We start from the raw sequence: 100,995 nt of genomic DNA on the forward strand, positions 1-100,995 counted from the left end.
CACCGTGCTGATGACCCCGCTAGTATTGACCTTACGGATGCGCTGATTATTGTAATCCGCAATGTAGAGATTGCCCGAGGCATCTACGGCCACACCCTGGGGATTATATAAACTGGCCGCCGTAGCCGCGCCCCCATCCCCACTGAAACCGCTAATACCAGTACCGGCCACCGTGCTGATGACCCCGCTAGTATTGACCTTACGGATGCGCTGATTATTGTAATCCGCAATGTAGAGATTGCCCGAGGCATCATACGCCAACGCATTGGGACCGTTCAGACTGGCTGCGATGGCCAAACCACCGTCCCCACTGAAACCACTGCCACCCGTTCCAACTACTGTACTGATGATACCACTGGTATTGACCTTGCGGATACGCTGGTTACCACCGTCCGCAATGTAAAGATTGCCCGAGGCATCAAACGCCAATGCATTGGGAAATTTCAGATTGGCCATTGTAGCAGCACCCCCATCCCCACCGAAATCAGCAACACCGGTACCCGCCACCGTACTGATGATTCCGCTGGTAGACACCTTCCGGATGCGGTGGTATTCCGCATCCGCGATGTACAGATTGCCCGAGGCATCAAACGCCAATGCATTGGGAAATTTCAGATTGGCCATTGTAGCAGCACCCCCATCCCCACCGAAATCAGCAACACCGGTACCCGCCACCGTACTGATGATTCCGCTGGTAGACACCTTCCGGATGCGGTGGTATTCCGCATCCGCGATGTACAGATTGCCCGAGGCATCAAACGCTATACCCCGGGCAGTATTTAGATTGGCCGCCGTAGCGGGTCCCCCATCTCCCCTTTAATCAATACCCGCTACGGTGGTGATGGTTTGAGCGAATACAGGGATCGTCACTAAAAAAAACAGGATACAAAACCACACGCCCGCCGGGCGGCAGTTAGCAAAAAAACGGGGAATAGATTGACACATAGCGTTAAAGAGCTAAAAGGTGAAGAGATAAAATAGGGAAATGGTTGAAAGCGGATGACCCGATAGTTTTTTTCAGGCATCAATCCGGCAGGGCGCCGGAACAGCAGGCAGATCAGAAACAGGTATTGCTGACAGTTCGTGACTGATTAAAACAAAAGCAAATACATGATCCTTACTCAACCAAAGATATACTCCGATTCATTATATCCAACATTGTTTTTGTACTATTTTCAACCAATTTATTGAACGGTGATTTTCCACGCGATTTTCGACAAAAAAAAACTGATTATCAACACTATACAAAAACAGAGCGCTCGTCCATCTATGGGCTCTTACTTAGCCATACCACAAAAAAGCCGCCCCTCAATCCGGGGGCGGCTTTCGCGTTTTTCTTAACCTAAACTAAGTCCAATTTTGTGAGTGAAGTGTTTTTGTCATCCCGACGCAGGAGGGATTTCGATTGTCCCGATGCTTGAGATCCCTCCTGCGTCGGGATGACAAAAACACTTCACATGCTACACATCCTGCATTAATTCTGTCCGCCCGCCCGGCGTTGCTCAGCGGAGGTGGCTGAACTGCGCTGACGCTCCCCTTTTACGTTCTGGTTGCCGAAGCGGTAGGTAAACGTCAGCCGAATCTGGCGGCTCTCCCAGCGGGATTGTACCCGGAGGTCGATGTCCTGCACCACCGCCCGTCCGCTGAAATAATTCAGCCAGAAGGGGTCGTTCACGTTCAATTTCAGGTTGCCCTTGCCATCCAATACTTTCTGTTGCACCCCAATGCTAAACCCGCCCTGTGGCTGCGCCCGGTAGAACCCGTACTGCGAAGCGGTATTGTACCAACCCGACACTTCGCCCGACAGGGTTTTGCTAAACGTGAAATTCTGAGAGGTGTACAGGTTACCGGCTACCAGTTTCACTTCGTAGGGTGAACCCGAGTAAATGGTCTGATAGTGCTGATAGTAGGTGCTGATATTATTCTGCATACGCCACCACTTGGTTACGGTCACCGGAAAGCTCAGGTTCAGGCTTATGTTATCCTGAACGCCCAGGTTTTCGGGGGTTACGTAGGTGATGTTCTGCTCCGGAATCTGCCGGGGTGTTTCTCCGTTGATAAAATCCGTGGTGCGGCTGTAGTTCAGGGTGGTGGTGAAGGCGTTCTTGTACACGTGGGTCAACTCAACCGAATTGGTGTACTGGGGCCGCAGAAACGGGTTACCCTGCTGATAGGTGTACGGGTCCAGGTAGAACACGAAGGGATTCAGGTTCTGATAATCCGGCCGACTAATTCGGCGGCTGTACGATACGTTCAGCACATTATTGGTATCCAGTTGGCGGGACAGAAACAGCGTGGGAAACAGGTTCAGGTAGCTGCGGTCAACGGTTTGGTTGAGCGTAACGGATCTTCCAACCGAATGCGTATGCTCCGCCCGTAAACCCGCCTGCACTTTCAGTTTCCCGACTTGTCCGGCGTAGTTGAGGTAGGCCGCGTTGATGTTCTCGTTATACAGGAACTGGTTGGAGCGGCTGGCATCGGGCAGCCACTGGCGGTTTTCCTGTTGCAGCGTGTCGTAAATAGTGTTGTTATCCGCGTTCACGTAACTGCTTTTCAGACCCGCTTCCAGCTTGCTTCCTTTCTTCAGCGGTAGCACATAATCCGTTTTGAACGCCATGATATTGATGGTCGAAGGCATACTGTTCCGCACATCCTGAGCTGGGCGGCTCATCACATTTTCGGGAGTGTAATACTGGGTGCCCAGGTTGTTCGTATTCTGACCACCGTAGTGAACATAGTCCGCATCAACCGTCCACTCACGCCCTTTACCGTAGTCGAATTTGTAGTTGACATTACCCGTTATGTTCGACAAAAAGTTGCGCATCGCTGTTTGCGTGATAGCCTTGCTGGTTAGCAGACGGTTTTCGTCACTAATCAGCGTATTATTCTGACCGGCCGAACGCCAGTCGTTTGAGAAGCCGTTCACCACCACACCAATCGTATTTTTGTCGTTAATGAAGTAGTCCATACCAGCCTTGTACGAATGCCCGGCAAACTGATTCGGCCGGAAAGAACGCTGGTCGAAATAAGTGGTCTGGCCATTGTATTTAATAATCCGGTTCAGTTCATTGCTCTGGGCACTCTGCCGATTCACGTAGCTATAGTTGCCAAAGAGGTTCACCTTCCCGTCGCGGTGGTTCAGGTTCAGCGAGGTGTTAAACTTGGGCAAATCGTCGCGCACGCCATTCAGGTTGTTCGTCCAGCCGTAGCCCGTGCCGATAATGGCGGTGCCGTTGGTGCCAAAATTCTTATTTTTCTTCATCTTGATGTTGATAATCCCTGATGTACCGGCCGCGTCGTATTTGGAACCGGGATTGGTGATAATCTCAATCGTGGCGATGTTGTCGCTTGGCGTATTTTTGAGAAAGTTCGCTACTTCCTGCTGTGAGAGGTAGGTCTGCTTGCCATCGATGTACACGATAACCCCCGACTTCCCTTTCAACTGAATCTGGTCGTTCTGGCGGTCGATGGTAACGCCAGGTGCTTTTTCCAACACTTCCAGCGCGGTGTTGCCGCTGGATACAATGCTGTTCTCTACGTTCATAACGGTGCGGTCAACCTGCTGCTCGATGAATGGTTTTTTAGCAATGACGTTGACTTCGGTCAGGTTTTTGGACTCCTCACTCATCGCTATAGCGGACAATTCATGAGCCGGATTCGCTTCATCGATAACGAACGGTACACTATACGTTTTGCGGTACCCAACCTGTTGAGCGGCTACCAGGTACTTACCGGCCTCCACGTTCTCGAACGAGAATTTCCCATCCATATCACTGATAGCTCCCTTTGTCAGCGTCGAGTCCTTGGCTTTGAGCAACATCAGCGTGGTAAATTCAAGGGGTTTGCCAGTCACGCTTTTGACCTGGCCCTGCACCGTACCCCGCGTCAGAATTTGTCCGAATGTGGTTGAAAGCGTAAAAAGAATGAGAATAAAGAAGGCGGATAACGTTTTCATGCGTAGTATCTTATCAAAAAGGTTGTGTGTCTGTTGGTAACAGTACAGGGCAAAGGTAGGTAGTGTGTATCGCAAAGTACCTGTTCTTACACAAGCGGTCTGAACGGCAGGATAAGCGGATTTTAGGGGGCGATAAGCGAAATGAGACAGGAAGGACCTGCTATTTTTTCAGAAAGACGGAGCACCAGAAGAAACGTTGCATGCCGCCGCCGTCCGGGCAGAATTATTTTAGCAAAGGTTTCAGCCTTTTTATGGCGGGCAGCGGCAGGAAGCTGGGTAGCGACTTCCTGCCGTTGCCAACGTAGTTGGATTAATGTCGCATAAGCAAACGAGGGAATACATAACCGGCTATTTGCCGTTAGCCGGTTATTCGTATTCTTTACAATTTGATACCCACCGTCCATACACCGGCATCGGGCCCCTGCCCCGCCCGGAATGGGCTGCTTGGTTCGTAGCGGCCAAATAATTTGGCATGGCCCCGGTAACCCAGTTCGGCCATGTAGCCCCAGCGCACGGGATTCAGGTTGTAGGTATTGTGAGTGCGGACAGCAGCTCCACCTTCGGGTTTTACTTTGGTATAGCTGTCCAGCCGCATACCGGCGTACCCACCCATGCTCAGGCTAAAGCCCGATTTGAACGACAGGTTCAGCATAAGGGGCAGATTCAGCTGGGCCATGACCAGTTTCGATTTGCGCAGGTCGACGGTGGCAGGCTCCACCACCAGTTGCCCATTTTGCGCTATCAGGGTGTTCCGGCCTTCAAACATGAAGTTGTTCCAGGCTACTTCGGGGCCAGTCAGTAACCGGAGCTTGGTGTTTCCACGTACAGCCACTGGAATGCGGGTTTGCCAGGCGAGGGAAATAAACCGGGAGCCAACGGGACGAAAATCGTAGCCTGCGGGCAGGGTTCCCGAAAATCCGTTAAAGCCCAGGTAAATGTTAAAATCGGTGCGAACCCGCTCAGCGTGTTTTTTCCGTTCGTTCGTGGTGGCGGTCGAATCGGTGATGATGGTAATCGTTGTCGATTGAGCGAATGAGGAAATAGAAGCAGCTATCAGCGCAGTGGTCAGGATGTGTTTGAACGTTTTCATGGCAGTCCGCCGGAGCGGTGGTTTGAACAATGTTGATACTGATTTCAGTGTTCAAGCGGTTAGGAGCACAGACCTGCAGGATTTGCTTTTTCCGTTTGTTGACAGGAAGATGTACAAGCCCGGGGTGCCGGTTGCACGAGGCTGAAAAAAAAATCAACTTATTTTTTTGACACCACCGTCTGGAGAAGAAAACAGGCCCACTGGCCTGATAAGTCTGACTGAATCAGGGTATTACATAACGGGTAGGTAGATAGCAAATGTGGCACCCTGACCCAACTTACTAATGGCGGTAATAGTGCCACCATGATTAGCCGCCACTTTTTCACAAATGGCCAGGCCAATGCCCGTACCTGCGTACTCACTCCGGTTGTGCAGCCGCTGGAATACCTGAAAAATGCGATCCAGGTATTTTTCATCAAACCCGATGCCATTGTCTGCCACACTGATACAATGGTAGAGGGTAGCCTTCCGGGCGGGTTTTACATCAGCGGGTAGCTCAGCCGCTGTGACCTGAGTGGCGTTTACCTGAATAACGGGAACCGTATCCGGTTTTTGGAACTTCAGCGCGTTGCTTAGCAGATTCAAAAACAACTGGCCCAGTTGCAACCTATCGCCTAATACCGTGGGGAGGACCGCTACGTTGAGTTGGGCGTTGCCCGGTTCCAGATCTTCCACTACACTGGTTAATACCTGATTAAGGTCAATGGGCAGCGTTGCTTCCTGGCGAGTGGATATACGGGAGAATACCAGTAGGTCTCTGATAAGCACCGACATTCTGCTGGCCGCACTTTGCATTCGTTCGAGGTAACTGATGCCCTCACCCAACTGTAGGCCGTACTGGTTTTTGAGTATGTCGCCAAATGACTGGATTTTCCGGAGTGGTTCCTGCAAATCATGGCTGGCGATGTAAGCGAATTTCTCCAGGTTTTCGTTCGAGCGCCGAAGATCGAGATTCGAGGCTGTCAGTTGTTCGGTTCGGGATAGTACCTGCTGTTCCAGTTCGTAGGCCACCAGTTTCTGTTCCTGAATATCGGTAGCTGTACCTACCCAGAGCGTAATGTTACCTGCTTCATCCCGCAGGGGTAGCGCCCGGTTCAGATGCCACCGGTATTGTCCGTCGGTGCCGCGCCGGTACCGGTTTTCCAGCTCGAACGGGGTGCCGTCGGCAAGGGCCTTTTTGAAGACTATCAGCGTAGTTGACAAATCATCGGGATGGATGGCATCCTGCCACCCAACAGCGTCGGTTTGACCAGGGTGTTGCCCGGTATAGTCATACCAGTGCTGATTGAAAAAGTTGACATCACCCTCCGGCGTATTGGTCCAGGTAATCTGAACAATGGTTTCCAGGAGGGTTCGAAAGCGCGACTCACTTTTTTCGATGGCCTGTCGGGACAGAACCTGCCCCGTCACATCAACGGCGATGACCGCTACCCCGTTAACCCGTTTGGCATCGTCGCGCAGGGGGGCGTAAACGAAGTTGAAGTAAGCATCCTCCAGTTGGTCGCCATGCTGTAAGCGGGTTAACATCTCGGAACCATACTGGGCAAACCCTGAATCATAGACGTTTTGCATGGCACCAATTACCCGCTGCCCGGCCAGTTCGGGCAGGGCCTGTATCAGAGGTTTACCGATAACAGACTCGCCCTTACCCCAAATATCCAGCATGGAGCTGTTGGCCGTTTCGATAACCAGCTCACGGCCATCCAGCATACCAATGGCAACCGGAGCCTGTAGAATCATGTTTCTAAACCGTTCCTCGCTAAATCGCAGCCGGTCTTCGGCTTCCCGGAGTGCGTCGTTTTTCGCTATCTGTTCGGTAATATCCAGCACGATACCCGTAATAGAGATGGGTTTGATATCCGCGTCGAATAGGTACTGCCCCAGTATTTTGACCCAGCGAATCGAACCATCCTGCCATACAAAACGGGATTCGTAGCTGATAGACCCCGTCTGCAACGCTATGGTATGCGCCTGCTCTCTAATGAGCTGATCTTCCGGATGAACGTGCTGAATGATAGTAGTATAGTCCTGATCCGGCTTTTCCACTCCCGTCAGTATCCGGGAAAAGGCGGGGGAATAGATTATCTTCCCAGTCACCAAATCTATCCAGAAAGACCCTGCTCCAGAGCTCTCGAGTGCCAGTTTGGCCTGCTGGTTGGATAGGGCCGCGCTTTCCTTTGCCAGTACCTCTTCCGTGATGTCCTGCGCGATACCCGAAAAGCGATACGCTTCACCCGAACTGGTAAAATAAGTCTGCCCAATAAACCGAACCCAGCGTACCCGGCCATCGTTGACGTCAACCGTTCGAAAACGCGCGTCATAGTGCCCACCCGACTCCGGCTTTAAGGCCCATTGAACGGCCTGGCTTACCCACTCTTTGTCATCAGGATGAATGTAATCCATCGTTTGCCCGTAGCGCTGAGAATCCTGATTGACCAGCCCGCACAACGCCTGACACCGGGCGTCCCACGCTACTACCCCCCGAATGGGGTCCAGTTCCCAGGTACCAAGCTGGGCAGAGTCGAGGGCAAACCGCAGGCGCTCCTCCCCTTCTTTGTGCGCCTGTTGCAGCGCGATTCGTTCCGAAATATCCTGCATGGAACCCACCATCCGTACGGGGTGCCCCTCCCGGTGTAGTACGTAGCCCCGGTCCAGCACGGTAGCGTAACTCCCGTCGGCCCGGCCAAAACGGTACTCATCAGACCAGTTGGTAAGGCCTTGTTCAACAGCCTGGTGAATGCTGGTCAGAACCCGCGCTTTATCGTCGGGATGCACATGCCGGGACCATGATTCCAGGCCATCTTCTATGGTTTCCTGAGCCGGATACTCAAACAAGGTGGTGTATCCTTCATTCCACCAGATTGTGTCGGCCACTATGTCCCAGTGCCAGACGGCATCGCGGGTTGCTTTCGTAAGCAGATCAAATAGGTCGTTCGTCGTTACTGAATCGGTACGCAATGGTGTAAACTACTAAATATGAAGATTGGAAACTCTAAAATAGCAACGGGCAATTAAACTCATTGGTTTGTTCCTGGCGGCTACATTTTGTATCAACCCATCAACCGCTGAGTGCGGTTCGGAAGCGTTTACAGACGATACCATCATAACCACCGGCGTCGGTTACGTCTCTATAAACTGTAGCAGTTCAATTCGGTTGGCGAAGGGATCGTGGAAGAACAGGCGCTCCCGTCCATTTATTTCGGATGCCTGTTCCAGCACCAGCCCCCTGTCCAGCAACGCCCGCCTGGCTTCGTCCAGACTGGCTACTTCAAAAGCGGGGTGTCTTTTGGAGTACGGGCCGATAGCCTCTTCGCGCAGGTGTAGCTGAATATCGGCCACGCTGAACCAGATGGCCCCATTGGGATGATTGCCCGGTATTTCATTCAGACCCAGTACGCCCCCGTAAAACGCCCGCGCCTGGGCGGTGGTGCCCTCGGGAATGCCAATCAGTATGTGGTCCAGTCGTTTGAAATGTATCATGCCGCTCAATAAAATCCAGGGGAAGAATTCAGGATGATAGTCTGTTTACGTTACTTTTTTTGCTACCGAAAGTCTAGTTACTGGTCGTATGAACGTACATACGCACAGGATACCCTTTCCGGTTTAACAACGACAGCGTGTACGGAAGTTTAATGAACGTTGATTTTGGTTTACCAAAGGTACCTTTATCATAACAGCACTACTCTCTTTTAGTACATTTCAATCATTTTTTATACCTATTATCCGTTCGATACAATTGCTGCATACCTTATACGAACTTAGATCTTATTACTTCCCCATGGAATGCTTGTATAATTTTTATTTCCGTAAAAGTAAAGTAAGCAGTTTTTGTACTATACCGTTATGCACAAATCATTCAACCGCATAATTTAGTTATTTAGCGTAGTAGCTATTCTATACTGTACTTATTTGTTAGTCATTGATACTACCTGTATTATAGAACTTATGAAATTCATTTATACACTATATAACATCAAAGAGGCAACCCAATCGACAAGTTGCACTTTTTTACGCTTACCGTACTTTTTACTCACCCAGTTTATGGGTCTGACCAGTGCCTGCCAATTCAGCGTGGCAGCGCATTCTGGTACTACCATAGGTTGAGCAGATCATTAGCGTAGCGGTTTAATTACCAGAATCGAGTCTTCCGTTTTTTTATAAAGCAGTCAGGTAAATTCACCAACGCAGGAATTCGTCACTAACGTAAAGATGGGTCGCATCCGCCAGTCAAAAATGGCCTGTTCCCATCGTTCACCAAGAAACAAAGCGCACGGCCCACCCGGCTTTTGCTGCGTTTCTGATAAGCACACTTCTCTGGCCCGAACGTATAACCGGGTTCTATCAGTCGGTTAGGAAAACACCAAACCGGCTCCACCCCCGAAACCAATCGTTTGGCGGGTGCCTTCAGACTAAAATCTCACAACACATGAATCGTTTTTCAGTCATTTATCTGCTAAAGAGGCAGTACCATCCTATTTATTGTAGCACTCACCAAGAGGCTGAGGCTACTTTGGCGAGCTTACTTACCCAGGCAGACCACAAGCCAATTGGCATCTACGATGCCAAAACGGAGCTCTTCGCTTGGGAGCCTGCCCGGCAACGCCAATACGATAAAGCCAGTATTGAGAAACAGGGCAAACTGGGCGAACAAATCAACCGGATTGTCCAGGCTCTGCATCACCAGGAGTTGGTCCGGCACAGCCCAACCAACTCGTTATTTCAGCTTCTCCAGGCGGAAGAAGCTTAGACCACATAACTCAACTGTAATACGTATATCATCATGCAAACGAACCATCACATTACCCAGGCCTTGCCCTATATGCTGGCCTACCCTGCCCTGCTGGCAGGCCACCAGACCATCAACGAAGCCATCAACGATCACCTACTCAGTAATTATCTGGAGGCTTTCATTGAGCAGGACGGGTTACCGAACGAGGCCTCAGCGACACCAGCGCCTTTAACGGACTATATAAACGCTGTTCTTGGCCAATTTTCAGGCCCCGTCCTGAGCGACCCACTAGCCCGGTTGTGCTCCGATGGCGCCCTGAAACTACCCGCTTACATTCTGCCTACCCTGCTGAATTTACTGGCCCAAAACGGGGATATTCACCGAATCACTTTTTTACTGGCTACGTATGGTCATTATCTATCGGAGCAACTTAAAGCGGGTAAGGGAGGTGAACTGGAGCCGGACGACTGGGCAAAAGTAAGCAGCGACGATGTAATGGCCCTGCTGAGCATATCGTCGATGGCAACGGCCCGGCTGCAAACCTATTCGCACTTTGTGGCCATGTACAAGTCATACCGCAACCAGATAGCTGCGCACGGAGTCGAGTCTTTACTTCGCCAAATGGCCTATAACCGGCTGGCTATGCAAACCGCTTAACCAATAAAATCGGTGCCGGGAGCCCGGCACCGATTTTTCATTACTACCAGCACTGTCATTTGTTTAACTCTCAGCACTGGCACTTATCTACGTGCATCATAGGTTAGAAGACAAGATTTTTGGCGGAGTTACGCTTGCGGGTAACCCCTGCTCTACGTGTATCACAGGTTTACAGATAAGCTCTTTTACCGGCCCTCAGGGGCGGGTTGATTTCATGGGCCAAATGGTTATTTTTTTGAATTCGGCCGTACCGCCTTCGGCAAACAGGTCGATAGCTCCAGTTGCTTTAGTCGGGAAAATATAGTCGGTAATAACGCGTTCACCGTCGTTGGCAAAGACCGTTACAACGGACCTATCCACAAAAATGCGCAGTTTAACCAGATTGTTTTGCGGCTTTAGTGGAGCTGTTTCGACGCTGGGAAACCGGTCGCTGAAGGCCACATTGCCCGACTTCCGGCGGTCCAGTTCGAGTTTGCCGTTTACGTAGCGGATAATGGTCTCTTCGTCGCCCGGTCCGTCGCTGCCATTTTTGGCTAACCGGATACCCACCGTTTTGGCAGTGCCGGGGCTGATTTCAACTTCGAGTTCGTAGACGTTATCGAGACTCTTTTCCAGGGTCTGGCTCTGACTGGTGAGTGTCAGATTTTGCTGCTCCTTTTTTGTCCCGCGCAGGCTGGCCACACCGGCAATGGGCGTTTGTACCAGCACCAGTCCGTCCGGCGTGCGCCGGAGTGCGATCTGGCGTGGCAGCGACATGGCTCCTCTGAAGGTAGCCGTCGGTATTTTGTTGGCATATTCCCAGTCGTTGAGCCAGCCAATCATGACCGGGTTTTTCTGTGTGCCGGGCAAGTCGTTGAACGGGATAGCCGCGTAGTAATCCTTCCCCCAATCGACGGGGTTACTCACGGCGGGAGCAATGGGCTTGGGATTTTCGTTATCCAGCGTGAAGGTCTTCCCATCGAAATTACCCACGAAGTACTGCATGCCGAGGTAGTTTTTTTGCGGGTGCCCCGCCGAAACGAACACAACCCACTTGCTCTTCCCTGGTTCATTTTCAATGGGCACCTGAACAATAGATGGACATTCCCAGACGCGGGTAGTGTCGCCCTGGGGCCCAAAGAGGCTTAGTAGTTTCCAGTCTTTCAGGTTTTTCGAATCGTAAAACGCCACCTGATGATCGGTGGGTTTGATTACGGCCATCAGCCACTTTTGCTGCGGCTCATACCAGAATACGTTTGGGTCCCGAAACTCTTTGGTTTGCAGGTCGAGCACCGGATTTTTGGCGTACTGCGTCCAGGTGCGGCCTTTGTCGGTGCTGTACGCCAGGTTCTGATACTGATTGGTCTGAACGTCGCTCTTGGTTACGTTGCCCGTATAAATGGACACCATACAATCGCCGGTTCCATCGGGGCACAGGCCACTTTTGTTGCCTTTGTCCACCACGGTACTACCGGAAAAAATACCCGTTTTTGATACGCTGTCGGCATTGGTGAACTCCGGGATAGCCACCGGTAAATCCTCCCAGTGCAGCAGGTCGGCACTTACGGCATGGCCCCAGCTCATGTGTCCCCACACATTACCGAACGGGTTATGCTGGTAAAATAGATGATACTGACCATTAGCATAAATCAGCCCGTTAGGGTCGTTTATCCAGCCTTTGGGTGCCGAAAAGTGGTACTGTGGGCGGTAATCTATGGAATCCCCAGACAGAGACGTCTGGGCCGACGATTCTGTTTTGGCCGACTGATTGCAGGCTGTTTGGCTGATTGATATAAAAGCCAGTAAGGCGATAACGAGGTTTTTACGCTGCATGGGCATTGTGTATTACTGACAAACGATGATTAAAAAACTCATGGTACCTAGTTGCCCATGACTGCCCATCCCCCCGAACAAATAGCCAGCCTGGTGAGTAAGGGCGAAACAGTGTCCTGCCTTCCTGTTTAAAAAAATGACTGTTCCAGTATAACTTTCTCCGTAAAACTTGGGGTGGCACCCTGTTTGGTAGCGACAAACGCCCCCGTAGCGCAGGCAAATTCGAGCGTCTTCTGCGGGGTTTCACCCTGTAGCATTTTGTAGAGAAAACCGGCCAGAAACGCATCACCACTGCCAATGGTATCCGCTACCTCGACCGGAAAACCAGCCTGTTTTGTAAAGCCTGATGCATTGAGCATGGCCGCCCCATCGGGGCCAAGTGTTACGCAGAGGGTTTCCAGCTGGTAGCGTTGCCGAAGTTGCTGCATAGCCTGTTGCAGGTCCGTTTCGTGCCCGTACCAGCCCGACAGTTCCACCAGTTCGTGCTCGTTCAGTTTAGCGATATCGGCCTTGTGCAGCAACTCTTCCACTGTTTGCTGATTGTAATGGGGAGCCCGCAGGTTTACGTCAAATACTTTGTGAGGGGCCACGTCCAGCAGTGCCAGCAGCGTTTCGTGCGTTTGCTGACTGCGGGCGGCCAGACTGCCATACACGAACACATCACTTTGCTTCACCACCTCGGTCAGACCGGGTTCTGGCATGATGTAGTCCCAGGCCACTGGTTGAAGAATCTTGTAAGTTACTTCATTGGAATCCGAAATATTGGCCTTCGCCACGCCCGTCAGGTGCGTTTGGCCCACCTGCACCAGTTGCGTCGGAATACCTTTATTGGCCAGAAAATCAATTAGCTCCCGCCCCAGGTCATCGCTGCCAACGCGGCTGATAAGTTGGGCGTTCAGGCCGAAGTTGCGCAGATCAGCGGCCACGTTCATGGGGGCTCCACCGGGTTGCTTACTGGTAGGCAACACATCCCAGAGAATTTCGCCGAAACAGGTTACGGTTGGGTTCATGTAGGTTTGAGGTTTGAGGTTTGAGGTTTGAGGTTTGAGGTTTACGGTATTTGGTTGGCTGGCGCGGGAGATTATGACGCGCCAGCCAACCAAATACCGTAAACCTTTTTCTAATGTGCAAACACGGTCCGTTCAATTTTTTCCAGGCTGGTCCCCTTCGTTTCGGGCATCAGCCGCAGCACAAACAGGAGTTGAAACACCATCATAACGGCAAAAAACAGAAAGGTATTCCCCCCGCCGAACTGTTCGGACAGGTAGGGGAAGGTGAATGTGATGATAGCCGCCATGAGCCAGTGGGTAAAACTGCCCAGCGCCTGACCACTCGCCCGTACTTCGTTCGGAAATATTTCGGAGATGAATACCCAGATAACCGCACCCTGTGAGAAGCCAAAAAAGGCGATGTAACAGAACAGCAGAATAGGGACAGTCATGCCAAAGTCCTGAACGTAAAAGGCTCTGGCAACTAAGCCCAGCGTAATGATCAACCCGACCGAGCCAATTTTCATCAGCGTCCGGCGACCATACCGGTCGATGAGGTTCATGGAAATGAGGGTAAAGATGAGATTGATCAAGCCAATCCCTGCCGACGAGAGCAGCGACGAACTTTTACCCAGCCCGGTCATTTCAAAAATGCGGGGAGCGTAATAGATAATGGCGTTGATACCGGCCACCTGGTTGAACACGGCAAACAGCACAGCCAGCATAATGGGTGTGCTGTACTGACCCGAAAACAACCGGGTTGACCCAGTTGTATTGTGGCTGCTGGCCTGAATAGCCACCAAGGTTTGTTCGGCCGTTTCGGGGTCTATCATATCCAGCACCTGACGTGCCTGGGCAACATCCCCTTTTTTGAGCAGAAGCCAGCGCGGGCTTTCAGGAATATTCAGGACGGTAATCAGGAAAATAAGCGAAGGGAGGGCCTGCACACCCAGCATCCACCGCCAAGGTTCTGCCCCCGCATCGGCCAGCAGGAAATTAGACAGATAGGCAATCAGAATACCGAATACGACATTGAACTGAAACAGGCCCACCAGTTTCCCGCGCGATTTGGCGGGTGAAATTTCGGTGATGTACATGGGGGCCGCCACCGAGGAAGCGCCCACGCCCAGGCCACCCAGAAACCGGAAGATAAGGAAGATAGGCCAGTTGGGAGCCAGTGCTGTACCGAGCGATGCGGCCAGGTATAAAACGGCAATCCAGAACAGTGTTTTTTTTCGACCCAGCGTTTCGGCGGGGATACCGCCGGTCATGGAACCGATAACCGTACCGATGAGCGCAATGGATACCGTAAGGCCGTGCTCCCAGACGCTCAACGCCCAGAGTGCCTGTAACGATTGCTCCACACCGGAGATAACGGCCGTGTCGAATCCGAAAAGAAAACCGCCCAGGGCAGCTGTAATCGACCAAAAAAAGATGCGTTGTTTCTGATTCATGTCCAACTACACGAACCGGAGTAAGGAACGGTTCGTGAATCAAAGATAGCAGTCAGATCAGATGTGGTGTTTCGAAAAACGTTCAACTTATTTCAACCTATGAGCAACTCATAAGTTGCTATATATCAGTACCATAAAGAGATAAAATAAGAAAGATTATCAATATTGTTACACTGATTTTCACATTTGATACAACCGGTTTTCAAATGCAACCACTTACTGCTCACCAGTCAGATTGGTTGCAGGTTAGGCAAACCCGGCTGAGGCCACACGCCTGTTTTATATACCTATTACCGGCATAAAGGCTACTACAGGACCATTCAATCAATTCCCTCAGTTTAGCCTATAGCACTTACGCAGCCGTAAGTATGTAAATATCAATTAACTACCTACAAAATAGGCAAATTTTCATCCACGCATAAAATTCCCCCTGCACAACATTACCCGGAAGAAGTGTGTTTTTTTCGTGAAGTCCTGCAAATAACCAAACCAACAGGCGGAGGTTTTAGCGGGCAACCAACGTTTTATCAATTCACTATAATTCACTCAATGCCATGAAAAAGTCCATCTATGCGTACATCAAACGAAGTACGCTTTTGCTACTCTTCGGAGCTACTCCGCTCTTTTTCAGCTGTACGAGTACAACTCCTGACCCCATTTCTACCACCCCTCCCACGTCAGGAACGGTAACCACGCCAGGCTCGGGTACAACAACCACACCAGGGTCGGGTACAACGACTACGCCGGGTTCGGGCACAACTACGCCGGGCTCGAATGTAACCGTCGTAGCATCGGTAGCTTATATCGCCCAGAAAGACAACCTCAAACTGCTGAGTGCAGCTATTGCCCGGGCGGGTCTCGCAACCGAATTCAACCAGTCATTGATTACTATTTTTGCCCCGTCGGACGATGCGTTCAGGGCGGGAGGATACGCTAACGAAGCGGCTGTGTCGGCCGCACCGGTAGCCGATCTGCAACGAATTTTGAGGTACCATATTGTCAAATCCCGTATTGACCAGTCGGCCATGCCAACAAGAGTAAATACCGTGTATGAGACGGCCCTGGCAGATAATCAGCTGTCCGTATACAAAAACAGTATGACTGATATCAGCGTTAATCAGGCAAAGATTATTGAGGGGGACATTCCAACAGTGGGAGCCGCTTTGCATATCATCAATGCGTTGTTGAAGCCCGCTACGGTTAATACGGTGGCTCTGGTTAAGGCCAACACAAACCTGTCACTGCTGACGGCCGCTATTGACCGGGCGGGTCCGGCTGTGAGCGACGTTCTGAACAAAAGCACTCAGAATGGGTACACGATCTTTGCACCATCCAACGATGCTTTGAAAGCGGCTGGTTATGCCGATGAAGCGGCCATTAAAGCGGCCGATCCGAAAGTATTGTCGGACATTCTGTTGTATCACATATTGAATTACCGTGCCTATGCGCAGACCTTCCAGAACGGGGCCGATGTTGCCACCGCTCAGGGTACTACGCTTCGGGTGAATGTCGCCGGTGGTAAAGTTACGCTGTTGGGTAAAGGGAACGGCGCCAACGTTGCCAACATCATCCAGGCCGATCAGGCAGCCTCGAACGGGGTCGTTCACGTTATCGACCGGGTGTTGCTCAGTAAATAAGAGTGCCGTGTAGAACCGTAAAAGTAGAAACGTGCCGGATAGAAATTCTATCCGGCACGTTTCATTTACGCCCGAATGAAAATAAATCGGGCCGGGTGTAATGGCCAATTACATCAAAATCGAGTTTACTTTTCAGGACTTCGTCAAGGGCCAGATTGGCAATGAGGATAGCCTCTTTATCCCAGAGCGGCCCGGCAATAAATTCCCCCTGTGGGGAGACGATGGCACTCCCACCCCGACTCAAAACAAGATCATCTTCGTCCAGGAAATCCTGATAAGCAGATGAGTAGTCACTCCGGCTGAAAAACTGGTTGCTGCCCAGTACGAAACAGCGGCCTTCGCAGGCGATGTGCTGGAGGGTAGCGGGCCAGGTGGGCCGGGCATCGGCGGTAGGGGCCAGATACAGTTGGGGTGCCTGCTGATATAGGCTCATGCGGGCCAGTGGCATGTAGTTTTCCCAGCAGATCAGGCCACCCATCCGGCCAATTCCCGTGTCGAATACCCGCAGCGAATCGGCGCCGGTGCCCTCCGCCCAGACTAACCGTTCCACGCCCGTCGGCTTAATCTTCTGGTGCTTGCCCAGGTAGCCTTCCGTAGGGGATACGTAAACGAGGGTACAGTACAGGCTCCCGTTCAGCGCATCGCGCTCGGTAACGCCGATGGCCAGATACACATTATTCTCACGGGCAATCTGCTCGATGCGGGCCAGTTCCGGGCTGGGTAGCTGCAAACTGTTTTGCCAGTACGTTTTGTAAAGTTCCCGCCCGGCATCGGTACGTAAACCAACGGATGCTCCGAAGGTAAACCTGCGGGGATACCCCGGAATGAACGACTCCGGGAACAGGATAAACTGACAGCCTTTACGGGCACACTCAATAACCAGTGATTCGAGTTTATCAATTGTGGCGTGGATATCGAAAAAAACGGGAGTGGCCTGAACAACGGCGACAGTGATGAGCATAGCCAAATCTACAACCTATCCGGTTACGCTGGTACGTTTTCCGCCAGCAAACGCCCGGACGAACCATCTTCCGTCAGCGGGCGATTTAAATCGCCCGCTGACGGAAGATGCGTTTCCTCAGCCTACCCGCTGGCGGAAAATGGTTCTTCTGGGCATTTGCTCTGTAATATGCCCCACAGGGCGATAGATTACCGCTATTGACGTACATTTACGCCCTTTTTCTCTCAAAATCTGACCGACCCTGCTCTGGTTACTCGTATTTCTTGACGCATCAAAGACCGGGTTCAGGGCCGATACCTAAAGACACAAGTGAGCATAACACCCCTTTCCTGCGGAATTGACTTCGGCACATCCAATTCGAGTATTGCCCTGGCCAGCAACGGGACTATAAGCCTGGTTCCGGTAGAGGAAACGCAGGTAACGATGCCAAGTGCCCTTTTTTTCCAGCGTCTCGATAACAAAGCGTTTTATGGCCGAACGGCGGTGGATATGTTCTTCAACCGGCAGCCGGGTCGGTTCATGCGGAGTTTGAAGCGGGTACTCGGCACATCCCTGATGAAACAGGGAACCCTTGTAAACGGTGCGTCGATGGGTTTTTCGACCATCATTACCGCCTTTCTGCAGCACCTTAAAACAAAGGCCGACCAGGTAGCCGGGCAGGAGATCGAATATGTTGTGATGGGGCGACCCGTCCACTTCGTCGATAATGATCCGTCGGCCGACACCCGGGCACAGGCGGAACTGCACGCCATTGCCCAGCGACTCGGATTCAAACACATCGAGTTTCAGTTTGAACCCATCGCAGCGGCCTTCGCGCACGAAGCCCGGCTGCGCGGGGAGAAGCTGGCACTGGTAGCCGATCTGGGTGGGGGTACATCCGATTTTACGGTGATTCGGCTCTCGGATAAATCGAGGCTCAAACCAGATCGTACGGCTGATATTCTGGCCAATACGGGCATTCGGGTGGGTGGTAACGATTTCGATAAGGCGCTGAGTCTGGCCACCATCCTGCCCGAACTGGGTTACCGCAGCACCTACGGCTCCAAGAACCTGGAAGTACCCCTGAAACCATACCACGATCTGGCCGAGTGGAGCAAGGTCAACTTTCTGTACACGCCCAAACTCATCATGCAGGTCCGGCAACTGCTCCACGAGTCGCACGACAAAAAGCGGTACATCCGGCTACTAAAAGTACTCGAGGACGAAACGGGGCATTCGCTGCTGGCGGTTGCCGAAAACGCTAAAATTGCCCTCTCGGCGCAGTCTATTCACCACGCCGGGTTCGACTTTATTGAACCCGATTTTTCCATCCCCATCCAGCGAACTCTCTTTGATGGGGCAATCCGGGCGGATGTCGATGCCATCGTCGCTTCGGCGAAGCAGTGCCTTCAGGATGCGGGCATTGGTCGGGAAGCCATCGAACTGGTTATTCTGACGGGTGGCTCCACGGAAGTGCAAGCCATTCAGGCCGCTTTCAGAAGCCTGTTCCCGCAAGCGGCCATCGCCGACGACAACAAACTCTCCAGCGTTGGTCTTGGTTTGGCCTACGCCAGCGACCATACCTTCGGCCATCGTCATTAGGCGGTGCATCCGGGTAAGGGCTTCCGGCTGACCTTCGCAATGCAGCCGAAATGGGGATACATTGAGTAGGTCAGCCGCCCGAATGGTTTCTTACGGAAAGAAATCGCCCCGATGCCCAAACTCACATCCCTTCGCTGCGTCCTGCTGGTTACTCTGCTCTTTTTGCCGGAATTTCTGGCCCAGGCACGTATTATCCGTATCGAAATCACCAGCCGGGAATCGCCAACTTTTGGCAGGAAATCGTTTGGGATGGTGGGCATGTACGAAAAACTGCGTGGCAAAGCCTACGGTGAACTGGACCCAACCAGTCCGCAAAATGCCCTTATCACGGATATTCAACTGGCCCCCCGCAATGCAAAGGGCATGGTGGAGTACGCGATGGACATTTACCTCCTCAAACCCATCGACCTCACAAAAGGCAATCACAAACTATTTCTGGAGGTTAACAACCGGGGTGGTAAGCTTTTCGGCGGACTGAACAAAAGCAGCGGGGGCAACGACCCGACCACGGACACCCACGCCGGGGACGGCTTTCTGATGAATCGGGGTTACACACTGGTCTGGAACGGCTGGGACCCGTCGGCCGCGCCGGTCAACAATAACCTGACTATTACTGTACCAATTATCAAACAGGCAGATGGCTCACCCCTAACCGGTCCATCCTACGAATACATCGTGTACGACAATGCCACCACGCTGACCCATCCTCTGGCCTACCCGGCCGCTACGCTGACCAAAACTACGGCGACGCTCACCGTACGCGACCACCTCTCGGATATGCCGGTGGCTGTTCCGGCGGATGGCTGGGAGTACGCCAGCGACCGGACGATTCGGCTGTTACCCGCCGGAACTCCGTTTCGGCAGAGTGCTATTTATGAGTTTAGTTATACCGCCCGCGACCCGATGGTAGCGGGCATTGGGCTGGCCGCTACCCGCGATTTTGTTTCGTTCCTGCGCTACGCCACCACCGACGACGCGGGCAACCCGAATCCATTAGCCAACGATGTTCAGTTTACGTTCTCTTTCGCCCTATCGCAACCCGCCCGGTATCTGAACGATTTCCAGACGCTGGGCTTCAATGCCGACGAAAAAGGCAGGCGCGTACTGGATGGCATTGAAAACTGGCTGGGTGGCGGCAGCGGTATTGGGCTGAACGTTCGGTTTGCCCAACCCGCCCGTACGGAACGCAACCGGCAAAATCAGCTTTACCCGGAGGCTGGTTTCCCCTTCGCCTACCCTGTCCTGACCGACCCGCTTACGGGTAAAACCGCCGGTCGGTTAGCGGCCTGTTCGGCTACCAATACCTGCCCGAAGGTGTTTGAAATTAATTCGGCCAATGAGTACTGGGTAAAAGCAGCATCGCTGCTGCATACCGATACGCAGGGAAACGACCTCCCCGACCCCGACAATGTTCGCTTCTACCTCGTTTCGGGTGCCCAGCACGGCACGGGCAATGCCACCTCGCGCGGAACCTGTCAGCAGTTTCAGAATCCGACGAATGCCGAACCGTTGCTACGGGCACTTTTCGTAGCCCTGGACGAATGGGTCACCAAGGGTACCCCGCCCCCACCCAGTGCGGTACCCCGTCGGGCGGACGGTAACGCCGTGCTGGCTGTACACCAACCCGGCTCACCCACCAGCATTGTACCCAGAGAGGCAGTGGGCTGGCCCGCCATTCCTGACGTTACCTACACCGGGCTTATCACCACGCGCTACCAGCTCGATTTTGGTCCGTCGACCAGTAAGGGATTGCTGACTGCCTTTCCGCCCACACTAACCGGGAGGCCGGTTTACGTTAATTTCGTTTCCAAGGTCGATCCTGATGGCAACGAAGTATCCGGTATCCGGTTGCCTCCGGTGGCCGTTCCGGTGGCAACGACTACCGGCTGGGCCTTACGGCGGGCTGGTTTCGGCGAGAACGACGGGTGCGAAGGGTCCGGCCAATCCATCCCGTTCAAAAACACGAAAGCCAAACGACTACAGGCAAACGATCCCCGTTTATCGCTGGAGGAGCGGTATCATACCCATGATGGCTACGTTCAGGCCCTGACGAAAGCAACGGACGAACTCCTGAAACGGCGGCTTCTCCTGCCCGACGATGCCCAACAGTATAAACGGGAGGCCGAAGCCAGTCTGGTATTAAAGTAGTTTGTAGTGTAGGTTTTAACCAGGTGGAAAACGCGGCAAAACGAAGTAGTCAGGCCGCTTCATCGTAAGTTAATGGCACTGTCTCCTGCCTTCCGCCCGATTTTCCGTAAATTGGCCCCGCGACCCCTGATCAGCCATTGACAACAGGGGCGCACTTACCTTACACAGACGTTTTAACTCACTCTTATCCTATGATGAATACCAACTCATCCGCCAACCAGTTTACCTTCGGCATGATTGGCCTGGGCACGATGGGCCGCAATCTACTGCTCAACATGGCCGACCACGGGTTTGCCGTGGCTGGTTACGATAAAGACCCCGAAAAATCGGTCCTGCTGGAAAAAGAAGGAGCCGATAATGTAGTGAAAGGCTTCACGGATATAAAATCCTTTGTCAATAGCCTGCAACACCCCCGTTCTATTATGATGCTGGTACCCGCCGGTCCCATCGTCGACAGCGTTATTGCGGAGTTGACCCCTCTGCTCGACAAAGGGGACATTGTTATTGATGGGGGCAACTCGCACTTCACCGATACAACCCGGCGCGATATAGAAATGGCCGCCAAAGGGTTTCACTTTTTCGGTATGGGTATTTCGGGGGGCGAAGAAGGGGCGCGGAGAGGCCCCAGCATGATGCCCGGTGGTGATGTGGATGCCTACCAGTTTGTTGAGCCGATTTTAACCGCCGTAGCCGCCCACGTAAATGGCGACCCCTGCGTAACGTACATTGGACCGGGTGCCGCCGGGCACTTTGTGAAGATGGTGCATAACGGAATAGAATACGCCATCATGCAGCTACTCGCCGAGACCTACGAGATTATGCGGAAGGGACTGAAGATGGATTACGAAGCGATGCATGCCGTTTTCAAAAGCTGGAATGAAGGGCGCTTACAGTCGTTTCTGCTGGAGGTGACCGCCGATATTTTTGCCTACAAAGAGCCGGGATCAAAAACCCTCTTGCTGGACGGTATCAAAGACGAAGCCAAATCCAAAGGTACCGGCAAATGGACGTCGCAGGTGGCCATGGATCTGGTTACGCCCATCCCGGCCATCGATAGTGCCGTTTCCATGCGCGACTTGTCCAAGTATAAGGCCATGCGCGTTGAAGCCGCTTCGCTGTACGGTGATGAACAGGCGGATCTGTCGGTCGACAAGGCCGCTTTTCTGGCGCAGCTGGAACAGGCCTTTTTCTTTTCCATGATTACGACGTATGCGCAGGGCATGCACCTGCTGGCATCGGCATCGACGCAGTTTGGGTATAACCTGAATTTGGCCGACATTTCCCGCATCTGGCGTGGAGGCTGTATTATCCGGTCGGCCTTCCTGGAAACGATGCTCAGTGCTTACGTGGAAAACCCCAAACTAAAGCACCTGCTGCTCGCTCCGGCTGTACAGGAAACCATTAGGAAAACCCAGCCCGGTGTTCGGGCGGTGGTAACTACGGCTATAGCGGCTGGCATTGCCGTACCGACTTACGCTACCTGCCTGAGTTATTTCGATGCGTTCCGGAGTGCCAACATGCCCTCGAACTTGATTCAGGCGCAACGGGATTACTTCGGTGCCCACACTTTCGAACGGGTTGGGCAGGAAGGCGTCTTCCATGCTAACTGGCAGGGCGAAGCATCGGTTCAGCCGTAGTCCACGCAGGATACAATTTTGAAAAGCCGGGCTCTTTCGACGAGGGCCCGGCTTTTTGCATACGCAGCCCTGCACCAACAAAATTGCCCCTCCATTCAAAACATTGGCACTCCGCCCACCGCGCTCACCAACAGACCTGCCATTCATCCAACGAGTGTTTCGTAAAGGAAAAAGCCGGGACAAAGCTGAAAAGGCTGAACTACCGATGTTACACAGTGCCATGCACGAGTATAACACGCTGCTATTCAGCCTTTATAAGACGTATTCGTTCCACTCTAACACGTATCAGTATGTACGCACGTATTATTCAGGTTCAACTTCTTCCGGGTTCAATTACCGGGGCTACCGAGTACTTCCGCGATTCGGTCGGACCCGCACTCAAGCAGCAGGTCGGCTTTTCCAACAGCCGCGCCCTTTTCAATGATGAGACTAACAAGTGCCTGCTGGTCACGCTCTGGGAAACTGCCGAAGCGCGTACGGCATCCGAAACAAATGGTTTCCTTCAGGGAGTTATGACAAGCATGAAAAAGTTTTTCGCCGGTCCGCCAACGATTGATTATTACGAGGTAGCCGTTCAGGTTGCGTAAGGAACTTGCTTGTTTATCGGGAAACAATAGCCTGTTTCCCTGGTCTGAAACCCCACACTCCCTGAAGAGTGTGGGGTTTCCCGTTCACGCCTTACACTGGATTTCGTGAACGACATATCTGTCATCCCCTACTTCATTGACACACTCTTCCGGTCGTACAATTCAATCGGCACATTGTCCAACTTGCGGTTAAAATAGGATAATCATTTAAGTATCAGCAAACTATTCTGATGGCGTTGTGCGTTAACCTACATTACCATCCTGAAATTAGATTTGTTCAATCGAGTTCAATTCCCCTTACTGATGGCCATCGTTCGTCCGGCGGTCACGGTTGCAGCCAAGCTAATTGCTCCTGCAGTGGGGTCATCCGCGATTCCCCAGTCTTCATTTTCCAACGTTCATGCCGTAACCCGGTCCGATGCGACCGCCCTAGTCAACGACCGGGGCATCCTCAAACCTGTAGTCGCCGGTTCGCCCGAATTGCCCCTGCTGGATGTCAATTTCTGTGGTGAGGGTCTGCCCTTCGGGCAAACCGATGTTGTTAGCCGCTGGAAACACGTCTTTACCCTTTTCCGGAGTAGTACCAGTGACCTGAGAAAACTCCGGGAGCGGGCTGACAAATTCTTCCCCATCATTGAGCCGATTATGGAGAAGTATGATATTCCCGACGATTTCCGCTATATCCCGATGGCCGAGAGTGACCTGCGCCCCCGGGCCGTATCCAGAGCGGGGGCCGCCGGGTACTGGCAGTTGATGCCGGGAACCGCCCGCGGGCTGGGCCTGAAGGTAGGTGGGCGGAATGATGAACGCTTCGACGCCAAAAAATCCACCGAAGCCGCCTGTAAACACCTGCGTGATTTATACAAACAATTCGGGTCCTGGTCGTTGGTAGCAGCAGCTTATAACGCCGGTTCGGGTTACGTAAGAAACCAGCTTCGGCACCGGAAAGACAGCGATTACTACAGCATGACACTCCCCCGCGAAACGCGTTATTACCTGTTTCGGGTACTGGTATACAAAGAAGTGATGTCGCGTCAGGACGATTATTCGTCGTTTCTGTGGCCGGATTCCGGCTTAAAAACGGCGTACGTTCACCTGCCGGGTAGGGGGTTGGGGCAGTTTAGTTAATTTTGCTATTCATTGTTTGTCCTTTTTTGAGATTCCGCGCTGGGCGGCCGGTGCTGAGCGCGGAATCTCAAGCGTCAGAGTAGTACAGGTTCCACTCAGTTCGGAATGACAAAAAAGGAATATTACTCCCTCACACCAGCCGAATCCCCCCTTCCTCCAGCACAATCTTTCGCTCCCGGTAGAGGGTGCCGATGGCTTTTTTGAACGTCTTCTTACTCATTTCGAGCGAGGCATAAATGGCTTCGGGCGGGCTGTTGTCATTCAGGGGCAGGAAACCGTTTTCGGCTTTGAGCGTAGCCAGAATGCGCTGGGCGTTCGGTTCCACATTATCAAAACCGACTTTTTGCAGGCTCACGTCCACCAGATTATCATCCCGGACTTGCTTGACGTAACCAATGAGCGGGTCGCCGGGTCGAACGGTGCGAAAAATTTCGTTGCCGTACACCAGCCCTTTGTGCCGATTGTTGATGATAACGTTCACCCCCAAATCGGTCATTTCGTAGGCCAGCAGCTGCACTTCTTCCCCCGCCTGGAGGTAACTAACGTCGGGGTCCAGAAAGCGGCTTAGCTTACTCGATGCCACCAGCCGGTTTGTGGCCGTATCGAGGTACATAAACACCACGTACCACTGGCCGGTTTCCATGGGCCGGGCCTGTTCGCGGTGAGGCACCAGCAAATCTTTCTCCAGCCCCCAGTCCAGAAAAGCCCCGGCACTGCTGACCGCAACCACCTGCAGGGCCGCGAACTCGTTGCGGTGAATAGCCGGGGTGAGCGTAGTGGCGATGGGCCGGTCTTCAGAATCAGTATACACAAATACGTCGATGTCGTCATCAACGGAAAGCGTGTCGGGAACGTACTTGTTGGGCAGCAGGATATCGTTGCTAAAGTCCTGGCTTTTTCGGTCCGACAAGTCGCCGAGGAAAAAGCCGACGCTGGTTTGGCGCAGGGCCGTCAAGGTGTTTATTCGTCCAATGTCAATCATAAGTAAGGGCTTACTGGCTCTTTATCGAACAAAGGTCGTTTTTTTATGTTGATGTAACGCTTCCCGTCCGTTATTCGACTGGCAGTGTACTGGTTTGCAGCCCGGGTCAACTATTTCTCGGGTTCTGGTCGGTTCATCAATGCATTGACCGGTACTGTTTAGTAACTTGCCGGTAAAATAAACCCTAACCCGTTAATCTGGTTATTAATCCAAAGCCGCCGGGCCTGTCCGACGGTTCGCCTTTTTTTAGTCTTTAAATGCCCTCAGACACGACTAAATCTACTTCTTCCACATCGGGCAGGGCCGCGCCTGGTCGGTTCGAGCGAATGTTTCTGGCACTGGCCGACGTATTCGCTTTTATCAGTCGTTTCTTTCGGGAGCTTTTTCTTCCCCCCTACGAATTCAAGGAAATTATCCGGCAGTGCTACGAAGTGGGATTCCGGTCGCTGCTACTGATTTCTACGACGGGCTTTATTACAGGTATGGTGTTCACCAACCAGTCGAGACCCTCTTTAGCCGAGTTTGGAGCGACTTCCTGGCTCCCGTCGCTGATTGCCATTGCCATTGTGCGGGCACTGGGGCCACTGGTAACTGCCCTGATTGCTGCGGGGAAGGTGGGGTCGAGCATCGGGGCCGAAATAGGGTCCATGAACGTAACCGAGCAAATCGACGCCATGGAAGTGTCGGGCACTAACCCGTTCAAATTTCTAGTCGTCAGCCGGGTACTGGCCACGTCCATTACGATCCCGATTCTGACGATGTACACCATTTTTGTCGCCCTGATTGGTGGGTTTCTGAATGTGAATATGACCGAGCAAACCAGCTTTACCTCCTATATACAGGAAGTATTCGGTGCAATTTCGTACGTCGATATTTTTGCGTCATCGCTCAAATCAATCGTGTTTGGTTTTACCATTGGCATGGTTGGCTGTTATAAAGGCTATAACTCATCGAAGGGAACGGAAGGGGTTGGAAAAGCGGCCAACGCGGCTGTGGTGACATCCATGTTTTTAGTATTTATTGAAGAGTTGCTGTCACTACAGATTGTATCATCCTTCCGGTGAGCAGAATGAATTCAGCTATGAACAAACCTGGTAAAACCGACGAAAATTCTGTTATCTCCATCCGTAACCTACGTAAATCGTTTGGTGATTTGCACGTACTTCAGGGTATCGACCTGGACGTTAAGCAGGGTGAAAACATAGCCGTGCTGGGTCGTTCGGGGACGGGAAAATCGGTTTTAATAAAAATCATCGTCGGCCTGCTCAAACCCGATTCGGGTAGCGTTGTTGTGCTGGGGCAGGATGTGGAGCAACTCAGTGCCAAGGAAATGGATACCTTCCGGCAGAAGGTAGGCTTCTCGTTTCAAAGCAGTGCGCTGTACGACAGCATGAGCATTCGGGAAAATCTGGAGTTCCCATTAGTACGAAACGTCCGGAACCTGAGCCGAGCTGACGTGGATAAAGCGGTTGAAAAAGCGCTGGACGATGTAGGTCTGTCGCAAACCATCAACCAGATGCCGTCGGAACTATCCGGTGGGCAGCGCAAACGGATAGGCATTGCCCGCACCCTGATTCTAAATCCCGAAATTATGCTGTACGATGAGCCAACCTCTGGTCTGGACCCCATTACGAGCATTGAAATTAACAACCTGATTAACGAAGTACGGGAGCGTATCAACGCCACCTCCATTATCATTACCCACGACCTGACCTGTGCCAAAACCACCAGCGACCGGGTAGCGATGCTGCTGGACGGGAAGTTTGAACGCGTGGGCACCTTTGACGACGTATTCGCCGACCCCGATGAGCGGGTGAAGCAGTTTTATAATTACAATTTTGTGAACTGAATAGGTAGTTTATGGTTTTCGGTTTAACGTTTATAGTCAGCTGACTCGTCAGCCACTTATACGTCAGACTCAGTCGGTACGCCGAAGCGGGGCAACCGTAAACCGTAAACCGTAAACCTTAAACCACAAACTACTACATGAGTACAGATTCAACTAAGCGCAATATTACGGTCGGTGTTTTCGTGCTACTGGGGATTATCATCTTCATTGCCGGCATATTTGTGCTGGGGGGGCAGCAGAAACGCTTTACCAAGAGCATCAAGATAATAGCGGTTTTCAACGATGTAGGCGGCCTTAAGGCTGGAAACAACGTTTGGTTTTCGGGGGTCAAAATCGGCACCGTCAAACGTATTAGCTTTTATGGCACCGCGCAGGTGGAGGTTGACATGAACATTGAAGAGAGTTCGCAACAGTTTATCCGCAAAGATGCCAATGCCACCATCAGTAGTGATGGATTGATTGGCAACAAGATCGTGGTAATTACGGGCGGAACAACCAGCCATCCCGAAGTGGAAGATGGCGACCGGCTGAAAACGGTAGCGGCCCTTAGTTCGGACCAGATTCTGGAAACCCTCCAGGAAAACAACAATAATCTGCTGCGGGTCACCAAGGATTTTAAAGAACTGGTGGGTAACCTGCGCAAAGGTAAGGGCACTGTGGGGGCCGTATTGACCGATTCCATCGTAGCCGATAACTTCAAACGGGCCATGCGAAACTTGGAAAGAGCGTCCGACAATACCGTTAACCTGACGGGTTCAGTATCAAAATTTGCGTCACGACTGAACACGCCCGGTAGTCTGGCAAACCAGCTTGTAACCGACACAACCGTGTTTCGGAGCCTGAAACGGTCGGCCACCCGGTTTGAATCCGCTATGACTTCGGCCGACCAAAGTATCAACACGCTGAGCCGAACAGCCGAAAACGTGAACAAGGCATCCGAAAAACTGAACAACACGAACAGTCCACTGGGTGTGCTACTCACCGATGGGGAAACAGCGAACAAACTCCGTACAACGATCAATAATTTGAGTACGGGAACAGAATTACTGAACGAAGATTTAAAAGCGGCTCAGAATAACTTCCTGCTGCGGGGATTCTTCAAGAAGAAGGCAAAAGCGGAAGAGAAAGCAAGAGCCGATAGCCTGAAAGCAGTGCAGCAGCAACTACCAGACAGCACAGCCAGCAAACCCTGATTGAGTACACGGATCAGATACAGGCTAATATAATGACCAACCAAATTGCCCCGGCTAACGCGTTAGCCGGGGCAATTTGGTTGGTTACAGCCTCTGTTTTACTATATCGGGGTGTTCGGCAGCTACTTTCAGTATCATCTCTCCGAATAGCGTGTTAGCCCAGGCAAACCATTTTCGGGTAAACTTTGTCGGATCGTCTTTGTCGAACGATTCGTGCATGAAGCCGGTACCCGCGTGGGTCTGCTTTAGCATCTGTAATTGTTGTTTTATTTCGGCGGGGTCAGTGGAAGTAAGGGCCCGCATCGTTACGCCAATGGGCCAGATGTTGTTAATCAGCGTGTGCGGACTACCGATACCTTCCCCCGCCTTACCCCGGAAAAAATACGGGTTGTCTTCGCTCAGCACGAACCGGCGGGTATTTTTATAAATCGGGTCGGCGGTCGAAACAGCCCCCAGGTATGGCAGCGAGAGCAGATTGGGCACATTGGCATCATCCTGCAACAGACGGTTACCGTATCCATCCACCTCCAGGGCATAGATTTTACCGTATTTAGGGTGGTCGTATACGGCGTATTTCTTCAAGGCTGTCTCTACTTCGTCGGCCAGTGCCCGGCACTCCTTACTGAACGCGGCATCAGGACGAATGGCGTCGGTCATTTCAGCCAGTTGCCGCAGCGATACCACCGCAAACCAGTTGGATGGTACGTAGAAGGGAAAAATTGTAGCATCGTCTGACGGGCGGAAAATGCTGTGAATCATCCCCACCGGCCGCGTCAGGTTGCCATAACCATCACCGGGCACGGTGTCCGTCGACCAGAACGTATCGCGACCAAATTTATAGGGGCCACCGTTAGTTTTGCGCTGCTGTACCCGCATAGTCTGCACCGCCAGCTGCATAGTTTTTGCCCAGGTCTCGTCGAACGGATCTGTATCGCCGGTGCGTTTCCAGTAACCATACGCCAGCCGGATGGGGTAGCACAATGAATCGAGTTCCCACTTGCGCTCGTGCAGACCCGGTTTCATATCGGTACGGTCTTTTTTCCACTCGCCCTCCTGCTTCGGATCGGCGTAAAAGGCGTTAGCGTAGGGGTCGCGCTGGATACACTGCGTCTGCCGACGAATGAGCCCGGCTACCAGTTTTTGCAGGGGTTCATCGGTTTTGATAAGCGATAAATAAGGCCACACCTGCGCCGTGCTGTCGCGGAGCCACATAGCGTCGATGTCGCCCGTAATGACGAACGAATCGGATTTCCCGTCGATGACTGAATACCTGACGGTGGTATCGATGGTGTTTGGGAAACAGTTCTCAAATAACCAGGCCAGTTCGGGGTCACGAATCGTTTTTTTCATCCGCCCGATGGTCTGCTCTACGGATTCACTGGTGAAGTTGCGTTTGGCGGGGACCTCCCGAACCACCGGAAACGTAGGCTCGGCGACCTGCGCCCGGCTTAACCCACCCACGAATACACCTACCCCTAAGCCGGCTGACTGCTGAACAAAACGACGACGATTCATGCCTATCTCTGCTGTAAAAAAACGTTTAGCCTGCAAACTAACGACCGGAAGCCGCCATTTGCAACGCATAGGCAACTTTCATTATGGCACAAAAAATTCACACGCCCGTCTCAACCGAAACTGTTTACTTGCAGCATGACAACCCAACAACCCATCCGCGCCCTCTTTTTAGACATCGGGGGCGTGTTGCTCACCAATGGCTGGGACCGCCACGCCCGCCAACGGGCCGCTCAGAAATTCGATCTGGACTATGACCAGCTAAACGAACGGCACCACCTGACCTTTGACACCTACGAATCGGGCAAGCTGAGTCTGGACGAGTACCTGACCCGGATTGTTTTTTACCAGCCCCGCCCCTACACCCGCTCTGAGTTCACGCAATTTATTATGGAACAGTCGGAGCCTTTTACCGATATGATTGACCTGGTTTGCCAGCTCAAAGCACAGCATGGCCTGAAGCTAATGGCGGTGAACAACGAAGGGCGTGAAATTAATGAGTACCGGATCAGGCACTTTGGGCTGGGTAACTTCATCGATGCCTTCGTGTCCTCCTGCTACGCTCACTTCCGCAAACCCGACACCGACATTTTCCAGTTAGCCCTCGACATCGCCCAACTCGCTCCTGCACAAGTGCTTTACATTGATGACCGAATGATGTTTACGGAAGTGGCCAGCACGCTGGGTATGCAGTGCATTCACCACGTCGATTACGCATCGACCCGGCAGAAACTGGCCAAGGCCGGACTAGTACTGGGGTAAAAATCAGGGAACTCATCCGGGGATGATGAAAATCATCAATTTCCGGACGTTTCCGTCAGCGGGGGAATTAATTCCCCCGCTGACGGAAACGTCCGGAAATGTACGGGAACATATGCCCCTTACGGGAACGTCCGGAAAGAGCGAGCTACACCTGTCCTGACCGAACGGGCTCACCGTAGAAAACGGTGGCCTGCCGGTCAAAATCGTCGGTTGAGTCAGTAGTCAGGAATGTTCGTTTACCGTGCTGACTGATTTGCCGTTCCAGTTCGGGGTGGCGGGTGAGGTAGTCGGCCAGGCTATCGGCTACAATGCCGCCCTGCGTTAAAATGGTGGCATTACCTGGCGTGTACTGCCGAATTTTATCCAGTAACAGCGGGTAGTGGGTACAGGCTAACAGGATGGTATCGATACCCGGTGCTTTTTCCATCAGTCGGTTTAGGTGTTGCTGCACGAAATAATCCGCACCGGGGCTGTCGTACTCGCCGTTTTCGACCAGCGGTACCCACATCGGGCAGGCTTCCTGAGACACCTGTAAGTCCGGAAAAAACTTCTCGATTTCCACCCGGTACGATTCCGAGGTTACGGTTCCCGGCGTGGCCAGAATTCCTACATTACCCGTTTTTGAGTATCTGCCAATCACTTCCGCCGTGGGGCGAATCACGCCCAGCACCCGCCGGTCCGGGGCCAGCGTTGGTAAATCTAACTGCTGAATGTTCCGCAGGGCTTTAGCCGAAGCCGTATTGCAGGCCAGCACCACCAGCCGGCACCCCCGGTCGAACAGGTGCCGGACGCATTCCAGCGTGTACTGGTACACGGTATCGAAGGAACGGGTACCGTAGGGCGTTCGGGCATTGTCGCCGAGATACAGGTAGTCGTACTGCGGTAGCTGGCGGACAATTTCCCGGAGTACCGTCAGGCCGCCATAGCCAGAGTCGAACACGCCAATGGGTTGATTAGTCATGGTTTTATAAAAAAACCCTATAAGGTCTTTGAGATCTTATAGGGTTAAAAAGCATCAATGCTTCATTACCCCAGCAGTTGCCGTCCCTGCTCCAATGCGGCATCCAAACCGGACGAATCGGTGCCGCCCGCCGTCGCGAAAAATGGCTGACCGCCCCCGCCCCCTTTGATATTTTTGGCTAGTTCTTTTACCACCTGACCCGCATTCATCTTCTTATCCTGAATTAGTGAATCGGGAAGCATAACGGCTAGTTGTGGCTTACCGTTGATGTCGGCCCCCAATACTAGGGCGAGGTTATCCACTTTGGCTTTCAGGTCGTAAGCCAGTTGTTTGAGCGCGTCGGCGTTGGGAACATCCACCCGCTCAACTAAGCGGGAATGGCCATTAACCGCTTCTACTTTCTCCAGCAACTGGTTTTTCAACTGCTGCACCTTTTCGTTTTGCAGGGCTTCGACCTGTTTCTGCAACGCAGTGCGCTCATCCAGCAGCGACTGAACTGCTTTCACCATGTCTTTGGGGGCTTTCAGGAGGTCTTTCAATTCAGCCACCACCGCCATCTGCTCATTGATGAGGGCTTCGGCACCGGCCGAGGTTTTGGCCTCTACCCGCCGAACACCCGTCGAGACGGACCCTTCGCTGGTGAACTTGAATAGTCCGATGTGGCCCGTGGCCGGTACGTGCGTTCCTCCGCAAAGCTCCACCGAGTAACTGGGATCGAAGGTGATGACCCGGACGAAATCGCCGTATTTCTCCCCGAACAGGGCCGTAGCACCCAAGGCTTTTGCCTGTTCGATGGGTACGTTCCGCTTTTCATCCAGTTTGATATTCTCCCGGATTTTCTCATTCACGATGCGCTCTACTTCGGTTAGTTGCTCATCCGTCACCTTGCTGAAATGCGAGAAATCGAACCGCAGCGCATCGGGGCCAACGTACGAACCCTTCTGAGCTACGTGCGTACCGACCACCTCGCGCAGGGCAGAATGCAACAGGTGCGTGGCGGAGTGGTTGCTGGCAATAAGACCACGGCGCGACGCGTTGACGGCGGCATAAACGGAATCTGCTTCGGTCAGTAGCTCATCGATGCCGCGTACATCTTCCACAATATGAATGACCAGGTCATTTTCTTTCTTCGTATCCAACACCGTGAGTGTGCCGATTTCGTCTGAACCCACAAATAGGCGCAGGGTACCTGTATCACCAATTTGCCCACCCGATTCGGCGTAGAACGGTGTTTTGTCAAGCACAACCTGTATTTGTGCACCCTGTTTATTCTGAATTTTGCGGTATTTCACCACGTGGGCTTCCGTTTCGGGCTGGTCGTACCCAACAAATTCGATTTTGTCCGTTTCGGCCAGTTCAGTCCAGTCACCCGCTGACGAGGTAGCATCTTTCCGTGACCGGGCTTTCTGCTCCTGCAAGGCTTTCTGGAATCCGGCTTCGTCGATACTCAGGCCCTTCTCGCGGGCAATGAGTGCGGTCAGGTCAGCCGGGAAACCGAAGGTGTCGTTGAGTTCAAAGACCGTTTCGCCGGGGATTTCATGCTCATTTTTACCGGCCAGGTCCGAAATGATCTGGTCCAGGCGACCCAGTCCACTACCCAGCGTCCGCAAAAAGGCAATCTCTTCTTCCCGAATAACGGTCGCCACAAAATCGCGCTGAGCGTTCAGTTCGGGGAATACGTCGGCAAATTGCAGGGCCAGCGTGGGCACGAGTTTGGTCATGAATGGCTCGGTCATGTTGAGGTACGAGTAGCCGTAACGGATGGCCCGGCGCAGAATTCGACGGATCACGTACCCCGCTTTGGCATTGCTCGGCACCAGCCCATCGGCAATGGCGAAGGATACCGCTCGGATATGGTCGGCAATGACGCGCATGGCGACATCCTGCTTGCTGGTTCCGGCTTCGTAAGTCAGGCCCGAAACCTCTTCGATAACGCGAATCGTTCCGGTAAATACGTCGGTATCGTAGTTCGACCGTTTCTGCTGAATGGCCATGCACAACCGTTCGAAACCCATGCCCGTATCCACGTGCCGGGCGGGCAAGGGGTCCAATGAGCCATCGGCCTTGCGGTTGAACTGCATGAATACCAGGTTCCAGATCTCCACCACCTGCGGATGGTCGGCGTTAACCAGTTCTTTGCCCGGCGTTGAGGCTACTTCCTCCGGCGTCCGCAAATCGACGTGAATTTCGGAGCAGGGACCGCAGGGGCCGGTTTCACCCATCTCCCAGAAGTTATCCTTCTTGTTGCCGTAAATGATCCGATCTTCGCCCACGATGGGTTTCCAGAGGTCGAACGCTTCCTGGTCGAAGGGCACATTGTCTTTCTCATCACCCTCGAATACCGACACGTAGAGCCGATCTTTGGGCAGGCCATATACGTCGGTAAGCAGTTCCCACGCCCATTCGATGGCTTCTTTCTTGAAATAATCCCCAAACGACCAGTTGCCGAGCATTTCGAACATGGTATGATGGTAGGTATCGAATCCTACATCTTCCAGGTCGTTGTGCTTTCCCGATACGCGCAGGCACTTTTGCGTATCGGCCACCCGTTTGGATGGGGGGGTGCCGTTGCCGAGGAAAAAATCCTTGAACTGCGCCATGCCTGAGTTGTTGAACATCAGACTAGGGTCGTTCTTGGCAACCAGCGGGGCCGAAGCGACAATCAGGTGTTGTTTGGATTGGAAAAACTCGAGAAAGTGCCGACGTATTTCGTGGGAAGTCATAAAACTGTAGGGCTAACGTTGCAGTCGTTTGAGGTGTGTTTGCCACTGAATGCGTACAATGGCAGAATTTATCCCTTCATAACGTGCAACCAAACGACAAATTTACGCCAAAAACTTGCAGGTTTACCCGAAGGTCAGCAAGTTTGTAGGATGGAAGGCAGCGGCAAATTGTATTACAGCATCACAGAAGTAGCCGAGCGATTCGGCATCAATGCCTCCAAGCTTCGTTACTACGAAAAGGAGTTCAAAACACTCCAGCCAAAGAAAAATCGCTCCGGCGACCGTATTTACGCGCAGGCCGATATCGACCACCTCACGGAGATTCTGGACCTGATTGACCGGCAGAAATTCACGCTCCCCGGTGCCCGCGAATACCTGAAACAACGCGACGAACGGAAACGGGAGAACGCCCGCTACATCGGGAAGCTGCAAAAAATAAAGTCGTTTCTGGAAAAAGTCCGCGCTACGCTCGACGACGAACCGGACGAATTCGACGACAAACCAGCCAACCAGTCGATGACCGGATAATTGCCGGAATAAATCTATTTTTCACAAATTATGCCCCGATCAAAAGTAACTTTGCCTGTTCTGTTGTTGTAATAAGAAAGAAAATGCAACAGAAAATCCCATGATTATAGCAAAAGACAAAGTAGCGGGCATACATTATACGCTACGTGATAGCAAAGGCAATGTGCTGGACACCAGTGAGGGTAGCGATCCGCTCTACTACCTGCATGGTGCTAACAACCTGATTCCGGGCATGGAAGAAGGGCTGGAAGGACACTGTACAGGTGAGCATTTCCAGATTGACGTTTCACCCGAAAAAGGCTACGGAGTGAGCGATCCCGCTCTGCTGGAAGAAGTCCCCCGCAAAGCGTTTGGCGGACAGGAAATTGAAGTAGGCATGCAGTTTGAAACCAACGAAGGGCAGGTTATTACCGTCACGAAAGTGGACCCTGACTTCGTAACGGTCGACGCCAACCATCCGCTGGCTGACCAGAACCTATTTTTCGACGTTGAAATTATGGAGGTTCGGGAAGCTACGGAAGATGAGCTGGCACACGGACACGTTCACGGACACGGCGGAGACCACTAACCTGGTTTATGATTTACGGTTTGTAGTTTACAGTTGCGGTTCCCCGCCGGGACTGACGCATCAACAACTCTCGCGTCAGCCGACCGTAAACTACAAACCGTAAACCCACAACTGAATGGCACAGATTGGTACGGATATAACAGCGGCAAAAGCATTTCTGGAAGCAGGCAACGTGGTGGGTATTCCCACCGAAACCGTTTACGGCCTGGCGGGCAACGCGCTTGACCCGGATGCCGTTCTGACAATTTTCCGGGTTAAGAACCGCCCCTCCTTCGATCCACTCATTGTCCACACAGACTCCCTCAGCAAACTCGACCGCTTAGTTACCCACATTCCCGAACCAGCCCGGCGGCTGGCCGAAACGTTCTGGCCCGGCCCCCTCACACTGCTCCTGCCACGGCGCGACCTGATCCCGGACCTCGTTACGGCGGGCCTGCCAACTGTAGCGATTCGCATTCCAAGGCATCCGCTGACGCTTGCCCTGCTGCGGTCACTCGATTTCCCACTGGCCGCGCCAAGTGCCAACCCGTTCGGCTATATCAGCCCCACGAGTGCCCAACACGTAGCCGATCAGTTAGGCAATCAGATACCGTATATTCTGGATGGTGGTTCGGCCGACATTGGCCTCGAATCTACTATTGTGGGGTTTGAAAACGACCAGCCTACGGTGTTTCGCCTGGGCGGTATGGGCCTGGAAAAGATTGAAGCGGTGGTTGGCCCCGTTTCGGTACGGACGCACTCTACCTCCAACCCAGCCGCGCCGGGGATGCTCAGCAGCCATTACGCTCCCCGTAAACCACTGATACTCCTGGCACCGGGCGAGAGTCCAAAACCAGCCGAACGCGTCGGGGCGCTGGCCTTCCGCGAACCGTTCGGCGGACTGGCACCTGATCATCAACGAGTCCTCTCCCCTACCGGCGATTTGAATGAGGCCGCCAAAAATCTCTTTGCCCACCTGCGGGTGCTGGATTCTTTACCCATCGATACCATCTACGCCGAACAGGTACCTAACCGGGGCTTGGGTGGAGCCATCAATGACCGCCTGCGCCGGGCCAGCGTACCGGTTTAAGGTAGTTTAGTATTTCAATGCCCGGCGACAAACCCAGGCTACATAGCAGCAATCGGCGTTGCCCTTTTGGGTGACGTTCAACTATCTTTACAGCCTGCAACAGTGCCAGAAAGAGGACTAATTTCAACATTGACCAGGTGTATGTAACGCAGCCAGCATTGGTCAGGAACAGGTAAAATCAGTATTAACCAGGAGAATACATGACTAAAAAGCGGATATTTTTTACCGGGGGATCGGGAAAAGCGGGAAAACACGTGATTCCCTACCTGCTCAACCAGGGTTACAAAGTGATGAATGTAGACTTGACGCCTTTGGATCACCCGGGGGTAGATAATCTGGTCGCTGATATTACGGATTCCGGGCAAATTTTCAATGCCATGACTTCCTATGCCGGCCTGGATGAACTGGAGCCCGGCAATGGTGTACCAAAATTTGATGCGGTAGTCCATTTTGCGGCTGTGCCCAGGATCTTGCTCAAACCCGATAATGAAACGTTTCGGGTCAACACCATGGGTACGTACAATGTAATTGAAGCAGCTGTTAAGCTAGGCATCAAAAAGATTATCATTGCTTCCTCCGAAACCACCTATGGCATCTGTTTTTCGGATGGCAAAACCGACCCTCACGAGTTGCCGCTGGAAGAGGATTATGACGTTGATCCGATGGATAGCTACGGATTGTCGAAGGTTGTCAATGAAAAAACGGCCCGCAGCTTCCAGCGACGCTCAGGCTTCGATATTTATGCCCTTCGTATTGGTAATGTGATTGAACCGCACGAATACGCGGAACTGTTTCCCCATTATTTTAAGCACCCTGAAGTGCGACGCAGAAATGCCTTCTGTTACATCGATGCGCGTGACCTGGGGCAGATTGTGGATTTATGTTTGCAGAAGGATAACCTCGGTTATCAGATTTTCAATGCGGGTAACGATCACAACGGGGCTGTTCTCACCAGTCAGGAGTTGGCTGAAAAATTCTTTCCTGGTGTGCCAATCAGTCGCGAACTGGGGGAGTATGAGGCCTTATTTTCAAACCGTAAAATCCGGGAAGTTCTGGGATTTACCGAACAGCATAACTGGCAGAAATACGTGAAATGGGAGTCTTGAGGTGCCACGAACTTTCCGGCTATCGTGGCAACCAGGATACGGTTCGAAAGAACTAATTTACCTGTGTGAAAAGTAGCTCATTTATTCCCTTTACACAGCTCAATAGCGATGAGTCTGCCCTTTCAAATCGAACAACACCGTCCGTTGTCCGGATTGTTTCAGCAAGATAATTTTGTCTACTTCGGTGGTATCCATCCGCTGCACGTAATCGGCATCTCTGGGTAAATACATGTTGGTCAACTGGGCATCCTGGATCGAATAAGGCCAGTATGTCTTCTCAATCTCGTCGTGCGGGTGGAGTCGGATGGACGGATAAAGTACCGTGTCACCCGGCGCGTATGCCTGCCTGATTTTCTGGGCGACCCGGTAGTAGGGATTAGGTTCACGAGTGCTGGCGAAATAGGTGTATTTAGGCGCTTTGTCCTGATAAATGTGGTGTAGTAACCGGGCGATAAAATAGCTTTGGATTACCAAAACCACCAGTAGGATTTCCCGAAATTCGGTTGCTGTACGTACAAGCTGTTGCAACAGCATGGCGACCAGAATAACCGAAAACGGAAATGAGAAGCCCGAATAGCGTTGGGTAATGCCATAGGTGTGCCCGTTTCGAAACGACATAACGATCAGAAACAGGGTAGGAACAAGGGCCAGCATGAACATAAAGACCAGGAGAGGTAACTTTCCGGCCTCTGCCTGCCTGCGAATTGCCAGCAGGAGAAAAAAGGCAAGTGAAGGAAGTGCGGCAACCACCACAAATTGAAAATTCACAACCGTCACCAGGAGCAAAGGGGCGCTTAACAATGCCAGGTAGAGTAGAATTATCAACAACGGCAGCGGAGTCGTCCTATGGTAACGATACAGAAGCCCGGCTGCGATTAACCCCAAAAACAGGGATATAGCAATATTTCGAATACCCAGTACGTCGATTTGCCCGAGTCCGTTCGACACAATAAACAGATCGGCCCAGATTGGAAGGGAACGCTTGGCAACATTTAACAAGGTTGCCGGCAAGACGGTCCCAAACCCACTATTATACGGATCGGTAAGGGCAATGTTGCGGTAGAAATCCGCCTGATAGGCCAGCGTTTTGAACGTGTAGGTGCCCCCCCCGAATATAAACCACAACGATACCAGGCCCACACCAACCAGACCCGTAATCAGAAAGGGGAGCCAGCGACGCACCGGACGGACATAAAACAGGGCGTAGAGGCCGTGGCATAAGAAAACCACAACCGTCAGATAATGCGAAAGCAAAGCCAATACAAAGATCAGTCCGTAAGCCAGTAACAGTTTCCCGCCGGGCCTGCCTTCCTGTTTACGATCCAGGATTAATAGAAACAGATGCGTAGCCAATAAGGTGAGAAAAAAGCTCATCGAATAGTTACGGGCCATGTGGCTGTAGGCAATAAAAAACGGCTCGATGGCCGTCAGGAAAGCACTTAGCAAAGCAAGCCGTTCCGACCCAAAGTGACGACGCACAAACAGGAATACCAGAACAACCAGCAGCGTACTGAATAGTACGGATGGAAACCGAATCGAAAAATCACTTAAGCCGAAAATTTTCGTCCAGGTCCAAAGGACAGCGTAATAGCTGGGACTGTTGCCAATGTCGCCCTGAATATTAGCTATAATAAAATCGTTGATTGATTTTTCCTTCCAGAATTCGCGGGGAGTAAAATAGGTTTTCCCCGGTGTAAAAAACACATCATGCTGATTGGAACCCTCCATAGCTACGCCCTGGGAGATGACTAAGGTGTATTTTTCATCAAGAAAAATCCCATAGGCACCCGATTGATAAACCCGCAGGATGAAAGCGAAGACTACTATCGCCATCATGACCCAGGTTACCGGCTTAACTGATTTCATAAATGAATGATGGAAAGGGGCGATGGATTCCCCTCGAACTTACTTATTTTTAGAGCAGCCGATAATGAACTGCGCGGAAAAAACGTGTTTCAACAGGGGTATTTTTTCCAGAAATGGCTGCAGGGAATAAATTATCTTCGCTGGTCCGGTAGGAAAGAAAAACGGCACATAACCCACATATTCCCAGGAGCTAATTTCGCCCCCGGCATTGCGAATCCACCGTTTCAACTCCCACTGATAGAAGGATTGTTCCTCGTGTTCGATATGGTAAGCGGACGTTCGCTCGATGACTTTCAGGATGGGGTTGTTGCCATTAGGCTCCATAATAATTAGATTATCCGACAGCTTGAACGCATTGGTAATGGCTTTTTGCTGATCGGATAAATGGTGAAGGACCCCCCGGATCACCGCCACATCGTATTTCTGGGCTGGAATGGGTAAATCATCGTCCAGTAAATTGATGGTTTTGAATTGAACGGAAGGATAGTTGCGTTCAGCCATGCGAATCGCGGATTCGGCAGGATCGAATCCGTGTACTTCTAGCTGAGGAAAGTTTTCTTTGATGTTGTTCGTGTAAAGACCGTCTCCACAGCCAATATCAACCAGTGTTTTATAGGTTGGCTTAATTAGCTTGAAGATTTCATCGGAAATGCGCTTATTAGCGACGTGTGATGAAAATTGGGCATTGGTGGTATATAGAAATCCACCATTCTCGTGCACGTTCTGGTTGAACGCCTGCACATTTTTTTTTAGCGTAGTACTCACGAAAGTAAAAAGAAGAGACATTCCATACCGAACTATTCGAGATGGATAAAACAAATCAAGCTACTGATTATAAGTAGACATTATGGGCAACTAAAAGCGTATAATAATCTCCCTGATCTCGAAAAGAAACCGTTCAATGAATTGACCCGGAGAAGGTTAGCACGGTGTCTTCAGGGGGGAGTAAACAGCAACATAATGATTTAATTAACGGCCAAAATTAAACAAAGGTTAGAGAAATCTACTCTTCAGAGTAGAAAAAAACAATTTCTATATCAAATCACAAACTAATTAAATTGTTTGGTGAGTTGATTTTTCTAGTCAGCGATAAGAGAGCGAATTTTCGTGAGAAGCCTACAGCCCTCCGTATTTTACCCCAACGCTGATCATTCGGCCAGGTTTTGCCAGACTACCCGTCAACGCCCAACGGTATTTTCCTCGCTTTTCATTAAATGCGTTAAGTCTTCTTGTAAGGGGTAGCGGGATGTGGCCAAACGTACCAGGTTTCCCTTTGGGGATAGGCTGACAAAGAACTAACTTCGAGACACTTTACTTACTAATCCCTACCCTTTATGGCCACTATCGATAGAAAAACATTCCTGAAAGACGTTTCCCTGCTGGCGGGGGCTTCTCTGCTGGCAGGCCCCGCTTTTGCGGCCGACATAACACAAATGAAACCAGCGGTTAAACTTGGATTCGTAACCTATTTGTGGGGCAAAGACTGGGATTTGCCAACCGTCATTAAGAACTGTGCGGATACCAATATTCACGGGGTAGAGTTGCGGGTGGAGCACGCGCATAACGTGATGCCTAACCTGAATGCAGCCCAGCGACTGGAAGTTAAGAAGCGGTTTGCCGACAGCCCGGTGCAGCTCATTGGCCTGGGAACGAACCAGCAGTTCGATTATGTGGACCAGGGCAAGTTGAAGGCGTCGATTGAACAGGCTAAGGAGTTTATCCGGCTGAGTGCCGATGTGGGTGGGTCGGGGGTTAAAGTGAAACCCAACGCCCTGCATAAAGAAGTACCCGTTGAGAAAACGATTGCTCAGATTGGGGAATCCCTCAACGAACTCGCCCGGTATGGTGCGGAGCTGGGGCAGCAGATCAGGCTGGAGGTACACGGGGAAGAAACGCAGGAGTTACCCATGACAAAGCGGATTATGGATGTAGCCAATCACCCTAACGCCAAAATATGCTGGAACTGCAACCCGCAGGATTTGAACGGGAATGGATTCCAGTACAATTTCGACCTGGTCAAAGATCGTTTTGGCGCTACCTGCCACGTCCGCGAACTGGACCGCACCGACTACCCGTATCAGCAATTGCTGAACAATCTGGTCAAAATGAACTACAACGGCTGGGTACTCCTCGAATGCCATACTAACCCCGCCGACAAGGTTGCGTCCATGAAAGAACAACGCGCCGTTTTCGACCGGATGATTGCCAGGGCCTGATCGCTGACCACAGCGGTTTGGCAATTACCCTTTCTGTTAGTGGCTACTACATCAAAAAGCGAATAATCCGATGAAAAACTCTGGTTCACCAACTATTCGCTTTCTGTCTTCTCGCACGATTTATTCGCTATATGTGTGAGGAAAATGTAACGGCATCAGAGTACTCATCCCCCGTCATTCGAGTGTCAGACCACGTTTGGCCATATAAGCCCGCAAAATCTGTTCTCTGATAAACTCCGTCCGGCCAATACGTTCGCTGGATAACCGATTTTGATCCAGATAACCTTTCAACCGGCCAATCGTAATGTGCAATTCCTGAGCTGCTTCCGGAAGGGTGTAAAACACTGTTCCTTTAATGGCTTTAGGCATGACTCAACTGGTTTAACTAGTACCTCCTGTCAATGTAGGCAGGTACTTATATTAATAACTTGTCTAGTCACTTTGTTCCATTTAGCTCGTGTATAAATCACAGAATGATCATAAAAGAATATGGAGTCAATGCCTGTTACTTCGACTCGCCTGAACGGGGTACAAACTGGACCGACAGATTCGGGTCAGGCATGTTTTTGTCGAGCGGGAACATGGGGCGTTTGATGCGTTTGTAGGGTAAACGGGCCAGATCCTGATTGACACCGCCGGGCGTTAAGGCCATTATCCAGCCGGCCTGCATGGCGTACAGTTCCGGCTCCAGATAACCAATTTTCACGACCACAATGTCGGCGGTTCGGGGGTTCAGACCCAGGCGGGTGAAATCAGCTTCCTTGTGGTAGGGCTTACGCTTCTGCGTCACGATAACGTGGATACTGCCCACCTTCACCACCACCTCGACTTCCGCATTTATATCGCCTTCGACAATTGACTCGACGGCTCCTTTTATGGGAACGGGCGGGGCAAACCGGGCATCGACCCGTGCACCAGCCACCCCATCGACCTGCCCGCCCACGCCAGCCGCCATAGCTTTTTTAACCAGTTCAGGATCGGGAATCGACGCATAAATCAGCGAGGGGCCATCGGCCTGCTTAAACTCAGGCCGGGCGAGCAACTGCGTGAGTGTCCAAGTCACGTCGCCCGCGCCACCGGCCGTTGGGTTGTCGCCGGTGTCGCTGATAAAAAAGGGGTGTTTTTTGCTGGCCAGCGCATCGGCAAGAGATTTTTCCAGCGTCCCCACCGGTGCCACAAAGTCGAACTGATTCCTGACATTCCAGAAAGACCGGGCCAGTTGCTCAGCCGCCTTTGTCACCCTGGTCTTATCGTCGCCAGTGACCATCACCACGGCATGATTGCGGGGTTCATCGGCCCAGGCGTAGCCAATCCAGATGGCCGCATCTACAATGCCCGCTTGATTATCGGCCAGGGGAGCTACCTGCTGGTAAAGACTTTTTCCCGGCTCGATGCGGGTGCTGGTCTGTTCGCCCGGTAGCAGAATGGGGATAGGAATCCAGGCTTTGTAGGCGGGTTTTCCTTTGCCACTTTTCAGACGTTCCAGCAGATTGGTTACGGCCCGTTCTTTGGTTTGCATGGCATCCTCGTGCGGGGCCATGCGGTAGCAGGTAATCAAATCGGAGTTTTTCGCCAGCCGCCACGACACGTTACCATGCAAATCCATGGATGTGGAAATAAGCGCCTTATAACCAACCACCTTCCGAATGCGGGTAATGAAATCGCCCTCCGGGTCGTCCAGACCCACCACGCTCATGGCGCCGTGAATATCAAAATACAGGCCATCGTACGGACCGTTTTTCTTAAGCGAATCCAGCACTTTCCCCACCAGCGACTCATAGGCTTCCCGCGTTACGGCCCCACCGGGCAGCGATTTACCAACCAAAGCTGGCAGCCACGTAGCCTGTTGCCGCAAGGGAGAGCCGGCGCTCAGAAACGGATAGGATGTAAACACCTCCGGGCCGTATTTGGCGTGAAAGGCTTCTTCGTGCGTAATCGCTGGCGAAAAGGTGCTGGATTCGATACCCAGCCCCGCAATACCGATGCGTGGCAACGACTTTCCACTAGTTAACGATTGGGAAGAGCCCGAACTAACAGTAAATAAGCAGACAATAAGACCTAAAATAATTGATTTCATGCGTTCAATTTACGGGATTGTTGGTAACAGCATAGCCTTTCGGCCAAATCAAGCGGGAATCAGAGAGGAAATGAACGTCGGTTTGGTTCGTTTTTTCGACGCCTGTTCGTAGTCGTAGGCCATTGACAGAAGCGGCCCTTCCTGCCAGGCACCGGCAATAAACGAAAAACCAACCGGCAGGCCATGCACAGTCCCCATGGGTACGGTGATGTGTGGATACCCCGCCATAGCCGCCGGTGGGCAGAAGTAGAACCCCGTGTCATAGTCACCGTTGATTAGGTCGATGCAACCCGCAAAGCCGATACTGGTTCCACAGATAGCGTCCAGTTTATTGTCGGCCATCAGCTTGTCAATGATCTGGCGCGAACCCCGCGTTTTAGCGAGCGCATCGGTATATTCTTTGCTGGTCAAATCGCCTTTAGCCTCACTACTTTCGAGGGTTTCCTGTTTGAAGAAGGGCATCGCTTTAGCTTCGTTTTTCTTGTTAAAAGCAATTACATCTGCCAGCGTTTTTACCCCCGCGTTGGCGGTTGAGAGGTAGTTGTTTACCCCGTCTTTAAATTCGTACTGCAACACGGTGAATTCCGCCCCGCCAACCGGTCGGATGCTTTTGAGCAAGTCTACCTCCACGACGGCAGCACCCTGTTTCTTCAGTACGTCGATAGCCTGTTTGTACAACCCCACTACGCCCTCCTGCCCATCCATAAACGACTTTTCGACCCCAATGCGCTTGCCCGCTAACCCACCGGTTTTCAGAAATGGTGTATAGTCAGTGGCGGCATTTCCGGCGCTTTCTGTCGTAACCGCATCGGTCGGGTCGATGCCCGTCATAGCACCCAGTAAAATAGCCGCATCGGTTACGGTTCGGGCCATTGGTCCGGCGGTATCCTGCGTTTTGGATATGGGAATAATGCCACTGCGACTCACCAGACCCACCGTGGGCTTGATACCCACCAGTCCGCAAAACGACGAAGGTGCAATGACCGACCCATCCGTTTCGGTACCCACGGCCACGGCGCACAGGTTGGCCGCGGCAGCCGCCCCGGACCCCGAACTGGACCCGCAGGGGCTACGGTCCAGCACGTAGGGATTGCGCGTTTGCCCACCCCGGCTGCTCCAGCCGCTACTCGACCGGGTAGAGCGAAAGTTGGCCCACTCGCTGAGGTTCGTTTTCCCCAGTATCACCGCCCCGGCTTCCCGTAGTTTTTTGACGACAAAGGCATCGTTCGCGGCTCTGTGGCCTTCCAGGGCCAGCGCTCCGGCAGTGGTCATCATCTGGTCGTGGGTATCGATATTGTCTTTGATGAGGATGGGGATACCGTGCATCGGTCCCCGCACGTTGCCCGCTTTACGCTCCTCATCCATCGCTTTGGCCATAGTCAGCGCATCGGGGTTAATTTCAATTACGGCGTTCAGGCCGGGGCCTTTTTTATCAACGGCGTCTATCCGGTCCAGATACTGTTGGGTGAGGGACGCAGCCGTAGCCGCCCCCGACTGCATTTTTTTCTGTAAATCGCCGATGGTTGTTTCGTTCAGGTCAAAGTCGTCGGTAAAAACGTTGGAGTCCGTTGATGAATCGGCCTTTTTGGGTGAAGCACAGGCTGCGGCCGTAAGCGAAGCCGCTGAAACGCTCGCTACGGAGCTGCTTTTGATAAAATTCCGTCTGTTCATGAAGTAATTTTTATTGGCATTTTATAAAAGGTGGTCGGATTAATCGCTCTTTTGGAAATCGGTTAATGGCGTATAAATAAGTCATTCCCCTGCCCAATGGAGTCGGCCGCTTTCTGGGCGAGTTCTACAATCATTGGCAGCATGTTCCCGAAGCGGGCATCCTGACTGTGACCCTGTTTCCAGCGGGCGTAAATCTGCTGGGCAATCACAGCATTTTTATACAACCCGAATACGTAGTAGAACAGGATACCGCTCAAGTCACGGCCACTGCGTTCGGCGTAGCGGTCCACCACTTCCTGCCGGGTCAAGTTGCCGGGTAACCACGTCAGGTTGAAGTTCCGGTAGGCGGGGCTATCCGTTGCTTCCGACCAGTAGGCCAGGGTAGCCCCTAAGTCCATAAGCGGGTCGCCCACGGTAGCCATCTCCCAGTCCAGCACGCCGGTTATTTCGCATGTCGGTTCGCCCGTTTCTGGGTCGGAGGCCAGCAGGACGTTATCATATTTGTAATCGTTGTGCAAAAAACCCGGTGCCTGTTCGGCGGGGTAATTCTGGTGCAGCCACTCCCCCACCCGATTCATGGCCGGAATGTCGTCTGTTTCGGCATCACGGTAGCGCTTGCTCCACCCCTCTACCTGCCGCTGTACGTAGCCACCGGGTTTGCCCAGCTGAACCAATCCGGTCGACTCAATATCAAGCGCGTGAATTGCGACCAGGTTATCGACCAGGGCTTCGGACAACTGACGCATCCGCTCCGGGGCAATGTTCAGGGCTGATGCCATCGAAGCCCGAAGAATAATGCCGTTCACCCGACTCATGATGTAGAAAGGCGCACCCAGCACGTCGGGCGCTCCGCAGTAGATAACCAGCTCCGGAATTTTGTTGTAGTGGCCTTTTAGTAGCGACAGCACCCGAAATTCCCGGCCCATGTCGTGCCCGCCTTTGATGTTGGCCCCTGCCGGTGGACGGCGGAGAACGTACTCCCGATTGGCCGTTTTGAGCCAGTACGTCAGGTTGGAGAAGCCACCCGGAAACTGCCGAACCTCCAGTATATTGCCTATATCGGGCGCGTTTTGTTCCAGGTATTTATTCAGGGTAGCCAGGTCAAGTTCTTCACCGGTACGGACAGAACGGGGGGAATCGGAGGTGGTCATCAAAAAACTGATTGTATTTAGTTTAAAAAGGAAAACCTGATTGGTTGAGGGCGATTTAAATCGACCGAAACGTATACATCTGGCCATCTACCCTTTATTAGCCGTTTCCCAACTCCCCGGCCATCATCTGCCGGAATTGCCGTATTTCTTTAGCTTTCTGCTTGATATCCAGACCATATTTTTTGAGGATACTGGCCGCCAGATTCTGTTTATGTACTTCATCGGCCCCGTCCCAGATGCGGGCACCCCGCTCGTGACGATACATGGCCGACAGCACCACATCGTCCGTTACGCCGAGGGCACCGTGTACCTGAATGGCTCGGTCGAGAATCCGCAGAAAAGCGTTCGCTACGTAGAATTTGATGCCCGACACAGCATCACGCACGTTGCTCACCCCCACCGTATCTATCATGTGCGCCGTGTTGAGTACATACAGCCGACAGGCGTCGATTTCGGCCCGGCTCTCGGCGATAAAATCCTGGATAAACTGCTTTTCGCCCAGCATCACCCCGTCTTCAATTTCGCGGGATGCCGCTCGTTGGCACAGCAGGTCGAGAGCTTTTTCGGCATTACCAATCCAGCGCATGCAGTGATGCACCCGCCCCGGCCCCAGCCGTTCCTGCGCCAGTTTGAAGCCCATGCCTTCGCCCACGATAATGTTCGACACCGGCACCCGGCAATCGGTGTACGTCACTTCGGAATGACTGAACCAGCCTTCGCCCGCTTCGCCAAACACAGGAATGTTACGTTCTATTTTGAAGCCTGGTGTGTCCGTCGGCACGATAATCATGCTGGCCCGCTGATGCGGGGCCGCATCGGGATTGGTGACGGCCATCACTACTGCAAAAGCCGCCCCGTCCGCCGACGAGGTGAACCACTTCCGGCCATTAATGACGTATTCGTCGCCCTCGCGCACGGCGGTGGTGGCCATCCGCGTTGGGTTCGACCCGGCAAATTCGGGTTCGGTCATGGAAAAACAGGAACGGATTTCGCCTGCCATGAGGGGTTTCAGGTAGCGTTCCTTCAGTTCCGGCGACGCGAATTTATGGAGTAGCTCGGTGTTGCCAATGTCGGGTGCCTGACAGCCAAACACGTAATGCCCGAAAAACGGCGCGTGGGCCAGAGCTTCACTTATCTGCCCGAATTCGCAGAGGGTCAGGCCATGCCCCCCGTCGGATTTGGAGAGAGCGAGTCCCCACAGTCCGGCGGCTTTTACTGCTTCCCGCTTCTGGTCAAGAACGGGAATTATCTTACCGAGGTTTTGATGCGAAAAGTCCGCTTCCAGCGGAATAAGTTCGGTTTCAACAAAGTCCCGAACCCGCGCCAACAGCGGCCTGACGCGCTCGGTCGTAAAAATCGTATCCATGAAAGCAAGGTAAGGAATTATTGGAAGATAGCAGGCTACCCCAACTCCCCACTCCTCCCCTGCAACCCGCCTGTATGCACGGCCACTACGGTAGCACCTTCCGGGAAATACCCGGTTCGGGCGAGGTCGTAGAGACCATACAGCATTTTTCCGGTGTATACCTGCTCCAGTAGTACGCCGGTTCTCTGCTCAAAATCCCGGATAAAACCCAGTAGTTCAGGCGTGGTTCGGGCGTAGCCTCCAAAGTGGTAATCCATTACAGGTAGCCATTTTTCGGGGTGTATCGGTTCCGGGAGTTTCAGGGCCATAAAGCCCAATACCGTCGTTCCGGGCGGGGCCGACTGTGCCAACCCGGCTACCGTACCGCCCGTACCCACCGGGCAACAAACGTAATCAGGGGCAAAACCAAGTTGAGTTATTAATTCCGGCACAAGTTCGGCTGTACCCCGGATGGCCAGTTCATTGGTGCCGCCTTCGGGCAGAACGTAGCAGGTCCCATACTGCTGCTTTAGTTCAATCAGACATTGCGAGTCGTCTTTGCGTTGGTAATAGGTCCGGCTTACAAAATGCAGGTGCATCCCGCACGACTGGCAAAAACTCAGCGTGGGGTTTAGCGGCTTACATGCCAGTTCGTCACCTCGCACGATACCGATGGTTTTGAACCCAAACACCTTCCCCGCAGCCGCTGTAGCGTACAGATGGTTCGAGTAGGCACCGCCAAACGTCAGCAGCGTGGATACTTCCTGCTCGCGGGCGGCCAGCAGGTTATATTTCAGCTTACGCCACTTATTGCCCGATACCAGTGGATGCAGCAAGTCGTCACGTTTCAATCCCACGCGGATAGGAACGGGTTCGGGAAACGGGTTCGTAAGCCAGTGAACCGGTGATTTCTGGGCCAATTGATCCCGCTGCCGGGCAAGTTCGTCCATAATCTGTATTTTTGCGGTTTGACTATAGGCTTACAAAGCTGAGAAAATGGTAGCGGAAATAGAAGACGAATTACCCGAAGACGACGAATTATACGAACATCACCGCATTGTGGTTGATAAAGGCCAGAGCCTGCTGCGCGTTGACCGCTTTCTGATGGACCGGTTGCAAAATGCCACACGCACCAAAATTCAGGCCGCTATCGATGCCGAGTCGGTTCGGGTGAATGGCAATCTGACGAAGGCCAGTTACAAAATAAAACCGTCGGATGTTATTACCATCTCGCTGCCGCACCCGCCCCGCGATACGGATATCAAACCCGAAAATATTCCGCTCAATATTGTCTACGAAGATGACGAGTTGCTGGTATTGAACAAACCGGCGGGTATGGTGGTGCATCCGGCTCATGGCAACTGGGATGGTACGCTGGTCAACGCGCTGGTCTATCATTTTCAGAACCTGCCTACCACCCGAAACGGGAATATCAGGCCGGGCCTGGTACACCGAATCGATAAAGATACGTCGGGGCTGATGGTAATTGCCAAGACCGAATTCGCCATGACGTATCTGGCCCGGCAGTTTTTTGAACACACCATCGAACGAACCTATAACGCGCTGGTCTGGGGCGTTCCCAATCCACCCGACGGTACCATTACGGGGTACATTGGCCGCAGCATAAAGGATCGGAAAGTACAGGTTATTTACGACGACGAAGCCAAGGGAAAATGGGCCGTTACCCATTTCAAAACGCTGGAAGAGCTGCGTTACGTAACGCTGTTGCAGTGCAACCTGGAAACGGGACGAACGCACCAGATTCGGGCGCACCTGAAACACATTGGCCATCCACTTTTCAATGATGCCATGTACGGGGGAGACCGTATTTTGCGGGGAAATCCGGTGGGCAGCTACAAAGCCTTTGTGGGCAACGCCTTTGCCCTGTTGCCCCGGCAGGCACTACACGCCAAATCGCTGGGTTTCACGCACCCCCGCACCAGGGAATGGATGCAGTTCGATTCGGATTTACCCGACGATTTTCAGTCGGCTCTGCTGAAATGGCAAAAGTATATAACTGACTGACGCAAATGAGTATATCGGGGCCACCCACGTATTGAGTATCTTGCGAACTCTACTTACTCAATCTATTATCTACCATTCTACTGCAAACAACTCTATGATTTCAATTCGTCCGGGTACCCTCGAAGATGTACCAGAAGCCTTTGCTTTAGTAAACGAACTGGCCGTTTATGAACTGGCTGCCGACCAGGTGACCAACACCATCGAACAAATGGCACTCGATGGTTTCGGCCCCAACCCGTTATTCGGGATGATCATGGCCGAGGACTCCGATAGTGAGAAAATTGTTGGTATGGCACTCTATTTCTTTCGCTATTCGACCTGGAAAGGCAAACGGCTTTATCTGGAAGATATCATCGTGACCGAAGCATTCCGGGGCTTTGGCGTCGGGAAACTGCTTCTGGATGCAACCATTGAAACAGCCCGTGAAACAAACTGCACGGGTATGATGTGGCAGGTGCTGGACTGGAATGAACCCGCCATTGGCTTCTACAAACAGTTTGGCACCCGCTTCGACGATGGCTGGACCAACTGCCACCTGGATTTTTGACCGGGGTATAGGACACCTAGCAAAGGGCATTGGGCGTAGAGGATGGAGACGCTGTACCCGTGCCCTTTTCCAACAAACCCCTATCTTTGCAGCTACGAGCATAGACAGTAAGCATGACGTATCGTCAACAGAAAGCCCTGCGTATAGCAGGCTGGGTGTTTTTAAGCCTTTTTTTGCTGGCTCTTGTCGGCGTAGGTTTCGCCTATATCAAGCGGGAGAGCCTGCTAAAAACGGCCCTCGAACGGGGCATTCGGAAAGCCAAACGCGATTATCAGCTCGATGTTCGTATTGGTTCAGCAAAATTTACCGGTTTAACTTCGCTGGCCTTCACGGATATTTCGGTTGTACCCGAAAAACACGATAGCCTCGCCCGTATTCGCCGGGTTGAGCTGGGCGTACGGTTCTGGCCCCTGCTGGCCGGAAAAATCGGCCTCTCAGGAATGACCCTCGAGAACGGGCTGATTCAGGTCGTAAAACGGGATTCGATCAGCAACATAGACTTCCTGCTGCATCGCAAACGGGATTCCACAGCCACAACGCCAACCGCATCCGAGAAAGCTCAGCGTACCAACATGGCCGATGTTGCCGAGAATTTGATTGACAATATCCTGTCTAAAATTCCCGACGACCTGAATGTCAGTAATCTGGAGTTTCGGGTCATGGACGACAATGATACCCTCAGTTTACTCACCCAAACGGCCCTGATTGATAACGGAGACGTTACCTCCACCATTAAATTGAATGGTAATCAGGCAACCTGGCACCTGACGGGAACTGCTGACCCCGGCGACAGGGAGTACGACCTGGCATTGTATGCCGAAGGGCAGAACGGCAGGCCGAAACCGATTGAAATTCCGTACATCGAAAACAAATATAACCTTAAAATACAGGCCGATACCCTGCGGGCCGAACTCCGGGATGTGGACCGTACGCGGGGGGAGTTCCGGCTGGAAGGAGCGGGTTCGGTGCGCAATCTACGTATCAACCACCCTGCCATTGCCCGCACAGACGTATTTGTGCCCCGGGCCGCCATTGATGCCAACCTGTTTGTCGGTGAAAATTACGTGGGCGTGGATAGTTCATCGACGCTGTACCTGGGTCAGGTCAGCGCACATCCATTCGTTAAATACACGCTGAAACCCGTCAAAATGTACGAGCTTGAGTTGCATACCGGTGCCATGAATGCCCAGGCATTATTCAATTCGTTTCCGCAGGGATTATTCGAGTCGCTGGAAGGCATGCAGGTGGCTGGCAAGCTTAAATATGATCTTGCTTTTCAGCTGGACACGGCGTTACCGGATTCCGTCAAATTTGAATCGGGCCTGACGGCCGATGGGTTCCGTATCCTGAAAATGGGGCAAACTGATTTTTCCGCCATAAATCGTCCGTTCAATTATACACCGTTCGAAAAAGGCAAACCGGTTCGCACCATTCGGGTTGGCCCGGAAAATCCGGATTTTGTCCCCTTAAATCAGATTACCCCTGACCTGCGAAACGCCCTCCTGACGTCGGAAGATTATACTTTTTTCACCCACAAAGGATTTAACGAAAAGGCTTTCCGGGTGTCGATTGCCACCAACTTCAAAGAGAAATCGTTTAAACGGGGGGCCAGTACGATTTCCATGCAGCTGGTCAAAAACGCGTTTCTAAGCCGCAACAAAACCCTGTCGCGAAAGGTAGAGGAGATTTTGATTGTCTGGCTAATCGAAAATGAACACATCGTTTCCAAAGAACGGATGTATGAAGTGTACCTCAACATTATTGAATGGGGACGCAACGTGTACGGCATTGGCGAAGCAGCCCGCTACTACTTTGCCAAAAGCCCGTCCAACCTGAACCTGGGCGAAAGTATCTTCCTTGCTTTCGTGGTACCCCGCCCCAAAGCGGCTCTAAACTGGTTCATTCCGGGCGGTACGCTTCAGGCGCGTGGTGTACGCGGGTATTTCAAACTGATTGGCCGCATCATGGCGAAGCGTGGCCTGACCGCGCCCGACTCCGGAGCCTATGGCTTCTACGATGTTCGGCTCCGGGAAGGACTCCGCCGGGAAGTGGCCCCGGTCGATTCGCTGTCGTTACCCGACAGTTTGATGACCGACCCGGTTGATATTGACCTGGATGAAGGAGAAGCGGGTATCGGCAACTTCTTCCGTCGGTTGTTTAAAGGAAAGAAAACGGACGAGAAACCAACTGATACGGAACAACCCACTGTGCAACCTGAACGGCCGGACAGAGCCCCGGGCGAACAACCCGCTCCCGCTGATACCGTAAAGACCCGCAAACAGCTCCGCCAGGAACGACGGGAGCAGAAAAGGCGGGAAAAAGCAGCCCAAGAAACGCTGGAAACTAGTAATCCCTAACGAGCATCAGTCATTAACCCCTTATGAAATCACTAGTCAGAATTGTATTGCTTGTCGTCATTTTAGGCGGTATTGCCCTGTTTGTTATCTCCCGGCAGAACAACACGTCCCTTTCAGCCTCAACCATCGACCTCTCCGTTGATTGTTCCGACGTGGAGAACGTGCTCGTTACCTCCACGGTCAACGTGGCCGTCCATAATTTGTCTACCCGTTCGCACAAGGACATATCCGTAAAGATTGTGGCCTTTGACGCAGCAGGAACGATGTTGAAAGAGAAATACACAACGTTTTCCCGAACGCTGGACCCAAAAAGTATTTTTGACAAGCCCGTTACATTGCCCGCCGAAACCAAACGCTGCGATTGCAAAATTGTGAGTTCGCACCCGGTGGATTAGTACTCATGGTGTCGGTTACGATAAACCAACACCACTAGCGCAGAACAGGGTTTCGGGTTTCAGTGCATCATCGGCCAAAACAGGCCGGTTCGGGAGCCTGTTACTCCAGTAGATCCGGCCTTCTTGTCCGCGTGCGTTCCAGGGCCTGTTCGTGCCGCCACGCGTCAATCTTAGCCTCATGCCCCGACAGCAGAATAGCGGGTACTTCGTGCCCTTCAAAATCGGCCGGGCGGGTGTAGACCGGGGGGGCCAGCAGATTATCCTGAAACGAATCCGTGAGAGCCGACGTCTCATCATTCAACACGCCAGGCAACAGCCGGATGAGGGAATCGGACAGGACACAGGCTGCCAGTTCGCCCCCGCTCAATACATAATCCCCAATGCTGATTTCCCGGGTAACGAACAGTTCGCGAACGCGCTCATCAACTCCCTTGTAGTGGCCGCACAGGATAATCAGGTTCTGCCGTAACGATAACGCATTCGCCGTTTGCTGATTCAGCCGTACGCCATCGGGTGTCATGTAAATAACCTCGTCGTAGGTACGCTCGCTCTGGAGAGCCCGAATGCAGCGGGCAATGGGGTCTATCTGCATCACCATACCGGCTCCTCCGCCAAAGGCATAATCATCTACCCGCCGGTGTTTGTCGACGGTATAGTCGCGGAGATCGTGTACCAACACCTCCACATAGCCACCCTGTTGCGCCCGTTGTAGAATGGAATGAGCAAAAAAGCTGTCCAGGAGCTTTGGTAGGCAGGTAATAATATCAATCCTCATCGGTATCATCCGGGGTTTCGTCGCCTTGATCGGCACTCCGCAGAGAGCTATCCCCTTCCGTTTCGGGTTTATCCGCGTCCTTCCCTTCTTCCATATAGATGGCAAGCAAGCCGTCGGGCAGAGCCACGTTCAGCTTCCGGGTGGCCCGGTCTACTGTCCGAACGATGTCGCTGTTGATAGGGATCAGTACTTCCTTATCGAGGTAATCCATCGCAATCAGGTCCTGGGCATTCATGGCGTATATGCCCCGTACAGTGCCCAGTTCGCCCGCTTCGGCATCAATAATCTGATACCCGACAATTTCATGAAAGTAAAAGCGGGTTTCGTCGGTAATGGGTTCCAGTTCATCCAGTGGCAGGAACGCCCCGCAATTGATGAGCCGTTCGGCCTGTTCCATGGAGTCAATATCCTCGAAGGCCACAATAGCCCGACTCCCCTTCACGATAGCAATCGACTCGATGAAATAGGGAATCAGTTCACCCCGTACCTCCAGCAGTACCGATGCCAGATCGGCGTACTCGGTGGGGGTGTCAACATCCAGAAAAAGCACCAGTTCACCATTGACGCCGTGCGTTTTGGTGATGTGGCCCAGTTGGTAGCAATCGTCTTTTGTCATAGATAGTGCGACTGAAGAGTCGTTATTGTTGGCGGCTTTCCACCGGGACACCGGCCGACCGCGTTATTCACAAAAAGAGCCTGTCCAGAAACGAACAGGCTCTTTCTTACCGATTTTGTCGTAAAAGTTAGTCTGCTTTGGGTTTTTCCTCAGCAGCCGCTTCTGGTGCCGGTGCTTCTTCAGCAGCAGCAACAGGTGCTTCTTCCACCGCTGGAGTCGCTGCTTCCGCTACGGGAGCGTCGGCTACTGGCTCAGGAGCCACTTCTTCCGCAACAGGTGTCGCTTCGGCCACAGGTGTTTCTTCAACAGCAGGAGCCTCTTCTGCTACGGGAGCAGCTTCAGCTACAGGAGCCTCTTCCGCTACGGGAGCGACTTCAGCTACAGGTGTTTCTTCAACAGCAGGAGCCGCTTCGGCTGCAGGAGCTTCGGCTACTGGCTCAGGAGCCACTTCTTCCGCAACAGGCGCTTCCACTACCGGCTCTTCTACCTTGTTCTTTTTGGCAATGGCTTCTGCACGAGCCTCGCTCACCTTCTTCTCAGTTTCCAGACGAGCGGCACGAGCCTGATCTTTGGTCTGCGATTTGGTGCCAGCTGCATCATCTTTACGGCCTTGCTTACCTTCCTGCCAGGTGGTGAACTTCTCGTCGGCCTGCTCCTGCGAGATGGCTCCCTTGTTTACACCCACCTGAAGGTGCTTGCGGTACATGATACCTTCGTGCGACAATACCGAACGCGCGGTATCCGTCGGCTGGGCACCAACCATGAGCCAGTAAACAGCCCGTTCCGACTTCAATACGACCGTCGATGGGTCGGTGTTGGGGTTGTACGTACCGATTTTTTCGATAAACCGGCCATCGCGTGGGGAGGTTGACTCCGCGATTACGATGTCGTACATCGCCATTTTTTTGCGTCCACGACGCGCTAAACGAATTTTAACAGCCATTTGTGCTTGTAAGTTTTGATTGGAGGACGAACCCCCTGCGTAAAACGTGGCCGCAAAGGTACGAAAAAAATGTGGTTTACTGTTTTGTATTTGAAAATGATTGGCTGAAAACCAGAACCTCACTCTTTTTACCGTTTACTAATTCATTGTCTGTGCTTATCTGTCAACCCTTTACATTCGGCTTAGTATTCAACTAATCACATCACGTTAAACAATCGTCTTTATGCAGCCCGTTTCCAAAGGAAGTGCCATTACTGTTCGTAAAATTGGTGACATCATCGTTGACCCCAGCAGACTAAAGGTTGACCCTAATCTCCTAAAAAAGCTGTTTCCTGCCACCTGTGCCGGCAATTTCTCCGGTCATTTTGCTACTGTCAAAAAGCAATCTGTGTCGGCCACACTAACTATATTACCTAATGACAACGATACGCTCAACAACCCCTCTATGGGCGATACCAGCGTTACGTTCAAAGCTGCGGATGGGGAACTGTCTAAGAAGCTGACTGACTGGCACCCTGACCTGGTTGTTCCACCGCACACAGTTGCCTACGCCCAGTTTCCAAACGTAAATTATTTCAGTGGAGGCTACGAAGGTATTTTGTGTATCGTTACAGCGGCCCAGAAAGTTCACCGCCTTTTTTTGAAACGTCCGGATGGCGAACATGTGTGGTACAGCGATATTACCATGTCATACTGCAAGAAAGACAAGTTGTTTTTATTGACCAGTTCGGGCTACACACTATCCGTAGACTTCGGTCTTTAATGGGCCGATAAGCCTGTTTGATATAATTACGTTGGTCAGTTTTCTCCCTGCTGCTTTAGGTCTCCCAGGCCAGCAGCAGGGCTTATTATTTACCTGCCACTAAGTGGCGCTTCACACAATTATAGCATCAGGGCTACGTGAGCTATTCGTTGATTCATGCATACCTGAGCAGCACAATGGTCATGGCCAGTCATTTCCCCGGGCTTCATAACAAACATTGAACCCCTTTACGAAGGATGTTAATACCCTATTTCCGTTAAGTTTGCACTCCATAAAGAACCAGAATTCGCAATTACCCCGTATTATGCAAGCTGACACCTTATCTCCCGAAGCGGCTTTTGCCAAATTGGGTCTTACCCTGCCACCCGCACCCCTGCCTCTGGGCGTGTACAAACCGTACCTTATCGACGGCAAGTATCTCTACTTATCGGGTCATGGACCCGTTCAGGCCGATAAAAGCCTGATTATTGGTCGCGTTGGCGACGATATGGATATGGAGCAGGGGAAACTAGCCGCCCGGCAGGTCGGCCTAACCATGCTGGCAACCATCAAAACCCACCTGGGTAGCCTGGACCGGGTAAAGCGCGTAATTAAAGTGCTGGGCATGGTGAACTGCACCGCCGATTTTGGCCGGCACCCGTACGTCATTAACGGATGCAGCGAACTATTCGCGGCCGTTTGGGGAATGGAGAACGGCATCGGTGTGCGGTCGGCAGTGGGAATGGGTTCGTTGCCCGACAATATTCCCGTCGAAGTAGAAGCCTTATTCGAACTGGTCTGAACCATGGAACAAAGACCCTGGTACTGGATCGACGATGTCGCCCGGCTTGATACCCCTGCTCTGGTCGTGTACCCCAATCGGGTAAGGGAGAATATTACCCGATTGGTAAACACCATCGGCGATGTGAACCGCCTGCGCCCTCACGTAAAGACGAATAAGGCGCGGGAGGCCAGCCAACTGCTGCTGGACGCGGGCATCCGGAAGTTCAAATGCGCTACTATTGCCGAAGCCGAAATGCTGGCGATGATTGAGGCTCCTGATGTGCTGCTGGCTTATCAGCCCAATGGTACCAAAATTCACCGGTTACTGGCCCTGATGGCAAAGTATCCCAGAACGCGGTTTTCGTGCCTGGTGGATAATAGTATCACGGCACGTGAACTGTCGCAGCAGGCCGTCAGCGATAATCTGGTCGTACCGGTTTATATTGATCTGAATGTGGGCATGAACCGTACGGGCATTGCCCCCGATACGGCGGTGCTAACGCTTTACGACGAGCTGAGTCAGTTAGCGGGCGTAAATCCGGTTGGCCTTCATGCCTATGACGGGCACCTGCGCAATCCCGACCTGGCCGCTCGAACTGCCGATTGCGATGCGGCTTTTCAGCCCGTGTACCAACTAAGCGAAGCCCTGTTGGCACGGGGATTTGCCGAGCCGGTTCTGGTCATGGGCGGCAGCCCTACGTTCCCGATTCACGCCCAAAGACCCGGTGTAGAATGCAGCCCCGGCACGTTTATTTACTGGGACAGGGGGTATCAGGATGGATTGCCGGAGCAGCCTTTTCGGCCAGCAGCCCTGGTGGTGGCACGGGTCATTTCGTTGCCCAACTCCGCAACGCTATGCATCGATGTTGGCCATAAGTCAGTGGCGGCCGAAGGGGTGCTAAGCGAGCGAATTACGTTCCTGAATGCGCCTGAACTCGTTGCTATCGGCCAAAGTGAAGAGCATCTGGTGGTGGAAGCGGGAGTAGGACACCCCTACCAGATAGACGATGTGCTGTATGGCCTTCCAAACCATATCTGCCCCACCGTGTCGTTGTACGAACGGGCCTATACCATTGAAAACAAACGCATCGCGGACGAGTGGTTAACCATCGCCCGCGACCGGAAGATTTCGGTATAAACAGGTAAGCTTTGCCGGAAGGGAATCCTACCGTGCTACACCGGCCTCGGTCAGGAGTAAGAGCAGAATCCGCTCCATACCCAAAACGCCCTTGTCATTCAGCCACCATTCGTTCAGTGAGTGGGCACCCCCGCCCGTACCCCCACTCCCGATGGTGATGGCCGGAACACCGTTGGCAATGGGGGTGTTGGCATTCGTAGAGCTGGCACTCAGCTTCGGTTCGGCCTGTAGGTATTTGGTTACGGCCATGGCCCGCTGAACCAATGGTGTAGTGGCCTCGGTTCGGCCCGACGGGCGGTCACCAACCAGTTTCACCTCCACCGTCAGGTCAGGCCCCCGGCGTTTCATAGCATTCTCCTCCTTGAGTGCCCGCTGAACAGCAGCCTGTAACATAGCATCAATCGTTTTCAATCGCTCAGGGCTTTCGGAGCGCATATCTACTTCCATCCGCGATTCGAACGGGATGGCGTTGACCGATGTGCCGCCCCCGATTACACCGACGTTATAGGTTGTTTTGATTCCCTGCCGGGTAAACTTATCCGCATCGACGGTAAAGTAGTAAATGGCCTTACCCAAAGCGCCGTGGGGGTTGGCAATCCCAAAGGCCCCGTAGGAGTGCCCGCCGGGGCCTTTGAACGTAATCCGGTAGCGGTGTGACCCCAGGCTGCGGTGGGTAATATTACTGATGCCCAGCCCGTCGACGGCAATGTAGGAATCGATTTTAGGGCCACCCGGCCGGAACAGATGCTTCACCCCGCGTAAATCGCCCAGCCCCTCTTCACCCACGGCACCAATGAACAGCACATCTGCGTCGGTCTGGATATTGGCGTGTTTCATTCCGGCCAAAACCGTCATGACGGCGGTAAGTCCGCGGGTATCATCGCCAATGCCGGGAGCATAGAGTGTATCCCCTTTTTGTTTCACCGTCACATCGGTTCCGGCGGGGAAAACGGTATCCAGGTGCGCTTCAACGACAACCGTTTTCTGGCCGGACCTGCCTTTCTTTTTAGCCAGTACGTTGTTGACTTCATCGATCCAGACCGAATCCGCACCAGCCTCTTTCAGCATGGCCGCGTAGGCTTTGGCGCGGGCCTCTTCTTTAAAAGGAGGAGCCGGAATTTCGGTCAGTGTAATCAGCGTTTTCTTTGTTTGTGGCTCCAGTTCGGCGAAGCGTTTGAAGGCCGCCTGTACGGCTGGCAGTTTGACCAATGCGTTCACTTCGGTTTGGTAGCGCTTATCAATGGGCACTACTTTCTTCGATTCTTCATCATCGAACTCTTCCTGAGCGAGAAGACTGTGACTGGTGGTGCCTACCAAGGCTACTGCAAGCAAAGCTGTTTTAAGGAGTTGATTCATCATGTTTACGTCTGTCCTAACTGGTAGCGTTTAAATAATCGAATGAACAGATAATCGTTCTTGTGCCTATTTATTTACCTGTTTTTGTTCGTGCAACCTATTTATATATTCTTCGGTGGGTGTATGCTGGTCTTTTTTCGTAACAGCTTGACGATAGGTGATTGTGCCTTGATTACAGAAACAGTTCCCGCCACATCTGAAGTGACAGGAACTGTTTACAAGACAACAATAAAAAGGCACAACCTACTGAGTAGTTAACTCCCCAAGTACCTTTCCAACGGTTTTTTCAACGCCCTGAGCCAGCATGCTGTTCAGGTTTGCGGCAACGGCCTCCGTAAAACCGGGCAATACGGCCAGATCAGTTTGCCAAAGTTTCTTATCGGATAATACGCTCTTCACGAAGGAATTCACGGTTGCGGGCGCATTCTTTTTTGTGGTTTTCCAGTCACCGTAGAAATACCCGGCTTTATCATCCCGGATGGGGTACGTTATGGTACCACCCTTGGGCAGCGTAATTTCCCCGAAAAACTGCCCGTTCTCTTCCTTAACGGCTTTCATAAACAACAGATAAGCCGCAAAGCCCAGGGCAATCAATTTGGGTACGGCATTGAACTGCTCGTAATACCGCTCAATGGTTGCCCCGTTACGGGCCTGCATTTTAGCCGTTTCCTGCAACGAGATATTCAGCAACAGATGGTCGAGGTTAGGGTTTCGGAACCGGTCGAGCACGTCGTGGGCAAACTGCTCAACGGCGGCTTTGTCCATACCGGGAATGCCATAATGCGGCACGGTTGGCACAATCTCATCCAGCATTAGCAACTCGATAAATTTGCTCATGAGGGGATGATTCATTTCATCAGCAACCGTTTCCAGACCCAGCAGGTAACCCAGCGGCATGGTTAAAGTATGGGAACCGTTCAGTACGCGAAGTTTTCGCTCCTTATAAAAATTGATATCTTCATCGATAATGACTTGCGGGGTACTGGCATCGGCAAAACTCAGCATCTGCTTCACCCGGTCATCACCCTCAATGGCCCAGAGATGGTAGGGTTCCGTAAAGGTGAGCAGGTCATCCTGATAGCCAGTTTCCTGTTGCAGTGCCTGTTTGGCTTCGTCGGTGGGGCGCGTTACAATCCGGTCTACGAGAGAGTTGCAAAACCGAACGTGAAATTTGAGCCACTTGGTAAAAAGCTTACCTAACTCATTGTGCTGAGCCAGTCGCTCCACGGCATCACGGAGGATCAGGCCATTATCCGTAACGAGTTCCGTTGGGACGACTATCATTCCTTTGGCCCGGGAGCCACCAACACTGCGAAATCGCTCGTAGAGGAACGACGTCAGTTTGGCGGGGAACGATTGAGGAGGGCTTTGGAAAATACTTTCCTCCACGTAGTTTAGCCCTACTTCGGTGGTATTGGAAATAATGATCTGCAACTTGGGATTCCGGGCCAGCATCAGGATCTCTTTCCACTGCGTTTTTGCCGCCATAACCCGACTGATGGCAGAAATAACGGTCGTTTCAGACACCTCCTTACCCTGCTGAATTCCCCGAACAGCCAGGGTGTACAGGTTGTCCTGTTCCGAAAACTCGTCGGTTTGGCTATCCGTTGATTTAACCACGACGATTGAGCCACCAAAACGCCCTTCCGAATTGGCCTTCTGTACCAAATAATCGGGTAAACCGCGCAACAGAACGCCCGTACCAAATTGCAGGATTCTTTCGGGAAGGACAGGTGCCGGGTGTGTCGAACGATTCAGTTTGGCCATAGTTGGAGTGGAGGGAGCTTTTGGAATACTCATTGGTTAATGGTCATTACTGTTATTGAAAAAATAAATTAGGGACGGACCGCCTATACTTCAGCAATATTACGAACTACTTGGCTAATCAGCGTCCTGATTCCATTGTATGGTTCGTATCAGGTAGTAGGCGCAAATCAGTAAAAAATACCCGTTGGTAAAGGCTATTGTTCAAAACAAGCTCATCTTATCGCCGTAATTTACCCGAACTGTCGCCACTTGCCAGGGTGTCAATTTCAGCTATACCGGCCAGATTCACGTCGCCGGGAATGGTATGTTTCAGGACCGACGCAGCTACCCCGAATTCAACGGCCCGCTGCAGGTCATTGAACGTCAGCAGGCCATAAATCAAGCCAGCCACATAGGCATCGCCCGTACCGATCCGGTCGGTGATAGGCTGGATATCGTACAGGGTAGACTTGTACACCGTATCGCCATCGAACAGCTTGGCCGACAGTTGATTATGCGATGCGCTGACCGAATTTCGCTTGGTATCGGTAATATACCGGACACTAGGAAACCGATTCATCATAGCGCGGCCTGCTTCCTGAAAGGAGCTGCCTACTACGCCGTATATCCCTGAAAAAAGGGTCTTACTACCCAGTACCAGCGTGCAGCCTTCCGTTAGGGCAGGCATGATCTCCTGCGGGGTACGGCCGTACTGCCACAGATTGGAGCGGTAAACGATATCGGCCGAAACAGGAATATTTAGTCGATTTGCCGTTTTGATGGCGGCCAGCAGACAGTCGGCGGCACCCTGCGAAAGAGCAGGTGTGATACCCGTCCAGTGAAACCAGTCGGCACCCTGCAATATCGGTTCCCAGTCAATCTCATCCGCCTGAATGCGTGAAAAAGCAGAATCGACCCGGTCATAGATAATCTGACTGGCCCGGCTCCCGGCCCCGGTTTCCAGAAAATACAGTCCTAACCGGCCATCGCCGTAGCGGATATGCTGCGTATCGACACCGTACCTGCGGAGGTATCCCGAAGCCGCCCGGCCCAGCGCGTGGTCGGGGAATCGGGTAACGTGAACCGTGTGGGCACCCAGCTGAGCCAGCGAGGCCGCTACGTTCGCTTCGGTACCACCGAAGTGCATAGTTAGGGAGTCGGTCTGAATAAACCGCTCAACACCCGGTGTACTGAGCCGGAGCATGACTTCGCCAAACGTGACAATTTTCATTTATTTTCGGAGTGTGACTGCTTCGAACCTGTTCGTTTTCGGTTCGGACCGGTCAATGTACGTTATTTACGGTCGGCCTGCTACAGACCAATACTCACTTTCATCCAGTTCCTCGGCCTTTACCGGATCTAGGGCTGGTAATACCAGATGAATAAGAATCAGAGCAATCAGGTAGGAGCAACTGGCAATAATGAACATGGGTAGATACCCGAATGCAGTGATGATGCGACCCGATAGCAGGGCCAGCAAAATGCCGCCTACTGCCCCAAACATACCTCCAATGCCAGTGACTGATGCAACCACGTTTTTGGGGAAGAGGTCCGACGCAAACGTGTAGGTGTTGGCTGCCCAGCCCTGATGGGCAGCTGTAGCCAGTGAAATCAGGGCGATGGCTACGGTCAGGCTGCTGGTTTGAGCGGCAAAAAATATTGGAACGACGCACAGCGCACAAATAAGCATGGTTGTTTTACGGGCCCGGTTTGCCGACCAGCCCCAGTTCATGAACTGCGTGGTGAGCCAGCCAAAGAAAACACTGCCCGCGTCTGACACGACGTAGATTATCAGGAAAGGTACGCCAAAACTTTTGAGGTCGAGTTTCTGGTCGAGGGCGTCGTTTGAATTAAAAAAATCGGGTAGCCACGACATGTAAAACCACCAGATAGGATCGGCCATGAACTTCCCGATGGCGAAGGCCCACGTCTGCTTGAACCCCAGCAGGCGGGTCCAGGACACTTTTCGGACGGGAATCTTATCGCTGTCACTTCGGATGTAGGCTAGCTCAGACGCCGACAGTTGGGGGTTGCGCTCTGGTTTGGTGTAGGTAAACCACCATAAAATAAGCAGGCCAAACCCCAGCAGACCGGTAACAAAAAATGAACTGCGCCAGCCAAAGTTAAGAATGAGGTACGGCACCGAAACGGCGGTTAGAATAATACCCACGTTGGTGCCGGCATTGAATAACCCATTAGCAAATGACCGCTCTTTCCGGGGAAACCACTCCGCCACCGTTTTTACGGCCGCTGGGAAGTTAGCCGACTCCCCCAGCCCCAGCGATGTGCGTGCCCAGCGCAAACCTGCCATGTTGCTCACAAATGAGGTCATCAGAGCCGATACACTCCAGAAAAAGATGCCCAGCGAGAAGCCCCGTTTGGTGCCAATTCGGTCGATGAGCCAGCCTGCCAGCAAAAAACCGATAGCGTAGGCAAACTTAAAAGCAGCATCCACGTCGCCGTATAATATTTTAAATCGGTCCGTTGCCTCCCGGGTCAGTACGGTTGGAATGCCATTATGGTCGGGGGGGATGTCGAGCATTTCCTTCCGAAACAACTCATCGGTCATGGTGAAGGAAAGCACCTGCCGATCAACATAGTTGATGGTCGTTGCCAGGAAAAGCAACGCAACAATGCGCCAGCGAAAGCGACCCGAAGTGGTTGGGGTTTGCAAAACAAATAAATACGTTTGGGGAGAAAAGCAGGAATAAACGCTTTTTTACTAACAAACAGGGTTCGACATTCTCCCGACTTCCGCAAGCAGGCGATTTAAATTGCCCGCTTGCGGAAGTCGGGAGAATGTCGGTCTTTTACTCACTTACGACTATTACTATTTACCCCTCTACATTTATGCTTGAACAAACCTGGCGATGGTTCGGTCCGAATGACCCCGTATCGCTTACTGATGTCCGGCAGGCGGGAGCCACGGGTATTGTAACGGCCCTGCACCATATTGCCAACGGCGAATCGTGGTCGGCCGATGAAATCAGTACCCGAAAAGCCTTAATCGAACGATCGGGCCTTACCTGGTCGGTCGTGGAGAGCATTCCGGTCCATGAGGCTATCAAAACGCGCTCCGGCGATTTCCGTCGCTACATCGACAATTACAAAGAATCCATCGTTAATCTGGCGCAGGCGGGTATCGACACAGTGTGTTACAATTTTATGCCCATCCTGGACTGGACACGTACGGATTTGGATTTCCGCATGCCGGATGGGTCGACGGGACTGCGGTTCGATGCGGCCGAGTTTGCCGCGTTTGAACTCTATATTCTGAAGCGTCCCGGTGCGGAGTACCTGTACAATGATGACCAGAAACGACGGGCGCGCACCAAACTCGATGGCATGACAGAAGCCGAAGTAACCCGGTTGACCAGAACCATTATTGCGGGTTTACCCGGTTCCGAAGCCAGCTACACCGTGGACCGGTTCCGGGAAGCCTTGGCGATGTACGCCGATGTGAGCGACCGCGAACTCCGGCAAAACCTGTATGCCTTCCTGCGCGAGGTGGTGCCCGTAGCCGAATCGGCGGGGGTTCGACTAGCCATCCACCCCGATGACCCACCATATCCAATCCTGGGTTTGCCACGCGTAGTGAGTACCGAAGCCGATGCCCGCGCGTTGCTGGCCGCCGTTGATTCCCCCGCTAATGGCCTTTGTTTCTGCACCGGCTCGTACGGCGTTCGGGCGGATAACGACCTCGTGGGTATGGCCGAACGGCTGGGCCCGCAAATTCACTTCGTGCACCTGCGTAGTACCCAGCGCGATGAAGACAACAGTTTTCAGGAAGCAAACCACCTGGAAGGGGATGTGCCGATGCCGGGCGTGATGCGGGCACTACTGGCCGAACAGAAACGCCGGATAGCGGAGGGCAGGCAGGATACCCGGCTTCCGTTCCGGCCCGACCACGGCCACCGGATGCTCGACGACCTGACAACGGGCAAGCGCACCAATCCCGGCTACACAGCCATTGGGCGGCTGCGCGGACTAGCCGAACTGCGCGGACTCATGGTAGGACTGAGCAGCTGACAAAGAGATAGTATTAAAAAACAACCATTTAGGCCGGGAGAAATGGCCCGGCGTTTACTTTTGTGGCTATGATAACACTTGCCCCTGCTCCTACTTTCCTGTCCGACGATTTTCTGTTGCAGACAGAAACGGCCCGTCGGCTATACCACGAGTACGCCCGGCCCATGCCGATCATCGATTACCACTGCCATCTGCCACCCGACCAGATTGCGGCCGACAAACAATTCGATACCATCACACAGCTCTGGCTGTATGGCGATCACTACAAATGGCGGGCTATGCGCACACACGGCATCAATGAGCGCTATTGTACGGGTGATGCCAGCGACTGGGAGAAATTTGAAAAATGGGCCGAAACAGTACCCTACACACTTCGTAATCCACTGTACCACTGGACGCACCTGGAACTGAAAAATCCGTTCGGTATAACCGACGTGCTTAACCCCGGCACGGCCCGGTCTGTGTACGATACCTGTAATGAGCAATTGCCGAATTTATCGGCCAGGGCACTGCTCCAGCATTTCGATGTGCGGGTGGTCTGCACAACGGATGATCCACTGGACTCCCTCGAACACCACAAAAAAATAGCCCAGTCGAATTTTGGCGTTAAAATCCTGCCTGCTTTCCGGCCCGATAAAGCGATGGCTGCGGAGGATGCCGTAGCCTTTCAGGCGTATGTACAAAAACTGGAAGCACTGACCAATAATGAAATCGAAACCCTGGCGGATTACCTCGACGCATTGAAATCCCGCCATGATTATTTTGGGGAGATGGGATGCCGATTATCAGACCACGGCCTGGAGCAGATTTATGCCGAGCCGTACACGGAGAGAGAAGTTAAGGATATATTCGATTTGCTGTACCGGGGGGTTGATGCCAATCCATCCGACGTGCTCAAATTCAAATCGTTTATGCTGGTGCAGTTTGCCGAATGGGACCACGAAAAAGGCTGGACGCAACAGTTTCACCTCGGTGCATTACGTAATAATAACAGCCGCCGACTGCGGGAACTTGGCCCCGACACGGGCTGGGACAGCATCGGCGATTTCCCACAGGCCGCTTCCTTATCCCGTTTTCTGGGTGGTCTGGATGATCGTGACCAACTGGCCCAAACGATCCTGTACAACCTGAACCCCGCCGACAATGAAGTGATGGCTACTATGATTGGCAACTTCAATGATGGCTCCGTTCGGGGAAAAGTTCAGTTTGGCTCGGGCTGGTGGTTTCTGGATCAGAAGGATGGGATGGAGAAACAAATCAACGCCCTTTCCAACATGGGGTTACTCAGCGCGTTTGTAGGAATGCTGACCGATTCGCGCAGCTTTGTTTCGTTCCCCCGGCACGAATACTTCCGGCGGATTCTGTGCAACATCTTCGGCAACGAAATTGAACAGGGCGAACTACCCAACGATGTAAAATGGGTTGGGCAGATTGTACAGGATATCTGCTACAACAATGCCGACCGGTACTTCGGATTTTAGGCTCACTCCGTGACGCACACGTTTGTTGATATCAATGGCCCCGTGGCTGGTGCAACGCCCGTTCGACTCCACGTCGTTCAGGCTGGACCGGACGCGGGGCCACTCGTTATACTGTTGCACGGTTTTCCGGAGTTCTGGTACGGCTGGACGCATCAGATTGCCGCCCTGGCCGAAGCTGGCTTCCGGGTGTGGGTACCCGACCAGCGGGGGTACAACCTAAGTGACAAACCCATGGGCGTGGAGGCCTATACTCTCGACGCACTGGTGGGAGACGTACTTGGGTTGATAAAAGCCGCTGGTCGGCAAAAAGCGATCATCGTGGGTCACGACTGGGGAGCCGTTGTGGCCTGGTGGACAGCGGTTTCGTTTCCGGAGCGAGTGGAGCGCCTGATCGTGCTGAATGGGCCGCACCCATCAGTCATGATGCGATTTGCTCTCCGCCATTCGGGGCAACTGTTGCGTAGCTGGTACATTGGCTTCTTTCAACTACCCTGGTTACCGGAAACCATTATTTCATGGGCAAACTACGCTACCCTGGCCCGTACCCTGCGCCGGAGCAGTCGGCCGGGGACATTTACGGAAGCGGATATACAGCAGTACAAAACGGCCTGGTCGCAGCCGGGTGCCATCCACTCCATGCTCAATTGGTACCGGGCTTCCCTCCGGAAACCACCCGCACCTCAATCTACAGAGCGGATTTTCGTACCAACGTTGCTGATCTGGGGTGTACGGGACCAGTTTTTGAAGCGGGAAATAGCACAACTCAGTGTGGATTACTGCAATAATGGGCGGGTTGTGTTTATCGAAAACGCCACCCACTGGGTGCACCATGAAGAGGCTCGGCGCGTAAATGAATTGATCCTTCAGGAGATCAACTCGTCAGGACACCCCTCCGTCGAATCGTAGCGCGACCGGCCCGCTATTAAACCGGCAACCGCACAATTCGACTGACGGGTTTTTCGTCTGACGTACCTCACATGCCCAATACCGGATGCGGATGGTACAGCTCTTCCAGATGGGCAACTTCGTCCTCGGTCAACTTTACCGACAAGGCTCCCACGGCATCCTCAATATGTCCTGGTTTACTGGCCCCAATGATAGGGGCGGTAATAACGGGTTTGGTCAGCATCCAGGCCAGCGCTACCTGAGCGGCCGGAATGCCCCGCTGCTCAGCAATATCGGTAACGCGGTCGGCAATAGTAAAGTCCGCTTCGCTATACAGTGATTTGCCAAAGGCGTCCGTGCGGGCCCGTTCGGTTTCATTCCGCTCCTTGCTGCGCCCACCGGTCAGCAGCCCCCGCGCCAGGGGCGACCAGGGAATAACCGCCATGTTCTGGTCGGCACAGAAGGGTAGCATTTCCCGTTCTTCCTCCCGGTACACCAGGTTGTAGTGCGGCTGCATGGATACAAAACGGGTCCAGCCGTGGCGGTCGGCCGTGTATTGGGCTTTGGCAAACTGCCAGCTATACATGGACGAAGCACCGATGTAGCGGGCTTTCCCGGCTTTGACCACGTCGTGCAGGGCTTCCATCGTTTCCTCAATGGGCGTGTTACTATCCCAGCGGTGAATCTGGTAGAGGTCAACGTAATCGGTACCCAAGCGTTTAAGGCTGGCATCAATGGCACTCAGGATGTGCTTGCGCGACAGCCCCCGGTCATTGGGTCCGGGGCCCATCGGGTTAAAAACTTTAGTAGCCAGCACGATTTCATCGCGCCGGGCAAAGTCACGCAGGGCACGGCCGACCACTTCTTCACTCATGCCATTCGAGTACACATCGGCCGTATCGAAAAAGTTGAAGCCAAGGTCCAGCGCTTTCTGAATAAACGGGCGGCTTCGTGCTTCATCCAGCGCCCAGGGCCAGCGCTCAGTTGGGGTGCCATAGGTCATGGTGCCCAGGCAAAGGCGGGATACAACCATGCCGGTGTTCCCAAATCGAATATAATCCATACGGTTGTTTGCTTGTGTTGACTAACCAGCTCCCGCCAAATTTGTTGCCCAGGTATATGGCAGCGTAGCCAGGTAGTGCGTAAACCAGCCGGGAAGGGGCCTCTGTACCAATGGTCCCTCCGTTCGTTATGTACCGGCCAACTGTTTTTGGCAGATGTTCGGGGTATGGTAGCCCGAAAAGCGATTTTCGGGGTGTAGTTGAGTTTACGAAAAAAAGGGCGAACACCAGACCTTGCAACCTGTTGTTCGCCCGGGCAGCACCAGATACGTCTGAAGCTGTTGCTATGGCCTGTGTTTACTGCTTATATACCTTCCCGTCTTTCATTACAAATTTTACAGCCTGTAAGGTTTTGATGTTCTGAATGGGATTGTCGTCGACGGCAATGAGGTCGGCAAATTTACCCGCTTCAACAGAGCCGATTTGCGTATCCATTCCCAGCAGTTTGGCGTTAGTCATCAGTGCGGCCCGGATGGCTTCTACCGGGGGCATACCCGCTTCCACCATGTACTCAAACTCTTTGGCGTTGTTGCCGTGAATGTACACGCCTGCATCCGTACCGAAGGCAATTTTCACCCCGGCTTTGTAGGCTTTGGCAAACGTGGCCTGAACTTTAGGGCCAATGGCCAGCGCTTTGGGCGTTACCAGCGGAGGGTAATAGCCAAAATGCCGGGCGGAATCGGCGGCAGTTTTGCCCGCAATGATAGTTGGGACGTAGTAGGTGCCGTATTTCTTGAACAACTCAATGGCTTCATCATCCATCAGGGTGCCGTGCTCAATGGTTTGAACCCCCGCCCGGATGGCCCGCTTCATGCCTTCGGCCCCGTGCGCGTGGGCAGCCACCGCAAAGCCGTAGTCTTTGGCGGCATCCACTACGGCCTTAACTTCCTCCTCCGTAAACTGCGCCCCCGATCCATCTTTGGCGTTACTCAGAACGCCCCCGGTAGCTGTAATTTTGATAAGGTCGGCGCCATCTTTGTACCGTTGCCGGACGGCTTTCCGGGCATCTTCGGGGCCGTTGATGACCCCTTCTGCCGGACCGGGATCGCCCATCAAATCTTTCCGATAGCCGTTGGTTGGGTCGGCATGCCCCCCGGTTGTGGCAATGGATTTACCCACGGTCAGGATGCGGGGGCCATCCACGACTCCGGCATTGACCGCATTCCGTAACGATACGTTAACGCCGGAGCCGCCCAGGTCACGAACGGTCGTAAAACCAGCCATCAGTGTTGTTTTGGCATATTGAGCCGCCTGATAGGCAACGTCGGCCGGGTTTTTGGTGAATCCGTCGATGGCACCACCCCGGCGTGTCTGACTTTCCAGGTGAACGTGCATGTCAATCAGACCGGGCAGCACGGTTTTGGCTTTCATATCCAACACCTTATCCTGACCCGATGCGGCTGTGTAGCCTTTCTGAACCGCCGTAATCTTGTTGCCTTCCACCACCACCGTCATTTGAGGCTGGAGCGTGTTTCCAGTACCATCGAACAGGTTCCCGCAGTGAATAAGGGTACGTTGGGCAAGCAGCGGAGAAGCCAGCAGCGACAGGCCAGCCAGCAGGTATAGTTTTTTCATCAATACAAGTTAGTTAGGTACAAAAAAGGCCGTAACGAATCGTTACGGCCCTGAAAATACGAAAAGACAGCAGAAGAAGCCTTATAATTTTGTCACCTCCACTACCGCCGACTTCGGCAGGTTCTGATTTGTGGTAGTTGAATAAGGAATAACATCCTTTAAAATCACCTTATACGTTTCGCTGGATAGCGTCACATTCGTTGAATCCTGCCGCTTCGGCGAACCGGCCATTACGCCAGGCTCCAGAATCAAACCTACCGTAGTGGAGTCGCTGCCTTTTGATAGCGACAGTTTGACCCTAGCTTGCCCGGCCCATATGCATATACCACCGGTGGGGCAGCGGCTATCCTGAATGGAATCAACCCGGACGGCAACGCCCGAACTCAGCCGCGCCGATTGATTCAGGCCGACCGATATCCGGTTTGTCGGTGCTAAATCAGATGATTTACAGGCGGCAAAGCAGAGTGTTCCAAGGATGAGTAAACCAGAAAGCTGTTTTGTTAACTGTACCATATTCTTTATTTCTTGTTTCTAATAAGGATGCCAGAAACAGAAAAAAGGTTGGAATCCCCCGCTTACTTTTTCACGATCACCCCATCCGCCACAAAGGAAAGGGCTTTTTCGGGTTCGGTAATCTTTTCTATTTCGGCTTTCGATTTTCCGGCATCCTTAGCATAATGACGTAATTCGTCTACGGGTGTTGTGGTGGTTTCGGCAGTCCCTTCCATCACAACCGTTTTGCCCACAATGTCTTTCGGAACAAAGAATCCGTAATCCCGGAACGAAACGCGCATCACCTGATTGTCAGCTGTTTTAACGTTCATCCAGCAGCCTTTTACTTTGCAAACTGACTCCACCGTGCCTTCTATTTTGGCAGGCATCTGGGTTTTGTTGGCCATTTTATCGGGCAATTGGGCGGCTGGGATAGCACCTTTTTCGGTAATTTTTTTACCGTGATAGCTAACCTCACTTTGGGCAAAAGCACCCAATGAAGCGGCAACAAGTAGGGTTGATAACAGAAACTTTTTCATCGGTTTGTACGCTGGTTGTTAAAGTGAGCAGGACGACTGGTTTGATACAATCACTAACATCAGTCGAACATAACAGTAGCCAAAAATACTAAAATTCACCCGTATTAAGCCATCCCCGTTAGGAATAGACGGAACTGTCAATGAAACAGGTTTACGAATCGACAGCTTGGTCCGCGTAATACACACCCGGTCGGCGATTTCAGTCAGCGGCCACCTAACTGTTCTTCTAAAACGAGACGTTGTCCTTCGGCGGAACCGGAATTCTCATATTAAGCTGGATCGTACTTTACGGCTCGAAATAACTAAAAACGAGCGCGACACGGGCAGTATGAGAACGAAAATCTGGCCGTCATTGGTAACAGCAGCCAGAATACTTAAACTTTACCATACCCTTTTTCATAGCGCGTACCCTTGAGCATGATGTAAATATTGCTGTGAAGGAACATTTACACACTTTCTTACAACTGACCTATCTAATTGATTTGCGTCAAACAGGGATACGTGTAATTTTGAGCGGGTAAACCGTTCTCGAATGAATTCAGTCAAAAAACGGACTATTTCGTGCGTGGTAATCAGGCTGAACTAAGAATGTTTGTAGCTTACTATGGTATGTTATAAAACCTGGCTTGTTGTCCGTTCGATAAAGTGGAAGGACGGAAAAAAAGTCATATCCCTACTGACTACATAATCAGTGTGGACCAAGTAAATACCTGCTTTTTTTCATTTATATAGATTATGACAACACAAACCCTAGACTCTACTACGCAACAGCGCGTTGACAAATGGCTGAGCGGCCCCTACGATGCCGCCACCAAAGAATCCATTCAGCACCTGATCGACTCGGGCAACACCACCGAACTAACCGACTCATTCTACCGCGACCTTGAATTCGGCACGGGTGGTCTGCGTGGTGTTTTGGGCGTTGGCTCCAACCGCATGAATCGCTATACCGTGGGTGCCGCTACCCAGGGGCTTTCCAATTATATCAATGCGGCTTTTCCGGGCGTGGATATCAGCGTGGCCATTGCCCACGACAGCCGCCGGATGAGTCCCGAATTTGCCCGGCTGGTAGCCGATATTTTTTCGGCGAACAACATCAAAGTGTACCTGTTCAGCAGCCTGCGCCCCACGCCGGAGTTATCGTTTGCCATCCGGCAACTGGGTTGCCAGAGTGGTATTGTGGTGACGGCTTCGCACAACCCGCCGGAGTACAATGGCTATAAAGTGTACTGGAACGACGGTGGCCAGGTGGTATCCCCGCACGACAAAGCCATTATCGAGGAGGTAAACAAGATTACCTCCGTTGATGACATCAAGTTTGAGGGCGTTCCCGAACGGATTCATCTGATTGACGAGGAGATTGACGCGCCTTATGTGGAGCGGCTCAAGTCGAACGCAGTGAATCCCGATGTCATTAAGCGGCAGGCCGACCTGAACATTGTGTACACCCCTATTCACGGTACGGGCATTACGCTGGTGCCGCGTACGCTGGAGGCCCTGGGTTTCACCAACGTACACATCGTGGAGGAGCAGGCGACACCCGACGGTGATTTCCCGACGGTGAAATCGCCCAATCCCGAAGAAAAGGCCGCTATGCAGTTAGCCCTTGATCTGGCTAACGCAATCAATGCCGACCTCATCATGGCCACCGACCCCGATGCTGACCGCGTGGGTGCGGGTGCCCGCAATCACCACGGCGAATTTGAGTTGCTGAATGGCAACCAGATGGCCAGCCTGATTATTTATTACCTGCTCAACGCCTGGAGAGATACCGGCCGCCTGACGGGCAAGGAGTTTGTGGCCAAAACCATCGTTACAACCGACCTCATCGATGCCATGTGCAAGCGGTACGGCGTCACCTGCTACAACACACTGACGGGTTTCAAATACATTGCCGAGGTGATTCGGGAACTGGAAGGCAAGGAGCAATTCATTGCCGGTGGCGAAGAAAGCTACGGCTACCTCATCGGCGATTTTGTGCGGGATAAAGACGCCATTGCCAGTTGCGCCATGATTGCCGAACTGACCGCCTACGCCAAAGATCAGGGCAAGAGCCTGTTCGATACGCTGATGGAGATGTACATCGAGAACGGTTTCTACTACGAATCACTGGTATCGCTGACGAAGAAAGGAAAGGCGGGTGCCGAAGAAATTCAGCAGATGATGGCCGACTTCCGGGCCAACCCGCCCAAGTCCATTGCCGGTTCGCCAGTGGTGCGAATTGACGATTACAAAGCCCTCGAACGTACCGACGCCACGAAGGGAGAGAAAACGACCATAAAGTCGGGCAGCATGGGCATCGAGTCGTCCAATGTGCTCCAGTTTTTCACGGAAGACGGTACGAAGGTTTCTGCCCGTCCCAGCGGCACGGAGCCAAAAATCAAGTTCTATGTTTCGGTGAAGGAGCCATTGGCCAGCAAAGAAGCGTTTGACGACACCTATGCCCAGCTAAAAGCAAAAGCCCAGCGGGCCATCGCCGATTTAGGCGTAGTATAATTAGGGGCTGTTTCTGAGTAATCGTTAGCGTGACTGACAACTAAAAAAGGCCAGCTTACAGGTGTGAGCTGGCCTTTTTTGTTACTTTCTTCGCCATCAGATATTGGCGATGGCCCGTTCTGCCCCTTCCTGATATTCTTCTTCTATCTGGGCTACTTCGGCGGGTTTAATTTCGGGATCGAAGAGTCGGGCGGCCGTGGCTTCCTTTTCGGTTGCCTCGAAGAATCGCTTGTGCATATTGAATGGCTCACCACCAGCAGGTACGTCATATTTTCTGAAGTCGCCGTCTTCTTTCAACTCATACGCGTTGACGTTGTCGAGCAGGTTGTATTTCAGAATCAGAATGGCCTGCTGTTTCACGCGGGGGTCTGCCAGGTAAAACAGCGACTCAATACGCCGGTCGAAACTCCGTACCATCACGTCGGCACTGCCACCGTACACTTTGGGGTCGCCGTTGTTATGGAAGTAATAGATCCGGGTATGCTCCAGAAAATCGCCCACAATGGAGCGCACGGTGATGTTTTCGCTCAGGCCAGTCCGTCGCGGGCGCAGGCAGCAAATGCTCCGTACAATAAGCTCGATGGGCACCCCGGCGTCTGAGGCTTTGTATAGTTCATCAATCACCAGCTTGTCCTCCAGCGAATTAGCCTTGATACAAATGCCACTGGGTAAGCCGTGTTTTGCATTTTCGGTCTCCAGCCGAATGAGCTTAACCAACTGGTCGCGCATATCGCGCGGGGCCGTAATCAGGTATTTATATTCGTTGGGCAGCGAGTGCCCGGTTATGACATTGAAAAACTCCGAAATGTCATGAGTATACGTCTCATTGGTGGTCAGTAAGCCAATATCCGTGTACAACTTCGAGGTATCTTCGTTGTAATTCCCGGTAGCCATGTGGGCATAACGCACGACGCGGCTTCCCTCGTTCCGAACCACCAGCAGCAGCTTGGTATGCGTTTTGAATTTACTTATCCCATAAATGACAAAGCATCCGGCTTTCTGCAACCGCTGGGCTTCCCGAATGTTGTTTTCTTCATCAAATCGGGCTTTAACCTCAAACAGCACTGATACGTGTTTGCCATTTTCGGCTGCTTTCAGCAACGCTTCGGTGATGCGCGACCGTTTGGCCAACCGGTACACGGTTATTTTGATGGCCAGTACGTGCGGGTCTTCGGCAGCCTGTTCGAGTAGCTGAAGTACGGGCTCGAAGTTGTTATAGGGGTGATGGAGCAGAATATCGCGCTGCTTGATCAACTCAAAAATATCGTCGGTCTTATCACGCCCCAGTCCTATCGGCGGTACCGGAGCCTGTTGGCGCGGCATGGTATCTTTAAACTCCGGATGCCCGATAAGTTGCCAGAAAGCCGAGAAATCGAGCAGGCTGTTGGATTCAAAAATGTTCAGATCGTCCATTTCCCAGCGTTTCTTCAGCAGGTTCAGCATCCAGGGCGAACTGGTACTCAACGGATTATTAGCGTCCGTTTCCACTTCAACGCGGGTAACGCGTCCTAACCGACGGTTCTTTATTTTTTGCCGGACCTCGTCAATAAAATCAATTTCGTCGTCGTCATTCTCATCGAGCGTAAAATCGCCGTTACGGGTAATCCGGAACAGATTCACCGATAGTATTTCGACGTTCCGATACAGCTTCTTTATGTTTTGCCGAACGATTTCTTCAATGGGCAGAAACAAAATAATGTTTTCCCGTTCAAACGACAGGAACCGGGGTAGGTTGGCTGGAATCTGCACAAACGACAACCGGTGATTATCATCTTCATCTTCCGCACGAAGACTCTGTACATCCGTTTTATCCGTACTGTGGGTGACTACCCCAAAAATGAGCACTTTGGCCAGCAGTACCGGAAACGTGTGCGTGTAATCGTACAGCATGGGCGTCAGCGTCGGATAGATAGCCCGGTCAAAAAATTCGGCAGCCTCGGATGCCTCCTCCTCCGTCAGATCGCTGTGCCTGGCTAACTGAAGCCCGTTTTCGGTGAACAGGGGTAGTAACTGGTCTAAAAAGACGGTTTGCTGGTCCCGACAAAACTGGTGGGCCATTGTCAGTAAAGTCTTCCGAAAGGGAATTTCACGCAAGCCTGAATAGTCGATCCGTTGCTTGTGATAGTCAAGATAGTTGTAGAGACTACCCACCCGAATCATGAAAAACTCGTCGAGGTTGGAAGCTGAAATGGCTAGAAACTTCAGCCGTTCCATCAGGGTCCGGTCCGTACTACGTGCCTGATCCAGCACCCGCTCATTAAATTTAAGCCAGCTCAAATCCCGACTTAGGTAATTACTCTGGTCAATAACGCTGCTCACTTTTTCGTTCGCCTTTGCCATTTTTTCGGTTACAGGGACTGGAGAATTCGTTTGCCGTTGCGTAAATCGGGAAACCAAATTTCCCAGTATCGTTCTGTTTGGGTTTATGGAATAGCGCATACACAATTCGAAGTTTAAAGTACAACAAAAAAGCGGGTCAAAAGGCCCGCTTTATGTTATCATTCGGTTAAACATCTACCCGGGCGTACTTGGCATTTCGTTCGATGAATTCTCGTCGGGGCGCTACCTCGTCGCCCATCAGGGTCGAGAAAACGTGATCCGCATCCGCTGCCGATTCGACCGTTACTAATTTCAGGCTCCGCCGATCCGGGTCCATCGTAGTGCTCCAGAGCTGCTCGGCGTTCATTTCGCCAAGCCCTTTGTAGCGCTGCACGTTCACGCTCTCTTCCCGGCCACCGCCCGCCAGTTCCTTTACGGCGGCTTCACGCTGGGCTTCGGTCCAGCAGTAGCGTTCCTCTTTCCCTTTTTTCACGAGGTAAAAAGGTGGCTGGGCAATATAGATGTAGCCATGGTCAATCAGCGCCTTCATGTTCCGATAAAACAACGTCAGAATCAGCGTTCGTATGTGGCTACCGTCAACGTCGGCATCGGTCATGATGATGATCTTGTGATACCGAAGTTTATCCAGGTTCATTACGGTCTCGTCGTCCTTCTTTTCCAGCCGAACGCCCAGAGCCGTCCAGATATTTTTGATCTCTTCGTTTTCGTAAATCTTGTGCTCCATCGCCTTCTCGACGTTCAAGATTTTTCCCCGCAGGGGTAAAATGGCCTGAAACGACCGGTTACGACCCTGTTTGGCCGTTCCACCGGCGGAGTCACCCTCTACCAGATAGAGTTCACACTTTTCAGGGTCGGTATCGGAGCAGTCGGCCAGTTTGCCGGGTAATCCCATGCCGCCCATAAAGTCCTTGCGCTCGGTCATGATACGCTTGTAGGCCAGGTCGGCGGCAATACGCGCCTGAGCCGATACCAGTACTTTCTTGACGATACCCTGGGCCGTTTTAGGATTTTCTTCCAGCCAGGTTTCGAGCAAGTCCGCCATTGCCTGACTTACGGCGCTCACTACGTCCTGATTACCCAGCTTGGTTTTGGTTTGCCCTTCAAATTGGGGTTCGGCTACCTTTACCGAAATAACGGCGGTCAGCCCCTTACGGAAATCCTCCCCGCTAAAGGTGATCTTACCGGAGTTTTTGGGTAGTACACCGGGGTTTTTATCGGCATAGTTTTTCAGCACCCGCGTCAGGGCCGACCGGAATCCCTGCACGTGCGTACCACCTTCGTGCGTGTTGATATTGTTCACGTACGACAGGACATTTTCGCCCGCTTCGTAATTGTACACTAAAGCCACCTGAACGGGCGTAGAGCCTTTTACACTTTCCATGTAAATAGGTTTCATGCCATCGAGCGCCGGGCGGGTTTCGTCCAGATATTCGACAAACTCGGCCAGGCCACCTTCCGAGAAGAAGTCATCCTGCCGCATGGGTTCGCCGTTTTCGTCCAGTTCGCGCAGGTCTTTCAGGAAAATGTGAATGCCTTTGTTGAGGTAAGCCAGTTCGCGCAAACGCCCCGCTACGGTATCATATTTGTAAACGGTATCGGTAAAGATGCCGGCATCGGGCTTAAAGTGTGAAATCGTACCGGTATCGGTCGATTCACCAATGATACGAACATCGTACTGAGGAACACCGATTTTGTACGCCTGCTCGAATATTTTGCCTTCACGGTGCACTTCCACCCGCATATCGGTCGAGAGCGCATTGACGCAGGAAACGCCCACACCGTGCAAGCCACCGGAAACTTTATACGTGTCTTTATCAAATTTACCACCGGCGTGCAGGATGGTCATGGCAACCTGAAGGGCCGAAACACCCATTTTGGTGCTGATACCCGTTGGAATGCCCCGTCCATTATCCTGTACCGTAATAGAGTTATCGGGATTGATGGCAACGGAAATCTCCGTGCAGTAGCCTGCCATTGCTTCGTCGATGGAATTGTCGACAACCTCCCATATCAGGTGGTGTAACCCACGCGTACCCACGTCGCCAATGTACATGGACGGACGTTTACGAACGGCTTCCAGGCCTTCTAATACCTGAATATTATCGGCACCATAATCGCCCAGGGCTGTTTCAACAGGAGCTTCTTCTTCAATCAAATCGTTGGTCATAAAAATCGAAAAAATGTCAGTGATTTATTGTTGTTCAGGGTTCAGGTTTTCACCCGTATAAGGGTGGTAGTATAGATTGTAAAAATACAAAAAAAATCGCTTTTTTCCTACGATATCGGTAAGATTACATTAATATACAAAAAAATAGTTTGTCGGCGTATTTAGGCGGTAAAGCGTCCACACAGGGCAATAATCAGCCTGTTTGCGGGCGTAGTAACCGGAGGGAACAAATCAGCAGAAAGCGGCAAAAGTAAGTTGCTGAAGCCGCTAATTTTCGCTAGTACGTTTCCCCGAAAAGTATTATTGACGAACAAAAAAAGTAAAAGCCGAATCGGGTAGATTCGGCCTGAAAAACGCGCTGTCCGGAGCCGGTTAATCTTCGGGGTACGGAATGTAGACAAAGCCGGCAAAGTCGCCGTGAACAACAAACAGGCAGCAGTACTCATCCGGGTTCTTGTAGTTCTCCTTCCACAACTCAATTGAATCTTCGCCAATCAGTTCGCGCTGGATAAACTCATCCAGAAAAGAGGCCTTGTAATTCCACTGGTTCTCCAGTTCTGTTACGCCAATCAGCAGTTGCCCCACGGGAATATCCCGACGGGAGGCCACAAAAACAGGGTTGTCTGAGAAGCCGCGTTTGCGAATCTGATACGAAGCCTCCTTAAGCTGATCGGCTACCTTAATGAAGTCCGACGAGATGAGGCCCATCAACTCTTTGTTGACATCGTACGAGTTGGCGTCATCAAGCAGGGTATTTTCGTTGCTGTGGTTAATCATGGAGAAAACGTTTGACGTTTGATGTTTGTAGTTAGTTGATGCACGTATTGTTAGTACGTCGGCTAACTACAAACATCAAACGTTGTAACTTAAAATCTAGCTGCCAGCAGGAGGTCCAGATCCTTGAACCGCATGTTAAACTTTCTGGCAATGTGCGCGTTGGTCAGCGTTCCTTTATGGGTATAAACACCTTTCATAAACCATCGGTTCGCATACATCATCTGCTCGATGCCGCCCGTAGTGCCGGTCTCGAGCAGGAACGGGAGGAATATGTTGCTCAGGGCCATGCTGGCGGTGTGAGCCACGCGGGCGGCAATGTTGGGTACGCAGTAGTGGATGACCCCCATGTGTTTGAAGGTAGGATTTTTATGCGTCGTCATGCGGGAGGTTTCAAAGTTCCCCCCCTGGTCGATGGATACGTCGATGATGACCGAGTCGGGTTTCATGCGACTGATCGTTTCCTCCGTTACCACTACCGGACTGATCCCATCTTCGGCCCGAATGGCCCCAATCACTACGTCGGCCCGCTGAATGGCTTCGGTCATGGTGTCGGAGTCGATGATGGAGGTGTAAATGTGATGCCCAACTGCGTATTTGAGTCGCTGTAACTTGTACAGGTGTCGGTCAAAAATTTTCACGTCGGCACCCATGCCGAGGGCAACCCGAACGGCGTACTCCGTCACGGTTCCGGCACCGAGCATTACTACTTTGGTGGGTGGAACGCCGGTAATACCGCCCAGAATAATACCCCGCCCATTGTCGGCATTGCTTAGGTATTCGCCCGCAATGAGCATGACTGTGCTACCCGCAATTTCGCTCATAGACCGAATAACGGGCATTCCTCCGGCCTGGTCTTCGATGTATTCATAGCCAAACGAAGTCAGATTTTTATCGTTGATGCGTTCGAAATAGGCCCGATCATGGGTGGGAAGGTTAACCGTAGAGATGACGGTGCTGCCCGACTGAACGTACTCGAACTCCTCATCCACCAGCGGTTCCACTTTCAGAATCAGGTTGGCTTCATACACCTCTTTGGGCGAGTAGGCAATCCGGGCACCGGCTTCGCTGTACTCCGTATCGGTAAACTTCGCTTTCTCACCCGCACCATTTTCCACGATTACGTTGTGGCCATTTCGGACCAGAATAGCCACGGCTTCGGGCGTAAGGGCAATTCTATTTTCCTGAAGCGATACTTCTTTGGGTAGGCCGATGAGCAGGCTGTGCCGGTTGGTTTTTACGGCCAGCGGGGCTTCTTTCGTGTACACGGCCGTTTTGGCCAGTTCCTCAAATCCAGTCACTTAGAGTACGTTTGTAGGTTGATTGGGGATGTCTGTTTACCGTTGAAAACCGGCAAATCGCCATCCCCAAACTAGTAAACTATGTTCGCTTCCAGGGTTCGGCTGCCGTCGTCGGCAACGGCAAGATGAACCTGATAATACGTTGCCGGCCAAAGACTCATGACTTTCTCGGGCCATTCGATAAAGCAGTAATTTCCCGAATCAAGATATTCTTCGATACCAATATCCAGTGCTTCGGCTTCATTCCGGAGCCGGTAACAGTCGAAATGATAAACAGAGTGCCCCTCGTGGGTTGTGTACTCATTCACGATGGAAAAGGTTGGGCTTTGCACGGTACTCACCACCCCCAAAACCCGGCAGATAGCTTTGATAAGGGTCGTTTTCCCCGCTCCCATATCGCCGTCGAACAGCCAGACCGACCGTTCCCGGCCTTCGGCCAGTAGCTGGCGGGCTGCGGTGTCGATTTCGTCGATATGGTCGATATAGAGCGTCATACGATACAGCGTCAGCGATCACCCGCCTATGCGGAGTAAAAGCCCGCAAAGATACGAATTTTCTAGGCTGTCCACTTCGTTCGCATCGGGCGACTCAGTAACTTATTGGCTTCGGCATCGCCCTCAAATAGTTCGGTTTTCGGATTCCAGCGGAGCGGGCGACCCAGCAGATAGGCGATGTTGCCAATAGTACAGACCGAAGCCGTGCGGTGACCTACCTCTACATCGCAGATGGGCGGCTTGCGGCTCTTTATAGCATCCAGGAAATCCTTGTAGTGATTTTCGCTGAAATAAACATGTTTTTCATTGGCACCAATCACTTTGTCTTTCAGCGTAGCCGGTGTGGTGATCAATTCGCCCCGCGCCACTTTCACTTCGCCTTCGGTACCAATAAACTGACAGAACTGCTTGCCCTCTACGGGTGTGTGATGCATTTCAACCCCGTTAGCGTAGCGGTACACCAGGCCTTTTCCGTCGGCCCCCGGCGTCAGGGACGTTGGGCCGGAGTTATCCATGTCCAGTCCCCATTGGGCAATATCGAACATATGGGCGCCCCAGTCGGTCATGCCGCCCCCGCCAAAGTCGCGGATGTCGCGCCACTGGCCCCAGAACTTGGCTGTCAAATCCGGGTCGAGTACGTTATTGTACGGGCGTTCGATGGTGTTGGGTCCAAGCCAGGCATCCCAGTTCAGTCCTGCCGGAACCGGTTCGGCCACTAAATCGAATGCCCGGGGTGGCCCGCCCACGTTGACGTTAATGGTTTTTATCTGACCAATGTACCCATTACGAACCAGTTCCACAGCCTGCCGGAATTCCTTCGATGAACGTTGCATATTGCCCGTCTGGAAAACTCGTTTGTACTGCCGGGTAGCATTAACCATATCCCGGCCTTCCTGCACGGTAAGCGATAAGGGTTTTTCGCAGTAAATATCCTTCCCGGCTTTGGCGGCCGCAATAGCAATCGGGCTATGCCAATGGTCGGGGGTGGCAATGACTACGGCATCGATGCCTTTGTTGTTGAGTAAGGTTCGGTAGTCGTCGTAGCGTTCACAACCGGCGTACGTGCCCACACTCCCTTTATCGGCGTAGTGTTTATTGACCGCTTCGGCAAAGGCGGCTACTTTGGGCTGGTACACATCGCAAGCGGCCACAACGCGGGCTTCATTTTGTAGAAACCGCCCGCGCAAACCCGTGGCCTGCTTCCCCAACCCAATAAAACCAACGGCAACCTGATCGGAGGGGGCCGTGAAACCGCGCCCCAGCACGTGACGGGGCACGATATAAAACGCCGACAGTCCGGCAGCCTGTTTCAGAAACGTTCGGCGATTGGCAGAAGCAGATGCGTCTTGCATAGTTGTAGTCGTTGGTAAAAGAGAAAAAGTGGGTAACCGGCCGGGTTTACTTACTCCGGGCTGTGCATCACGCCGTTAGCTGACTTTTCTGGTGGGAACTGACAGGAGATAACTACGGCGTTATCCAGTAAGTTTTTGTCGTAATTTTATGGGGATGCTTCCGTAACGCTAACTTTATGCAACACCCCGCGATTTCAAACAGCCTGACCAGACAAACTGAACCGGCTCCAGGTGACTATTATGGAACGCTGTATAAAGGCAGTCTTATTATGCCAATCCTGGTGATAATCATTCTTGCCATAACCCTTTGGTGGTTTCTGAGGAAGCGTAAACGAGGATAGTTATCATAAAGCCACTTCTACACTAGAAAATTTAACTTTTATTAATTGACTACCTGTGCATCAACCCATTAGTTTTGGTCTGATTCAACTCGTTATCGAATGTCGGCCAAAAGAAAATGGACTGAGCGACTCAGGATTGGACTGTCCATAACTTTATCGTGCTACGTAGGTGCCTACCTGTTTCTGTATGCGGTGAAAGACCAGCAAACCAATCGGTACCGGTCCGCTATCCTGCCGAATAATTTCAAGTACAGTTTTGCTCAGAAATCAGAAGAATTACATTTTAAAACACCACAAACGGGCCTATTGAACGCCTTACTTTTCAAGGTACCAAAAGCTAAAGGGGTAGTTTGTTTTTGGAAGGGCAATGGAGGCACGTTAGCCAATTGGGGGACGATGGCCCCTACTTTTCTTCAATTCGGTTATGACGTGTTAATGACCGATTATCGGCAACATGGAAAAAGTAAAGGACCCATCAGTTTAGCCAACTTCTATAGTGATGCCCAAACAGTTTACGATTCATTAAAGCATCGGTATCCAGAAGCCGAAATTGTCCTTTGTGGCTACTCATTAGGGGGCCGGGTAGCGGCTCATTTAGCGTCTACTAACCGCCCTAAATTTACTCTGCTTATTGATCCAGCCTCAGCCGGTGGAGACTTTAGCGACCGACTTACAGATATACTCTATTATCCGTTCCCCTCTGTAAACGGATTTGTTTTTCCTACCGAAGAGGATGTACAAGAAGCGCCAAGCCCTGTTATCGTTGTCAGTACAGATAACCCGAATAGTACGGCTTATACGCTTAAATCATATTTAGGCTCTAAAGACCAGTTTGTAGCGCTGCCAGGGTCAACCCACGAAACCATTTTAACCCATTCTCAAACAACGCAACTAATCAGGAATTTACTCTCAAATCATTAAGCTGAAATCAGTTGGTATTGTACAAAGTTCATATTGGTTTGCGTTGACCAATCGGCACGTGTTTGAGAATAATTTCACAATCTAGGTTTAGTCACAAAACGTAGCAGAAAATAGTCCAAATGCCAAACGGGAACCTTACTGGTTCCCGTTTGGCATTTGGACAGAAAATACTCTGCAAATCCAGGCAAACCCGTCAACACACGTTGATTCTAATAGGGACTGGCAAACAAGTCAGGACTCGTCGTAGTGAATCGTCAGCGCACGAACCCGACTACGCCCCTGCCCCTTACCATTGAGGCCAATTCCAAAACGGGGTGCCCGGTCCCAGCGTGGCAGAAAAGAACCATTCAGTGGTTCATCGGCTATCGGTTGGTAATCACCTGTTTCGGTGCGCCAGCCAAACTCGTAAAACTGACCTTTCTGACTCCGTACCTGTAGTGTAACGGAAGGGGTACCTACCGGGAGGAGTTGTGTCTTCAGCACCTGACGCGTTCCCGCTTTGATCTGCCAGAGTTCGATTTCTCCCGGCCGAATTCCAATACCTACCTGGTTTTGGGCGTCACCGTATACACACAAACTTTGTAGCAGACTGGCCTGGGGAACGATGTCGGCCGACAGGGTATACGACCCTTTTTTAACGACCAGGCCCAGGAAAGTACCCACCTGACTGGTGTCATTATTGACCACTTGCAGTTGACCCTGATCAATCCGGTACGCTGGCTTCGGAAGGCTTACGTCCCAGACCCAGGGAATCTGGTCCTAAAACCGACTAAAATCAACGGCTAAATCTAATTGTCGCGTTTGCGTAGCCGGAAGCGGTGACTCTGCCTGAGTAGGCGTTGAGCGGCCATACCGGAAAGCGGGCCACTGCGTTTTTTCATCCTAGATCAGTTCACTCAGCACACCCTGCCGACCGGTGAAGGTAAAATCGACACCGTTGTAGGCGTGGTGTAAATAGAAGTAACGCTGATCGGGCGTTACCACCACGGTTCCGTGACCAGGACATTTCCAGGCTTCGTCGCCGACCATTACGGGATTATTGGCGTACTTCTCCCAGGGACCCTGTAGTGTTTTGGCCCGCGCCATACCCACCTGGTAGTTGCACTGCGCTCCGCAACAGGCATTGCCCGAATAGAGCATGTAGTAGTAGCGGCCCCGTTTGAAAATCGCCTGTCCCTCGGCTCCACCCTGTTCCCAACCGGCGGCATCCGCCTTGATAATTGTAAACGATTTCCCCGTCACCCTGAGCCCGTCGGCCGACAGTTCAGCCCCCAGAATTTCGATGGGTCTGCCCTTATCCAACCCGTACGCTTTCCAGGTGATGAATCGTTTACCGGCGTCGTCAATGACAAAGGTATCAATGGCTTCGGTTGTCCACTCGAGTAATAAGCCATGGTCGGTAAACCCTTTCGTCAGGTCGCGCGTGGTAGCCACGCCGATAAATGAACGCTGGTCAGTTTTGCGCCGGGCGGTGTAATACAGGTAATATGTACCATTCCGGTAGAAGAGCTCCGGTGCCCAGTAGCTGCCCATTGTCCAGGAGGGCAGTTCATTGAACACGGGACCAACGTACGCCCAGTTCACCAGGTCGTTCGAGGTATAAATGGGATAGGCTGGTCCCCACTCCGACGATGTACCAACGGCAAAGTACGTATCGTTGACCCGAATGACGGAAGGATCAGCGAAGTCGCCCGCAATGACGGGGTTCGTATAAGTGCCTCTGCTATTAGGCAAATGAGTCAGTTGGGCTACTGCCTGCCAGACCACAGCCAGCGTAATAATAACGGTAACAATAAATCTTCTCATTGACTGATGGCTTGATAACGGCCTGGTGGCTGCTGGTCGACAAAGCAGGCACTACCTACCCATTAACCGAAGGTAGTTCGCTGAATACTGCGTTCCGTACAAATTGGGGCAATTATTCTTCGCGGATAGAGAAGGTAGAACACAAATTAGTCTACTTTCAGCTTTCGTTGTGAGGAAACCGGTAACCGAGATTGATCAATCTCAAACTTCTACCTGAAGCTATGTGACGTAAAACCTACCTAAAAATAATTCAACCTCCAAACGGGAACCTGACTGGTTTCCGTTTGGAGGTTGAAAGATGAAGTTTCAAGGCTGGCCCAATGAACTCTGACTGCGCAACGTCAAACGTCAAACAGTTAATTATACCCCGGATTCTGGGTCAGCGTTTCTTTTCCGTCTTTTTTACTATTGAAAATCTCCTGCAACGGAATGGGGAAATACTCGTGGCGGCCCTTAATAAATTGAACACCAGCCAAGTATAAGCGCTTTTTAGATTCCGTTGCGTAGTAATTATTCAGGGTCTGATCGGCAATGTTCCAGCGCACGAGGTCAAACCGGCGGTGACCTTCCATGCCAAACTCCAGGCGCTCTTCAAACTGTACCATTTTTCGGGCAGCAGCCTGGTCGGTCCAGGGAGTGGTATATTCGTTGATTACGTAGTTGGCGGCTGGTGCGCCCGCGGCCGTTTTGACAAACCCATCCGGATTAGCGGCCCGACGGCGAATCTGGTTGACGTAAGTACGTGCTTTGTTCAGGTCGCCAATTTCGACTTCAATTTCAGCCAGCCACAGCAACACATGGTCATAACGGATCATCCGGTAGTTATTGGCGTTCAAACGTGGGTTACCTGCGAAGGTGTTCGTGCCCACATCGGATTTATACATGACGTGCTTCTTAGGCGAGTAGGGGCCGCTGTATGCCTGATCACGCACGTAGGCTTTACCTGGATGGACGCCCCAGTCCAGGAACTGAATACCCCGGCGACCAACGGTCCAGTCCAGGCGAGGGTCAACCGTGCCAGTGTAGGGTGTAAATGGAGCCGTTGATTCAATGCCCTGGTCATTGGTAAAGTCCGTGGCATTGTAGGTGTCAATCAGGGGAAGTCCAGTGGCATCGGTTTTAAAGGCGTTTACCAGGTTCTGCGACGGCTGGAAGAAACCACAGCAGGTAGTAACCCCACCACCGCCGTAGGGGTAATTGAGGGTAGAGCCAATGTTGCCATTTTCGCCCCCCGATGCTCCATCATTGACCGAATATTGCACTTCAAAAATAGACTCCGCATTGTTGTTGGTTGCGGCCTTGAAGTTGTCGTGGTAGCGATCCATCAGCTTATACTGACCACTGGCAACAATGGCTTCGAGCAGGGGTTTGGCTTCAGCGTATTTTTTCTGAAACAGGTAAGCTTTACCCAGTTCGGCCGCAGCGGCCCATTTCGTTGGCCGGCCCACCTGCGTTTGTTTAGCGGGAAGCACGTCGTATGCCGCTTTCAGGTCAGCCACAACGTTGGGCCATATGTCGACGTTGTTCGGCATCTTGGTGCTTTCGAGGTCATTGGGATTGTAAATCTTCTCGTCAATGTACGGCACCATGTTGAACATCTTTTTGAGTTCAAAATGGTAGTGGCCACGCAGGAAACGGGCTTCGGCCGTAACCTGTGCTTTTTCAGCATCGGTCATGTCTTTGGCAGCGGCCATCGCCTGCAACACGTCATTAGTACGGGCAATGCCATCATACATGCCCCGCCACTTACCCCGGAAATAAATATTGTCTGACTGAATGTTGCCCTGCTCAATGAGCGAGATAGGCGGTTGGTCACCCGCAATAGTGCCCTTGTAGGCGTCGTCGGAGGCAACGCTGCCATACACCCAGTTGTCAGCACCAACGTTATAGGAGCGGTACGCTCCTTCGGCCGTAGCCCAGCCGTCCAGCAGAGAATAGGCACCAATCAGTAAAGCATTAACACCCGTTTTGTTTTGCAACGTCGTTACGGCCAGTGCTGCTTTGGGCTGCACATCCAGAAATTTATCGGCGCAGGAGGATGCTACCGCCATACACAGAATGGTACCGAATAAGGTTATTTTTTTCATGATTTTTAGTAAAATAAGCTAGGCTATATGCATTCATCTCTGTTGAAGAACGGAACGCATAGCGCCTAATTTAGAATGACAGATTCAGGCCTACAAGTATCGTTTTTGCCACTGGATACGATCCCCCATCGACCCCAATCTGGCGGTCGTTACCCGCCGAATAAGCACGCAGGTTGATTTCGGGGTCCATACCGGAGTATTTTGTAAGGGTAAACATATTCTGGCCCTGGATGTAAACCGATGTGGCACCCATCTTTAGTTTCGAGAGCAATACCTGCGGCAGTTGGTAGGTGAGCTGGATATTTTTCATGCGGAAATACGAACCGCTCTCCAGATAATACGTGGAAGGCTGAATGCTGACCTGGTCGCTGGACCGAAGCTGCGGCAAAACAGCATCCGTCTTGCCGGGACGCCACGACTGATATAGCATCCGGGTGCTGCGATTGCCCCCAAATGTTGGGAAGTCGGTCCAGTATTTTACGTAGTTGAAAATCTGGTTTCCCTGTACGCCCTGCCCAAACAACGTCAGCCCAAAGTTTTTGTAATTCAAACTAAGGTTCAGACCGTAGTTGAACGTGGGGTGCGGGCTACCAATGATGCTCAAATCTTTCGTATCAATTTTTCCATCCCCGTTGATATCCCGGAACTTGAACCGGCCCGCCACGTTTTCCGATGCGGCATTACCAAACTGCACCGGAGCTGCCTTGGCTTCTTCGTTCGTCTGGAAAATACCGTCTATGGTATACCCGAAGAACGACGAGATGGGGTAGCCCTGCTGCGTCACCACAAAGTTCTGAATCCGCTCGTCGTTGATGCCGAAATACTGCGTGCTGGGGTCGCCGTTGGTTTTGGTTACCAGGTTCCGGTACGTACTGAAATTGGCACTTACATTATAGCTCAGACCATTGTTTCCCAGTTTGTCGCCGTAGCCAATCATCAGGTCGACACCGCGGTTACGCATCGAACCGATGTTCTGGAACGGGTTTACGGCTACCCCCTGCGTGAGCGGTGCCTGCACCGGAAAGAGCATGTCCGACGTGGTACGGGTGTACCAGTCGAAGGCAATGTTCAGGCGGTTTTTGAGCAGTAGCGCGTCGAAGCCGAGGTTCAGGCTGGTCGTGGTTTCCCACTTGGCCCGGGCGTTGCCAAACTGGGTCAGCTCGTAGCCCGGAATGGCCGATGTGCGGGTACCGTTAATGTCGTAAAATGACGTGATGGGGTTGGTACTGAACTGCGTAAACGAGTTGTAATTACCAATTTCCTGATTACCCGTCAGGCCGTAACCGGCCCGGAACTTCAGGTCGTCAATAAAGGTAAGCGGTTTGAAGAAATTTTCTTTCGACACCCGCCAGCCTACACTGGCTGCCGGAAACACGGCCGACCGAAATTCGGGCGAAAAGCGGGAGGAACGATCCCGGCGTACGGTCAAATCGAGCAGGTACTTGTCATCCAGCGCGTAGTTGATTTTGGCAAACTCCGAAGCCAGCCGCCAGTTAGAGGCACCACCGTTGTTGGTCTGAACCCCCGTACCGGCGCTGAGGTAGCGATTTTCATTATCATCCACGGCGAAGTTGGTCCGGCTGGCATCGAAAAACTCGAAGTAATTTTTGATAGATTCCGTACCGGCAATGACGTTGAACCGGTGCCGGTCGCCCAGATTCCAGTTGTAAGTCAGGGTGTTGTACCAGGTCCAGGTCCATTCGTAATTGTTACTGGTCTGGAGTTGGTTGGAGCCCCGTGCTTCGGCCGATTCAATATCCCGAATGGTGTAGTTCCGGAAGTTGAACAGGTTATAGTCGATACCGAAACTGGTGCGGGCAGTCAGGTTGGGCAGGATGTCAACTTCGGCATAGGCATTACCAAACAGCCGAACTTCTTTCTGCACGTTGTCTTTACCCCGGTACAGCAGGGCTACCGGACTGTTGGCATTATCGAGGTCGCCCCCGCGTGTACCGGCAAAGTTACCCGCTACATCGTACACCGGAATGATAGGCTGAATCCGGTAGGCAAACGAGATGGGGTTACTCTCGGCGTTGTTGCCATTGGGCTGCCCAATGCGTTCGCCGTAGGCTACCTGAAAATTCTGCCCGGCCCGGATTCGCTTGGTCACGTTGAACTCCGTATTAGCCCGCAGGGAGTAGCGTTTGTAGCCGGTATACTTCATGATACCTTCCTGATTGAAGTAGTTCAGCGACATGGCATAGCGGCCATTTTCTGAGCCACCCGATACGCCCAACTGATGATTCTGGATGGGTGCCGTCTGGAAAATTTCTTCCAGCCAGTTCGTTCCCTGCTTATTGGCGGGGGTAATGAGCAGGAAATTGGGTGAGCTGATGTCATTGTTGTAGTTGACATAAGTACCGTCGGGATTCCGGGCTACGCGCGGATCGCTGGCCGAGGCACCACTGGGCAGCACAAAGTCGGGGATGACCGGCGTTGGTCCGTTGCCAAACTGTGAGTGCACCGGATTACCATTAGCCCCTACCACGCCGGAGTTTATCCGGGATTCCCAGACTAGCTGGGCGTACTCCTGGGTGTTGAGCATATCCAGTAGCTTCCCATGCCGCTGCGAACCGTAGTAGGTATCGTAGGTGAATTTTGGCTTTCCGGCCTTTCCCTTCTTGGTGGTAATAATAACTACGCCATTACCCGCCCGCGACCCGTAGATGGAGGCTGCCGAGGCATCCTTCAAAATCTGCATACTCTCCACATCATTGAGGTTCAGCGTATTCAGGTTCCCCTTTGTCGGCACACCGTCAATCACGTAGAGGGGAGAGTTATCATTGATGGTACCAAAACCCCGGATACGAACCATCACACCACCACCCGGCGCGTTTTCATTGCCGACCTGCACCCCCGCCACGCGGCCCTGGAGTGCCTGCCCTACGTTGGTAGCGGGCACGGATAGTAGCTGTTTGGTATCCACCGTAGCCACGGCCCCGGTAATGTCGCGCTTGGCCTGCGCACCGTAGCCCGTTACGACCACTTCGTTTAGTGTTTTAATGTCGGGGGCCATCGCTACATTGATGGCTGTTTTACTGCCGATAGTTATGTCCTGCGAGGCATAGCCAATCGCTGAGATTGTGAGTACGTCGCGACCTGATGGTACAGTAAGCGAAAACTGGCCGTTGGCATCCGTCACTACACCCGTTTGGGTGCCTTTTACCACAACGTTAGCCCCGGGCAGACCCGAGTTGTCGTTACCGTCGGTAATACGGCCTGTCAATGTGCGGTCCTGGGCGAAAGCACCAACGCACAGAAGCCAACTGAACACCAAAAGGGGTAGTGCTCGGTTGGCTTTTTGTAAAATGTGTTTCATGATAAAATTGATTAGAGAAGATGGTACTATTAATAGGGAAATATTTATGATTTTATCTTAAAGATAGCTGGCTTTATTTTCTAACTGTCTCCAGTTTACTCAAAAAAATTAAATTTAATCTCAAAAATACCCATTCGCGGGATGGTCGGTTTATTTTGAGGTTTAGCGTATATATACTTAAAAAATACTGGCTAACTAGTCAGGTCAACTGTAACTCATTAGGGGAAATCCAGAATGGGCGTGACAATCAATTGGAAGAGGTAGTTTAAGGAGCGGAAACCGAAGTAATAGCCGAGTTGGGGAACCAGCCATTACTCAACGCCTAAAATAGGGTGGATTTACTGCGGAGACTCCCGCTTTTCATGTAGCCCCTGGGCCATCTAGTTCCGTATTCCAGGTGCCTTCCTGCTTGACGCTTTGCATCAAATCAGGTGGAGTAAAGCGAGTAAGCTGGTTATAACTAGCTCTTTTTCCCCGGTTCTACTACATAAAGAGCGTGTCTGGAACAGCATAAACGACAACTGGGAACCCGATGGGCCCCCAGTTGTCATTCTAGAATAGAAAACCGGCTCAATAGCCTTCGTTCTGCGGAAAGGTAGTCTTGTTATTGTACACGTCGATTTCCGATTGTGGAATGGGGTAATACACCCGGTAAGCAGGCATGGTAATACCCGTTACCTTGATAGCCTCCACCGCCATGCCGGTACGAATCAGGTCGAACCAGCGGTCGCTTTCCAGCGCCAGTTCCAGTCGGCGCTCATTGATAACGGCGGCCTGAAACGCTTCCTTCGTAGGGAGTTGAGCCGCCGTATAACTGGTAACACCCGCCCGGGTACGGACCCGGTTCAACGCGGCAAATGCTTCGCCAGTTGCCTGATAGCTAACACCGTTCAACGCTTCGGCATACAGGAGCAGCACATCCGCGAAGCGAAGCACCGGAAAATCATTACCCACGTCGCTGGTTGCCGAAAGCTCGTCATAATACTTCCTTGGTACGGAGTTGATACTGGTGGGCACCGGAATCATAACCGTTAGTGGAAGGCGTTTGTCGCCCGCCGAATAGGCCGCCCGCAGAGATGGCTCAACGGGGTCGCCGATGCTCGTACCGAACCAGGAGCCGTGTCCTTCGCCCAGCAAGCCACCTTTTTTGTACTTCACCGCAAACAGCAGCTCGGCGTTGTTTTTATTCGTTACCAGAAATACATCGCCAATGTTGGGCAGCAACTGGTAGGTTGTTCCATTCACAACATCTTTCAGGGTAGATACGGCCAGGTCGTATTTTTTCTCCGTCACGTACACTTTACCCAGCAACCCTTTTGCCGCTCCGGACGTGGCCCGGCCAACGTCGGTGCCGGTGTAGCTAACGGGCAAACCGGCGGCCGCGGCCGTCAGGTCTTTTTCGATAGCCGCGTAGATATCCGCGATTTCATTCCGGGTATAGGAACGGGCTTCTGTGGTAGTACCAGCGGTTAACACGAGGGGTACTTTGCCCCACAGGCGTACCAGATTGAAGTACGACAGGGCCCGGATAAACTGCGCTTCGCCTTTGTAACGGGCTTTCAGGGTGGCGTCCATCGGTACAGCGTCTATCTTGTCCAGAATCAGGTTGCACCGGTTAATACCCGTATAGAGGCTCCCCCACGTATCCCGCAGAACGGAATTGGTGGTGGGCTCGATGAAACGGTCAATGTTATAACGCAAGCCCGAACCAGAGGAGGGGTCGTTGTCCAGCACATTATCACTTCTGGTTTCGATTATCGTGTTGTAATCGCCCCCGTACTGGTTGGGACTTTGCAGGGCATCGTACGCACCGTTTACCGCGTTGCCAAAGTCGTTGGCCGTTTTATAAAAGTTATCAACGTTGGGTTGCGACTGAGGTTTCAGGTCCAGAAAATCCTTCTGGCAGGCGGTCAGGCCAATAATGGCCGCAAAAAATATCGTTAGTTGCTTCATGGCTGTTTAAAAAGATAAGTTTAGACCAACCGAGGTGGTACGGGGCAAAGGATAGGTACCATAATCCTCACCCGATGACAGAGCACTGTCGGGACGGCTGTTCACTTCGGGGTTGAAACCGAGGTATTTGGTAAACGTAAAGGGGTTTTGGGCGGTCACGTAGAGCCGGGCGCGGCTCACGTTTATTTTCTGCAACAGTGCCGTTGGCAAAGCATAGCCCAGCGTGATGTTCCGAACCCGGACGTAGGAGCCATCTTCGATATGCCAGGTCGAAATCTCCCCGTTTGATCCGGATGCCAGCCGATTGGCGCGGTTCACTAACCCGTTGCCCGGATTAGCAGGCGACTGCCAGCGGTCCAGTGCTCCAGCGAACAGGTTGCCGTTGCCCTCCAGGTTGTACACATACCGACGCAGCAGGTTCAGGATTTTGTGTCCCTGCACGCCCTGAAGCGCAAAGCCCAGATCGAAACCCCGGTAGGCGAAGTTATTGGTAAACCCAAAGGTGTATTTTGGAAAATAACTGCCCGTAACGGCCCGGTCGCTGCTGAAGTCGATTTTACCATCGCCGTTATTATCCCGGAATTTAAAGTCGCCGGGGCGGGTGGTGGTGGTATGCGGGTAAGCATCTATTTCAGCCTGATTTTTAAATACACCGTCGTTGATCATGGTGTAATACTCGCCAATCGGATGGCCAATCTGCGTGATAAACTGCGCTCCGGCCACACCGCCGGCTACAATAATCGGATCGCCGGAGGGACCGAGGGCAATCACCTTATTGCGGTTGGCGGCAATATTGGCGCTGGCTTCCCAGCGGAACCGGCCAAACGTCTGGCGTGTACCCAGCGTCAGTTCAATACCCTGGTTGTTCACTTTGCCAATGTTTTGCAACTCGGTACTAAAGCCCGACGAGCGGGGCACCGGCACGTTCAGCAGCAGGTCCGACGTATTTGAATTGTAGTAATCGACGGTCAGATTCAGTTTGTTACGTAGGAAACCCGCATCGAATCCAATATCGAACATAGCCGTTTTCTCCCACCGCAGTTTGTCATTGGCCGAGTTGCCCGGCGCCAGACCGCTCACGATGGTTTCGTTGCCCAGAATGTAGTTCTGGTAGTTAAGCAGACTGATAGACCCGTAGTTTGGAATCTGGAAGTTCCCCGTCAGGCCGTAGCTGGCCCGTAGTTTTAAATCGCTCAGCCACGAAACCGATTTCAGGAAGGATTCCTGCGACAGGTTCCAGCCCGCCGATACGGAGGGGAAATAACCGAAGCGGTTGTTTCGGCCAAAGCGAGATGAACCGTCGGCCCGCACCGCTGCCGACAGCAGGTACTTTCCGTTATAATCGTACTGCACCCGACCAATGTAGGACAACAGCGACCATTCCTGCATGTCGGAACTGCCCGATGACACCTGACCGGCATTAAGCGTATAGACCAGATCGTTTGGAAAATTGGTCGCCGTTAACTCGTTGGACACCCGGCGGTCCTTCTGCGACGAGAAACCCGCCAGCCCCGAAACCGTATGCAGACCGAATGAATGGTTGTAATTCACCGTATTTTCAACGAGCCAGTTTACGAAATTCTGCGCCCGGGAGAAGCCCGTGGGGGTGGATGGGCCTTTACGATCCCGAATTTCGAGCGTAGAGGGCCGGTAGTAATCCCGTTGGAAGGAATTTACGTCGGTACCCAGGCTAAGCCGATACGACAAATCCTTCGTGATGGCGTACTGCGCGTACACATTGCCCAGCACCCGCAACTGACTCAGTTTATCGCTCACCTGGTTGGCAATAGCCACCGGATTCAAAATTGAGGTAGCCCCGTAGCCCCAGCCATTATTACCGAAGTTGTACGTTCCATCGGCATTATACACCGAGAAAATGGGCGCACTTTGCAGCGCCAGCCCCACAACGCCCTCGCCCAGGTACGGCCCTTCGGCCTTCACCAGATCGTGGTAGGCGTACGTCGGATTGAGGTTGATGCCAGCCGTCAGTTTACCGATTTTAACTTCCACGTTGGCCCGCGTGCTATACCGTTTGAAACCAGAGCTGATCACCACGCCCCGCTGATTCATGTAGTTGCCCGACACGTAGAATTTTACATTGTCTTTACCCCCCGAAATAGACAGGGTATGGTTCTGAATGGCGGCTGAGCGGAAAATGGCATCCTGCCAATCGGTATTGGGTAATCCGGGTTGCCCGGAAAGATACGGTACTATTTCGGGTTGGATGAGCGTACTCGGGGCACCGATACCCGCATTCCGGATGGTATTGGAATCGGTTGGTTTGCCCGTTGGGTTGCGGTCGAGGTAGGCGTTATTCTTGGCTTCGTAGCTTAGCTGTGAATACTGATAGGCATCGAGCAAATCGATCTTTTTCGACACCTGCTGAACACCCACATAGGAGTCGTAATTGACAACCGTCTTGCCTTCTTTACCCCGCTTTGTTGTTAACAACACCACGCCATTGGAACCCCGCGAGCCATAAATAGCGGCTGCCGACGCGTCTTTCAGTACCTCGATGCTTTCGATATCGTCTGTATTGATGGTACTCAGTACGTTAATGGGGTTATCCGGAAACTGGGTGTTGGTACTGCCTGTAGCAAACTTGGTATCGCGCGAGAGGGGAATTCCATCAATCACATAGAGCGGATCATTCCCGGCGCTGATGGAACCCGTTCCCCGTACCCGAACAGACAGGGCTGCCCCCGGCGCACCCGATGTTTGTGACACCTGTACCCCGGCAATCTTGGCCGCCAGGGCCTGATCGAAACTGGCTACGGGTTGCCCGGCCAGATCTTTCGCTTTCACCGAGCCAATGGCGGTGGTAATATCCCGCCGATTCTGTACACCATACCCAACCACGACTACCTCGCTCAGGGCATTGTCAGTAGCTGTCAGTTGCGCATTCACGACGCTTCGGTTACCCACCGTAATTTCGAGCGGCTGATACCCAATAAAGGAAAAGATAAGCGTTTTCCCCGCTGCGGGCAGATTGATTTGGTATTTTCCCTGGGAATCGGTGGTCGCTCCTACGTTCGTTCCTTTAACCTGAATAGTGGTTCCTGCCAGCACATCGCCGTTGGCAGCATCGGTCACCGTACCCGTAATCATTGACTGGGCGTAGCTGAACTGAACCGCCAGTAACAGCAGACTAATCAACGCCCATTGTCGATACCCATTTGGGGTAAAGCCTGGTAATGAATTTTTCATGTATTATTGATTTACAGTAAATTAACTCCATTTTTCAGGAATGAAGCAGTTTTAGAATGTATCCAAACATACAATAGTAACGGTAAACCGGGTAATATTTAACTATGTATTTAATAATTTTCGTATCCCTGTTTAGGGAGCGGACCGATATCGCTCGTGAGTCAATACTCCAGCTACTATTCCAGGCAGTTTTGACCTACTCAATAAAATTATCTTTTAGGACAATTCGAATATTTAGTAAAAACAAGTAAAGCTTACTCGGTTGTATTCGCCTGACCTGCTTACCTACGGCCGGAAGGTCACCTATGATGTGGCCCTTATTGAAGATTCTATCCACGATTTATTCATTGCACTCTGGCAAAGCATGACTAACCTGACCGATACCGATTCGATAAAGTTTTACTTCGTCCGCTCGCTGCGTAATAAAATCAACCAACCCGCAGCCGCAACCCATTTTTCCAGGTTTCAGATAGTAATGAACTACCTGTCTGGTAGCCCAAATTGACCTGCTCCGGTGGCTGGCTCTTGTTAAGTTACCATCGATTGAAACGGAGAAAAAATGGACGTAGAGGCAGTGAAGAATCCCTCTGTACGGCCCTGATTCTCCTTTCGCCCCCTTACTCCCTTGTCCTTTCTGCCTTTTTTCTTCCTATCTTCGTCCGTTCACTACTTTTTCGTCTTTATTGAATGGATCGTTTTACGGGCCTGATTGGCATTGTTTTAATTCTGGGTATCGCCTACGCCCTGTCTGATAATCGCAAAGCGATCAATTACCGCACCGTTGTCGTGGGTCTGGGACTACAGTTCGGACTGGCGGTGTTCGTGCTCAAAACGGATGTTGGTCAAAACCTGTTTCAGGCACTGGGCTACTATGTAGACAGACTGCTACAGAAAGCTAATGTAGGAGCCGAGTTCGTGTTTTCCTCGCTGGTTCGGACCGATGTGCTACAGCGGGCGTTTGGGCCCGGCAACGAGTTCATCTTCTTCTTCAAGGTTATTCCAACCATTATTTTTGTTGCCGTGCTGGTTAATATCTTCTACCACCTGGGCATTATGCAGCGGGTAGTAGCGGTGATGGCCAGGGCCATGAAATGGCTGATGGGCGTGAGTGGTGCCGAAGCACTCTCCAACGTAGCCAGTACGTTTGTGGGTCAGGTAGAAGCCCAGATTATGATTAAGCCATACCTGAACGGAATGACCAACTCGGAGTTACTGGCCAGTATGACCGGCTCGTTTGCCTGCATTGCCGGTGGCGTCCTGGCCGTTTATATCTCATTGGGTGTACCGGCTCCGTATCTGTTGGCGGCCAGTATCATGGCTGCGCCCGGAGCCCTGGTTATCAGCAAGATTGTTATGCCGGAAACGCAGGTTTCTGAAACGAAAGGAACGGTAAAAGTAGAGATCAAAAAAGCCCACGCCAACCTGCTCGACGCCATTGCTGCCGGTGCCAGCGAAGGCCTTAAAGTAGGCTTCAACGTAATTGCCATGCTTATTGGCTTCATCGCTCTGATTGCCCTGCTCGACAGCCTGCTGTTTCGTTTTGGCTTTTATATTCTGCAAATTGACTACCTGAGTCTGAATTTCATGCTGGGTAAAGTATTCTCGGTCTTCGCCTGGGCAATGGGCGTACCGGGTAAAGATATACAGGCAGCCGGGTCTTTGATGGGGACCAAAATGGTGGTGAATGAGTTTGTGGCGTACCTGGACTTGGTAAAAATCAAACCGACCCTGGATCAAAAAACCATTGCCATTGTAAGTTTCGCACTCTGCGGCTTTGCTAATTTCAGTTCCATTGCCATTCAGGTAGGCGGCATTGGCGAGCTGGCCCCCCAGCGCCGGAGAGATCTGGCCAAGTTAGGCTTTAAAGCCCTCATCTGCGGTACACTGGCCAGCTACATGTCGGCCACACTGGCGGGGTTACTTTTGTGAAAGAGTAAATGCCGGAAGTCACGCATTCGTTACATTGTACCTGTTGATGATGCGTTTTATAAAGATTCTTACATTAAGGAACGAAACCAGGATTGGCCAACCCATAACACCCCCACGCAAATGCAACCTACGGTAGTCATTCTACCAGGTTGGTAACGGAGCCGGGATGAGCCCGCAAACAGTTCCCGGTACACATTGCAACTGTTCAACACGTAGTGACCACTTACCTTCCGTACGTTGGATAACCGGAGCCGAATCAACAAAGCTCAACAAAAAGGAATCGATGGCACAAAAAGTCGTGGTTCCTCCAGGTCGCAGGAGGCCTGGCAATCTAAGTTTTTACTACTCTAACCGGGGCGTTTCTTGTGTCATCGGGAAGCTGGCAAACGAGCCAAAACCGTTCTGTCACGGGACTGCGGCCTATCGCACAGTCGCTGGCAACCATGCTTTTAATAGGCTTGTTCGTTCCACCCAACTTCCTTGAGTGCTGATGTATGATGACGCTACGTGCCTGAACTCAAATTACTACCAACAATTACACACTGAGCAAGTTGGGCTGTAAAATATCCTTAGGGACGGGCTTACTGTCAACGGAAAGTACCCTGTGCGGAACGAAAAACTATGAGTTAATATAGTTTCCTGCCCCTGAGTTAATCCCTACTTGCGGTAATATTAACCATCCAGTTTACTCCATACAAGTCAGTGACCATCCCAAACGTATCCCCCCAAAACTGCTTGATCAACGGGGCCGTTACATGCCCCTTTTCTGCCAGCTTATTAAAGTATTCAGTGAATACAGACTGGTCAGAACCTTCAAGCGATAACCCGAACTGGCCTGTATTTTCAGCTTCAGTATTATGAGGGTTGTCACTGGCCAATAGTGTAATAACGCCACTCAGTTTAGCAAACATAATCTTTAATTTCATCTCCTCACTGTTCGCTTTGGGGTCTTTATGAGCCTCTGGTGGGCCATCTCCGAAGGGTGTGAGGACTAAGTCTCCACCAAAAACGCTTTTATAAAACTCCATTGCTTGCCGGCAATTACCACCAAAGAAAAGATGGGGATTGAGTTTGACTGTTGGCTGTGTCATTTCATTTATGATTGAGTTTCGAAATAGTATTTGGGAGCCCTAATGACGGGGTAGTTCGCACTATCAGATGAGCCCGAAATGCAAACCCACAACTTGCCTTATCAGGGCGTTCGCCCTGTTACAAGCAACCCACCGTGCAAGCAAAAAAACTAACCTCTGCGGCCCACTGCCTGTCGACCGCAATCACATTTTGGCGGTTCAGTCAACACCACCATGTGGTGATGGCGAGAAACGGGCCTTTACACACATGGCCGGTTGGGCTGTCGGCCTGACCTCGCGGCCTGCACCCTGTCGCCGGTGAGCTGATTTACGCAGATTCAGGGCCGTATTGGTGCTTGTACTTGGGCCGGTAAAAAGTGATGCCCTTCACAAAAGCGAAATCCTTTTTGTTGAAGGTGAACAACTCAACCGGATACGTTAGGGCTGTTGCCGCAATAATCATATCAGCTATGCCCGGTCGTTTCGCGTAATGCTCCCAGGTTAGATTAAGTAGTTGGCGCGAGATTTCAGCATCCAAACCAATCACGTTGAATTTTTTGATGGTTTCGACTGTCTTGCGTTTTTCGCTACGCTTCATGCCCACATACATTTCCGCTTCCGAAATCACACTGAGATAGAGACGGTTAAAACCCAGCTCATCTAATTCCTGAACCATCACCGGCACTCCTCGGAAATAGTCAAATAATACGTTAGAATCGCACAGGACTATTTTCTTTTTGGCCATGCTTTCGCCCGGATTGAGGCCATTGTGCGTTCATCATTAGTCCAAATACCACCGAAAGCGGCTGGAGTTTCTCCGGATTTAGCGTTGCTCTTGCGTAGGAGTGGAATGTTAACTTCAGGTTCTGGCTCAGTTTGAATGCCGTTTTCAATCAACAGCCTTATAGCTTTGGCGTAGTCCTTATCGCTAACAGTTAGTGTTTTCATCGTCTTAGAGCGCATAACACAATATTACAACAACTTGGACACTAATTTAGCTCTCTACTGACTTTTACCCAAGCCCCCCTGTCGGGGCGTTCGACCTGTCGCCCGCAACCCGCCCCGAAAGCTAATTTGTGGACTTGCACCAACGCCCCCGTGTGTTGATGACGACCGTAGGGATACATTTACACACACGCCCGGTTGGGCTGCTCCTCCAAGAAGGGACGAGAGTCCTGTCGCCGACAAGCGGAACAACGCGGAGCGTTTTACTTACAAATCACGAATTTATGGCTTCTTGGAATTGGTTGCTTCAGTATTATGTAATGGGGGTTTTGCAGGGCGGGGTTTTATTTTGGTTTTGGCAATGTCGCCCTTTAAAGTCTGAACCTCTCTGGAGAGCGATTGTAAAGTGGACTTCATTACTTCTACTTCTGTTTTTTCTGATTGCTTTTGCCAATCAGACCATACTGCATAGCCGAACGGAATGATGAAAGCAAATAATGCCAGCCAATAACTCCGCCTGTTGGCTTTCGTTGCTTCTTTCTCGGCAATACTTGCTCTTTGTTCCGCCAACTCGGCCCTTTCATTTGCCTTTGTCAGTTCACCTGTCACACGAGCAAGCTCATCTTTTATTGGTTCAATAGCTTCAAGGATAGACGCAGATATTGGTTTTATGTTTTTTAAATCTGGGGTGTTTATCTTGAGTGGCTCAGTAGAAAAAGACGGCAAGAAAGAGCCAAGATTAGGAAGTCCTGCAAGTTGCTCATGTAGTGGTTTCTTCTTTGCCATATGCTTGTTTACCAAATTGCTTCCTGTGTCGCCGGATGCTGCTTTAGAACGTGTTTGGGAATTGAAGAGGATTGAGAATCGTGTCAACTTTGTATCGACCAAAATGCAAAGTAATGACCAAACAGTGGGAGCCACTGACCGACCCTCAATGGGCCGCAATTTCGCCTTTTTTTAATCTCAAACGCAAACGAAAAGTTGACCTTCGAGAGGTTGTGGACGTCATCTTATGGTTGCTGCGTACGGGCACACAGTGGCGTAACCTGCCCGCTACATGGCCC

General features: G+C 52.0%; 80 protein-coding genes and 1 pseudogene. 32 read left to right on the forward strand and 49 right to left on the reverse strand.

Annotated features, from left to right (window positions below):
• The 6 genes and pseudogenes from B156_RS0114690 to B156_RS0114710 form a co-directional block, all read right to left on the reverse strand.
• A partial coding sequence (locus tag B156_RS0114690; RefSeq protein ID WP_018620502.1) for an NHL domain-containing protein occupies window positions 1-702 on the reverse strand: 702 nt, incomplete at its 3' end.
• Window positions 676-801: pseudogene (locus B156_RS32730) on the reverse strand (NHL domain-containing protein); the annotation flags it as partial. The pseudogene B156_RS32730 and the gene B156_RS0114690, both read right to left, overlap by 27 nt.
• Window positions 802-1,474: 673 nt before the next feature.
• Window positions 1,475-3,955 carry a TonB-dependent receptor gene (locus B156_RS0114695; RefSeq protein WP_018620503.1) on the reverse strand — a complete coding sequence of 827 codons (2,481 nt, stop codon included), beginning with the start codon at window positions 3,953-3,955 and terminating at the stop codon, window positions 1,475-1,477.
• Window positions 3,956-4,334: 379 nt separating this feature from the next.
• Window positions 4,335-5,045 (reverse strand): outer membrane beta-barrel protein, encoded by a 711-nt coding sequence (locus B156_RS0114700; RefSeq protein WP_018620504.1) that lies wholly within the window; start codon window positions 5,043-5,045, stop codon window positions 4,335-4,337.
• A 231-nt stretch (window positions 5,046-5,276) separates the two neighbouring features.
• On the reverse strand, window positions 5,277-8,003 hold the full coding sequence (locus B156_RS0114705; protein WP_018620505.1) for a PAS domain-containing protein: 2,727 nt from the start codon (window positions 8,001-8,003) through the stop codon (window positions 5,277-5,279).
• Between the two features lie 162 nt (window positions 8,004-8,165).
• On the reverse strand, window positions 8,166-8,525 hold the full coding sequence (locus B156_RS0114710; protein WP_026260839.1) for a VOC family protein: 360 nt from the start codon (window positions 8,523-8,525) through the stop codon (window positions 8,166-8,168).
• Between the two features lie 946 nt (window positions 8,526-9,471).
• Between B156_RS0114710 and B156_RS0114715 the strand changes: the two genes are divergently transcribed.
• Window positions 9,472-9,792 (forward strand): hypothetical protein, encoded by a 321-nt coding sequence (locus B156_RS0114715; RefSeq protein ID WP_018620507.1) that lies wholly within the window; start codon window positions 9,472-9,474, stop codon window positions 9,790-9,792.
• Between the two features lie 33 nt (window positions 9,793-9,825).
• Window positions 9,826-10,431, forward strand: coding sequence for a mannitol dehydrogenase family protein (locus B156_RS0114720; RefSeq protein WP_018620508.1), 606 nt, complete (start codon window positions 9,826-9,828; stop codon window positions 10,429-10,431).
• Between the two features lie 195 nt (window positions 10,432-10,626).
• Here B156_RS0114720 and B156_RS0114725 read toward each other — a convergent pair whose 3' ends face one another.
• The 3 genes from B156_RS0114725 to B156_RS0114735 all read right to left on the reverse strand — a co-directional run bounded on the left by B156_RS0114725 (window position 10,627) and on the right by B156_RS0114735 (window position 14,686).
• The gene (locus B156_RS0114725; RefSeq protein ID WP_157627049.1) at window positions 10,627-12,243 is read right to left on the reverse strand and encodes a glycoside hydrolase family 32 protein; all 1,617 of its coding nucleotides are present in this window, start codon (window positions 12,241-12,243) and stop codon (window positions 10,627-10,629) included.
• 128 nt (window positions 12,244-12,371) lie between these two features.
• Window positions 12,372-13,253 (reverse strand): carbohydrate kinase family protein, encoded by an 882-nt coding sequence (locus tag B156_RS0114730; RefSeq protein WP_026260840.1) that lies wholly within the window; start codon window positions 13,251-13,253, stop codon window positions 12,372-12,374.
• 110 nt (window positions 13,254-13,363) lie between these two features.
• On the reverse strand, window positions 13,364-14,686 hold the full coding sequence (locus B156_RS0114735; RefSeq protein ID WP_018620511.1) for a sugar porter family MFS transporter: 1,323 nt from the start codon (window positions 14,684-14,686) through the stop codon (window positions 13,364-13,366).
• Window positions 14,687-15,240: 554 nt separating this feature from the next.
• Here B156_RS0114735 and B156_RS0114740 point away from each other — a divergent pair.
• Entirely contained in the window at window positions 15,241-16,323 is a 1,083-nt protein-coding gene (locus B156_RS0114740) for a fasciclin domain-containing protein (RefSeq protein WP_018620512.1), read from the forward strand.
• 61 nt (window positions 16,324-16,384) lie between these two features.
• On the opposite strand, the gene B156_RS0114745 is transcribed toward B156_RS0114740, so the two are convergent.
• Window positions 16,385-17,284, reverse strand: coding sequence for a carbon-nitrogen hydrolase family protein (locus B156_RS0114745; protein WP_018620513.1), 900 nt, complete (start codon window positions 17,282-17,284; stop codon window positions 16,385-16,387).
• Window positions 17,285-17,599: 315 nt separating this feature from the next.
• Here B156_RS0114745 and B156_RS0114750 point away from each other — a divergent pair, with 315 nt between their 5' ends.
• The 5 genes from B156_RS0114750 to B156_RS0114770 all read left to right on the forward strand — a co-directional run bounded on the left by B156_RS0114750 (window position 17,600) and on the right by B156_RS0114770 (window position 24,365).
• Window positions 17,600-18,865 (forward strand): Hsp70 family protein, encoded by a 1,266-nt coding sequence (locus B156_RS0114750; protein WP_040585673.1) that lies wholly within the window; start codon window positions 17,600-17,602, stop codon window positions 18,863-18,865.
• A gap of 111 nt (window positions 18,866-18,976) precedes the next feature.
• Window positions 18,977-21,013, forward strand: a complete 2,037-nt coding sequence (locus tag B156_RS0114755; protein WP_018620515.1) for an alpha/beta hydrolase domain-containing protein — start codon at window positions 18,977-18,979, stop codon at window positions 21,011-21,013.
• A gap of 191 nt (window positions 21,014-21,204) precedes the next feature.
• Window positions 21,205-22,650 carry an NADP-dependent phosphogluconate dehydrogenase gene (gndA, locus tag B156_RS0114760; RefSeq protein WP_018620516.1) on the forward strand — a complete coding sequence of 482 codons (1,446 nt, stop codon included), beginning with the start codon at window positions 21,205-21,207 and terminating at the stop codon, window positions 22,648-22,650.
• Between the two features lie 290 nt (window positions 22,651-22,940).
• Window positions 22,941-23,237: an antibiotic biosynthesis monooxygenase family protein gene (locus tag B156_RS0114765; RefSeq protein ID WP_018620517.1), complete on the forward strand. Its 297-nt coding sequence runs from the start codon at window positions 22,941-22,943 to the stop codon at window positions 23,235-23,237.
• 303 nt (window positions 23,238-23,540) lie between these two features.
• The gene (locus tag B156_RS0114770) at window positions 23,541-24,365 is read left to right on the forward strand and encodes a lytic transglycosylase domain-containing protein (protein ID WP_018620518.1); all 825 of its coding nucleotides are present in this window, start codon (window positions 23,541-23,543) and stop codon (window positions 24,363-24,365) included.
• A 130-nt stretch (window positions 24,366-24,495) separates the two neighbouring features.
• Here the strand turns inward: B156_RS0114770 and B156_RS0114775 are convergent, their stop codons facing one another.
• Window positions 24,496-25,347, reverse strand: a complete 852-nt coding sequence (locus tag B156_RS0114775; RefSeq protein WP_018620519.1) for a CvfB family protein — start codon at window positions 25,345-25,347, stop codon at window positions 24,496-24,498.
• 326 nt (window positions 25,348-25,673) lie between these two features.
• Here B156_RS0114775 and B156_RS0114780 point away from each other — a divergent pair, with 326 nt between their 5' ends.
• The 3 genes from B156_RS0114780 (at window position 25,674) to B156_RS0114790 (ending at window position 28,389) form a co-directional block, all read left to right on the forward strand.
• Window positions 25,674-26,411: an MlaE family ABC transporter permease gene (locus B156_RS0114780; RefSeq protein WP_018620520.1), complete on the forward strand. Its 738-nt coding sequence runs from the start codon at window positions 25,674-25,676 to the stop codon at window positions 26,409-26,411.
• Window positions 26,412-26,428: 17 nt separating this feature from the next.
• Window positions 26,429-27,196, forward strand: coding sequence for an ABC transporter ATP-binding protein (locus tag B156_RS0114785; RefSeq protein WP_018620521.1), 768 nt, complete (start codon window positions 26,429-26,431; stop codon window positions 27,194-27,196).
• A gap of 137 nt (window positions 27,197-27,333) precedes the next feature.
• Window positions 27,334-28,389 (forward strand): MlaD family protein, encoded by a 1,056-nt coding sequence (locus tag B156_RS0114790; RefSeq protein ID WP_018620522.1) that lies wholly within the window; start codon window positions 27,334-27,336, stop codon window positions 28,387-28,389.
• A gap of 84 nt (window positions 28,390-28,473) precedes the next feature.
• Here the strand turns inward: B156_RS0114790 and B156_RS0114795 are convergent, their stop codons facing one another.
• Window positions 28,474-29,904 (reverse strand): glycoside hydrolase family 125 protein, encoded by a 1,431-nt coding sequence (locus B156_RS0114795; protein WP_018620523.1) that lies wholly within the window; start codon window positions 29,902-29,904, stop codon window positions 28,474-28,476.
• A 135-nt stretch (window positions 29,905-30,039) separates the two neighbouring features.
• On the opposite strand from B156_RS0114795, the gene B156_RS0114800 reads away from it, so the two are divergent.
• A complete protein-coding gene (locus B156_RS0114800; RefSeq protein WP_018620524.1) occupies window positions 30,040-30,663 on the forward strand; it encodes an HAD family hydrolase in 624 nt (207 codons plus the stop codon).
• Between the two features lie 145 nt (window positions 30,664-30,808).
• Here the strand turns inward: B156_RS0114800 and murI are convergent, their stop codons facing one another.
• Together murI and alaS are read right to left on the reverse strand one after the other, a co-directional pair.
• Window positions 30,809-31,624: a glutamate racemase gene (murI, locus tag B156_RS0114810; protein WP_018620526.1), complete on the reverse strand. Its 816-nt coding sequence runs from the start codon at window positions 31,622-31,624 to the stop codon at window positions 30,809-30,811.
• A gap of 65 nt (window positions 31,625-31,689) precedes the next feature.
• A complete protein-coding gene (gene alaS / locus B156_RS0114815; protein ID WP_018620527.1) occupies window positions 31,690-34,347 on the reverse strand; it encodes an alanine--tRNA ligase in 2,658 nt (885 codons plus the stop codon).
• Window positions 34,348-34,497: 150 nt separating this feature from the next.
• Here alaS and B156_RS0114820 point away from each other — a divergent pair, with 150 nt between their 5' ends.
• From B156_RS0114820 to B156_RS0114835, 4 genes are all read left to right on the forward strand, one after another.
• The gene (locus B156_RS0114820) at window positions 34,498-34,875 is read left to right on the forward strand and encodes a MerR family transcriptional regulator (protein WP_018620528.1); all 378 of its coding nucleotides are present in this window, start codon (window positions 34,498-34,500) and stop codon (window positions 34,873-34,875) included.
• Between the two features lie 100 nt (window positions 34,876-34,975).
• The gene (locus tag B156_RS0114825) at window positions 34,976-35,443 is read left to right on the forward strand and encodes an FKBP-type peptidyl-prolyl cis-trans isomerase (protein WP_018620529.1); all 468 of its coding nucleotides are present in this window, start codon (window positions 34,976-34,978) and stop codon (window positions 35,441-35,443) included.
• A gap of 115 nt (window positions 35,444-35,558) precedes the next feature.
• Window positions 35,559-36,512, forward strand: coding sequence for an L-threonylcarbamoyladenylate synthase (locus B156_RS0114830; protein WP_018620530.1), 954 nt, complete (start codon window positions 35,559-35,561; stop codon window positions 36,510-36,512).
• 200 nt (window positions 36,513-36,712) lie between these two features.
• On the forward strand, window positions 36,713-37,618 hold the full coding sequence (locus B156_RS0114835) for an NAD-dependent epimerase/dehydratase family protein (RefSeq protein ID WP_018620531.1): 906 nt from the start codon (window positions 36,713-36,715) through the stop codon (window positions 37,616-37,618).
• Window positions 37,619-37,717: 99 nt separating this feature from the next.
• Here B156_RS0114835 and B156_RS0114840 read toward each other — a convergent pair whose 3' ends face one another.
• Window positions 37,718-39,484 carry a glycosyltransferase family 39 protein gene (locus B156_RS0114840; protein ID WP_018620532.1) on the reverse strand — a complete coding sequence of 589 codons (1,767 nt, stop codon included), beginning with the start codon at window positions 39,482-39,484 and terminating at the stop codon, window positions 37,718-37,720.
• Window positions 39,485-39,523: 39 nt separating this feature from the next.
• The gene (locus B156_RS0114845) at window positions 39,524-40,249 is read right to left on the reverse strand and encodes a class I SAM-dependent methyltransferase (RefSeq protein WP_157627050.1); all 726 of its coding nucleotides are present in this window, start codon (window positions 40,247-40,249) and stop codon (window positions 39,524-39,526) included.
• 569 nt (window positions 40,250-40,818) lie between these two features.
• Between B156_RS0114845 and B156_RS0114850 the strand changes: the two genes are divergently transcribed.
• A complete protein-coding gene (locus B156_RS0114850; RefSeq protein WP_018620534.1) occupies window positions 40,819-41,700 on the forward strand; it encodes a sugar phosphate isomerase/epimerase family protein in 882 nt (293 codons plus the stop codon).
• Between the two features lie 174 nt (window positions 41,701-41,874).
• Here B156_RS0114850 and B156_RS0114855 read toward each other — a convergent pair whose 3' ends face one another.
• From B156_RS0114855 to B156_RS0114880, 6 genes are all read right to left on the reverse strand, one after another.
• Window positions 41,875-42,069: a MerR family transcriptional regulator gene (locus B156_RS0114855; RefSeq protein WP_018620535.1), complete on the reverse strand. Its 195-nt coding sequence runs from the start codon at window positions 42,067-42,069 to the stop codon at window positions 41,875-41,877.
• A gap of 136 nt (window positions 42,070-42,205) precedes the next feature.
• Window positions 42,206-43,777, reverse strand: coding sequence for a M81 family metallopeptidase (locus tag B156_RS0114860; RefSeq protein ID WP_026260842.1), 1,572 nt, complete (start codon window positions 43,775-43,777; stop codon window positions 42,206-42,208).
• 48 nt (window positions 43,778-43,825) lie between these two features.
• Window positions 43,826-45,448 (reverse strand): amidase, encoded by a 1,623-nt coding sequence (locus B156_RS0114865; RefSeq protein ID WP_018620537.1) that lies wholly within the window; start codon window positions 45,446-45,448, stop codon window positions 43,826-43,828.
• 62 nt (window positions 45,449-45,510) lie between these two features.
• Window positions 45,511-46,599, reverse strand: a complete 1,089-nt coding sequence (locus B156_RS0114870; RefSeq protein ID WP_018620538.1) for a phosphotransferase family protein — start codon at window positions 46,597-46,599, stop codon at window positions 45,511-45,513.
• Between the two features lie 97 nt (window positions 46,600-46,696).
• The gene (locus B156_RS0114875; RefSeq protein WP_018620539.1) at window positions 46,697-47,965 is read right to left on the reverse strand and encodes an acyl-CoA dehydrogenase family protein; all 1,269 of its coding nucleotides are present in this window, start codon (window positions 47,963-47,965) and stop codon (window positions 46,697-46,699) included.
• Between the two features lie 35 nt (window positions 47,966-48,000).
• Window positions 48,001-48,894 (reverse strand): 1-aminocyclopropane-1-carboxylate deaminase/D-cysteine desulfhydrase, encoded by an 894-nt coding sequence (locus B156_RS0114880; RefSeq protein ID WP_018620540.1) that lies wholly within the window; start codon window positions 48,892-48,894, stop codon window positions 48,001-48,003.
• Window positions 48,895-48,940: 46 nt separating this feature from the next.
• On the opposite strand from B156_RS0114880, the gene B156_RS0114885 reads away from it, so the two are divergent.
• The 4 genes from B156_RS0114885 (at window position 48,941) to B156_RS0114900 (ending at window position 53,268) form a co-directional block, all read left to right on the forward strand.
• Window positions 48,941-49,969 carry an RluA family pseudouridine synthase gene (locus B156_RS0114885; protein ID WP_018620541.1) on the forward strand — a complete coding sequence of 343 codons (1,029 nt, stop codon included), beginning with the start codon at window positions 48,941-48,943 and terminating at the stop codon, window positions 49,967-49,969.
• A 94-nt stretch (window positions 49,970-50,063) separates the two neighbouring features.
• Window positions 50,064-50,516, forward strand: coding sequence for a GNAT family N-acetyltransferase (locus B156_RS0114890; RefSeq protein ID WP_018620542.1), 453 nt, complete (start codon window positions 50,064-50,066; stop codon window positions 50,514-50,516).
• Window positions 50,517-50,629: 113 nt separating this feature from the next.
• Complete coding sequence (locus B156_RS0114895) at window positions 50,630-52,873, forward strand: transglycosylase domain-containing protein (RefSeq protein ID WP_018620543.1); 2,244 nt, start codon at window positions 50,630-50,632, stop codon at window positions 52,871-52,873.
• 23 nt (window positions 52,874-52,896) lie between these two features.
• Window positions 52,897-53,268 (forward strand): hypothetical protein, encoded by a 372-nt coding sequence (locus B156_RS0114900; RefSeq protein WP_018620544.1) that lies wholly within the window; start codon window positions 52,897-52,899, stop codon window positions 53,266-53,268.
• Between the two features lie 100 nt (window positions 53,269-53,368).
• Here the strand turns inward: B156_RS0114900 and trmD are convergent, their stop codons facing one another.
• The 3 genes from trmD to B156_RS0114915 form a co-directional block, all read right to left on the reverse strand.
• On the reverse strand, window positions 53,369-54,043 hold the full coding sequence (gene trmD, locus B156_RS0114905; protein ID WP_018620545.1) for a tRNA (guanosine(37)-N1)-methyltransferase TrmD: 675 nt from the start codon (window positions 54,041-54,043) through the stop codon (window positions 53,369-53,371).
• Complete coding sequence (rimM, locus tag B156_RS0114910; protein ID WP_018620546.1) at window positions 54,033-54,659, reverse strand: ribosome maturation factor RimM; 627 nt, start codon at window positions 54,657-54,659, stop codon at window positions 54,033-54,035. The genes trmD and rimM overlap by 11 nt, the downstream gene beginning before the upstream one ends.
• A 127-nt stretch (window positions 54,660-54,786) precedes the next feature.
• Window positions 54,787-55,602 (reverse strand): 30S ribosomal protein S16, encoded by an 816-nt coding sequence (locus B156_RS0114915; protein ID WP_018620547.1) that lies wholly within the window; start codon window positions 55,600-55,602, stop codon window positions 54,787-54,789.
• A 223-nt stretch (window positions 55,603-55,825) separates the two neighbouring features.
• Here B156_RS0114915 and B156_RS0114920 point away from each other — a divergent pair, with 223 nt between their 5' ends.
• The 3 genes from B156_RS0114920 to B156_RS0114930 all read left to right on the forward strand — a co-directional run bounded on the left by B156_RS0114920 (window position 55,826) and on the right by B156_RS0114930 (window position 58,265).
• Window positions 55,826-56,365: a hypothetical protein gene (locus tag B156_RS0114920; RefSeq protein ID WP_018620548.1), complete on the forward strand. Its 540-nt coding sequence runs from the start codon at window positions 55,826-55,828 to the stop codon at window positions 56,363-56,365.
• A gap of 304 nt (window positions 56,366-56,669) precedes the next feature.
• Entirely contained in the window at window positions 56,670-57,146 is a 477-nt protein-coding gene (locus B156_RS0114925) for a RidA family protein (protein WP_026260843.1), read from the forward strand.
• 3 nt (window positions 57,147-57,149) lie between these two features.
• A complete protein-coding gene (locus B156_RS0114930; protein ID WP_018620550.1) occupies window positions 57,150-58,265 on the forward strand; it encodes a D-TA family PLP-dependent enzyme in 1,116 nt (371 codons plus the stop codon).
• Window positions 58,266-58,292: 27 nt separating this feature from the next.
• Here the strand turns inward: B156_RS0114930 and B156_RS0114935 are convergent, their stop codons facing one another.
• The 4 genes from B156_RS0114935 to B156_RS0114950 all read right to left on the reverse strand — a co-directional run bounded on the left by B156_RS0114935 (window position 58,293) and on the right by B156_RS0114950 (window position 64,041).
• A complete protein-coding gene (locus B156_RS0114935) occupies window positions 58,293-59,621 on the reverse strand; it encodes a M20/M25/M40 family metallo-hydrolase (RefSeq protein ID WP_018620551.1) in 1,329 nt (442 codons plus the stop codon).
• Between the two features lie 243 nt (window positions 59,622-59,864).
• Window positions 59,865-61,388, reverse strand: a complete 1,524-nt coding sequence (locus B156_RS0114940) for a tagaturonate reductase (protein WP_018620552.1) — start codon at window positions 61,386-61,388, stop codon at window positions 59,865-59,867.
• Between the two features lie 217 nt (window positions 61,389-61,605).
• Complete coding sequence (locus B156_RS0114945; RefSeq protein ID WP_018620553.1) at window positions 61,606-62,598, reverse strand: sugar kinase; 993 nt, start codon at window positions 62,596-62,598, stop codon at window positions 61,606-61,608.
• Between the two features lie 66 nt (window positions 62,599-62,664).
• Window positions 62,665-64,041: an MFS transporter gene (locus tag B156_RS0114950; RefSeq protein ID WP_018620554.1), complete on the reverse strand. Its 1,377-nt coding sequence runs from the start codon at window positions 64,039-64,041 to the stop codon at window positions 62,665-62,667.
• Between the two features lie 176 nt (window positions 64,042-64,217).
• Between B156_RS0114950 and uxuA the strand changes: the two genes are divergently transcribed.
• From uxuA to B156_RS29230, 3 genes are all read left to right on the forward strand, one after another.
• On the forward strand, window positions 64,218-65,396 hold the full coding sequence (gene uxuA, locus B156_RS0114955) for a mannonate dehydratase (RefSeq protein WP_018620555.1): 1,179 nt from the start codon (window positions 64,218-64,220) through the stop codon (window positions 65,394-65,396).
• Between the two features lie 68 nt (window positions 65,397-65,464).
• A complete protein-coding gene (gene uxaC, locus B156_RS0114960) occupies window positions 65,465-66,877 on the forward strand; it encodes a glucuronate isomerase (protein ID WP_018620556.1) in 1,413 nt (470 codons plus the stop codon).
• A gap of 9 nt (window positions 66,878-66,886) precedes the next feature.
• Entirely contained in the window at window positions 66,887-67,783 is an 897-nt protein-coding gene (locus tag B156_RS29230; protein ID WP_018620557.1) for an alpha/beta fold hydrolase, read from the forward strand.
• A 67-nt stretch (window positions 67,784-67,850) separates the two neighbouring features.
• Here the strand turns inward: B156_RS29230 and B156_RS0114970 are convergent, their stop codons facing one another.
• The 4 genes from B156_RS0114970 to B156_RS0114985 all read right to left on the reverse strand — a co-directional run bounded on the left by B156_RS0114970 (window position 67,851) and on the right by B156_RS0114985 (window position 71,429).
• The gene (locus tag B156_RS0114970) at window positions 67,851-68,825 is read right to left on the reverse strand and encodes an aldo/keto reductase (RefSeq protein WP_018620558.1); all 975 of its coding nucleotides are present in this window, start codon (window positions 68,823-68,825) and stop codon (window positions 67,851-67,853) included.
• A 295-nt stretch (window positions 68,826-69,120) separates the two neighbouring features.
• Window positions 69,121-70,398, reverse strand: coding sequence for a metal-dependent hydrolase family protein (locus B156_RS0114975; RefSeq protein WP_018620559.1), 1,278 nt, complete (start codon window positions 70,396-70,398; stop codon window positions 69,121-69,123).
• A gap of 81 nt (window positions 70,399-70,479) precedes the next feature.
• Window positions 70,480-70,911 carry a hypothetical protein gene (locus tag B156_RS0114980; RefSeq protein ID WP_018620560.1) on the reverse strand — a complete coding sequence of 144 codons (432 nt, stop codon included), beginning with the start codon at window positions 70,909-70,911 and terminating at the stop codon, window positions 70,480-70,482.
• A gap of 62 nt (window positions 70,912-70,973) precedes the next feature.
• Window positions 70,974-71,429 (reverse strand): DUF4920 domain-containing protein, encoded by a 456-nt coding sequence (locus B156_RS0114985; RefSeq protein ID WP_018620561.1) that lies wholly within the window; start codon window positions 71,427-71,429, stop codon window positions 70,974-70,976.
• Window positions 71,430-72,164: 735 nt separating this feature from the next.
• On the opposite strand from B156_RS0114985, the gene B156_RS0114990 reads away from it, so the two are divergent.
• Entirely contained in the window at window positions 72,165-73,925 is a 1,761-nt protein-coding gene (locus B156_RS0114990; protein ID WP_018620562.1) for a phospho-sugar mutase, read from the forward strand.
• A gap of 96 nt (window positions 73,926-74,021) precedes the next feature.
• On the opposite strand, the gene ppk1 is transcribed toward B156_RS0114990, so the two are convergent.
• From ppk1 to B156_RS0115020, 6 genes are all read right to left on the reverse strand, one after another.
• Window positions 74,022-76,265 carry a polyphosphate kinase 1 gene (ppk1, locus tag B156_RS0114995; protein WP_018620563.1) on the reverse strand — a complete coding sequence of 748 codons (2,244 nt, stop codon included), beginning with the start codon at window positions 76,263-76,265 and terminating at the stop codon, window positions 74,022-74,024.
• A 166-nt stretch (window positions 76,266-76,431) separates the two neighbouring features.
• Complete coding sequence (gyrB, locus tag B156_RS0115000) at window positions 76,432-78,432, reverse strand: DNA topoisomerase (ATP-hydrolyzing) subunit B (protein WP_018620564.1); 2,001 nt, start codon at window positions 78,430-78,432, stop codon at window positions 76,432-76,434.
• Window positions 78,433-78,804: 372 nt separating this feature from the next.
• Entirely contained in the window at window positions 78,805-79,209 is a 405-nt protein-coding gene (locus B156_RS0115005; RefSeq protein WP_018620565.1) for a hypothetical protein, read from the reverse strand.
• Window positions 79,210-79,298: 89 nt separating this feature from the next.
• The gene (locus B156_RS0115010) at window positions 79,299-80,507 is read right to left on the reverse strand and encodes an alanine dehydrogenase (protein WP_018620566.1); all 1,209 of its coding nucleotides are present in this window, start codon (window positions 80,505-80,507) and stop codon (window positions 79,299-79,301) included.
• A gap of 71 nt (window positions 80,508-80,578) precedes the next feature.
• Entirely contained in the window at window positions 80,579-81,001 is a 423-nt protein-coding gene (gene tsaE, locus B156_RS0115015) for a tRNA (adenosine(37)-N6)-threonylcarbamoyltransferase complex ATPase subunit type 1 TsaE (protein ID WP_018620567.1), read from the reverse strand.
• Between the two features lie 62 nt (window positions 81,002-81,063).
• On the reverse strand, window positions 81,064-82,353 hold the full coding sequence (locus B156_RS0115020) for a Gfo/Idh/MocA family protein (protein WP_018620568.1): 1,290 nt from the start codon (window positions 82,351-82,353) through the stop codon (window positions 81,064-81,066).
• A 440-nt stretch (window positions 82,354-82,793) separates the two neighbouring features.
• Here B156_RS0115020 and B156_RS0115025 point away from each other — a divergent pair, with 440 nt between their 5' ends.
• Window positions 82,794-83,615: an alpha/beta hydrolase gene (locus tag B156_RS0115025; RefSeq protein WP_018620569.1), complete on the forward strand. Its 822-nt coding sequence runs from the start codon at window positions 82,794-82,796 to the stop codon at window positions 83,613-83,615.
• A 231-nt stretch (window positions 83,616-83,846) separates the two neighbouring features.
• Here the strand turns inward: B156_RS0115025 and B156_RS32195 are convergent, their stop codons facing one another.
• The 6 genes from B156_RS32195 to B156_RS0115055 form a co-directional block, all read right to left on the reverse strand.
• Window positions 83,847-84,302: a hypothetical protein gene (locus tag B156_RS32195; RefSeq protein WP_018620570.1), complete on the reverse strand. Its 456-nt coding sequence runs from the start codon at window positions 84,300-84,302 to the stop codon at window positions 83,847-83,849.
• A 195-nt stretch (window positions 84,303-84,497) separates the two neighbouring features.
• Window positions 84,498-85,421: a glycoside hydrolase family 43 protein gene (locus B156_RS32200; protein WP_018620571.1), complete on the reverse strand. Its 924-nt coding sequence runs from the start codon at window positions 85,419-85,421 to the stop codon at window positions 84,498-84,500.
• A gap of 356 nt (window positions 85,422-85,777) precedes the next feature.
• The gene (locus B156_RS0115040) at window positions 85,778-87,508 is read right to left on the reverse strand and encodes a RagB/SusD family nutrient uptake outer membrane protein (RefSeq protein ID WP_018620573.1); all 1,731 of its coding nucleotides are present in this window, start codon (window positions 87,506-87,508) and stop codon (window positions 85,778-85,780) included.
• Between the two features lie 70 nt (window positions 87,509-87,578).
• A complete protein-coding gene (locus tag B156_RS0115045) occupies window positions 87,579-90,827 on the reverse strand; it encodes a SusC/RagA family TonB-linked outer membrane protein (RefSeq protein ID WP_018620574.1) in 3,249 nt (1,082 codons plus the stop codon).
• Window positions 90,828-91,397: 570 nt separating this feature from the next.
• The gene (locus B156_RS0115050; RefSeq protein ID WP_018620575.1) at window positions 91,398-92,780 is read right to left on the reverse strand and encodes a RagB/SusD family nutrient uptake outer membrane protein; all 1,383 of its coding nucleotides are present in this window, start codon (window positions 92,778-92,780) and stop codon (window positions 91,398-91,400) included.
• Between the two features lie 6 nt (window positions 92,781-92,786).
• Window positions 92,787-95,987 carry a SusC/RagA family TonB-linked outer membrane protein gene (locus tag B156_RS0115055; RefSeq protein WP_018620576.1) on the reverse strand — a complete coding sequence of 1,067 codons (3,201 nt, stop codon included), beginning with the start codon at window positions 95,985-95,987 and terminating at the stop codon, window positions 92,787-92,789.
• Between the two features lie 262 nt (window positions 95,988-96,249).
• On the opposite strand from B156_RS0115055, the gene B156_RS0115060 reads away from it, so the two are divergent.
• The gene (locus B156_RS0115060) at window positions 96,250-96,492 is read left to right on the forward strand and encodes an RNA polymerase sigma factor (protein WP_018620577.1); all 243 of its coding nucleotides are present in this window, start codon (window positions 96,250-96,252) and stop codon (window positions 96,490-96,492) included.
• Window positions 96,493-96,674: 182 nt separating this feature from the next.
• Window positions 96,675-97,916, forward strand: coding sequence for a NupC/NupG family nucleoside CNT transporter (locus tag B156_RS0115065; RefSeq protein WP_018620578.1), 1,242 nt, complete (start codon window positions 96,675-96,677; stop codon window positions 97,914-97,916).
• 650 nt (window positions 97,917-98,566) lie between these two features.
• Here the strand turns inward: B156_RS0115065 and B156_RS0115070 are convergent.
• From B156_RS0115070 to B156_RS0115085, 4 genes are all read right to left on the reverse strand, one after another.
• Window positions 98,567-99,007, reverse strand: a complete 441-nt coding sequence (locus B156_RS0115070) for a VOC family protein (RefSeq protein ID WP_018620579.1) — start codon at window positions 99,005-99,007, stop codon at window positions 98,567-98,569.
• A gap of 307 nt (window positions 99,008-99,314) precedes the next feature.
• Window positions 99,315-99,731, reverse strand: coding sequence for a type II toxin-antitoxin system VapC family toxin (locus B156_RS0115075; protein WP_018620580.1), 417 nt, complete (start codon window positions 99,729-99,731; stop codon window positions 99,315-99,317).
• Window positions 99,713-99,934 carry a hypothetical protein gene (locus tag B156_RS0115080; protein WP_157627051.1) on the reverse strand — a complete coding sequence of 74 codons (222 nt, stop codon included), beginning with the start codon at window positions 99,932-99,934 and terminating at the stop codon, window positions 99,713-99,715. The genes B156_RS0115075 and B156_RS0115080 overlap by 19 nt, the downstream gene beginning before the upstream one ends.
• A gap of 279 nt (window positions 99,935-100,213) precedes the next feature.
• Complete coding sequence (locus B156_RS0115085; protein ID WP_018620582.1) at window positions 100,214-100,717, reverse strand: hypothetical protein; 504 nt, start codon at window positions 100,715-100,717, stop codon at window positions 100,214-100,216.
• Window positions 100,718-100,830: 113 nt separating this feature from the next.
• On the opposite strand from B156_RS0115085, the gene B156_RS30855 reads away from it, so the two are divergent.
• Window positions 100,831-100,995 (forward strand): transposase (locus tag B156_RS30855; RefSeq protein WP_018620583.1); only part of this gene is annotated, 165 nt, incomplete at its 3' end.

It is taken from the genome of Spirosoma luteum DSM 19990, from assembly GCF_000374065.1.
Taxonomy (GTDB): domain Bacteria; phylum Bacteroidota; class Bacteroidia; order Cytophagales; family Spirosomataceae; genus Spirosoma; species Spirosoma luteum.

Excerpts from the sequence above, each read along its gene's own strand:
- B156_RS0114695 (WP_018620503.1), bottom strand. The coding sequence starts at position 3,955 with ATGAAAACGTTATCCGCCTTCTTTATTCTCATTCTTTTTACGCTTTCA.
- B156_RS0114780 (WP_018620520.1), top strand. The coding sequence starts at position 25,674 with ATGTTTCTGGCACTGGCCGACGTATTCGCTTTTATCAGTCGTTTCTTT.
- B156_RS0114865 (WP_018620537.1), bottom strand. The coding sequence starts at position 45,448 with ATGAACAGACGGAATTTTATCAAAAGCAGCTCCGTAGCGAGCGTTTCA.
- gndA (WP_018620516.1), top strand. The coding sequence starts at position 21,205 with ATGATGAATACCAACTCATCCGCCAACCAGTTTACCTTCGGCATGATT.
- B156_RS0115025 (WP_018620569.1), top strand. The coding sequence starts at position 82,794 with ATGTCGGCCAAAAGAAAATGGACTGAGCGACTCAGGATTGGACTGTCC.
- B156_RS0115040 (WP_018620573.1), bottom strand. The coding sequence starts at position 87,508 with ATGAAAAAAATAACCTTATTCGGTACCATTCTGTGTATGGCGGTAGCA.
- B156_RS0114925 (WP_026260843.1), top strand. The coding sequence starts at position 56,670 with ATGCAAGCTGACACCTTATCTCCCGAAGCGGCTTTTGCCAAATTGGGT.
- B156_RS0114885 (WP_018620541.1), top strand. The coding sequence starts at position 48,941 with ATGGTAGCGGAAATAGAAGACGAATTACCCGAAGACGACGAATTATAC.
- B156_RS0114940 (WP_018620552.1), bottom strand. The coding sequence starts at position 61,388 with ATGGCCAAACTGAATCGTTCGACACACCCGGCACCTGTCCTTCCCGAA.
- B156_RS0114840 (WP_018620532.1), bottom strand. The coding sequence starts at position 39,484 with ATGAAATCAGTTAAGCCGGTAACCTGGGTCATGATGGCGATAGTAGTC.
- B156_RS0114740 (WP_018620512.1), top strand. The coding sequence starts at position 15,241 with ATGAAAAAGTCCATCTATGCGTACATCAAACGAAGTACGCTTTTGCTA.
- B156_RS0114785 (WP_018620521.1), top strand. The coding sequence starts at position 26,429 with ATGAACAAACCTGGTAAAACCGACGAAAATTCTGTTATCTCCATCCGT.
- B156_RS0114975 (WP_018620559.1), bottom strand. The coding sequence starts at position 70,398 with ATGAAAAAACTATACCTGCTGGCTGGCCTGTCGCTGCTGGCTTCTCCG.
- B156_RS0114820 (WP_018620528.1), top strand. The coding sequence starts at position 34,498 with ATGGAAGGCAGCGGCAAATTGTATTACAGCATCACAGAAGTAGCCGAG.
- B156_RS0114855 (WP_018620535.1), bottom strand. The coding sequence starts at position 42,069 with ATGCCTAAAGCCATTAAAGGAACAGTGTTTTACACCCTTCCGGAAGCA.
- B156_RS0114970 (WP_018620558.1), bottom strand. The coding sequence starts at position 68,825 with ATGGATTATATTCGATTTGGGAACACCGGCATGGTTGTATCCCGCCTT.
- B156_RS0115055 (WP_018620576.1), bottom strand. The coding sequence starts at position 95,987 with ATGAAAAATTCATTACCAGGCTTTACCCCAAATGGGTATCGACAATGG.
- uxuA (WP_018620555.1), top strand. The coding sequence starts at position 64,218 with ATGCTTGAACAAACCTGGCGATGGTTCGGTCCGAATGACCCCGTATCG.
- B156_RS0114850 (WP_018620534.1), top strand. The coding sequence starts at position 40,819 with ATGGCCACTATCGATAGAAAAACATTCCTGAAAGACGTTTCCCTGCTG.
- B156_RS0114700 (WP_018620504.1), bottom strand. The coding sequence starts at position 5,045 with ATGAAAACGTTCAAACACATCCTGACCACTGCGCTGATAGCTGCTTCT.
- B156_RS0115065 (WP_018620578.1), top strand. The coding sequence starts at position 96,675 with ATGGATCGTTTTACGGGCCTGATTGGCATTGTTTTAATTCTGGGTATC.
- B156_RS0115020 (WP_018620568.1), bottom strand. The coding sequence starts at position 82,353 with ATGCAAGACGCATCTGCTTCTGCCAATCGCCGAACGTTTCTGAAACAG.
- B156_RS0114730 (WP_026260840.1), bottom strand. The coding sequence starts at position 13,253 with ATGAACCCAACCGTAACCTGTTTCGGCGAAATTCTCTGGGATGTGTTG.
- B156_RS0114835 (WP_018620531.1), top strand. The coding sequence starts at position 36,713 with ATGACTAAAAAGCGGATATTTTTTACCGGGGGATCGGGAAAAGCGGGA.
- B156_RS0114775 (WP_018620519.1), bottom strand. The coding sequence starts at position 25,347 with ATGATTGACATTGGACGAATAAACACCTTGACGGCCCTGCGCCAAACC.
- rimM (WP_018620546.1), bottom strand. The coding sequence starts at position 54,659 with ATGACAAAAGACGATTGCTACCAACTGGGCCACATCACCAAAACGCAC.
- B156_RS0114745 (WP_018620513.1), bottom strand. The coding sequence starts at position 17,284 with ATGCTCATCACTGTCGCCGTTGTTCAGGCCACTCCCGTTTTTTTCGAT.
- B156_RS0114875 (WP_018620539.1), bottom strand. The coding sequence starts at position 47,965 with ATGGATACGATTTTTACGACCGAGCGCGTCAGGCCGCTGTTGGCGCGG.
- trmD (WP_018620545.1), bottom strand. The coding sequence starts at position 54,043 with ATGAGGATTGATATTATTACCTGCCTACCAAAGCTCCTGGACAGCTTT.
- B156_RS0114830 (WP_018620530.1), top strand. The coding sequence starts at position 35,559 with ATGGCACAGATTGGTACGGATATAACAGCGGCAAAAGCATTTCTGGAA.
- B156_RS0115085 (WP_018620582.1), bottom strand. The coding sequence starts at position 100,717 with ATGGCAAAGAAGAAACCACTACATGAGCAACTTGCAGGACTTCCTAAT.
- B156_RS0114790 (WP_018620522.1), top strand. The coding sequence starts at position 27,334 with ATGAGTACAGATTCAACTAAGCGCAATATTACGGTCGGTGTTTTCGTG.
- B156_RS0115005 (WP_018620565.1), bottom strand. The coding sequence starts at position 79,209 with ATGATTAACCACAGCAACGAAAATACCCTGCTTGATGACGCCAACTCG.
- B156_RS0115075 (WP_018620580.1), bottom strand. The coding sequence starts at position 99,731 with ATGGCCAAAAAGAAAATAGTCCTGTGCGATTCTAACGTATTATTTGAC.
- alaS (WP_018620527.1), bottom strand. The coding sequence starts at position 34,347 with ATGACTTCCCACGAAATACGTCGGCACTTTCTCGAGTTTTTCCAATCC.
- B156_RS0114860 (WP_026260842.1), bottom strand. The coding sequence starts at position 43,777 with ATGAAATCAATTATTTTAGGTCTTATTGTCTGCTTATTTACTGTTAGT.
- B156_RS0114945 (WP_018620553.1), bottom strand. The coding sequence starts at position 62,598 with ATGAAAATTGTCACGTTTGGCGAAGTCATGCTCCGGCTCAGTACACCG.
- B156_RS0114770 (WP_018620518.1), top strand. The coding sequence starts at position 23,541 with ATGGCCATCGTTCGTCCGGCGGTCACGGTTGCAGCCAAGCTAATTGCT.
- B156_RS0114920 (WP_018620548.1), top strand. The coding sequence starts at position 55,826 with ATGCAGCCCGTTTCCAAAGGAAGTGCCATTACTGTTCGTAAAATTGGT.
- tsaE (WP_018620567.1), bottom strand. The coding sequence starts at position 81,001 with ATGACGCTCTATATCGACCATATCGACGAAATCGACACCGCAGCCCGC.
- B156_RS0114795 (WP_018620523.1), bottom strand. The coding sequence starts at position 29,904 with ATGAATCGTCGTCGTTTTGTTCAGCAGTCAGCCGGCTTAGGGGTAGGT.
- B156_RS0114890 (WP_018620542.1), top strand. The coding sequence starts at position 50,064 with ATGATTTCAATTCGTCCGGGTACCCTCGAAGATGTACCAGAAGCCTTT.
- B156_RS0115050 (WP_018620575.1), bottom strand. The coding sequence starts at position 92,780 with ATGAAGCAACTAACGATATTTTTTGCGGCCATTATTGGCCTGACCGCC.
- B156_RS0115080 (WP_157627051.1), bottom strand. The coding sequence starts at position 99,934 with ATGAAAACACTAACTGTTAGCGATAAGGACTACGCCAAAGCTATAAGG.
- B156_RS0114915 (WP_018620547.1), bottom strand. The coding sequence starts at position 55,602 with ATGGCTGTTAAAATTCGTTTAGCGCGTCGTGGACGCAAAAAAATGGCG.
- B156_RS0114755 (WP_018620515.1), top strand. The coding sequence starts at position 18,977 with ATGCCCAAACTCACATCCCTTCGCTGCGTCCTGCTGGTTACTCTGCTC.
- B156_RS0114715 (WP_018620507.1), top strand. The coding sequence starts at position 9,472 with ATGAATCGTTTTTCAGTCATTTATCTGCTAAAGAGGCAGTACCATCCT.
- uxaC (WP_018620556.1), top strand. The coding sequence starts at position 65,465 with ATGATAACACTTGCCCCTGCTCCTACTTTCCTGTCCGACGATTTTCTG.
- ppk1 (WP_018620563.1), bottom strand. The coding sequence starts at position 76,265 with ATGGCAAAGGCGAACGAAAAAGTGAGCAGCGTTATTGACCAGAGTAAT.
- B156_RS0114765 (WP_018620517.1), top strand. The coding sequence starts at position 22,941 with ATGTACGCACGTATTATTCAGGTTCAACTTCTTCCGGGTTCAATTACC.
- B156_RS0114720 (WP_018620508.1), top strand. The coding sequence starts at position 9,826 with ATGCAAACGAACCATCACATTACCCAGGCCTTGCCCTATATGCTGGCC.
- B156_RS0114985 (WP_018620561.1), bottom strand. The coding sequence starts at position 71,429 with ATGAAAAAGTTTCTGTTATCAACCCTACTTGTTGCCGCTTCATTGGGT.
- B156_RS0115070 (WP_018620579.1), bottom strand. The coding sequence starts at position 99,007 with ATGACACAGCCAACAGTCAAACTCAATCCCCATCTTTTCTTTGGTGGT.
- B156_RS0114930 (WP_018620550.1), top strand. The coding sequence starts at position 57,150 with ATGGAACAAAGACCCTGGTACTGGATCGACGATGTCGCCCGGCTTGAT.
- B156_RS0114895 (WP_018620543.1), top strand. The coding sequence starts at position 50,630 with ATGACGTATCGTCAACAGAAAGCCCTGCGTATAGCAGGCTGGGTGTTT.
- B156_RS0114880 (WP_018620540.1), bottom strand. The coding sequence starts at position 48,894 with ATGGACGAACTTGCCCGGCAGCGGGATCAATTGGCCCAGAAATCACCG.
- B156_RS0114900 (WP_018620544.1), top strand. The coding sequence starts at position 52,897 with ATGAAATCACTAGTCAGAATTGTATTGCTTGTCGTCATTTTAGGCGGT.
- B156_RS0114800 (WP_018620524.1), top strand. The coding sequence starts at position 30,040 with ATGACAACCCAACAACCCATCCGCGCCCTCTTTTTAGACATCGGGGGC.
- gyrB (WP_018620564.1), bottom strand. The coding sequence starts at position 78,432 with ATGACCAACGATTTGATTGAAGAAGAAGCTCCTGTTGAAACAGCCCTG.
- B156_RS0114990 (WP_018620562.1), top strand. The coding sequence starts at position 72,165 with ATGACAACACAAACCCTAGACTCTACTACGCAACAGCGCGTTGACAAA.
- B156_RS0114735 (WP_018620511.1), bottom strand. The coding sequence starts at position 14,686 with ATGAATCAGAAACAACGCATCTTTTTTTGGTCGATTACAGCTGCCCTG.
- B156_RS0114935 (WP_018620551.1), bottom strand. The coding sequence starts at position 59,621 with ATGAATCAACTCCTTAAAACAGCTTTGCTTGCAGTAGCCTTGGTAGGC.
- B156_RS32200 (WP_018620571.1), bottom strand. The coding sequence starts at position 85,421 with ATGAGAAGATTTATTGTTACCGTTATTATTACGCTGGCTGTGGTCTGG.
- B156_RS0115045 (WP_018620574.1), bottom strand. The coding sequence starts at position 90,827 with ATGAAACACATTTTACAAAAAGCCAACCGAGCACTACCCCTTTTGGTG.
- B156_RS0114870 (WP_018620538.1), bottom strand. The coding sequence starts at position 46,599 with ATGACCACCTCCGATTCCCCCCGTTCTGTCCGTACCGGTGAAGAACTT.
- B156_RS0114725 (WP_157627049.1), bottom strand. The coding sequence starts at position 12,243 with ATGCAGCGTAAAAACCTCGTTATCGCCTTACTGGCTTTTATATCAATC.
- B156_RS0114710 (WP_026260839.1), bottom strand. The coding sequence starts at position 8,525 with ATGATACATTTCAAACGACTGGACCACATACTGATTGGCATTCCCGAG.
- murI (WP_018620526.1), bottom strand. The coding sequence starts at position 31,624 with ATGACTAATCAACCCATTGGCGTGTTCGACTCTGGCTATGGCGGCCTG.
- B156_RS0114825 (WP_018620529.1), top strand. The coding sequence starts at position 34,976 with ATGATTATAGCAAAAGACAAAGTAGCGGGCATACATTATACGCTACGT.
- B156_RS0114980 (WP_018620560.1), bottom strand. The coding sequence starts at position 70,911 with ATGGTACAGTTAACAAAACAGCTTTCTGGTTTACTCATCCTTGGAACA.